Raw genomic sequence first — 115,343 nt, forward strand, 5'->3', positions numbered from 1 at the left:
GTAGGGGGCGAACAGTTTAGCTGACGGGATCAAGTCCCACGGGTGCTTTCGTTCTACCCCGGCTACAATGTAAATGATAAGACCATATAAAATAAGGTCAACCAGTAATTTCTGGTTAACCTTATAATACGAACGGGAGCTTTAGTTTAACAAAACAATGTAAATTAGAACGCTTGGATAACTTAATATCCAAGCGTATTTCTTTACCATTTGTAATGTTATTTTACTCTGTAAATTGGTGTGATAATTCTGTTGTTATTTTGTCTTCTAAATACGTTTTTGTACTTCAAAACCGAACTACTTAGTGTTAGACATCAGAGTTTTTTTGATACTTGATAAACTCAAATATTCACTGATATAAGAATTCACCAGTTCCTGATTTGTGTGATTACAGATAGGATATTCATACGTGTATGTCGAAATAAGAGTGAAAAGGTGGGACTTTTTTTTATTTAGCATCGTCTAATGAAAAAGAGTATAAAGTTGGTGATGAGTTGGAACAAGAAATTGGGGATCAAGAAATATTATCGCATTCAAGAGAAGAGGCAATTAGCCACATCATTGACATCTATGGTGAATCGATTAAAAGGCTCATTTTTACTTATGTTAAAAATTATGCACAAGCAGACGATTTATTTCAGGAATTTTTAATAAAAGTTTATCAGAACCTAGATCAATTTAATAGAAACTCTTCCTTGAAAACATGGTTATATCGGATTGCCATTAATAAATGTAAAGATTATTTAAGATCACCATTAAATCGACTTTTTCCACTTCACGAGTATACGAAAGGTTCGACAATGGTTAAGTCAGCGGAAGATATTACATTAGAAAACGAACAACAGCAAGCGATTGTTCATTCCATTTTAGCTTTGCCCATAAAATATCGTGAAATCTTTGTACTGCGATATTATCAAGATTTTACTATAAAACAAGTAAGTGATGCTTTAGGAGTGCAAGAGTCCACAGTTAAAACGAGAATTATGCGTGGAAAGAAAAAGCTTCAATTAAAACTGGATGGTGATTATTTTGGGAAATAAGAAAAACGATCTAAAGCAGGCATTTGATCAATATATTGGAACCGAACCATTGGTGAAGGAAGAAGATAGAAGTTGCGTTGCCAAATGGTTGCAACAACGTTGTGTGTCCTGTGAGCGTTGTTTTCGACGGAACTGCGTTAAAGGATTAACTACTTTTGAAAGAAAGCTTTTATCTGCTTTTATAACGGTATTAATCACAGTTCCTATAATCACCATGATCCTTTCCGGATGGGAGAGACCGATGGAAGGGTATATGCAAATGATTGGTATTGTTTGTTTATATTTAATTCCAATGATTTTATTATATGGACTACCAGTAACAATGCTATCGGAGTATGTTACAAAGAAAAAGCAAGGGATAGAAAGATCACGTAGAGCACTTTATGTTCATTTGTTTTTTGGTCTTAGTTTTACATTTTTGTTCGTTTTAATATTTGATTCTAGGGTAACGACCTATTTCTTTCATCCGATTGATCGTTTTCTTTTTATTTGTTCGACACTGACTTCTTTCATTTTCTGGGCGGTTGATGAACTTATAAGACGGTATGAAATTGATTGAATAATAATTTTTCCGTGCAAATAGTCTAATTAAAATGAATTTTCCTTCATTTTTATACTAAGACAACCTAGGGACGAATAAGTTGTTAAGTAGAAACTGTAACTGGAGGAGTATGAGAATGGAAATTCATGTCGTGGAACGTGGTGAAACTTTATGGAGAATTACCCAGCTTTATAATGCGGATATAAACCAAATCGCATTGGTAAATCAATTGGAGAATCTAAATGTGCTGGTAGTTGGGCAGGCGCTTGTCATTCCGGAATTAGATCAAGAATATGTCGTACAGTCGGGGGATAATCTTTGGTCGATTGCAAATCGTTTAGATGTTACGGTGCAAGAGCTTGTCCAAGCAAATGGTTTAACCAATCCCAATTTAATTTATGTCGGCGAGTTATTAGAATTACCTTTTTTTCCTCATACGGTGCAACCTGGTGAATACCTCTGGTCCATCGCACAACGCTATGGAGTTACCATCAATCAAATTCTGCAAGCAAATAATATTGAAAGTCCTTCCTTAATATATCCAGGTCAAACATTACGGATCCCAAAAGGCGTTAAGCCAACAATTGAAGTGAATGCTTACACAACACAAATGAATGAACAGGGTAGGCAGGAAGTATTGGCTCTTGGAAGAAATTTCACGTATCTGTCTCCATTTATGTATAGTTTTCGAGAAGATGGCAGTCTTACCGAGATGCAAGATGCTCCGATAATTGAAGCCGCAGCTGCAAATGAGATTTCTCCTCTTTTGGTGTTGACCAATTACTCTGGGCAAAGCTTTGATTCCGATCTTGGTGCAGCTTTATTGCGTAATACGGATGTGCAGGATACGTTAATTACCAACATTCTTCAAGTAATGCGGGAAAAAGGTTATACAGGGTTGAATATTGATTTTGAATATCTTTATCCTGAAGACCGAGAAAATTATAATGCGTTTTTACGGCAAGTAGTTGCGAGATTACATACAGAGGGATTCTCGGTTTCAACTGCTCTAGCACCGAAAGAAAGTGCGGATCAACAAGGGTTGCTTTATGAAGCGCATGATTATCGGGCACATGGTGAAATTGTCGATTTTATCATTTTGATGACGTACGAATGGGGGTGGGCAGGAGGAGAACCTTGGGCAATTGCTCCAATCACGAAAATGCGGGATGTCTTAGATTATGCTGTGACAGACATACCACCTGCTAAAATTTTGATGGGTGTACCCTTGTATGGTCGAGATTGGAGAGTTCCTTGGGTAGAAGGTACTTTCGCCCAAACGGTTAGTCCCGTTCAAGCGGTTAATCGAGCAGGCAATTATGGTGTTGAAATACAATATAATGAAAACTATCAATCGCCTTTCTATCATTATGTAGATGAAGATGGGCAGGAGCATGAAGTATGGTTTGAAGATGCACGTAGTATGCAAGCGAAATATGATTTAGTAACTGATTACGGACTTAGAGGGGTAAGTTACTGGGTCTTAGGTAATCGGTTTCCGCAAAATTGGCCAGTGCTGCAAAATAATTTCACGATAAGAAAACTGTAATATAACTATTTAAATAACACTATTAACGACTGTTAATAGTGTTATTTATCATTTTTAAAGGTTGTTTTCTAATAGATCGTTGATATTCCTAAGTATGAATTTTATTGTAATTGATATAAAACGTACAGTAACTTACTGCTGTGAATAGTCGCCCGCGCACGGGGAAGTATTTTGTCGGAGCGAATTTTGTAGAACTCGATTAAATAGTAGTGTAAGTTAAAACCTGAAAGAGTTACTAGGCACTTTATATAAAAATAGCAACAAACATGTAAAAATGCCTTTTAAAAAAAGAGTCTGTTTTTTAAAGTACGTTGTTTTTTTTAACCGTTTTTTCAAGGAGTTCTTTAAACATTTGTCTTTCTTGTTCCGTAAATGGTTTAGGTCCTTTTGTTTTTTGACCACTTCGTCTTGCTTTGGCACTGACATGTCTAGTTTGTAAAAGTCTATCAATATTTTCGTTTGTATAGGCAAAGCCTTTATGGTGTAAGACAATACAGCCTTTTCCAAGTCCGAGGGAAGCGAGCCCATAATCTTGCGTAATAATGATGTCATTTTTTTGTGCCATTTGCATAATGCGGTAATCTGCTGCATCTGCACCTGTATCCACATAAATTGTTTGAACGCCAGCTATCTCTTCATCATGAGAAAAATGACTAAAGCTTTTAACAAGCACAACCTCTAATTGCGCTTCCTTTGCTACTTGAATAACAATATCTTTTACTGGACTTGCATCTGCATCAACATATATTTTCATAACTTTCTCCTATGCTACTTTTCTTTCATCTAAACGAATGGAATTGTATTTGTCAAATGTTAGATATTTTTCGGGCGAGGGCGAATGTACAAGGAGCTTTTGAAAAAGCCAGGAAAATGAAACCAAGCTTATCAATGTATCACTTTTCCGTTCGTATCAAAAAATTGTATTTCACGATCTATTAAGGCGGGGTCAAGCCGATGGAATACCCATAATTGAAAGTCCGTTCCTACGAGTGGCAAAAGATCTGCTTTTTGTTCTTCCAGTTGGACGGATGCTACTTCAGCTGTTGCAAATCCTAATAAATAATCTCCATCTCCACTTTTTAGACTGCCGTTTGTATTATCTTTGGTGATTTTTCCACCACCGAACATATCTACATATTTCCAACCGTATGTTCCTTTTCTAAATGTTGATACACATATATAGTCTTTAGGTTCTGTAATCTCCGAATAGAAATATAGATATGCATAATGATCATCGACGTATATTGTTTCCAGGATCTCTTGAATTTCTAAAGTTGGATCTTCTAGATTACGTAAAGCTTCTGTTGGAGTCGAAAAAGATGAAATTCTATTGTTGAAATCGACGTATATTATAATTCCGGCTAGTAGTACAGCGATAATTCCCAAACGGTATAATTCCTTTCGCATGATTTCCTCCTTTCATTGATTTTAAGTATATATTATAGACTATTCTGAAAATATTTTCAAGTACCACACTTTTAAATATCAGTGAAACCTAGCGAAGGCAAGTTTCGTATAAAAACGTAAATATAAAATTAAATTATAAATGGGGGAGATGCGTTTGAGGAAAATATCATTGTTTTTATTACTTTTGATTGTGTTTTTAGGAATATTCTATTTCATTATCAATGGAATAAATGAAGAAAGTGTATATGAAAATGAAACTATTAATGAAAGTAATAACGAAAGTAATGGCAATACTAGAACAATGAAAATCTTATCTAATTATGAGGATTCTGGGAAAGAATGTAAATTAATCGAGGAAGTTATAGAACGAGGGGATTGCTTTCAAACAGTGAATGAAAAATACTTAAGTTGGTATTTGGAACAGTCCAAAGTAGAATTCTATTTTCCGTTTCAACAAGATCAGGAGAATTGGGAGGATGTCTTTTATTACTCGGTGGATAAGCAAGATACCCTTGAAAAGTTAAACGAAACAGATTATTTTGATGACTATGTTGATCCATATGGATTGGCAGATTCTGAAACAAACCATCAACGAGGAATGGAAACTGTGCAAGAATATTGGCACATATTCTCTAACATGATTCCACAAGAATATCGCACCTCCTTAAAGAGTGTGTATTGGACAGATACTGGAGAGGATCTAGTATTGGGTGTGGGAAGGGATGAAACAAATATGCAGGATACAGTTCTGATGCTGTCGCATAATATTGGAGAATACCATCCTACGAACAAATATACTTTTATACACGAGTTTGCCCATGTACTAACACTTAATGAAGAACAAATAAAGATTGATGAACAACTTTATAATTCAGAGGATGTAACTATTCTCGAAGATGCAAAAGCCAGTTGTTCAACGCACTTCGTGACATATGGTTGGGGCTGTATGAATGAATCGAGTTATTTAAACAACTTCTACCATCAATTTTGGGATGATATTTATGGCAAATATAATGAAATTGATTGGGAATCAGAAGATGATTATAAAGAATTTTTCTTTGCCTATGAAGACAGGTTTTTCAATAGTTATCAAGGAACGAATCCAGAAGAAGATATTGCCGAATCATTTACTTATTTTGTGAAGATGGACCGAGAAGAGCTCGAAGAAAATACACAAATGAAGTACGAAAAGATAAATTTCTTCTACCAATATGACGAACTAGTAGAATTACGAACACAAATTTTAGAAAATATATATGACATTTCTATAGAAGATGGAGAATTTTACTAAAAAAGGTGCCTGGCACTTGTCAAAAATTGACAAGTGCCAGGCACCTTTTTTTATTATACAATAATATGCACTTTACAATAGTGTGTGGCATACACTATAATATGAGTAGGAGTTGATTATATGAGTGATGTAAATGAACATATTGATAAAATCATGCAGGAGTTGCGACGGGGGACGATTACAATTGGGGTTTTGAGTCAGTTGTCCGAACCGCAATATGGTTATTCACTTGTTTCGAAGCTGACCGATAAAGGGGTTCAAGTAGAAGCTGGGACACTTTACCCCTTACTAAGAAGGTTGGAAAAGCAAGGGCTACTTGAAAGCAAGTGGGATACAAATGAGGCAAGGCCACGGAAATATTATTTGCTTAGTGAAACCGGAAAAGAAGTGTTTGATCGTTTGTGTGTGGAATGGGAAAGTATTATCGGCAGTCTAAACCAATTATTAGAAACTAAGGGAGGAACAGATAATGGAAATCATTGATCGTTATATCTATGCGGTAACACAGCGCTTACCGCAAAATCAAAGGAAAGATATTTCTGTTGAGTTAAGAGGATTAATTGAAGATATGGTAGAGGAACGTAAAAATGGTAATGAAAATACCGAAGAGATAATCGAAGAGGTACTTATTGAGCTAGGAAGTCCCAGGGAATTAGCACAAAAATATCGAGGCACGAAAAGATATTTGATCGGTCCTGAAATATTCGATGCCTATCTTTGTGTGTTAAAAATTGTTTTAATAGCATTATCAGCATCCATGGGCATTGTTTTTATGATCAGAACAATCTTAAACCCTATTGCTATTCTTGATCATTTTATTGACACGATTGTGACATCTATTGTTACTTCATTTCCGTCTGCTTTTGCCTGGGTCACCTTGATTTTTGTTATGGTAGAAATTTCTGGAAATGTAAAAGAGAAGAATATAAAGCTGGATAAGGATTGGGTACCTTCTGATCTTTCACCAATCCCAGATCCTAAGCGTGAAATTAAACTTGTTGAGCCAATCCTAGGCATTGTATTTTTTGTTTTTATAATGGCGCTGTTCCTATTTTCCAATGATTATTTTGGTCTGTATATTTTTAATAATAGTGAATTCTCTTCTGTTATTCCATTTTTAAATATAGATAGCTTTTCTTATCACTTACCTTTCATCTTATTAATTTTAGGACTTTCTATATTAAAGGAAGTGTTGAAGTTGATTATAGGAAAATGGGATCTAAAGCTTGTACTATTTACTTTATGTATTAATATTATTTCCATAATTGCGGTATTGTTCATGATAACGGGAGAAACTTTTTGGAACCCTAATTTTATGGCTGAACTAACACAGGCCGGATGGGTAACGGTAGGTAGTGATGAGTACTATGTTGTGGAACAAATTTGGACCAATACAACGCTATGTATTGTGATCTTCCTTCTAATCGGTTTAGTTGTAGATGTGATTAGCGGAGTTATTAAGTCAAGAAAAAAATAAAATAATCTTTAAAAAACTCATGTAATTGATTATGATAGATTTAATCAATTACGTGAGTTTCTGTTTCATAGGGGGAGAGAGGATGCGTTTAGAAAGACCATCATTGGAGTGGGAATTGGAACATAAAAAGTATGTGGAAGAATGGGGTCCATCACGAATGGTGCCAAGTAGTTTTAACATAGATGGATTTGATAGTTATCCAGCTTATCTAGAAGCTTTGGCAGAGCGTGAAAAGGGTAACGGAAAATGGCTACCTAATACAAACTATTTTCTTGTTAATGATCAGAACCGAATTGTTGCTATGGTAGATATTCGTCATTCTTTAAATGAACATTTGTTTAATGAAGGTGGCCATATCGGGTATAGTGTTCGAGCTGTTGAGCGTCGAAAAGGGTATGCGACTCGCATCTTGGCAGAAGCATTAAAAAAATGTAAAGATATTGGCATTAGCCGTGTGTTAGTAACCTGTGATGAAGAGAATATTGGATCAGCAAAAACGATTCTTAACAATGGTGGAATAGAGGATAGAAGTTTCGTTGATTCAGAGGGAAGTGTCACGAGAAGGTTTTGGATAGAAAATTAGTTTCGAAGGAAAGAGAGAGAGATCGTATGGGAAGTTCAATAATAATTGATAATATGGTTGAAGCCGATTGGGAAATGGTTCGAAATATTTATATAGAAGGAATTCAAACAGGTAATGCCACGTTTGAGACGGAGCCTCCTAGTTGGGAACAATGGGATGATAGTCATGTAAAGAAATGTCGATTTGTCGTTAAGGAAAGCGGTGTGGTCATCGGCTGGGCAGCATTGTCATCAATCTCTATACGAGCTGCCTATCGTGGTGCAGTAGAAGTAAGTATCTATTTTACTAAAAATAGTATCGGAAAAGGAATAGGTAGTCTACTACTAAAGCATTTGATACATGCAAGTGAAGAGAATGGTTTTTGGACGTTACAAGCTAGTATATTCCCAGAAAATGAAAGTAGCATTCACTTACATGAAAAGTACGGATTTAAGAAAGTTGGAACGAGAAAGCGAATTGGAAAATTGAATGGAGTATGGCGTGATGTTGTGCTTTTGGAAAGACGAAGTGATGTTGTAGGAATCGATTAATCGTAAGGGGGATAGAGATGCAATTGTTATTAAATAAGGAATTTGCAAATTCACTGGAGAAATCGGAAGTAATCGTTTTAAATTCGAGACTAACAGGTATCCAAGAACGTGCGGGAAACCCAATGGGAGTAGAGGTGAAAAAGTTCGGAAATGCAACTGCATTTACCGCACAAGGAATACCAGGTCCTTCTTATAATACGGTAAAGGGAATTACAGGAGATGATGTAGCATATCTTGATGAGATTATTTCATTCTATCAGGATAAGGACATTCCTGTAAGGTTCGAGATTAGCCCAGCATCAGCTACGCTGGAATTATTTCAACGGTTGCATAAACAAGGATTCTATCAAAGGGACTTTCATACAACATTATATGGGGCAGTAAACGATCTAAAAGTAAGTGAAGATGCATCTATAGCAATACGAATGTTGGAACAAGATGAGTTTGATCTGTATGCGGAACTTTATGTTAGAGGGTTTTCGATGCCGGATTTTCTGAAGGAATTTGTTGCTCAAAATAATGAAGTATTACATAGCAAAGAACAGTGGCAATTTTATCTAGCGACGAAAGAAGATGATCCAGTTGGAATTGGGGTGCTTTTTGTAAAGGGTGGAATAGGAACCCTTGCAGCAGCAGCAACTGCTCCCGAATATAGAAACCAAGGTGTTCATCGCGCATTAGTTAGCTATAGAATAAAGGATGCAAAAAAATTAGGTTGTCAATTAATTGTCGGACAAGCTTCATTTGGAAGTACCAGTCAATGTAATATGGAGAGAGCCGGGTTGAGAATTGCTTATACAAAGGCAATCTGGGAGCAGAGCAAATAATTAAAATACTTTCGTTTTATCTGCCTTCCCAAAATGGAGAGGATGCGGACTTAGAAGCACGGCATAAATTTCCTGCTGTAAACCCATTTATTCTACCTCTTCTGTTCTCGAAGATGCGTATGTCGATCAAAGTCATTGTTTGTTGCAGAAGACTTTACGGGGCTTACTGGGAAATTAGTAAGTCTAAAAGATGTGTTGCATGACGTACGAAAAATAATAGTTGGAAATACGGGTTCATAGGAAGTAAAAGAACTGACTAATATCGGTAAAATATAATCGAAACCTAGTGAAGAAGCCTACTAAACTTTACAACGATAAAATTTAGTAGGCTTTGTAATTTAATTTAATTCATAATCTTGGATAAACGATTAAATTTGTCCAGGTATTCGCAGTGTCAAAACCCTAATCTATCAGTATTCCCAGCCAATTCCCAATCATTCTTTATTGTGTTTTTATTATTTTTTTGCAGATCGGTAATGATCTTTTCAATCGTAACCTCCTGATCGTAATGCCATTGTAAAGCAATGGACATATAGAGTTCGTTCAGTTGTGCAATGGATAAACCATTTGTTTTCTCAATAAGTTGGTTTAGTGTTTGTTCGTCTATAAATTTAGCGATTCCTTTTTTATGTAAATAGTTTCTTCGTAACAAATCATCAGGTTGTTTTATTTCATAGGCGCGGTCAAAACGGCCGGCGCGATTGATTAAGGCCGGATCAATTTTTTCCGGATAATTGGTAGTACCTATTAAGAAAATTCCTTCTTTCGTAGTTGCCCCATCTAATGTATTTAAAAACACGGATCGTGATTCTTTCGGCATAGAATCTATATCCTCAATAACGAGAATCATTGGGGCAAGCTTTGTTACTTTAGAAAATATTTCTTTAATAGAGTAGCTATGGGTGAATTCTGTGATTTGCCAATACACAATAGGTGCGGTAACGCTTTCAGCAATTGATTTTACAAGGGTAGTTTTACCATTACCTGGACTACCGTATAATAGAATGCCGCGCTTATATGGTATGTCATAGGTTTTAAAAAATGTCCCACTATGAAGAAAAAATTCATCGATTGAACGAAAAATGTCTGTTTTAAGATCTTCAGCTAGCAAAATATCCTCACGTTGAATTTGCTTTGTAATCTGCTCTCTGGTCCTTTTAACCCCTTCTTCTGTATCAGTGAACACGGTAATCCCTTGAAGCATATATTGTCTTTGTATTTCGTGTGTATAATCTAAAAATTCTAGAACACTAGTATCATTCTTGGCAAAAATGAAGTTCTCCATGTAATTATGCATACTTTGATATATTGGTATTGTTATAATTGCAACCTCGTATTTAGGAAAGTACAAGATGTTATTGTAGGTGGAAGGCTTTACCTCATACTTGTTTTCATTTGAATAGTAAACAGTGGCTGCCCCAGCAGAATCATAAATATTAGCTACCAATTCAATTTCTTCTGGATCATTCGCTAAAATATCTTCAGTAGCTTCCAATACATCTGTTAAACCTTCCTCTGCGTTGTAAAGTTTAAAAATCCCCCCATATTTATCGTTTAATCTTTCTCTTACTTTTTCAATAGCAAAAGCATAATTATAATAGTTTGGAAGTTTTGCGCTATCGATGTTGGCTAAATGAATTAACGGTTGATTTTTACTCATCCACATTTCCTTTCTTGTATAAGAATGTTCTGATTATTTTAGAATAACACATCATAATAGTTTCAGGCTAGGCTTAATTATCCTACGTCCTTCCATTAAGAAATGTTTCCTTTTATTTTTAGCTACTGCGTGTAATAATAAGAATAAAAGTTGATAGGATGAAAATATGAGTAGTGTAATGGAATTAATAGTGAATCCAAAATATGTAAACAAATTTAAGCAAGGCTATCCGTTAGTTCATAAGGATTCGATTGCTAATTTAGATAAACTAAAGGAAGAGGGAAGTCTGTTTCATTTAGTTGATCCAACTAGAAACTTTATAGCAAAAGGCTATTATGGAATCCAAAATAAGGGTGTTGGTTGGGTTTTATCCCATCGTATTGGAGAAAAAATTGATATTATTTTCTTTAAAGAAAAGATTTCAGATGCCATGAAAAAACGAGAATCTTTTTATAAAGATTCAGAGACTAATACTTTTCGGATATTTAACGGTGAAGGTGATGGTATCGGAGGTTTTACTATTGATTATTTCGACGGGTACTATTTAATCAATTGGTATAGTGAAGGAATTTACTCGTTTAAAGATCAAGTAATTCGTGCATTTGATGAGCTAACGGACTATAAAGGTATTTATGAAAAGAAGCGGTTTGATACAAAAGGTAAATATATTGATGATGATGATTTTGTAAAAGGTGAGCGTGGAGAGTTTCCAATTATCGTCAAGGAAAATGGGATCAATTATGCTGTTTACTTGAATGATGGTGCAATGGTAGGTATCTTTCTTGACCAGCGTGATGTTAGAAATGTAATTAGAGAAAAATATGCGATGGATAAAAACGTTCTAAACACTTTTTCCTATACTGGAGCCTTTTCGGTAGCTGCCGCTTTAGGTGGAGCTGCGAAGACTACGAGTGTGGACTTAGCAAAACGAAGTAAAAGTAAGACAATCGAACAATTTAGTGTAAATGGAATAGATTATGAAGCACAGGATATTGTGGTGATGGATGTATTTGATTATTTCAAGTATGCCAATAGAAAAGATCTGAAATTTGATTTGGTTATCCTGGATCCACCTAGTTTTGCACGATCTAAAAAACGGACATTTAGTTCCTCGAAGGATTATCCAACATTGATTAAGGATGCGATCTTAGTTACGGAGAAGAACGGCGTTATTGTTGCTTCGACAAATAACGCAACATTTGGTATGAAAAAATTCAAGGGATTTGTAGAACAAGCATGTAAAGATACTGGTACAACGTATAAAATTATCGAATCATTTAATTTGCCGAAGGATTTCCAGACATCTTCAGATTATCCAGAAGGAAATTACTTGAAAGTGTTATTTATTAAGAAGACTAGCTAGAGTTCTAGGTCGTTAGGATAAAAGTGTTTTAGTCAATGAAAAATCCGAACTATTTTTCTTTTGGATTGTTTTCGTACTTTGTTGCTAATCATATATAAACTGCCAAACGGTCGTTCATAAAAGTGATGAAAGCCCGAATGGAGATAATAAAGAGCCAAACAGTCGTTCATAGCAGTAATGTCCCAGGCTCTTTTACATTTGAAACTTTTTTCATGCAAAATGCGTAATACTCGTATAAAGCAAAAGAAGAGGAGTGATCTTTTGGGTGGGGTAGTATTTGTAGGCTGTATGTTTCTTGGAATCGGTCTTGGGATGTTATTCGAAAATATAGCTGCGGGAACCATGATTGGCATGGGAGTTGGCTTTTTAGGAACAGCATTTACGAGAAAAAGAAAATAGTTAAGGAAATAATAAATAAATCGTAAAAAGTGCCTTCCAATTTTGGAAGGCACTTTTTTTAGGAATTGGACATATTTACCTTGATTTGTGATTATACTTATTATATACTACATTACAACACTAATGCACTATGTTTGTGAGGGGGGACAGTTGACTAATGCTGAATGCAGATGCTTCAAAACCTATATATATCCAAATAGCCGAATGGATTGAAACAGAGATATTGAACGGAAACTTTCAGGAGGATGAAAAGGTCTTTTCGCAGTATAAACTTGCGGAAATGTTTACAATTAATCCTGCAACTGCTGCAAAGGGATTGAATTTACTTTATGAAGAAAATATTCTCTACAACAAGAGAGGACTCGGAAAGTTTGTTTCACATCATGCAAGGTCAATTATTATGGATAAACGAAAAAACCAAAAGTTGAAAGGACTCATTCAAGAGGTAGTGCTAGAAGCTGAACGGTTGGATGTTGATGAGGCTGAGCTTTATCGAATGATTCAGTCTATCAAAAAAGAACGTGAGGAGGATGGGGAATGAATGTAGTTGCGTGTAAAGAATTAACGAAGCAATATGGAGAAAATAAAGCATTGGATGGCTTAACTTTTACGTTAAATGAAAATACCATTACAGGATTAATAGGAAGAAATGGTGCAGGTAAGACTACGTTGCTAAAAATATTAGCAGGATTTTGGTATGAAACATCGGGGGATGTTCAAGTGTTTTCCGTTCACCCTTTTAATAGCCTTTCTGTTTCAGCAAATACCGTATTTATTGATGATCAGATGACATTTTCTAATTCATTAACACTGAAGGAATTGCTAAACGAAGCAGATAGATTTTATGAAAATTGGGATACAGACTTGGCTGAACGACTATTTCAATATTTTGGTTTTGACCCCTATGAGATCCATGAAAATCTATCAAAAGGAAAAAAGAGTACATTTAATATGATTATCGGATTGGCTGCCAAATGTGCACTAACGATTTTTGATGAACCAACAACAGGAATGGATGCTGCTGTGCGGAAGGATTTCTACCGAGCATTGTTAAAAGATTATCTAGCGCATCCTCGAACAATAATCATATCTAGCCATCATCTAGATGAAGTAGAGGATGTATTAGAAGATGTTTTATTAATTAACGAAGGTAAAGACTATTTACATTTACCAATTGATGAGCTCAAGGAGTATGCAGTTGGCCTAAGTGGAAAATCAGCAATTGTTCGGCAATGGATAAGCAATAAAGAAGTGATCTATAGCCAAAATGTTGGCTTTGACAATTCCTATGTTGTCGTGAAGAATGATTTTGAACATGAGTCAGCAAAAAGACTTGGAATGGAAGTATCACCTGTAACACCGAGTGACTTATGTGTCTATTTAACGAATCAGACAGAGGGGGGAATCGACGATGTCTTTAACAAGCGTGACCCTAAGTAATGTTGTGAAAAAGCAGTATGCATTTAAAATGAAGTCGTTTATGGGCGTGTTTACCTCATTAGTTGTCATGCAAATATTGGCGATAATCTTTTCTCTAAATGGAGTAGCATCAAGTGGTGGAAGTATAAATGGAAACGTTGTGCATGTTCAATATTACTCGGCTGATACGGTCATTGCATTTACAATGTTGTGGGCATTTATCAATGCCATAATCATAACGACTAAGGCATATCGTGAAGATGACTTTGCTTTTGTTACAAATCGGTTGAGTAGTAATTTATCGAATATTGCTTTTCTGGTCACTGCTAGTCTTATAGGGGCAATTACGGCTATTTTGTCTAGTTTTTTACTAAAAGTAATTTTATATTTTGTTTTTCAGTTGGAGTCTACGATTAATGCAGGAGCGTATTTCGATTCTATAGAGTTCGTTGCAGGAGTTGTGACAACATTTTTGTTTGTTTTGTTGTTTAGTTCCATTGGATATGTTATTGGATCCATTGTACAAACTAACAAACTATTTTTGTTTATCATCCCTGTATTATTTTTCGGAATGTTAGTCCCTGTTTCTAGAAATGGATACAACATCATGATCTATTCTTTCAATTTTTATTTTCAAGAAGCATCCTTTGTATTCACCGTTCTTAAAGTTTTCATAACTGTAATTGTTCTATTCGCTGCGGCAATCGCTTTAATGAATCGAAAGGAGGTTAGGAAATGAGTGCAGCTTATATGCCAATCATAATTCTAGCTATACTGATGATATTTTTGATTTCTATAGCAACAGGTATCTTGAATCGAAAAAGTAAAATATTTTCATACGTTAAAACACAATGGTTACTGATCGGCTATGTTAGTGTGCTGATCATCTCTGTTGCCCTATATTTTTTCATTCCACACGAGAGCAGTTCGGGCGAAAGTATTGCAGTCAAAGACATTCCTGATTTATACATGGAAGCCGGAAATGGTACACTCCTAGATATCGATTCGAGATATATTGCGAATAAGTGGGAATATAATTATGAGAATGATTCCCTAACATTGAATGCACACTACATGGAGGAAGCAAATGGTGTATCTACCTATATTCAAAAACGTGATGATTCTACAGACAAGATAGAAGTGATTTATTATCGAACGCCGACAATTTTAGCCGGAGGAATCGATATTACGGATCGCTTCCCTCCGCTTGACATTGACTTGTCAGCGGATGTATTAACGTACGAAAACAATGATCCAGTAGACGTGGAATTTATCGGTTATAAAAAGGAATTTCCTTTTACACAACATACAGGGGAAAAATTGGAAGGCTGGATGGAAACAACGTACCGTCATCGAGGAAAAGAAATTGTATTACTCCGTATTCCACAAGATTTAAATATGGAATATGAACCTCAAATGGATGTACAGTTTGTTGAGTGGTAAATATTTTGGGAAAGCGAATGAAAGATAGAACGAAAAATGCTTTTAATTAATAAACTAATACAAACGACTAGGCATTTGGGGTGCTAATCATGCAATATGAACGAGCAGGTTTTGCTTTAATTAGTTGTTTGTTAGTTGGTACATTGATTGGAATGGTCTTCGGTAATTTAGAGGCTGGAGGAACAATCGGCCTTGGTGCAGGAATGTTAGCCATCGTACTCCTGCGTAAAAATTGAAAAACAGGTCACATCTTGCCTGATTGGATGTGACCTGTTTTTTGATGATCTAGGAAATTATAATATTTAATGCCTGTGGATACTTCTTGGCAGGAACAGCCACGTCCAGCTCCAGTGCCCAGCGACTAGCGCAACTTCCCTCACCTTCGTACGATAAGTCAACATCGGCTTCCTTCGGGCGCCGTGTTTCCTTTATCTCCTACGGCTCAGTCCAGTTCGTACGTCGCTAAACGGGCGCTTGCGCTTTTGTTCTTTCTATTGATGTCAAATAACCACTAATGTTGTTCTTTTGAAGAATAAAAGTCAAACGTATCCATCGCTAATGTTACCCCTTGGGAAAATGCAGCTCCACCACCTAAAGCGGAACATACTGCAACAGTTTCCATTAACTCTTCCTCTGTCACACCATGTTCCACAGCACCCTTCGTATGGTAGATGATACAATATTCGTCTTGGGCATACATGCTGATACCAAGTGCCATTAATTGTTTTTGTTTTTGATCTAAGGCCCCTTTTTCAAAACATGCGTCAGTAAACTTGAAATAACTTTTCGTTACCTCTGGTAAACTTTTTTCAAATCGACTACTTCCATGTTTGTAATCGAGAAGGGATTGATCAAAATAATTTTCCATTTCCTCATTGTTCATATCCATGTGGTACACTCCATCCGTTAATATTTTCCTACATAGTATATGCTCTGAAAAATAGATGAAAAATATGTATGTAAGAAAATGGAATGAAGTATAATTATCTTCTATTCTTCGTTTCGTGTTTCCCTATAATACCCATGTTCTTCTCCATAGTAGTAATCGTAACGTGTTTTGAATTTACCATATAAATAGGTAACGAACACTTTTAAAATAGCGTAACCTGGGATACCAAGAATAACACCAACAATTCCAAATAAGTTTCCTGCAACGAGTAGTACAATAATAATCGTTAATGGATGGATTTTCATTGTTCTTCCCATAATATTAGGGGAGACAAAATTACCTTCTAAAAACTGTACTGCTGCCCAGACAATTGCAAGTTTGACTAACATAAATGGAGAGTTTACCAACGCAATGATAATGGCTGGAATAATGGCTATCGTTGGACCTAAGTATGGGACAACACTCGTAATCGCTGCGATAATTGCAAGAGTGAATGCATAATCTAACCCAATAATTAAATAACCGATAAAAAGAAGGATTCCAATGCATGATGCTACAATTATTTGTCCTTGAATGTATGATCCCACTTGCACATCCATGTTATGTAATAGTTTTTTTGCATCTCCTCTAAATTTAGGAGGTAACAATTTAATAAAATAGCCTTTGAAGCGATCGCCATCTTTAAGCAAGAAGAACAGTATGAATGGAAAGGTAATAATAGCAACCAATACATTTGTCACGGTTGTTGCTAAATTTCTAACTCCTTCAAATGCATCTCCAATATAATTTCCAATTATACTAGGTATATCGCTAAAATTAGCAATAAGCCAGTTATATCCTTGATGATAATAATCACCAAAGATGGAGTTTTCGATCCATGTTGTAATTCCGTTCCCCATTTCTTTTAAGTAAATAGGGAAATTCTTAATTAAATCTTTTACTTGTGCTTCAACAGCTGGTGCTGATAGCAGGATAATACCTGTTAACAGACCACTTATTCCTAAAATGATTATTATTATCCCCCATATTCGTTTGATCTTCAACCTTTCTAAAAGATCTACAATAGGATTTAATAGGTAATATGCAATAAATGCTAAAATTAGTGGTGGTGCAACTGTGGATAGAATGACCACAAGTGGATAAAAAATAAACGAAATATTTGTGTATATAGAAATAGTGATTCCGATTAGGATGAGTAGGACCAACCCAAAAACAAGATCCCGCCCCCCAATAAATCGAATAAAGCGACTAGATGGTTTCATTACTTTACTCCTTTTTAGTTAAATTATAGCTTAAATAGGAAATACATTCCAAAATATCACGTATCGTATCAGCAAATCTGTGATTACTTAGGTCAAATAATTTAATTTTATAGGGTGTAAAAATATGTAAACAAACGTTTGATTTATACTAGAATTATATGATTAAATGCATACCTTCACTTTTTAGTCATCTTTCAAGAAATATTAAGTGATGTTTGTTATAATTAAAATTACTCATTGTAGTACAAAGGAGGCACAACCTCATTGCGTGATGGAGCTAAATTACAAAAAGAAGCAATGCACATATTGAAACTTACGAGTAGAACATTTTATATTCCAATAAAATTATTAAAGCCTACATTAAAGAAAACAGTTGCTTCAGCATATTTATGTATGCGTGCAATCGATGAGATTGAAGATCATGAAGACCTTACAAATGAAACTAAAAGTGACATTTTACGGAAGACAAGTGATTTATTACAAAATCATTCCTTTGATGAAGAAGCCTACAAGAAACTATTAGAACCTCATTATTCTATTTTACCAGATGTTTCTAAGAGGTTGGGTGATTGGGTAAGATTTTGTCCTACAGGCATTGTAGAGAAAGTGAAAAAATCTACTAGTATCATGGCAGACGGGATGGCTGAGTGGGCCGAAAAAAATTGGCAAGTAAAAACAAAGGAAGACCTAGATGATTATACGTATTATGTTGCTGGACTAGTTGGTGTCATGCTATCAGATATCTGGGAATGGTATGATGGTACCAAAACAGATCGGGAATTAGCTATAGCATATGGCAGAGGATTACAGGCTGTGAATGTGCTGCGGAATCAAGATGAAGATGCAGAACGAGGTGTGCAATTCTTTCCGAATAACTGGACTAGAGAGGATATGTTCAACTATGCGGAAGGTAATTTAAGTAAAGCGGATCAGTATATAAAGGATATTGATACGAAAACGATTTTAATGTTTTGCAAAATCCCCCTTGCTCTTGCCCACCGAACATTAAGAGCATTAAAAAATGGAGAAGAGAAAATTTCCAGAAATGAAGTGGAAGAAACTGTGGAAGAAATAATAAATGATTAATAATGGTTATGAAGGCGGTTAGGAAATCCTAACCGCTTTTGGATTTTAGCGTGATTCCTATTTTCCAATTGTCTTTCAAAAAAGAACTGATAGGTGAAGTATGGATAGTGGCTTAGGTGCATAAACTATTTACTACTTTGGGGGCGAGTTTTTAGTGAATTAGAATGAAATAATTTAACTTTCAAAGAGCAAGTGTTTTTTGAATTATTTGACCGATGACAGTTTTATTCCTATAATAAGAAACTGTGTTAAAAAATTGAGCAAGCTGGTGGTTTTGTCAATTGGTTATTTGTTGTGTTGAAAGATAGTAATCAACTCCATCCAACGGTCTTTAATGGCAAATGGAAGATTTTATTTTAGACACTTGCTCCTAACAAAATTAGGAGGAGACACGTGAATTCAAAGAAGAAAGAAACTTTAGATTGGCCCGTTTTTATAATTAGTGGTGGATTTTTAATCTTATTTATTATTTTATCGTTTGTGAATAGTGGGATGGTGGGAGAAGCAATTACATCCCTTTTTGATTACTCAGCAGCCTGGTTCGGAGCATATTGGCAGCTGTTACTATTAGCCAATTTCTTTATTGGAATAGGACTAGCTTTTTCAAAATATGGAAAGGTACGTTTAGGGAACCAAGCTAAACCAAAGTATAGTTATTTTCGCTGGGTTGCGATGATATTAGTAACACTACTTGCAAGCGGTGGTGTATTCTGGGCAGCATCAGAGCCTATGTATCATTATATGGATACCCCTCCATTATTTGGTGGAGGTCAGTTTAATAATATGGAAGGGGCTTTTGCCCAAGCATTCCTACATTGGGGCTTCTTAGCCTGGGCAATTCTTGGAACGTTAGCTGTCGTTGTTATGATGTATGTGCATTATAGCAGAGGATTACCACTTCGTCCAAGAGGGTTATTATATCCTATTTTCGGTGAGAAAATTTACCATAATAGTGTGCTTGGATCTGCAGCAGATATTTTTTCTATTATTGCGACCGTAGCCGGAACATTAGGACCATTAGGCTTTCTAGGTTTACAAATTGCATATGGACTTAATCATATATTTGGTGTTCCGAATACCGTATCAGTTAGTGTTGTTGTTGTATTAGTACTGGCTGCAATAGCTGCAGTATCTGCTGCAACAGGTGTCGATCGAGGAATTCTAACATTAAGTCGCTATAATGTTGGATTTACTATATTCCTGGCTATTGTCATTCTCATTATTGGACCAACATTGTTTATTTTAGATGCGTTTGTAGGTGGAACAGGTGTACATTTACAAAACTTTTTCTCAATGAGTTTATTTCGAGGAGATAGTGCGTGGAATGGCTGGTGGACGATCTTCTTCTGGGGATGGTTTATCGGTTATGCTCCAATGTTGATTGTATTTATTAGCCGTATTTCTCGAGGTAGAACAATAAGGGAATTAATTATTGCTGTTTCCATTGTTGCGCCATTGGTTAATAATTTTTGGTTCTCTATTGTAGGTGGTACAGGTGTGTTTTTTGAAAAAGAAAACCCAGGTTCTATCTCAAATGCACTAAATGAAGGTGGAATGCCAGCTGCAGTCATGGCGATTACGGATCAGCTTCCAATGGCACTTTTATTTGGGTTAGCCTTCTTACTTGTTTCCGTTATATTTGTTGCGACTACAGTAGATACGATGTCCTACACGGTTGCAGCTACTTTAACGGGGAGAGATAATCCCAAGCGATGGTTACGAGTGTTCTGGGCCATTATTTTTGGACTAACAACTGTTGTTATATTAACAATTGGTGAGGATAGCGTTAGTTCCATTCAGAACTCAATTGTAATAACGGCAGTTCCAGTATCGTTATTGTTATTGCCGCCTCTGTGGCATGCACCACGTATTGCGAAGAAGATGGCACTTGAACAGGGATTAATCTGGCAAAGAGAATTACAGCGAAAAGTAGACAAGAATAAGGAAGAATAAAAGTAGAAACCGTCTCTATAGGTTAATTCCTATAAGGCGGTTTTTTCGTATGTTAGATTTAATAATCTTTTAATAAATAAATTAGTTTTCATTAAGAATTTGCTATCATAATATCGTTAAGTTATTCTTTTTAATAAGTTAGAAGGTGATGCAATGACTATAAAAAGGCGTTTATTATTGTCCAATATTGCTATGATTATTATTCCGGTGATTTCTTTTTTTGTTATAGAAATAATGATGGGATATGTATTGTTTGTTGTTTTAAAGGGGGATTTGGAGGATGGAATGGGACTATTCTTATCCCTCCGGTTTATCGGATTATTAGTTGTTTTAATTGTAACAAATGGTTTATTAACCTATTTTGTCGCTAGAAGTATTATTCGTCCTATAAAAAAACTGTCACAGGCTGCAAACGAAATAAGAAATGGAAATCTTGATTTTGTAATTGAAAAGACAGGGAAGGACGAACTTGGACAGCTATCCGAAACATTTGAGGCAATGCGTAAGAAATTAAAAGAAGCAGAGGAACTTCAAGTTCGATATGAAGAAAATCGTAAAGAATTAATTGCGAGTATATCCCATGATTTAAAAACACCCATGACGTCGATCAAAGGATATGTCAAAGGAATTCGAGATGGTGTAGCAAACACTCCGGAAAAAATGGACCGGTATATGGATACTATTTATACGAAGGCAAATGATATGGATCACTTAATCGATGAACTATTTCTCTTTTCAAAGTTAGACCTCCATCAGGCTCCCTTTGATTATGAAAATATTGATTTGCAATTATATTTACGTGACTTTTTGGAAGAATTATCTTTTGACTTAAAAGAGCTTAACTGTCAAGTTTCATTTGAAGTGGATAAAAATGAAACTTATATGGTTGAGGCAGATCGAGATAAGTTAAAGCGTGTCATTACTAATATCATTCAAAATAGCTTGAAATACATGGATAAAGATGAAAAAAAGATTCAGGTATTTTTATCTGGGGAAGCGGAACAGGTGAAGGTTCATATAAAAGATAATGGAAGTGGTATTCCAGAAGAAGCGATTCCATTCATTTTTGATCGATTTTATCGTACAGATGCTTCCAGGAACTCTACTACTGGAGGTAGTGGCCTCGGGTTAGCAATTGTAAAGCGCATAATCGAAGAACATGAAGGAAGAATTTGGGCAGATAGTAAAATTGGTGTGGGGACGAGTGTTTATTTTACACTTCCGAAAGCGGGTGGAAATTCATGAAGAAAGTATTGATTATTGAAGATGAAGAGAGCATAGCTGAATTAGAAAGAGATTACTTGGAAGTTAATGGTTTTTCTAGTGATATTGCATTCACGGGAGAAGAAGGACTTCGAAAAGCAACAACAGATTCCTATGATCTAATTTTACTGGATTTAATGCTACCTGGTATTGATGGGTTTGAGCTTTGTAGAGAAATCCGCAAGACGAAAGATATTCCAATTCTAATGGTTACCGCTCGTAAAGAAGACATTGATAAGATAAGAGGGTTTGATCGAGGGGCTGATGATTACATCGAGAAGCCTTTTAATCCGAACGAACTTGTTGCTCGAGTAAAGGCACATATTACTAGATATGATCGACTAGTAAATCGTGATGAATTTGATCATACGATCCAAATTAGGAGTCTGGTTATTGATCAAGAGTCAAGAAGAGTGTTTGTGAGTGAAGAAGAAAAGGTATTTACAGCTAAAGAATTCGATTTACTGACCTTTTTAGCCAATCACCCAAATCGTGTTTTTAGTAAAGAACATTTATTTGAACGGATTTGGGGCTTTGAGTCCATGGGCGATATAACAACAGTGACGGTGCATATAAGAAAAATCAGAGAAAAAATTGAAGAAGATACATCTAACCCCGAGTTTATCGAAACCATTTGGGGTGTTGGTTATCGGTTTAAGAAATAACTCGTTTGAGGTTTGGCCAGCGACCATTTGACACTTTATTCTCTCCAATCGGGCTTTCATCACTGCTATGAGCGACCGAATGGCACTTTATTCTGAAGCGCGCGCCTTCATTTTAAATTGCTTCTCAGTCTTTGTATGATTAGCCATAAAGTACGAAAACACCAAAAGAAAAATCCTAACTAATTCGAATTCTAATTGAAGTTCGAATCTGGTTTGGATTTTTCTTTAATTAAACCACTTTTTTTCCTCACTCTCAGTATTTTTATCTTTTCTTAATAAATATTTAATAATTTACTAAGATTCTATTTAGAATTGATTTGTATGATATAAACAGAGTTCGATAAGCACAGTATGGAAAGAGGAGAGAAAGTGATGAATCAATCTGTAAGGAAATCAAATAGTATTTCAAGGTACATTTATTTTGGTTTAACAATTATCTTTTTCACATGTCTAATCTTACAAGTCTTGTTTGTTGGCTTGGCGCTTTTTGATAGTTCTGTCCATTGGCTGAAACATATAACGTTAGTTCATTTATTTGGTTTTAATATCCCTGTATTTATGTTGTTGTTTGCATTTTTAGGTAGAATGCCCCGATGGTCATATTGGTACATCTTAGGACTATTAGGTTTAGTATTTGCCATGTATTTTACAGCCAATATGACGATTTCTTGGATAGGATCACTGCATCCCGTTATCGCAATCTTACTAATCGAAATATCTTTTATGAATGTAGTAAGAACTTGGAAATGGTTAAAACGCGTTAAACAGAAAGGGGAGAAATAAATGAGAGCATTTATTGCAATAATTGTTGGTCTTATCGGTGGATTCTTCTTAGGAATAGCTTTATCAAGTTTTATTGGGATTTTTGGCATGCTTGCGTTCGACCAGGCGATGGGAATAAAATTTCTTCCTTATTTCACAGCGATTATCTGTGCAGTATTGATACCAATAATAGATCATAAAAGTAAAAAATAAATGTGTTATTAAAGTCAAAAAGAGATCGCAGCCGATCTCTTTTTGACTAATCGCAGTCACTTCCTCTTAGGAACAATTGATTTCACCTAATTTGCTAGCTGTTAAAATGTTTAGTAAAGAGTGCTCTTAACCCAAGGTGAACCAATGCTACTGCAAATACAAGGATAACTACTCCACCTATAATATCAAAAAAGTTAGCAATCGGCTCTGTTACTAGTGAGGAAGTTGGTACGAAAGCCATTGCAAAACCAGCTAAAATACTAGCTAAATATAAATATACGAGTCTATCCATAACAATCCCTCCTTTTCAATATAGTGTATGTTGAAAGGAGGGATTATGTTTGTTTAAAATGGACTACAAAAAATAGGGAGATTGCCTATAAACCGAACCTTTATTCAGTGGGGGATTCTTTCCCCCCCACTAATAACAGATTAACAAAGGCTAAGAACAACACCCTGGGACTGCGATTAGTCGTTCCACTGAAATCATTTGTTGCAATGCTTTCGTGGTCAACGCCTTGTTGACTAGAACGAATTAGCCATTTACGTGAAGTTGATCCCCACTTATCCTGCTTGACTTCGCCTTAAAATCTTGAAGTGGGGGTCTTACGATGCATAAGGACTTGCAAGTGCGGACAATGCGAAAGGACGTCACGTTTTTGTCAGCCTTGCACGATACATGCAGGATAAAAAGTAGGGGGGATCAATTAGTAGCACTGAAACGACTCAATTCTATCTAAATCGATTCCAAAGTAAACCCATCTATTACGTTGCCATCTAAACCCAGAGATCGATCTTCTACCTACATATGTTGGATAGAACCAGAAAGAACTACCTCTTTCTAACCAAACATAAGTAAATCGATATAAGCAACCTTGAATGGCACCGGGGTCTACTGCATAGGTTTGGTATTGTGGTTGCTGTGGTTGAAATCCTGGAGGTGGGCTAGTAGGTGCTCCTCCTTGTTGAGGTCCTCCTCCTGGTTGACCAGGGAATTGTCCTTCACCAGGAAATCCAGGAGACGGTCCACCACCTGGGAATTGGCCACCAGTCTGTCCGCCGCCAGGGAATTGCCCAGGCTGCCCAGGGAACTGACCACCGGTTTGCCATGGGACATTAGGATATCCAAAAAATTGACCTATTAAATAACCAGGTAGGTTAAATTGTCTTTCGTCAATATAAGGTCTTTGAAAATGATTCATCCATAATTTCCTCCTCATAAAATTCTTCTATTTAATATATGGGGAAATAGTCTATATTGGGATATTATTCTTAAAAATAGGCATTCGTGTAAGTAAAACATTAAAATATGAGTGATTACTCACTTTACAAATGTATTTCAATTGTGTATATTATAAGTGAGTAATTACTCACTAAATTGATTGCGAAAATTTTACGTTTGATCAACGAATCGATGCCAGTAAGAGGATACTTTAGTAGGTACTTACTTATGAATTAAAGAAGGGGTGAAGATAATGTCTAATCAAGCAGCATGTGTCTCCATTCAAAACGTATCAAAGAAATTTGGGAAACATCAAGTGTTAATGGGTATTAACCTGGAGATCATGGAAGGGGAAATTTTTGGGCTTCTAGGTCCATCAGGAGCAGGGAAAACAACCTTGGTGAAAGAACTTGCTGGATTTGATACACCTACATCAGGTGAAAATTACGTCTTACAAGAAAAAATGCCATCACTTCAGTTGATTAACCGAATTGGATATATGGCACAATCGGATGCACTTTATGAGGATCTGTCCGCAAAGGAAAATTTACAGTTTTTTGCAAGCTTATATGGTTTAAAAGGGAAACAGCAAAAACAGCGAATCGATGATGTTATGGAAATGGTTAACTTATCTGCACACCTCCATAAATTGGTTTCGGATTTTTCGGGTGGAATGAAACGTAGGTTATCTTTAGCTATAGCATTGCTACATGAACCAGAAATACTTATTCTGGATGAACCTACAGTTGGAATTGACCCTGTCCTGCGAAAAGGCATATGGGATTCCTTTTATGAATTAAATAGAAAAGGTACGACAATTATTGTAACCACACATGTAATGGACGAAGCAGAAAAATGTGACCGTTTGGGGCTTATGAGAGATGGTTCTTTAATTGCGATTGGAACACCGAATGAGTTAAAAGAGAATACTAATGCTAATTCCATTGAAGAGGCGTTTCTAGTTTATGGAGGTGTTACTGTTGAGGATTAAGGCGCTCACTATACGAATATTGAGGCAAATATTGCGTGATAAACGTACAGTTGGTATGTTAATTTTTGCGCCAATGTTGGTGTTAACTTTGTTGCATTTAGTTTTTAATGGGGATGACTATACTCCGATAATCGGTTTGATAGACGTTCCAGAACCTATCTTGTCTAATATTGACAGATCTGATGCGGAAATCTACGAATATATGGGAGAACGTAAAGCAACAGAGGATTTATTTGATCAAGAAATAGATGGATATATCGTCTTTAACAATCAACAACCATCGCTCTATCTTGAAGGAAGTGACCCTACCGTAAACGGATCGACAATGCGTTGGATCCAAACCGCTTTAAAACCAATACAAGAAACGGAAGCCGCAATAGATGTAGAGATTAACTATCTCCATGGCTCAGAAGAAATGGGACAGTTTGACTATTTTGGTCCCGTATTACTTGGTTTCTTTGTCTTCTTCTTTGTTTTTATTATTGCTGGCGTATCTTTTATACGGGAACGAACAACAGGAACTCTCGAGCGATTACTATCTACTCCATTACGGAAATGGGAAATTGTCATGGGGTACGTGTTTGGATTTGGGATCTTTACTATGATTCAATCAACCTTGATTGCGGCATTTGCGATTTATGTATTGGATATGATGATGGAAGGTATGTTTATCTATTTATTGTTTGTAATTCTAGCACTAGCTCTTACGGCACTAACGTTAGGTATATTAATTTCATCCTTTGCCAATAACGAATTACAAATGATCCAGTTTATTCCGGTTGTTGTCATACCTCAAGTATTCTTTTCTGGTTTATTCAATCTAGAAACGATATCGGATTGGATAAGTTGGATAGGTCCTATCACTCCGTTGTATTATGGTGCTGATGCACTTCGCAATGTCATGGTCAGAGGGTATGGATGGGAAAGTATTTATCTTAATATTTTTATTCTATTAGGATTCTCTGCCCTTTTTATGATTTTAAATGTCCTAGCACTTCGAAAATACCGGAAGATCTAGCCGATCGTTGCAAATTCTATTCCAAATACATTATTATTAAAGAAATGCCTAATCAGGATAGAGGAGAATAAACGTGATTAGTGACGATCAGAAGCAGAAGCTTACGGAAAAACAAAAAGGGATTCTTTCTGCAGCAACGGAACTATTTGCTGAAAAAGGATATGCAGCAACTTCAACTAGTGAAATTGCAAAAAAAGCTGGTGTTGCAGAAGGAACCATTTTTAGACATTATAAAACGAAAAAGGAATTACTTATTTCAGTCGTTTCGCCGGTGATGGTAAAATTCCTAGCTCCTGTTATAAAAAGGGATTTGAATAAAGTATTAGGGCAAGAATTTGAAACTTTTCAGGATTTCATTCGAGCGATGATTGAAAATAGAATTGAATTTGTGAAAAAAAATCTTTCATTGATTCGCATAGTTATTCAGGAGTTGCCTTTCCATTCTGATTTAAAGAAGCAGTTTATGGAACACATCGGCATAGATGTATTCAATCAGTTTAGACAAATTGTGAAACATTACCAAGATAAAGGGCAAATCATTGAGATGTACCCAGATACGATTATTCGAGTAATGGGATCGTCTATTTTTTCCTATATCATGGCACGATATGTTTTTATTCCAGAAGCCGATTGGAATGATGAAGAAGAGATTGAACGAATCTTATTTATTTTGACAAATGGCATTTCTACAAACAAGGAATAAATAGGTAGTGGGAAGTGAGTTTTTATTCCTTTCTCCCTCTCTTCTTTTATTTACAATCGTACATAATCAGAAAAAAGTGGCACATCTTTAAGAAGATATTTGCCACTTTTTTCTGTCTTGTTTCGATAATAGTAATGAGAAGGGAATGTTATAGTTTTTTAACTGCCTCTACTATGTTAGTAGCCTGGGTAATGGATGATATAACAGCTACTCCATTTGCCCCTGCATGGATTACCGAGGAGGCATTACTTGTATTAATACCTCCAATACCCACAATTGGTATGTTGGGGAATTGGTTTCGTAATGTTCTAATCCATTCTGTACCAACAGGTGTTTTGGCATCGGACTTTGTTGTTGTACCATAGATTGGGCCAGCTCCTAAGTAATCTACTAAATGCGTGGGGCTGTTTTCTACTTCGGTACGGTTTGATACGGAGAGACCAATAAGTTTATCAGGGTACTGTTTTCGTAACTCGGTAACAGATTGATCCGCTTGGCCAACATGGATCCCATCAGCATCAAGGAGATCAACTAGTTCAACATCATCGTTAACGATAAACAAAATATGGTACTCACGACAAATCTGGCGTAGTTTTTTACCTAACTTTAGTTTTTCGTCCCCCGCTAACGAACCTATTCCTTTTTCTCGAAATTGGAAGGCTGTGATTCCGGCTTTGGCTGCTGATTCTAATATTGTAACAGGATCTTGTTCACAGTTTTGAGACCCCATAATAAAATATTTTCGAAGTTGCTGTGCAAGCGATATACGCATGTTTTAACTCCTTTCGAGTATTTCTTTATCCATGCTGAGTGCATCGATAAAATGGGGAATAAAGGTTCCAGGTCCACTAACTTCAAATTTTGAAGCGGCATATTCTGCTGCTAATCCATAAAAGGATAGAGCGGTTAGAGCTTGTTCCTCCGTGGTATCATTTGTAGTTAAGCAGGCAGTTAAAATAGAACCTAGTAAACAACCAGCACCAGTTATCTTAGATAATAGTTTGTGACCATAGTAATTATGTGTTAACTTATTTTCTGTGCATATAACATCTGTATTTCCTGTAACTACTGCGGTAGTCTGGTAGATTTGAACAACCGTTGTTGCAACACTTTCTACATCTCCAGCTCCAATAGAATCGACACCTTTTGATCTCCATGGAATTCCTGCCAAATGTGCAAGCTCACTAGCATTACCTTTGATCACTGTAGGCTGTACCTTATCTAAAATCTTTTTAACGACGGATGCGCGATATGGGGTTGCTGATACTCCCACAGGATCGAGTACAACAGGAATTCCTTTATCATTTGCTGTTTTGCCAGCTTGTATCATGGCAGGAACCTCTGAATCTGTTATTGTTCCAATGTTTATCAATACACCATCGGCAACTTGTGCCATGTCCCTAGCTTCTTCCACTGCTTTGGCCATTATGGGACTTCCGCCGAAGGATAGTAGACCATTGGCTGTAAAATTCATTACGACCTGATTTGTTAGGTGATGAATAAGCGGTTGTTTCTCTCTTACTTCTTGTATAATAGATGTCTTCATTGTCTCGCTTCATCCATTCTAGGGGCAAAGTGGTTGGTTGGTCCATTTCCTTTACCCAGGGGTAAGGCATGCTTTATTGCAGCAGTTACATAACGCTTTGCTTTGTCAACTGCTTTAGGTAGTGGTATTCCCTGACTTAAATAGGCAGTAATTGCTGCAGAGTAGGTGCAACCTGTACCGTGTGTGTTCTTTGTATGAATGCGTTCTGACGTAAATGTGTGAATTTTGTTCCCATCGTATAAAATGTCAACTGCTTCTTCACGTAAGTGGCCACCTTTGACTAGGGCAGCACCAGCACCGTGTTTATACACAATTTGGTTCGCTGCATCCTGCATATCAGAAAGGCTTTCGATAGTGTTCCCCGTAATAAATTCGGCTTCTTGAATATTTGGTGTAACAATGGTCGTTAAAGGTAAAAGGTGTTCTCGTAGATAGCTACGAGCATCTACATGAATCAAGGCATCCCCACTCGTTGCAACCATGACTGGATCCATTACATAAGGAGCGTTGATTGTTGTGATTTTTTCTAATATGACCTCCATCATTTCAGTATTGGCAATCATTCCTGTTTTAAAGGCGTGAACTGGTAGATCTGATAAAACAGAATCTAATTGGCTCACGATCATTTCATTCGGTAGATGGAGAATTTCCTGCACACCTGTTGTGTTTTGTGCAACAACGGAAGTGATAACAGACATACCATAGCTCTTTAACTCCTGAAATGTTTTTAAATCAGCGTGAATCCCTGCTCCACCACTGGGATCAGTACCAGCAATAGTAAGCGCACATGAAACGTTATTCATTGGAAGTCACCTTCTCCTTTGATGGCCACTGCTCATAGTTGTACGCCATTTCCCAGAATTGGAGTTCTAATTGACAACTTTTACGGAATGCATCTTTTACGTTTAACTGTTCAACTGGTGATGCATGATCCATATACTTATCCAATAATTCGCACATTTCCCTAGTAGTGTTTTCAACAGATTTGTCTGCATAAAACGTAATCCAAGGATAGAATGGATGTGTATTTGACGGATTGTATTTTTGAATTAACTCTCGACCAATTTCTAAATAGGTCCAAGGACAAGGCAATAGGGCACCTAATATTTCTCCTAAATTCCCCATTTGTGCATGATACATCATATGCTTGATATAATGGTCGGCTGTTGGTGGGAGTGGATGTCCTTGCAGTTCTTCATAGTTCACACCTATATAATCACAAAAATTGCGATGTGGATGAATTTCATCATTTAGAATAAAATCTATCTTTTTATGAAAATAGGCAATCTCCTTTCGATTGGTGGATTTTGCAAGGGCAATACCATAGATCTTCATAAACGCATTTAAATACTCAAAGTCCGCCTTAATATAATGTTCGATCGCTTTATTAGGTACTTCCCCTTTTCCGATACCCTCTACAAACGGATGGGAAAGGATGAATTGAAAAATATCATCATTATCTTTTCTTAATTGATCCGTAAAAGTCATCAATAAAACCTCCTTATGTGTTTTGAATGAGATGTTCTTGTTTTACCCTTGATAGGATAAACCAGCCAATAGCCGCACCAGTAATACTGCTTACGAGAAAAGATGGTAGAAAGGCAAATACGCCAACGGAGCTACCCATTAGGATAATAGCAAAAGGTACGGCAAGGAAGGAGCCGATAATTCCAGTTCCAATTGCTTCACCGATAGCTGCTAATAACGTTTTCCCAAATTTTTGATAGAGATAACCTGCCAATAACGCTCCAATCATACCTCCTGGGAATGCCAATAATGTGCCAAGGCCAAGTAAATTACGTAATAATCCAATCATGAAGGCGATAATGACAGTTGGTCCTGGTCCGAGTGTGACAGCAGCCATTACATTTACAGCATGTTGTACGGGATATGCCTTGGCAACTCCAGCTGGAAACCAAAGTATTTGTGCTCCTAAAGTTCCAATTGCAATAAAAATTGCCATCGTTGTTAATAATCGTGTTCGATTCATGTTTTTCCTCCAGTGTTATAGGGACACCAAAAAAGCCAGATCCAAAAAAAGGACCTGGCTTACATAAGCTGAAATAGAATAGACGTATCGTCCGACTACTTCCCTCCGCTGGTATTAACCAGATCAGGTCCATAAGAGTCAGAAAGTTAGCGTACTTTCCTCTCAGCCCACGAAATTTTGGGCACCCCTAGTAGTAATGTTTCATATATTTTATTTTCAAATTAACCATAACAAAAAAAAACTTAATTGTCATGTGAAATTTGAAAATAAGTAACTAAGACCTATAAACGAAATTATTCTTTTATCTAGGATCTTAATACATAAGCATGTTATAAATAGAGTATCTGATTTTTATTTGGAACGGTAAAGGGTGATTATATGACTGTATTAACCATGGAAAATTTAGAGATGCATCGTAAAGATACCATACTATTTTCAGCGTTTAACTTATCCATAGATCGTAAAGAAATCGTTGCAATCCATTCCAGTTTAAATGTGCGCCAGGCATTAATTAATATATTTTTAGGAAAGCTCGTTCTCGTAAACGGAAAGATCTTAATTGACGGAAAAGAAATTTCGAAAGACAAGGGGTTATATGCTAAGCAAATCGGCATTTGTTTTTTTGAAGAGGGAATGTATGAGCGATTGACTGTACTAGATCATTTTAAGTTTTATAAGCAGATTTTTGAATTTGATCAAACGTTTGATCAAATTTTACATATAACACAATTGGATGAATTGAAATACAAAAAAATTAAGAATCTAACATATTCACAACAGAAGAGGGTGCAATATGCACGAGTACTCCTTCAAAACCCATCTCTATTTATTTTTGAGGAACCAGATTTAAATGTTGATGTTGAGACAAAAAAGATATTTATAAACATAACGAAAAAACTGCAACAGGAAGGTAAAAGTATCTTAGTATTAACTGGAAATATTGAAAGTGCAATTACAATGGCCGATCGGGTGTATCGTCTACATGAAGAGGGATTACAGCCTTATGAAATGGGAAATGAAGTGATTGGTGAAGAACAAGAGGGAGATTCTGTTATGGAAGAAAATGAATCCATAGCATTTCAGTTTAATAAAATCCCTACAAAAATAAAGGATAAAATAGTTTTATTTGATCCACCTGAAATTGATTATATTGAGAGTAATGAAGGGCAGTCTAATGTCTATATCAAAGGGGAAGCTTTTCCAAGTATGTTTACTTTAAATGAGTTGGAAGAGCGTTTAAAGCATTATGGATTTTTTAGATGTCATCGCTCATATATTGTGAATTTACAAAAGGTACGTGAAGTTATTACCTGGACAAAAAATAGTTACAGTTTGATACTAGATGATAAAGCAAAATCTTCTATTCCGTTATCAAAGACAAAAATGTCTCAACTAAGGGAAATGTTAGGACTAAAATAGATCCATTCAACCCCAAAATTACTCTTTTCACAGTAAATATAATGATATTATCCGTGTTTTCCTCTATTCTATGAACAACAAACAAAATGTAACCAGGGGGATATGAACTGTGGGTAATGTAATTGAAGTAAGAGCGTTAGCCAAAATTTTTGGCGACCAATCCGCTTTGGAAAATGTTAATTTTCAAGTGGAAAAAGGGGAAACATTTGGCTTTCTTGGACCAAGTGGTTCTGGGAAGACAACAACAATAAAAATTTTAACCGGGCAATTGCGTCCAACATCTGGTGAAGCACAAGTATTTGGTCTTTCTAGTTCCTCATTGAAAAATAGAGAGTATCGCAAGAAAATTGGTGTGCTAACGGATAATAGTGGGTTATACAATAGGTTATCTATTTTTGATAACTTAAAGCTATTTTGTGACCTATATAATGTTCCAGTAAAGCGAATCGATGAGGTGCTGGGCTTAGTAAATTTAACGGATGATAAGAAGAAAATAGTAGCGAAATTATCCAAGGGGATGCTACAACGCGTATTATTAGCACGTACATTATTGCATGAACCAGAATTACTATTTTTAGATGAGCCAACATCAGCGCTTGACCCAGCTAATTCAAAACAAATTCATGATGGCTTACGACGTTTAAATGAAAAAGGAACTACGATATTCTTAACTACTCACGATATGTCTGAAGCGGAGACATTATGTGATCGTGTAGCCTTTTTAAATAAAGGTAAAATACAATTACTTGATGAACCTAAGAAACTAAGAAGACAATATTCGGATTCGTCAATTACTCTTGAGTTAAAGGATGGTAGAGAGATTGTACTACCAGGAGGCGTGCAAGGTGCTGAAGCAATTTATAAGTATTTATCTGCAGATCAAGTGGTTTCCATTCATTCGAATGAACCAACATTAGGGGATATTTTTGTGGACATCACGGGGAGGGAGTTAGTATGACTTTATCAATGAAGCGTATTTATGCCATTTTTCAAAAGGATATTAAAGACTTATCGAAAAACATGTTTGTTAGTTCTATTATTGTATTGCCTTTATTGATGGCATTTATGTATAGCAGAATGGGTGTTAACATAGAGTTACATTATCTGATAATTAATTTAACGTTAGCTTCTGTGACGTTATTTATCCAATGTGCTGTCATTGCAGAGGAAAAGGAAAAACATACGTTACGTGGGTTAATGCTATCACCAGCTACATTACCAGAAATATTAACAGGTAAGAGTCTAGTTACATTAATTTTAACCTTAGTAACAATTGTTGTTTGTACAAAGATCACCGGCTATGACCCGGCTAATTTACTACTAGTTTTTATTGCCATTTTTATTTCGAGTTTATTTTACCTTGCTCTAGGGACACTGTTAGGACTAGTGACGAAAACAGTAGTTGAAGCTTCTGTGGTAATTTTACCTTTTATGTTTTTATTTGGTTTTGGTTCTATGTTACAACCGTTAATTGATGAATATCCGCTTTTGGTGTTTGTAGATTACTTACCAAACACACAGTTAGTGGAATTTGCTTATAAAGTAGAAGAAGGATTAGCATTTGGGAATCTTTGGAGCCATTTAACTATCATCCTAGCTTGGGGTGTTGTTTCAGCAATATTAACATTCTTTGTTTATCGTAAGCGAGAGATGGATGAATAATATAGGGTTGATTCGTATAGTTTGTTGCTAAATTTATATAGACTGCGAAGCAATTTAATATGAAAAACGTGGTGAAATTTAAGATTAAATATACTGCACCAAATCTCGCTCCAGAAATACACTTCGCTTTCCGCGGGCGGCTGGTGAGCCTCCTCGAACTCCGTTCTGCGGGGTCTCACCTATGCCTTTCCTCCCGCAGGAGTCTACGTGTATTTCTTCCGCTAGAATAGTGGATTACAACTTCATGACATGTATTGGATAGAAGAGCCTCACTGAATGTTGATAGCATGGGTTACTACCACTCCATAACCAGATTACTACCCATCAGCGTAGGCAGAATACGTAGACTCCTGCGGGAACAGCACGTGTCCGAAGACCCCGCAAGAAGTGGTTTTCTTCTGAGGAGGCTGAGGCCGTGCCCGCGGAAAGCGAAGTATTCTGCCGGAGCGGTTGTATAGCAATCCCTTCGAAATGTGTGAAAGAAAGTAAATCCAAGCGAAAGTTACTGCACATTTTACATCAATTACGAATAAATTTCATACTTGGAAAAAACGAAAAAGCAACAATTTTACAGAAAACAGTTACAATAAAAAAGTGAGATCATGGATTGTCCTTGATCTCACCTTTTTTTATTAGTTTAAAATAGAGCGTAATTTGTTTGTGGAGTTAGGTGTTGTAACATAAGTGGAAACTTCATCATCCACCATATATCTGAATGTACTTGTCTCTCCTTCTTTTCCTAGCCATAAATGGATAGCATGGATCGGAAATTCATCGCCATATCCGATCATCATATCAAAATCTGGTTGCTCCACATCGACATCACTTTTTTGTTTAGTTGCTGTCGTAATAACATCTTTTAGGATAGATATCGATTCTATGTCACGAAAGGAATAGATGATGTCTTCGTTCATTTCTCCAAAACCATGTGAATTAGATATATTAATAATTTCTATCTTTTCATCTAGAAGCACCATTGTATCTGCTGGTTGTTTACATCCTGTAAATACTAGCATACAAAGAATAAGTATTAATGTTATGTTAATTTTCATATTAAGCTTCGCTCCGTAATAATGTACACCAAACATTATGCTGTTTTTCTTTTCTTATCTCAGTTCCTTATTCAAAAATGCATAAAAGTCTACCCACTCTTCAATGACTTTTGATGTTGGTTTTCCTAATCCATGGCCGGCTTTGGATTCCAATCGAAGAATGATAGTAGATTCTTTATCTGCCTTTTCCGTAAGTGTAGCTGCAAACTTTTTAGCGTGAGCTGGTACAACTCGGTCATCGCTTTCTGCCGTTGCTATAAGTACTGGTGGATATTTTTGACCATCTTTAATATTATGCAATGGTGAATAGGCATATAAATATGGAAATTGATTCGGATTATCTGCGCTTCCGTATTCTGGGATCCAATAACGTCCGATGGTAAACTTATGATAGCGTAACATGTCGATAACAGGTACTCTACATACAACAGCCCCAAAGAGGTCTGGGCGCTGTACCATGCAGGCCGCAACTAACAAGCCACCATTGGAGCCACCCATAATAGATAGTTTTGATTTTTTTGTGTAGTTATTTTCAATTAGCCATTCGCCAGCAGAAATGAAGTCATCAAATACATTTTGTTTGTTTTCAAGCATACCTGCTTTATGCCATTCTTCTCCGTATTCTGTTCCGCCACGAAGATTTGCTACTGCATAAACGCCGCCTTTTTCTAGCCAACGTAAAATTGCAGGGTTGAAAGTAGGGGTCATACTTATGTTAAAACCGCCATATCCGTATAAAATAACAGGATTTTCACTATCTAATTGTATTTCCTTATGATGGGTGATAAACATCGGTACCTTTGTTCCATCTTTTGAGGTGTAGAATACTTGCTTTGTCTCAAAGACGGATGTGTCTACTGGTAAATCCGATTCAGCAAATACAGACAGATGTTGGTCACTCAATCGATAGCTATAGACAATTGTTGGGCTTAAAAATGATGTGATCCCAAAAAAGATTTCATCATCTTCTTTACTACGGGTCATGTTTGTTAGTGAACCAAATACAGGTAATTCTATTTGGTGTAAATGTTCACCAGTAATACTATATACGTGAAGCTGGTGATGAGCATCATGTAGAAACGTAACAATGAACTTGTTATTAAGGTATTGGATGGTGTCCATTACATCTTCTTGTTCTGGAACGATGTCTCGCCAATTTTCTCGTGTAGGATTGTTAACATCAATCGCAATGATTTTTCCATTTGGTGTATTTAGGTCTGTCTTGAAATAAAATGTATTTTCATCGTTCGTAATATACACGTATTCGGCATCCTGATCATCGAGTAACCGAACAATTTCACCATCTGAATCTAGCCTTTTAATGTAAAATCTATTTTCCGTTGCTGTACCAAGAAGTACATATAGGCATAGATATTTTTCATCTTCACTTATTGTCGGTGAAAACATTAGCTCTTTCTCTTCTGGTTGTTCATGAATAAGAATATCTTCATTTTGTGTAGTACCTAATTTATGAAAATATACTTTATTATAATTGCTTTCATCTTCTTGATTGACACTTCCGGGTTCTGGAAAGCGGCTGTAATAGAATCCAGAGTTGTCTGGTGCCCATGCAATATTAGTAAATTTAATATGTTGGATGTGATCTTGTAAGTCTAGTACATTTTCAACATTGCGTATTCGGATTTCTTGCCAGTCACTACCATGAGTAGAAGTGGCGTACGCCATATAATTTCCGTCATTACTAAATGAAAAATTAGTCATGGCAACTGTTCCATCGTCACTAAGTTTATTAGGATCGATTAAAACCTCATCTTCTTCCTCGTTTTTATAAAGAATAGCTTGGTTTTGTAGCCCATCATTTTTTTGGAAAAATAATTTGCCATTTACCTTTTTCGGTACAAAATACTTTGGATAATTCCATAACTCTTCTAATCTATTTTTATCTTTATTTCTGGTTGTTGTTTGCGAAAAGTATGTATCGCATTGGTTTTTCATCCAGCTGCTCCATTCAACCGATTCCTGGGACGAGGGATCTTCTAACCAACGATATGGATCTGCTACTTTCGTTCCGTGAAAATCTTCCACAATTGAATCTTTTTTAAATGTAATCAAGATGTAACCTCCTTTTAGTACGTATATAAAGAATTCGACATGTAAACCGTTTTTTCCTCTTTATCGTTTCAATTCTAAAAAACTTTGCTAGGATACGCATAATTTGAAGCATTGCTTCATATGATGAATGAAATCATTCAAATTGGATCAGGGGGTTTCTCATGAGTCGTACGTTTGAGATGATTTTATCCATTATTGGAGTGTTGATTTACTTTTGTTTATTGGTGGTAGGAATCGGTTTGGTTTGGTTCTTAAATAATAATAGCCTGTTAGAAAAAATCTTGGGAGACTCGCTTCAACTAGAACTGGGAGTTTACATGACAGATGTAATTGAATTTATTAATATGTTTAGTACCGGTGGTTGGTTGTTAATTATTGTAATGGGGATTCCTTTGGTACTCGGTATCGTTTGCCTATTCTTAATTAAGGGGAATAACAAGCCGAAACCTGCGGGGATCATACTAATATCGACTGCTTTTTTTAGTGTGGTGTTCAGTTTTTGGATTGGGGCGGTTGGTGGTTTCTTTTATTTAATAGCAGGTTTGTTATGCTTAACGAGAATTCAGAGATAGAAATGTGACCATGTAATCTCAGTGATGTGTAGTTCTTTGTTACTAATATTTTTTCGTATCCATCATTGACTTTTTATAAAATAAGATTTATACTGCCAGTATACGTTGCTAGCATATAGGAACTTATTTTTTTGAACGATAACTAAAGCGCTTTCAAATTTTTTTCGAAAAAAACTAAAACGTTTTAGTTTTTTATAACAAGAATTTCGAAAACGTTTTCGGAAAAAGGAGAGGTGCACCCTCATGATGGAATATAATTTGGGAAAAGGAAAGTATGAGGACTGGATTGTTTCGGAAACCACATTTTCTCCAGATGCTTTAGGAAAAGGGGAATCGATCATGTATCTGGGGAACGGATATATGGGATTAAGGTCAGCAACAGAGGAACCCTACCTTAAAGAATCTAGAAATCTTTTAGTTAATGGAACATTTAATAAAGCATTTAAAAATGAAGTTACCGAACTACCTAACTTAGCTGATATCACAAGAATCGATATTCGCATTGATGGAACACGATTTAGCCTCGAGTTTGGTGAAACAAAGGAATATGTAAGGCAACTCAATTTAAGAACTGCTGAATTAACGCGGACATTCTATTGGACGTCGCCACAAGGTAAAGAATTACGTTTTTCATTTCATCGTTTTGTATCACTACATAATATGCATTTGATCGCTATGCAAATGGAGGTTGAAAGTTTAACTGAATCAGTAGAGTTATCTTTTGACTCTGGTATTAACGCACAAATGAGCAATTCCGGTTCGCAGCACTTTCTTGAAGGTGATCGGAGGGTGTATGACAGAAAATTTATAGAGCTTATTCAGACAACGAAAGAGTCGAATGTGGATATAGCAATTAATACGACCCATAACATCTTTGTAAACGGTAAGGCGTACAGTCACGAGCCTAAGATGAATATGAGCCGAAGAAATGTATGGCTCAGTTACGATATGAAACTTGAACCCAAAGAGAAATTAGTAATGGAAAAGTTAACCACTGTTTATACTAGCCGTGATAAAGAATTTGCTCGGACAGATTATCAGCTTGCTAATTTACGAGAGTATGCTTTAAATGAATTGAAAGCGATTTCTGGTAAAGGCTATAGCGAACTGTTGCATATGCATCAAACAGCGTGGGAAGACAATGTTTGGCAGTTTTATAATCTAGATATTAAAAGTGAAGATCCCTATGACTTACTTGCATTACGATTTGCGATCTATCATTTAACAATTATGACTCCTGCTCATGATGATCGAATGGGGATCGGTGCTAAAGCTTTGAGTGGAGAAGGGTATAAAGGGCATTCATTTTGGGATACAGAAATATTTATTCTTCCTTTCTTTACCTACTCGAATCCGGAAGTAGCTAAATCGCTTTTACAGTATAGATATCAAGGGTTAGCTGGAGCAAGAAGGAAAGCCCAAGAGAATGGATATAAGGGTGCGATGTATCCGTGGGAAGCCGCATGGCCAACAGATGGAGAAGTTACACCGTTGTTAGGTGATGTTGATATCGTCACGGGAGAACAAACAAAAATTTGGTCTGGATTGATTGAACAACATATCACTTCTGATATTGCCTTTGCAGTATATCAATATTATAACGTAACGAACGATCATGATTTTATGAATAAATATGGCTATGAAATGATTTTTGATACTGCGAATTTTTGGGCAAGTAGACTAGAGTGGAATGATGAGAAGCAAGAATATCATATCAATAATGTTATAGGTCCAGATGAATATAAAGAGCATGTGAATAATAATGCTTTTACAAATTATATGGCATACTTCAATTTGAAATTAGCTATGTATTACTATAAGTCGTTGCATGAGGTCAATTCAGAGGTGCTGGATGAATTAAATGAACGACTAAGTTTACTAGATTGTTATACGGATTGGGAATCAAAAGCTAGTCATTTATATTTACCAACACCACGTGAAGAAGATCTTGTCATCCCACAAGATGATACTTACTTACAGCTAAGAGAGATAGACTTATCAAAGTATAAAAATCAGGAACAGGTTCGCGGTATTTATAAGGATTATAGTCCAGAACAAATCAATGAAATACAAGTTACCAAGCAGGCTGATGTATTAATTTTACTCTATTTATGGGATCAAACATTTTTAAAAGACGATATTCGTTTAACCGAAGAAATGAAGAAATCTAACTTTAATTTCTATGAACCAAAGACATTGCATGATTCTTCATTAAGTTTGGCCACACATGCCATACTTGCAAATGATATTGGAAAAACGGATATAGCTTATTCCTTATTTAAGGAAGCTACAGAAATTGATCTAGGTCCAAATATGTATTCGTCTGATGAGGGTGTTCATGCCGCGTCAATCGGTGGAATTTGGTCCGTTGCTGTTTTTGGTTTTGCGGGTGTTCGGCTTCAAGATAAGAGGCTAAGAATCAATCCATGCCTTCCAAAACACTGGAGACAGATGAGATTTACAATCTACTGGAAAGGACAACCACTGTTTGTAACCGTTACAGATTCCTCTGTAATAGTAGAGGGGAAAACAGATGAAGTTCTAGAGGTTGAATCATTTGGAAAAGTATATCAATGGGAAGGTTACTTGGAAATACCAAGGAAGCACTCTAATTAGCGTTATTTAGTGGATGAGTAATTCATCCTTAAATATAAAATAAAAAAGAAACGAAAAGGGAGGATTTCATATGAAATTCCGTAAGAGTTTGTTAGTTTTATTATCCATTTCATTTGCATTATTTTTAGCAGCTTGTGGTGGGGACGATAATGAGGACGCAGAAGGTTCTGATGATTCTTCAGGTCAAAAAATAACCATTTTCCAAAGTAAAGTGGAAATTTCGGAGCAATTGGAAGCATTAGCTGCAGAGTATGAAGAAGAAACTGGTGTAGAAGTAGAAGTTTGGGGTACAACTGGTGATGATTACTTTCAACAATTACAAATTCGTTTAAATAGTAATCAAGGTCCTTCTATTTTTAGTGTTCGCCATGTTACAGAAGCAGAAAAATTAGAATCTTATCTATATGACATGAGTGACGAGGCTTTTGTTGAGGATGTTGCTCCGAATATGGCGTTGGAGTACGATGGAAAAGTTGTTGGTGTTCCGTACGGAGTTGAAGGATTTGGCTTAGTTTACAATAAAGATTTAGTTAGTGAAGAAGATATTGCTGATTATGAATCTTTTGTAAGTACGCTAGAGAAGTTTAAGGATTCAGATGTACAGGGTCTTAGTCTTGCTCAAGAAGCTTATTTCCTTATTGGTCATTTGAGTAACTACCCATTCTCTTTACAGGAAGATAATTATGACTATATTCAACAATTAAGTAATGGCGAAGTTACAATGGCAGAAACAGATGAATTCCAAGCATTTGGTCAATTAATGGAAGACTTACGAGCAAACATTCCAAACCCATTGGATATTACGTATGACGAGCAAATGGGAGACTTTGCTACTGGAAAAACAGCTATGATTCACCAAGGTAACTGGGCATACGGTATGTTTGAAGATTATGATTTAGACTTTGAAATTGGTATGGCTCCACTACCATTACTAGATAATGACAAATTAGAAGTTGGTGTAGGTAGTAACTGGGGTATTAATGCTAATAAAGACGATGCTGAGGTTCAAGCAGCAGCAGATTTCTTAAACTGGATGCATACGAGTGAAACAGGAATGCGTTATATAGTAGAAGAATTCGGGGCTGTACCGGCATTTACAAACATTGAAGCAAATGATTTAGATCCGTTATCTCAAGCAGTATTAGATGCTACTAATAGTGGTGAAACAATTCCTTGGTCTCATAACTATTATCCAGCAAATGTTATCGTAAATGATTTTGTGCCAGCTACGGAGAATTTCTTCTTATCCAAAGATGTTACTGGAGAACAGTTTATTGATAGCCTAGATGAGGCTTGGCAAAACGCAATTAAATAATAACGTGTACAAAATGATGGGGAGATATATAATTCTATCCCGCAGGTAACGGGCAGTAAGACCCCACTTCAATACTTTGAGGCAAAGCTAAGAGGTGTTGAGTGGGGGAACAACTGCCCGTAAATGTCTGATTCGTTCGGGTCTACAGGACGAGGAGTTACAATAGATGTTTTCGGTAGGACGGGTAATCGCAGTTGTTGCGTTCTTCGTCTTTGTTCATCTATTATCAGTGGGGATAAGAAACCCCACACGTAATGAAGTTTAATGAAGTTTCGCTTTATTTTCCTATCCATTTCATTTGTGATCCGATTCAATGAAACTATATTTTTGATTTTTGGGATTACATCAATGACAGCTAGGAGTATAAAGAATAATATTGTATTGGAAAGAAGGGATTAACGTGACAAATAGAATGACTAAAGGTTGGTTTGCATTATTTACTATCCCTCTATTAGTAATCTTTGTTACTGTAGTTATCATTCCATTCTTAATGGGAATTTATTATTCATTTTTTGATTGGGATGGTATTAGGGCAAATCCAATGGAGTTTATTGGGTTAGAAAATTATTTGCAATTATTTAGTGATTCACGATTTATTGAATCTGCATTGGTCACGATAAAATTTACTGTCATAGCAGTAATTACGGTAAATATACTAGGGGTTACTTTTGCATTACTTGTAACTTCCGCGTTACGAACCGTAAATGCAGCACGTGCAATGCTGTTTATGCCTAATCTTATTGGTGGATTAATATTAGGATACATTTGGCAATTTATTTTTACTGACGCTTTTAAAATAATTGGTGAGGCAACTGGATTCGAAAGCGTGTTCTTTAATTGGCTATTAGATTCTGATTACTCCCTGTATGCATTAGTATTTGTATTTACTTGGCAAATGGCAGGGTATATGATGATTATTTATATTGCAGGAATACAAGGAATTTCAAATGATGTTATAGAGGCCTCTAAGATTGACGGGGCAAGCTATTGGCAAAGGCTACGGAAAATTATTCTTCCATTATTAATGCCATCTTTTACAATTTGTCTATTCTTAACACTGTCCTTCGCTTTTAAAATCTATGATGTAAACCTATCACTAACAGGCGGTGGACCAGTAAATTCAACGGAGCTATTTGCACTGCATATTTATAATGAAATATTTGGTTATGGAAATTATGGTTTTGGTCAGGCTAAGGCAGTTATCTTTTTCGTGCTTGTTGCAGCTGTAACCTTAACACAAGTATATATTACGAAGAAAAGGGAGGTAGAGATGTAATGGAAAAGTTTAGCAAAGTAATAAGAGAAATTTTACTCTTATTGGCCGCAATTTTCTTTTTATCTCCCGTCTATATTATGGTGGTCAATTCTTTTAAAAACCGCCAAGAATTATATGAAAATGTCCTTGCACTGCCAGAACAATTTGGTTTCCAATACTATATCGATGCAATGGAGAAGATGAACTTCATGACAGCTTTGGGTAATTCCTTGTTTATTACAATCACATCTGTCATTTTTATTGTAATTCTTTCTTCGATGACTGCTTGGATGCTTGCGAGAACAGATAATACGTTAAGTAAAATAATATTTATGACCTTTATTGCAACGATGCTTATTCCATTCCAAACATTAATGATGCCATTAATACAATTTATGGATACAATTTCAAATGCATTACCGGTTCAAATGCTAAACTCTCGTGGTGGATTAATATATATGCATGTAGGGTTCAATGCTGGTATGGCAGTGTTTTTATACCACGGATTTGTGAGATCTACCGTACCAATTTCATTGGAAGAAGCGGCCACAATCGATGGTTGTACAAAGTTTGGCTTATTTTGGAGAATTGTATTTCCTATGCTAAAACCGATTACCGTTACTGTAATTATATTAAACGTGATACAAATTTGGAATGACTTCCTATTGCCATCATTAACACTAACTGATAAAGCTTTACGTACCATTCCTTTATCCACATTCTATTTCTTTGGCGAATTTACAATTCAGTGGAATATGGCGATGGCTGGCTTAACTTTAACTGTTATTCCTGTTGTTATCTTTTATATTTTTGCACAAAAGCATATTATTAAGGGAATTGGTGAAGGAGCAGTTAAATAGAAATGATGAAAGTGTAATCACTTGGCATCCAAGAAGCACATGTACATGTTGTAGAATGGATGTCTTACTTTATGAATAAAGAGAACAATGTCATGCTTCCAGGAGGGAAATGGAATGCAAAATTATTCAGGTTTTATGGGAGGATTATTTAATTTAGCAGAATGGATTATGCGTATTACTATAACAAACGTCCTCTGGATGATTAGTAATCTTCCTATATTGTTTATTGTTATAATGATGGTTTTAACTCCATCAAGTCTTGCCATCACTATAATGGCAATACCATTAGCAATTTTAATGCCTTTATTATTTTTTCCAACTGTATCAGCGGTATTTGCCATGGTGCGCGACTGGATTATGAATAAAGATCAATCCTCCCTTACAATGACGTATTGGAAGTATGTGAAAGAAAATTATAAAACAAGCTTTACGTATGGTTCCGTTATAACGCTTGCTTGGATCGTATGGACAATTGATTTCTACTTTTTTTATCAACAAAACAATCTTTTGGGAATGGTGATGGTATTAATAGGGCTATGGCTATTTGTTTTTACTATCAACCATTTTTGTATTCGGGTTCATTTTCATATGACAATTAAAGAGTCTATAAAAAATGCATTTTTTATAACAATTGGTAATCCGCTGTTATTCTTATCCATTTTAATCATAAACAGCTTATTAATATATTTGAGTTTTAGGATTTGGTTTGTTTTTCCGTTTTTTGCAGTAGCAATTACTGTGTTTCTATCTTTTTTTGCATTTTATCGATTCACGTTGAAGATTGAAGAAAAAGCTAACAGTCGTTAATAGTTACACAAAATTAGTAGGAAGTGATTGAACATGGCGACAATTAAAGATGTTGCAAAAAAAGCAGGGGTTTCCAATAGTGTCGTATCTAGAGCATTCAATAACTATCCAGATATTAATGAAAAAACTCGGCAAAGAATTTTTGAAATTGCGAAGGAGCTTAATTATACCCCAAATATTGTTGCGAAAAACCTTTCATCGAAAAGACAAAAGACAATTGGATTAATTGCTTCAGGTATTTTCACAGAAAATACAAAGGATACGATCTCATTTGAAATATTAAAAGGCGTATATACCGGAGTCCAGGAAAATGAATATGAATTGTCCATTTTTTTAATCGATTCATTGAAGCAAGAACAGAAAAGCTATGCACAATTTTGTCGAGATCGAAAAATTGGAGGCATTATTTTACAGGGGATTCGTACAGATGACCGGTATTTCAATGAGCTGATGGATTCGAATATCCCTTGTGTAATGGTTGATGTGGTTTCTGAAATGAATAATCGATTAATTGGTAGTGTCACGAGTGATAACTTTGGAGCAAGTAAGAAAATAGCTACACATTTATTGAAGCAAAATCATAGAGATATTGCAATCGTTGCAGGAACAAAGGAAACCTATGTAAATACGGAGCGACTAAAAGGGGCGATTAGTGCTTTGCAGGAATTTGGTTTAAAAGTCGCTGATAAGGATATATTATACGCAGACTTTTCCGAAGATGAAGCATATCACTTAACAAAAGAGTACCTAGAAAATTCACAACCGTCTGCTTTCCTATGTAACAGTGATTTAATGGCATATGGTGTTATGAGAGCGATAAAAGAAAAAGGGCTGCGGATACCAGAAGACATATCTATTACCGGTTTTGATGATTTATTGATTAGTGACTTTACGCAACCAAGACTAACAACTATACGACAAGATTTCTTTGAAATGGGAAAGCAATCTGCTCTATTGCTGCAGCGGTTAATGGAAAATCAGGATGAAACAAAATTAGTCTGTGTTGACTATGAATTTATGGAACGTGATAGTGTACAAACGATGAGAAGAACTTAAGGAGGATTATACCAACCATGAGCAAACCAAATATACTAATGATAATTTCACATGATACGGGAAGACATATAGGTAGTTATGGTCATCATGTCGAAACTCCTGAGCTTAATGAATTGGCAGAGAATGGCGTGCAATTTAATAATTACTTCTGTTCACAACCACAATGTAGTCCTAGTCGAGGCAGTATCCTAACAGGCATGTACGGACATAATCATGGCATGTTAGGTCTTGCACATATGGGACACTCCATGAAAAAGGATATCGATACGATGCCTTCTGAAATGAATAAAGTGGGATATGACACATGGTTATTCGGTTTTTTCCATGAATCGATTGATGGCGAGTTACAAGGGGAAAAGCTTGGCTATGAACATGTGATTGAGGTGCCTGGTAATGCAGCTAAAAATGTTACGGATAAGGTAGAAGCATTCTTACAAGAACGATCAACATCACCAGAACCATCTCCATTTTATGCTTCCGTTGGATTTGAAGAAACACACCGCCCGTTTGATGATTTTGAACCAGTTCCAATGGATTCTGTGGAAGTTCCTGATTATTTACCAGATACGCAAAAAGTACGTGAAGATTTAGCATATTTCTATGGATCTGTGAAAGAACTGGATAAGGCAGTTGGACGAATTAAAAAATCGTTAGAAGAAACAGGGTTAGCTGAGAATACAATATTGATTTACACGACTGACCATGGAATTGCATTTCCAAGGGCGAAGGGAACGTTGTTGGATGCAGGTCTTGAAACTGCACTAATAATGAGACTGCCACAAGGAATGAAAAATGGTGGACGGGTACAAGATGAGTTACTATGTAACATTGATCTTATGCCAACTTTAATTGAAATTGCGGGTGGAAATGTTCCTGAAGGTATTGATGGAGTCAGTTTCTTTCCGCTATTGCAGGAAGAGCAATATGAAGAACGAGATAGCTTTTTCTGTGAATTAACATGGCATGATCGTTACCACCCGATGCGGGGTATTCGTACAAAAAATTATAAGTACATACGTAATTTTGAAGATGGACCCAAAGTGTACTTGCCATTTGATATCCATGAAAGTTTATCGGGTCAAGACGTTCGTGAAGAATATTATGTATCTAATTCAGAGGAAGAATTATATGATCTGAAGAACGATCCATTGGAGCAGATTAACCTTGCAAACAATGATGCGTTTATCGATGTTTTACAAGAACTTCGTTTGAAAGTGGAGAAGTGGATGAAAGAAACGAACGATCCATTATTACAGGGTCCTGTACCAGGAGAAGAAGCAAATGAATGGAAGAAGGAAATAGAAGCTGGGAGAGTCTATAAAGGTTCTATGAAGTAAATGATTGGAGGGAAGGCGAAATGACGGATAAAAATTGCTGTGGGGTGAGCCGTAACGCAGCTAATTCACTGGCAAATGAAAAACTTCAACAAATTAATCAAATACCGCATTCCTCCAATGAAATAACAACAATGGATAACATGATCTTAGTCCCCGGGGGCTCATTTCTAATGGGAACAGATACAGAGCACGGTTTTAAAATGGATGGAGAAGGGCCTGTAAGAGAAGTGCAGGTGGATTCTTTCTACATAGATGTGCATACCGTTACTAATGACTCGTTTAAAGCCTTTGTAGACGATACAGGATATAGGACAGAAGCAGAACGCTTTGGCTGGTCATTTGTGTTTTATCAATTGCTCCATACAAATACCGCTAAAACAGTTAGACAAAAGGTCCAACAAACACCGTGGTGGTGGGTAGTTGAAGGTGCGGATTGGTCACATCCTGAAGGACCAAACTCATCTATTTCCGATCGAATGGACCACCCAGTAATCCATGTATCTTGGAATGATGCTCAAGCTTATTGTAAATGGGCGGGAAAGCGTCTACCAACAGAAGTGGAGTGGGAATATGCGGCCCGTGGTGGACTAGAACAGAAATTGTATCCATGGGGCGATGAATTGACGCCGAACGGGGAGCATTATTGTAATATTTGGCAGGGAAATTTCCCCCATGAAAATACGAAAGAGGATGGCTATGTAGGAACTGCGCCAGCAAAGTCGTTTCCACCAAACGGATATGGATTATATAATGTTTCGGGAAATGTGTGGGAATGGTGTTCGGATTGGTTTGGTAAAGGACCAGATGCTGGCCAAAATCGAGTGATGCGAGGTGGATCCTATTTATGTCATCATTCGTATTGTAATAGATATCGGGTAGCGGCGCGAACTTCAAACACTCCAGACAGTTCAACAGGAAATATCGGTTTCCGTTGTGTAGTGGATGTTAATTAAATACAACTAGTATTTTCAGAAAGGAACATGCATTATGATTCAATCTCCTAAATTATTTATTTTTGACTTAGATGGCGTCATTACGGATACAGCAGAATATCACTATTTAGCATGGAAAAAGCTTGCAGAAGAACTAGATGTTTCATTTGATAGACAGTTCAATGAACAGCTAAAAGGTATAAGTCGAATGGAGTCACTGGAACTTATTTTGGCAAAGAATCGTTCACTTTCTTTGTCTGATCATGAGAAAGAAAAACTAGCAAATGATAAAAATGAATATTATAAGCAATTAATTGAATCGATTAATGGTGAGAATACACTACCAGGTATTGAAAAATTAATAAAAGAAATTAAAGAGAATAATATAAAGATTGCTCTCGGTTCAGCAAGTAAAAATGCCAATATGGTATTAGATAAGCTTGGCCTTACCGAGTATTTTGATTATATTGTCGATGCAGCAAAGGTGAAAAAAGGAAAGCCCGATCCGGAAACATTTACTACAGCGGCGGATGCTTTTTCTATCCATTATTCCGATTGTATTGGAATAGAGGATGCAGTGGCAGGAGTTGAAGCGATTAATAAAGCTTCTATGTTTTCTGTTGGTGTTGGGTCAACAGAACATTTGGCAGAAGCGGATTATGTGGTAAATGATACTTCAGGGTTACAATTTGAGGAACTGGTAAGACAGTACTCAAATTGGAAAAAGTAATTTTTGATAGGATTATAGACAATCAGGAGTGTTTGAAATGACATGGAAACTAACAAAGTCAGAATTGGATAATCAAAGTCTATTAGTAAATGAAAGTTTACTATCTTTAGGAAATGGTTATCTAGGTGTTCGAGGCAACTTTGAAGAAGGGTATCATGAAGGGTATAAGTCAATCCGTGGAACATACATTAATGCTTTTCATGATGAAACGGAAATTACATATGGTGAGAAGTTATATGCCTTTCCAGATACACAACAAAAGCTTGTTAATATCATTGATGGTCAGGGTGTCTATATTTACCTTGATGATGAGCGATTTTCGTTATTTGAGGGAGAAATTCTTGATTTTGAACGGAATTTACATGTGAATACTGGATTCGCAGAGCGGATCATTCATTGGAAATCACCGAAAGGAAAAGAAGTAAAACTTCACTTTAGGCGAATCGTTTCCTTTGAGACGAAAGAATTATTTGCTATTGATGTAAGCGTGGAGCCTGTTCAAAATGTAGAACAGATAAAAATCATTTCTACTGTTGAGGGCGATGTATCAAACTATGTCGATAAAAATGATCCTCGCGTTGCATCTGGTCATGCCAAACGACTACATGTAACAGAAGTAAAAAAACAGGAAGACTATAGTATTGTTAAAGACACTACATATGTAACGAATCTGGAGGTTGCTTGTGCAACAGCAACGAGAGTAAATAGGAGTAATTCCTATGAATGTCACGTTACGGACACCGGTGTAGAAGAAGAATATGTGTTTGCTGGAAGTGAAATAGTTCGCTTTACGAAGTTTAATGTATATACAGATACACTTCGACATGGTAAGACGGTTATCGAGCAAGCAGTTTCCATTCAGGATAAGTTAGCGAACAGAACATTTGAGGACCTTTTACAAGCACAACAACAGTATTTAGATCACTTTTGGAGCAAGTCAGATATTGAAATTGAAGGAGACGACAAGCTTCAAGAAGGGATACGCTTTAATCTATATCAATTATTACAATCAGTAGGTAAGGATTCCGTTAGTAATATTGCAGCAAAAGGGCTATCTGGAGAAGGATATGAAGGGCATTATTTCTGGGATACCGAGATTTACATGTTCCCGGTATTTTTAATGACTAATCCAGAGATTGCTAAACAACTATTATTGCATCGCTATTCAATACTAGACAGTGCGAGAGAACGAGCGAAGGAAATGGGCCATAGAAAAGGTGCATTATATCCATGGAGAACAATCACTGGTGGAGAAAGCTCTGCCTTCTTCCCTGCTGGAACAGCCCAATATCATATCAGTGCCGATATCGCTTATAGCTTTATTCAATATTATCTTGTTACCAAAGATGAAGCTTTTTTACAAGAATATATGGCAGAGGTATTATTTGAAACAGCACGCCTATGGTCAGATACAGGACATATGTTAGATGGTCAGTTTAGAATTGATGATGTTACCGGTCCTGATGAGTATACCTGTATTGTTAATAATAACTATTATACAAATGTGATGGCTAAGCATAATTTATTGTGGGCCGCTAAGCTATATCGTAAGTTGAAAGAAAAAGGTGCTTTAGATCAGCTGGCAGAGAGATTAGATCTATCTGAGCAGGAAGCAAAAGAATGGCAAGAAGCAGGAGAAAACATGTATCTGCCATATGATGAATCACGAAAAATAAATGCTCAAGATGATAGCTTTTTGAAGAAAGAACGATGGGATTTGGAAAACACGCCAAAAGATAAATTCCCATTACTGTTAAATTATCACCCATTAACATTGTATCGCTATCAGGTATGCAAACAAGCAGATACCGTTCTGGCTCATTTTCTGCTAGAAGATGAACAGGATGAAGAAACAATCAAAAGTTCCTATGACTACTATGAACAAATTACGACACATGATTCTTCTTTATCTTATTGTGTATTTAGCATTATGGGCTCTAAGTTAGGGTATGATGAGAAGGCATATGCGTATTTTAATGAAACTGCAAGACTAGACCTAGATAATACGCATGGAAATACAAAAGATGGTCTTCATATGGCGAATATGGGTGGTACATGGTTGGCAATTGTATTTGGATTTGCTGGCTTACGAGTGAAGGAAAGTGGTATTTCCTTACAGCCTACATTACCAAAGAAATGGAAGTCATTAAAATTTCATTTACAATATCAAGGAAGATTGCTACAGATCCGCATGGAGAATGACACGATAACGTATTTGGTTGAAGAAGGAGAAGCGTTAACGATCACACATCATGGTCAATTCGTTACATTAGAGCGAGGAGAATCTGTTGTGTTGAAGCTTCGCGCTTAATCGTAAACAAAAGGTGCTGGGAAAAATTAAATCTTTCCACTCTAAAGACGAATGATTAGATGATTGGAAGTTTAGACAGTAACTTTTTCAACGGTTACACCTTAATTCTTAGTTGATAGTAAATGCGAAGTAACGGCAACTTGATTTCTGCTCCGGGCAGTCGCTTTCCGCAGGGAACGCGAAGAGGCTACAAGGATAGGCGAAGTATGTAAACGGACAATTCTTCCCTTATTTGTGACAAAAGTGGGTAATAAAGGAGTTTATAGGACATCAGTTCCGTTATTAACCTAAATGTCAGGTATTCTGGTACGAATTAGAGCAATTAACGTACTTGATGTCCGATAACATCTTCAAATAAGATTTTTTTACGAAATAACGTACGCCATGTCCGCTCCGTTAAACCCTTGCGTCGTGGTAGCCTAGTGCGAAGCATTACTAGAAGATGCAGACGCACTTGTTTTGCGAGCGAGGAATCTTATCGTGAGCCCGCAGGAATGCAGGAATCGAGGTATATTTCCAGAGCGGTGAGCACTATGCTTCGCATTCCATGTATGATTAACAACAAAGTACGAAAACAACCCAAAAGAAAAATCCAAACTAATTCGATTCTAATTGAATTTTGAATCATAGTTTGGATTTTTATTTGACTAAAACATCTATAGTATTGACGGCTTATATTTCAAGTTTTGCAACTAATTCACCATTAGAAATAATACCCGTTTCTGCAAATCCCAACGAGGTATAAAGGTTTCTAGCTACCTTATTGTCAGGGCTGTAGGCAATGTAAACCGAAGTTGCTTCTCCTTGTGGAAATGACTTAATGTATGCAATTGCCTTTGTCATTGCTAGAGTTCCGTATCCTTTATTTTGATACCTTTTGTCTATCATTAGTCGAAGAATGCCATAACATGATTCATTGCCATATTCATTTTCCTCGGCATTATCGTAATACATCATGATAAATCCTATCATCGTATCAAGATCATAGATTGCAAAAGTCATAGCTGGTAAGTCATCATTCAACAATGCAACATATGATTGAGCAAGACTATATACATTTGAAGCAAGGAAATTATTTTGCTCATCACTCAGTTTTAAATGAATGCATTCCTCAAAGTTGTCCCATGTAATTTTGCGAAATTGTACCATTACTTGAACCTCCTGTTTTGTAAAAGTGAACTTTTAAATAAAGCGTTAACAGGCGGTCCGCGGGCAAAATATAAATCTTAGGTTAACTGAATAATCATGTTTCCCTTCCTTTCCAAATTTAGATTTTTCTGTATTTATTGTATCATATGGAAAACAATAATGTCAGGAAAGTAATTATGATTTTGGCAGCAGAAAGCGAAGTGGATTTTAATTGCGGTAGTATTTGTGTTCCTGCTTAAGAACTATGGTTTTCTTTAATGTATAATTATTGTATAATGATTAAGAATCTCCTGAATATTGCCCCCCCTGCTTCAGATGACATACCATCCGTTATATACACCTAATCCCCATTTTGGATCAGTTGGAGGACATACCGTCCTTTATTTACGATAAAAACTACAAATAATGAAATAATCCCATTAATAACGGCATCAATGTCCATTTATCCCTATAATTTTAATGCATTGACAGAGATAACGGAATCTATGTCCACAGTAATGAATGAAATGTATTTGAATTTTCTCATGTAATAAAATAAGAACAGAAAGGATAGTGAAAGATGCTAAGATTTGAACAGACATACAATGATTGGATTGAAAAACACATTTCCGAAGAAAAAAATCATAGGAGACGAGAAATTTTAGAAAAGGGTCTAGGTCATGGAACGATTGAATTTCTTCGTTCGATTTGGTTTCCTACTGTAGGGAACTTTAATCACCTATATCCGGAATGGGAGGTGCGCGATTTCAACAATGGGTATCGCTACCTTGATCTAGCCTACAGACCTGGGGATGCGAAAGGATGCATTGAAATACAAGGATATGGTCCACATGCAAGAGATATTGATGTCAGGCGATTTAAAGATTTATGTTGGCGTCATTCATTATTAGCTCTCGATGGATGGACATTATTACCGATTGCATATTTATCAATTAAAGATGAACATAAAAAGTGTCAACAACTAGTTCTTGCTTTTATCGGTAAATTTATTTCAAATGAATCATCATTTCCACAATTATCTTGGGTTGAAGCAGAGGTTGTACGATATGCACGTCGTCAACTTCGGCCAATTACTCCTCTTGAAATTGCTAGTCATTTAAAGATTAGTGACCGCCATGCAAGACGTATTTTACATACCCTAGTAGACTTACAAATTCTAACTGTAGCAAGCGGGAATAAACGAGTGCGAACATATAGGTTGAAATAACGGGAATACATTCCTCAAACGGTCACACGATCCCTTATTTCGTTAATTATAGTATTATTATAACTTTGGAGGACATACAATCCGTTATTTAATAATACTCCTTAAATAATTGCTATTATTTAGCATAATAACGGAACTCATGTCCGTCAAACATCTCGAAAAGCCTCTTTTTATAACATTAGCGGAACCTATGTCCGTTCAAGTTTCAACTACTCTAACAAAAAACACCATCTCTCACTTTATTTGCGAAAAATAGTGTCATTGTACACAATATGTAGATGGAGCATAGCGGGCTCGAACCGCTGACCTCTTGTCTGCCAGACAAACGCTCTCCCAGCTGAGCTAATGCCCCGTGAATGATTATAATTATAATCCCTTCTCATTAATTTTTCAATCACTTCATATAGTAAAATATACTCATTTAGCAAACATAGGATAATGTAACTATTTTTGCAAAAAATCTAGTTAAATAGTATGAAAAAGCTGTTTTTTTACAAAAACTTAATGGTATCTGTCCATTTTATATGCCATATTAATAGTGTGTTAGATTCCTATGAATGTAACATAATAATATTTCAAATGGAGGGTACTAATGAAACATTCAACTGTTCGGAAAGTATTTCATCTCGTTCTTATTATCGCGCTTGTGTTCATGAATTATTCATCGGTATTTGCGATGAAAGCATCAGCGGAAAGTAATGAAGAACTAGCAGAGGATTTATTCATTTCAGAGTACATTGAAGGCAGTTCATTTAACAAAGCAATTGAAATATTTAATGGGACTGGGCAGAGCGTTGACTTAGCAGACTATGAAGTTGACCTATACAGCAATGGTTCGGCAACAGCTAGTCAAACACTAGCATTATCAGGTACTTTGGAGCACGGAGATGTGCTCGTACTAGCACATACAAGTGCAGATCAGGCTATCTTAGAAGTGGCTGATATGACGCATGGTGGAGTCATTAACTTTAATGGGGATGATGCGTTAGCCTTAACGAAAAATGATAGTGTATTAGATGTATTAGGCGTCATTGGAGAGAGAATTAATTATGGACAAGATGTTACATTAGTGAGAAATTCTTCTGTGACAGCTCCTAGCACTTCGTATGACGAAGGTGAATGGACGGATTATACGAGTAATACATTTGCCTATCTTGGGAGTCACACAATGGATGGCGTTGACCCAGGAGAGCCTGGTGACCCCGGTGACCCAGGAGAACCTGGTGATGAGTATACTATTGGAGATGCCCGTAATTTAAGTGATGGAACAGTTGTAACGGTAGAAGGAATTGTAATAGCAGATAATGCTGCCATTAGTAATGGTTCTCAGTTTACAACTTATATACAAGATGAAACAGGTGGAATTAATCTATTTGCCTATGAACAAGGACAGTTACCTGATCTAGTAAAAGGTGACCGTGTACAAGTAGTTGGTGAACTAGATTCCTATAATGGATTAAAAGAAATAATACCAGAATCAATTGAAATAATAGAGCAGGGACAAGATTTACCAGAAGCGCAACAAATTACACTAGAAGACCTTCAGGATCCTGCGGTTGCAGAGTCATATGAAGGGGAATTAGTACAGCTAAACGGTTTTATCAATAATGTTCCGGGTAGCCCGGCTGGTGGTGGCTATAATGTATCACTAATTGATGCAGACTTTAATGGAACAACACTTCGCGTGATGGAAAATGCGCTAGATATTTCCTTGGTTGAATCAGATTTGTGGTACGATATCACGGCAATCGTTAGTCAATACAATGATTACCAACTAATTCCTACAGAGCAATCTGATTTACAGGTAGCAGAAGAACAACCAGATCCACCATCAGCATCGGGACTGTATGAAACGACTGTTGAAACGGTAACTGATGGCGATACAATTCGTGTTGCAGATCCAGTATTTGGCGAATCGAGAGTACGCTTCTTAAATATGGATACACCGGAAACGTATGCTGCTCATAATAACGACCCCGAAAGAGCAGAAATTAATGCGAATCAAAAATATTACGGGGATTTAGCGACAGGTTATATTAGTGAACTATTGCAACCAGGTGATGAAATCTATTTAAAAGTCGGTGATGAACCTACCGATGACTATGGTAGAATTTTAGCAGAAGTTATCCGCAAAGAGGATGGACTAAATATTAATATAGAAATGGTTGCACAAGGGTATGCATCTACTTATTTCCTTGCACCGATTGATGAAGAAGCATATCCCGTCTATCAAGAAGCTGTGAAAGAGGCGAAAGATGCTGGCTTAGGGATTTGGAATCCAGAAGATCCATTATTGGAATTACCTTTTGTATTCCGTGCCTTTGACGATCAAAAAGGATTATTACGTTATGTTGGTAACTCCGACACAATGGAGTATGTAGAACCGGTAGATTGGGCAGATGTCCCAGTCGAAAAACGAGTTTTCTTCGCTAGTGAAGCCGAAGCGGAATCATATGGTTATACACCTGCTGAAGGTGGTGGTGAAGCAGATCCGAATATTCTTGCATTACAACTTTTAAGCATGAATGATTTGCACGGGAAAATTGATCAAGAATATAGCCTTGACCCTGATGGGGATGGTACTTTTGACATGTACGGTCGTATGGATTATACGGCGTCAGCGATAAAAGAACGTGAGCTAGAAAATCCTAATACGTTAATTGTTCATGCCGGAGATATGATTGGTGGAAGTTCACCAGTATCAGGTTTATTACAGGATGAACCAACCGTAGAAATTATGGAAGAAATAGGATTTGATGTTGGGACAGTTGGAAACCACGAATTTGATGAAGGACTGGATGAATTATTACGTATGGTAAATGGTGGTGAGCATCCTGATGGGGCAGGTACAGAAGATTACGATGGCATGAATTTTCCTGTACTTTGTGCAAATTGTGTATATGAAGACACTGGGGAAACGTTCTTACCACCGTATCATGTAGAAGAAGTTGACGGTGTGGAAGTTGGATTTATCGGTGTAAATACACAGGAGACAGTAAACATGGTAATGCCGTCTTCGTTGGAGAATGTAGCGTTCACAGATGAGGTAGACGCGGTAAATGATGCTGTAGATGAACTTACTTCACAGGGGATTGAGGCTATTATTGTATTAGCACATATTCCTGCTAACCAATCAGGTATTGGAGCTACAGGTGCTGCAGCTGACTTGGCTATGGAAGTAAATGATTCGGTGGATGTTATTTTTGCGGCTCATAATCATCAAGTAGTTGATGGAGTAGTAGATAACAAGCTAATCGTGCAAGCTTCTGAATATGGTAAAGCATTTGCAGATGTTGATTTAGAAATTGATCGTACTACTGGTGACATTGTAAGTAAGGAAGCAGAAGTTGTTTTTGTTAAGCAGAGTGATTATACACCAGACGAAACGGTTGCAGAAACATTAAGCTATTATGCAGAAGCAATTGCTCCTATTGTAAATGAAGTTGTCGGATACAATGCACAAGAGCTAACAGGAAGTTATACCAATGATGCTGACCATGGCTTAGGTAATCTCATAGCAGATGGTATGAATTGGGCAATGGACAGTGACTTCGCCATGATGAATGGTGGTGGAATTCGAGATATTTTACTAGAAGGACCAATTACTTGGGGAGAATTATATAATATTCAACCATTTGGCAATACGCTAATGACCGTTGAGATTACAGGAGCAGATCTTTATCCTATTCTTAATGAGCAGCTATCAAGCTACGGATCTGACTACAGTATTGCTGGATTCCATTATACGTTTAATCCTGAGTTACAAGAGGTTGTAGATATTACATTCCCTGATGGTACACCGATAGATGAAGATGCAGTATATACATTAACGGTCAATAACTATATGGGAACTTCAGAGGGTCCGATTAAAGACCTTGGACAAAACCCAGTCATGGGACCAGAAGATATCGATGCCACCGTAGATTTTGTTAAAAGTTTAGATAGCTCAGAATCGAATCCGCTAGTTTATGGTCCAGAAGGAAGAATTGCTGTTACAGACGAAATACCTGGAGAAGAGGAAGATCGGCCAATAGTAGAAGTGGAGCCGAAGAAAAATAATGGGACAGCGACAGTTCATACGAAGGATTTAGAAGCGTTAGATCATGGTGTGCAAGTTGTAATTAACATCTTTAACGAGAAAAAGCCGAGAAGTTTATTACTAAATAAAAAGCAAGTAGACTTATTAAAGGATAAAGAAGTAACACTAGTTGTAACAAATGGCGCAGTATCGCAAACATTTGAAATGACAGATGTAAAGGATAAGGTGCTTAAGGTTAGTTTGGAAGATTAAGTAATGGGGTATCCTCCGGTGGGGATACCCTTGTTTTTTAAAAAAGATAAGAAACTATAAAAATTTGGCTCTAACACAGTGTTTCTAGCTGTGGTATTTTTAATATATGGAGAAAAACATCTTGAAACGAATCTTTTTTGATGAACATGAACATTGGGAAGCATTTAAAAAGAAACATGAAGTTAGAATCCGTCCAATTGTCATTAAAGAGGTGGAAAAGTTCCGTGACTGTGGAAATCCTAAAAATGGATTTAAACTCTATGTTTGTGAAGGATGCCATGATGTTCGACATGTGCCTTGTCGGTGTAAAGGTCGTTTTTGTACGAAGTGTTCTGTTGGAGAAAATGAAGAATGGAGTCGTATTCTTACAGAAGATGTACTACAAGTAAATCATCGCAATGTGATTTTTGCGATCGATGAAAATCTACGAGAAATATTCCTATGGAATCGGAAACTGTTGAAGCCACTTATGGATGAGGCTGCAAAGTTAATTACAGAGTTTTTTCAAAAGAAAGCAAAGGTGACACCAGGAATAATTGCAGGATTACATATGTTTGGATCAAGAGCGAATTTAAACCCACATGTCCATATGTTAGTGACAATGGGTGGGATAACGAAGAAAGGGGGAGTGGAAGACATACGACTTTATTCCTTTTATGATGCTTCGGGAAACAATGGCAGACGGTCGTGTTGAAATTTATTCGTAAACACTTATGGAAGAACGAAAAGAAAAGAATTCAACCGAGATTGCAAAAGGCTTTTTCTAATAATGGGGAAGGCTTCTATATGTATGCCCCAAAACAAAGAGGAAAGGTGAAGGACCAACTGCGTTACATCGGCCGTTATATTCGTCGACCTGCGATTGGGATCAATCGAATCGAGGCATATGATGGTCAACATGTGACGTTTAAATATATCGATAAAGTGGATGGGTAAGAAAAGAACGAAACGGTAACGGTAGAAGAGTTTATAATCCGGTTAATCCGTGATATTCTAGACGAGCAATTCAAAACGATTCGTCACTACGGGATGTATTCTAGAAGAAGTAAGAAATTGAGTAGAAAACTATTGGCTACATGGCAACAAGGACAAGACGTTGGATCTTAAAAGTAAAGAAGACCATACGCCGCCAAACATGGAGAGAGCGTATTATTTCTAGTGGTCAAAAAGATCCACTTGTATGCCCTTATTTCGACAATTACTATGAATACAAGGGAGAAGTGTGTCTTGAGAATGGAAGATTAGAAATAAAGATCACATTAACGAAAGAAGCAAGGAATTATTTAGAAAGGGTGAGTCATTATCGCACAGAGCAACAAACCACGCAAAAAAGGAAAGAAGAAAAAAGGAACCGACCACCTACGACCGAAGGAAGACATAAGTCAACTATCATTGTTTAATGTGTCATGAGGAAGAAAAAGATTCCATATAACGTTGTAGAAGAGTTTGATTTGATGGATGGGGGAGATCCAACCACTCCACCAAGATTCAATTGTGAACAATGTGGTGGAGAGATGTATCCAAAGTATTATAAAGGGATGCATGGCCATGAATATAAGTTATCGGATGTTCTCTAGCTATGAAAAAGGACCGGGCGGGGTTTGCCCGGTTTTTCTTATTTACTAGTTGAATAATATCTTAATTTTAGAGGGATATTAGGAGAAACTAGAAATTAATTAAGGTGTTCCTCTATTTACAGTCACATCTAAATCTAACAGACCAGAACCCTCACCAGACTTTGACCATGTTGCACTATAATAACTAGAACCATCTTTATACCCTTCTAGGTATACGTTGTGTGTAACATCGGTTCTTTTATTATTGTCCATAAAGTCATAGTTATAATAAGAACCAGTAAGTTTAGATGTTACCGTTCTTCCGCCATCAATAATAGAGTAGCTAGAGAATGTACAACTACTTATATACCAATGTGTTCCAAGTGAACTAGGGTTTGCTGCATTACAATTGCTTCCACTTCTGCTATTTTTGTAAGCACTAGTTTGATCGTAATCCCAAACTAATCTATTAATTGTCCAAGCTAAATTAGCACCGATTGGATCGTCGGTAGTTGCTTGAACTCGAATATACCTGGTGTTTCGAGCGTTTGGGCTTACAATAACCTCGCTTTCATCTTTAGAAGAAATACTTAGATTATCATTGTTGTACTCGACAACTTGATATTGTTTCGTATCGGGGTTTACTTCTATTTGATAGTTTTCAGCAAGGCTTTCTACATTAGGAATTTCATTTTCAACAGTTACAGTATAAGATTTGTCATTATGGACGATCATGCTGACTTCATCAAATGTTTTGATTGAATCTTCAGTAGCTTCTAAGGTGAATGTTTGAAAAGAGTTGTTTTCCTCAGCAAAAGTTGGTAATGCTGTAGTTAGAATCATACCCAAAACTAAAGCTGTTATAAACAATATTTTTCTCATATTAATCAACACTCCCTTTAAATTTGTTATTCCTAATATCCCATACATTAGTTATTCTTCACAAAAAAGGAAAATCCTTCTAAAAATAAAAAAATATCAAGAAAACTTTTAAAAATCAGTATAATATTATATAATTAAATTAAATCATGAGATTGGAGGCGTATAACAAATGAATGAAGGTGTATTATGGGATGTCCTAGGCCCGGTAGTTATATTAGTTTTTCTAGCGGGAATTATTTGGTCTGTATATGGAATAAAAAAGAAAAGGTTTTGGCCAATTTTTTCAAGCTGTTTAATAAGTTTTATTAGTGCATATGTCTTTGCTTGGTCAGTTGGTAAGTTTATATTAGTAATCGCTGTATTACAGTTAATTATATCCTTATATTTATTAATAAAGTCTAATCAAACTAAGCAAGTGATTAATTAGTTCATAGTAGCATGTATCTTAGTAACTTTGAATAAACTAAAATGTAAATGGAGAAGAAGTAAATAATGTGCTTATGTTATAAAAAAATTAGGAAAGCATCGCAAAAAGATATATAAAAATCTGATTGTGATGCTTTTCTTTATATTTGTTTCATTATTCTAATTATGGTGTCCATTCATCATGTAGGATTGCTACTAGCTTCCAACTATTATTATACTCTTCAAATAAAAGTCCTAATCCTCCCCAGTTGAGTGTGTCCATATCCTCGGAGTCATGGAAATATTCAACGAGCTGTGAGTCAGGGAATCTTTCACTTACATAATGTAAATAGTCTCCCCGAGAATTAATCTCATTTACATAGATTCCATCTGGGTTAACATAGTTAGCAGCTTTAACGTAGGAGTCAAAATATTCCCTTGTTGTCATTACAATTGGGAGTCCACTTGCGGCATGGTCTCCCCAGTGAAATGTTTCTTGAATATTGAATAGGTTTGAGACTTCGTTTAAGTCAAATGTTACTGGTTCGTGATCTTCTGACATTGGTGTGTGATCAATTTGTAAAAATGGTCCAAATAATACCCCTTTTTCAGGATGAACCTCATCTGCTAAGCCATTCATGTTTTCTGCAATTAATAACTCCAGTACCTCATGAGCATGTTCAACAATTCCCGGCTGCTTATAAGTTAATTCAAGGGATCTGACAGCACCTTCCCCATTAAAGAATGTTGCTTCTCCTTCTTCATTAAACACTGCTTCACCTTCAAATGCAAACTGGATTTCATAGTTTACAAGATCGTACAATAATGTTTGTTCTTGAGTGGACTCGTTAACGAAAACATTTGATGACCAACCCAATTCATCGATAATTTCCTGAACAGATACTTGGTCTCCTGGGTGTAATTCATATCGATACGTGGTAAAAAGATCCTGTTCCTCTAGCTTGATAAAAGTATGATTTCCATATACATGAGCCACATCTCCATCAACCGTAAACGTCTCAAACGGGTCGCCAAACCGTCCTTGAAATGTCCTTGCATCCGATGGGATTTGAATGGAATCGATACCAGGTAACCTTCCAATGGATGCATAAGAAACTAAGTCACTGTCTAACATCAAGGATAATGAAGGAATTTGAGATATCATCCAATTTTCAATTTCATACCCTTCTATTTCATCAGCACCGTATTGTAGCAGTATATCACTTAATTCTTGATCCCCAAATGCACCAGCCATTTGTAAAACAGTCATGCCATTATTAGGTAATGCTGTATTTGGATCAGCTCCGTTATCAAGTAGTGAGATTACGATTTCATGTTGATGTCTATAGATAGCTAGAATTAATGCATTATGGCCAGAAGTATTTACAATGGAATGATCTGCGCCATGTTCGAGTAATAATTCTACGGTAGAGTGATCTGTTGTTAACATTAATGGTGTATTCGAGCTATCATCTAGTGTATTCGGATTTGCATCATGTCTTAATAATTCCTCAACAATATTTCTACGATTTTCCTTAGCTGCGATCAGCAGAGGGGCGTTTGGATCAGCGCCGTTTTCAACTGCATCTAGTATGTTATCCCAATTACGATTTTCAGAAGCCTTTTCCAATTCTTCTGTTAATACTTTTGCATAATCGACTGTTTCTTCATCTTCTTCATCTGAAACGACCATGTATTCTTCAGTGAAAAGTGTTGATGTAAATTGGTCTATTATATCTGCATTCATGTGATAATGGTCGCCATTAATCGTGACAATATTTCCTCCTGTGAATTTTAGCGTGTTTAGTAGCTCGTTTTTGCTATCGTATAGTTCGATCGTTGTCTCATTTTCGGAAGATCTTTCCACTGTTTCAGTGAGTTCGACTGCTCCGACCGTCTCATCAAATAATTGAATTATTTCCTGTTTACTAGAAGCGTACTTCACATTGGGCTCATTCGTTTTATACCCTACTATTTTTGCAGTATCACCATGTAAGAAGTCATGAAAGGTTTGCTCAGCTACTTGTTTTTCTTCATTTATATTTGTCATGATTAATATGGAAAAAATGAAAACAGCCAATACAGTTCCAAGGGTAACCGTTAATTTTTGAATATATTTAAATCTGCCTGTATTTGTATTTTGAATAGCTTGTTTAATTTCTAATTTAGTATGCTGATTTAAGTCTGGCTTTGGCATTGATTTTAAACGCTCATCTAGCTGCTCTAGGCGATTCTGATTCTTCATAAGCACACCTCCTTAATTCTTCATTCAATGCAATTTTGGCTCGATAATGTGTCGTCTTAACTTTGTTTTCACTCCATTTCAGTATTTTGGCAGACTCTTGAATGGATAGTTCTTTTATTCCACGTAAAATTAAGACATCTTGATAATTTGCTTTTAATTTCTGGATGCATTGATAAATTTCTTGCGTATCTTCGTTGAAATCCAAAATGGCTTCTGGGGATAAATCTGTTGATGGCTCATATGTTTTGTCTAGCGGAACGGTGTTTGACCATTTTCTAGACTTCCTTTTTCGTGCTTCATCGATTGCCACATTGCGAGCAATACTGAAAAGCCATGTTTTTGGACTAGAGTTTCTCTTAAATCGTTTAAATCCCTTCAGTGCTTTAATAAACACCTCTTGCAAAAGGTCTTCTGCATCAGTTGGCCCAACTTTATAAATTAAAAAGTGATAAATATCATTGCCATATTTCTCAAACCAATCGGATATTGTTTCATTATGCGACACAAATAACCACCTCCCTGGTTTCATATAATTAGACGTAATGCACAATAAAAGATTGCATTTTATATAACATTTTTAAAAAATGGGCTTTGAAGTATGTCTTATAAGTTTTTGTGTTTCTTTTAGTATATCTTTACTATATATTATAAAGTGAAGCGTAGTTAAGTTATTTATTATACAAAGGGGGTCTACACATGCGAGAAGATTATCGATTTAAAATAGCGAATCGGGAAGCATTAATTGGCGTAGGCTTAGTAATTTTTAATTTTATTTGGTGGTTCGCTTTTGCTTATGGTATGGGCAGCAAGGATTATGAACAATATTCTTATGTACTTGGATTACCTGATTGGTTTTTCTATAGCTGTGTACTCGGATTTGTTGTCATGGTAGTACTAGTAACTTTTATAGTGAAGGTGTTTTTTGTTGAAGTTCCTTTTGATGAGGAAGAAGAAGGGGATGATTACAAATGAATTGGGAGGCAATCATACCGTTAATAGGTTTTTTAATCGTAATTTTTGGTATTGGAATGTATGCTGGTAAGTTTGTTCGTTCATCCAGTAATTTCTTAGACGAATACTTTTTAGGTGGACGTAGCTTAGGCGGATTTGTATTAGCTATGACAATGACTGCTACATATGGAAGTGCTAGTAGTTTCATAGGAGGACCCGGTACTGCTTATACACAAGGGCTTGGTTGGGTATTACTAGCGATGTCACAAGTAGCAACCGGTTATTTTGTGTTAATGATACTAGGAAAGAAGTTCGCTATCGTCACTAGAAAATATAAGGCTGTAACGATGGTTGATTTTTTAAGAAAGCGATATAATTCAAAATGGGTTGTTATATTGTCGGCAATTAGCATTATTATATTTTTATTCTCAGCAATGGCAGCCCAGTGGATTGGTGGAGCTAGATTAATTGAATCACTAACTGGATTATCCTATACAAGTGCATTATTTATCTTTGCTCTATCAGTTTTAATTTATGTAACAATTGGTGGTTTTCGTGCTGTAGCATTAACAGATGCCATTCAGGGTACAGTTATGTTTCTCGGTACATTAATATTATTAATTGCCGTCATAATCGCTGGTGGGGGAATTCCTTCCATTATAAACGATTTAACGGCGGAAAATCCCAACTTAATCACACCTTTTGGTGCTGAAGGTAATTTAACGCCAGCATATGTTTCCTCCTTTTGGATCCTGGTTGGTGTAGGAGTCGTTGCACTACCTCAAATTGCGACTCGCGCCATGTCCTATAAAAACGCGCGTTCGATGCACCGAGCATTAATAATTGGAACTATTGTAGTAGGTTTCATTATGTTAAATATGCATCTAATCGGTGTTTTTGCGAGACCAATTATACCTGGGATTGATGTAGGGGATAAAGTAATGCCATTAATTGCATTAGAAACCATGCCAGCATGGTTAGCGGGAATCGTGCTAGCAGCACCAATGGCAGCAATTATGTCTACTGTCGATTCATTGTTACTACTTGTAAGTTCAACTATCGTAAAGGATGTATACTTAAATTATGTGCAACCAAATGCCTCGATGAATAGAGTAAAAGGATTAAGTATGGGGATTACGGCAGTTCTTGGGATTATCGTTTTCTTAATGGCATTAGATCCGCCTAATTTAATTATTTGGTTAAATTTGTTTGCATTCGGTGGCTTAGAAGCAGCATTTATATGGCCGGTTGTCATGGGTCTGTACTGGAAAAAAGGAAACAAATTTGGCGCTCTCGCATCGATGATAGTTGGTGTTGGATTGTACATCCTATCTGACTTCAACTTATTTACACAGCCGTTTGGGATGCATGCCGTGGTGCTACCAATAGTTGTCGCCTTTTTTGCTTATGTATTCGTTAGCTTAGCAACACAGAAATTAACTTCAAACGAAATGGAATTATCATAGTATGGGGGGCGTTCCTAGTTAGGTGCGCTCTTTATTTTAACAGGAAGCGTGTTATAGTAGAAATAGGAAGAAGTTGAGTGGGAGGAAGTTTGATGAGTAGTATTATCCTATTTGATGGAGAATGTAATTTTTGTGATCAAAGTGTTCAATTTATTCTAAAGAGAGATTCCAAAGCCCATTATCAATTCGCCTCCTTGCAAAGCGAAGCAGGGAAAAGGTTAGTTAACGAGTATGATGTGCCAAATCAGTTGGATAGTATGATATTAATGGATGGTAAAAAGTATTATACTAAATCAACTGCGGCACTTCGTATTTGTGGAAAACTTGATGGATTATGGAAGATCTTTTATGGTCTGCTTATTATCCCTAGACCGATAAGAGATGTATTTTATGGCATTTTGGCTAAGAATCGCTATAAATGGTTTGGTAAAAAAGATAGCTGTATGTTGCCATCTCCAGAGGTTAGAGATAGATTCCTGTAATTAATGGCTTTTTACTATCAGATTATTGCTTTTTCCAGAAAATGATCTTAATGAGCAATTGATAGAAAATGCGCAGTAACTTTCGCTAGGATTTACTTTCTATCACACATTTCGAAGGGGTTGCTTTACAACCGCTCCGGCAGAATACTTCGCTTTCCGCGGGCACGGCCTCAGCCAGGGTACTTCTCGAATATGCTTCTTCGTTCCCTTGCGCCGAGGAAGCATGCTTCGGAGCGTAACTGGAAGACGCAGGAGCATCTGCGGGGTCTTCGGACACGTCCTGCGGGAGGAAAGGCATCGGTGAGACCCCACAGTGCGTAGCACGAGGAGGCTCACCAGCCGCCCGCGGCAAAGTAGACACTGTAAAAGCGACCTAAAGGAGCTTGAACAGATGTCGCACTTGTGCTGGAAGTGAAAGCGAAGTGTATTTCTGGAGCGAGATTTGGTGCAGTACATTTAATCTCAGATTTCACCACGTTTTTCATATTAAGTTAATGCGCTGTTTAAGTGAAAATAGCAACAAACTATGCGGAAAGAATCTAATCGGTTTACATTAATCAAACGTTTGTTTCAGTTAATAATAAACGGTGTCTCTATTAATAGGAGACATCGTTTTGACTATATTGGAAATGACGAAGAGGTAAAATCAATATGCTTGTAATTTAGGCTATCAAAAAAGAGAAAGTGTCATTTTTACATCAAAACCAGAAGGAAATAATATATCTGCTTTGAGAAGATATTATAAAAAGCAGATCAAAAAGAGACTATAAGCTCCTTTTAATCTGCTAAATTTTAAAAATGTAGTTAGCAAACGATCATTTCAAATTATTGTACCTTAGATTGAACATGTTGCTTGGTAAATTCGACAAAATAATCCAAGGACTCTACATTGCTTAACGAGCCCTTATTAACAACCTGATCCAACGGTTTGCCCATTAATATTTTTTTAACGGGTACTTCGAGCTTTTTCCCATTTAATGTTTTTGGAAGGTCAGGAGCTTCGTAGATTCCAGTAGGGACATGTCTTGGTGAACATTGTGTTCGAATCTGCTTTTTAATAGCTTCCTTAATTTCATCGGTAAGTTCTAATCCATCTTTCATGATCACAAAAAGTGGTACGATGGAATCACCATTTTCTATAGGGATGTCGACAATTAAACTATCAGAAACTTCGTTAACTTGATCGACTGCACGATAGATTTCACTTGTTCCGATCCTTATGCCACCACGGTTAATCGTTGCATCCGAACGACCATAAATGACACAAGTGCCTCGATCAGTAATTTTTATATAATCCCCATGTCGCCATATTCCTGGGTACATGTCAAAATAGCTTTCCTGTAACCTCGTTCCATCTGCATCGTTCCAAAAATAAATAGGCATAGAAGGGAAGGGCTTTGTTAATACAAGCTCGCCTACTTCTTCGATTATAGCTTTACCATGATCATCAAAGCTTTCAATTTTAGCTCCTAGGCCACGACATTGTAATTCTCCGGCATATACCGGGAGGGTCGGCACACCCAGAATAAATGCTGTACATACATCGGTCCCCCCACTTGCTGATGCGATCCACAGATCTTCTTTGACATTATCATAGCACCATTTGAATCCCTCAGGTGGAAGAGGTGAGCCAGTTGAACTAATATTTTTTAGATGTGTTAAATTAAACGTATCTTTTGGTGAGAACTCATCTTTCATACATGCCGTAATATAGCTTGCACTCGTACCGAAAACCGTCATTTCGGTATCCTCAGCAAGCTTCCATAGCATTTTCTTATCGGGATATGCTGGATTCCCATCATATAAAATAATAGTACTACCAGTTAATAGTCCACCGACTAGGAAATTCCACATCATCCATCCGGTTGTTGTAAACCAGAAGAAGCGATCCTCCTCGGAAAGATCTACATGGAAGGTTAATGCTTTTAAGTGTTCCAGTAAGATTCCACCTTGGCTTTGAACAATTGGTTTCGGTTTACCTGTAGTTCCAGATGAGAACAATACCCAAAGGGGATCATTAAATGGAACGTGTTCATAAGTTAATTCTAGTTCATTCGGTGAATGTACAGCTTCACTCCATAAGGTGACATTTTTTAAACTACTAAAACTAGCATTCTCATTCATGTATGGTACAGCAATTGTTGCTTCTAATGTTGGTAATTCAGATTGAATGTTTTCTATGATGCTTGTCCGATCGAATGTTTTTCCTCCATAGCTATAGCCATCAACTGTTACCATAACTTTCGGCTCAATTTGTTTGAAACGGTCGATAACACTTTGCGTTCCGAAATCAGGAGATGCACTGGACCAAATTGCACCTAAGCTAGCAGTGGCAAGAAATGCGACCGTAGATTCATAGATATTTGCTACATATGCAACAACCCGATCACCTTTCTGTACTCCTAGATTCTTTAATGTTTGTTGTAATGCAGCAGTATCTTGATAGAGCTGTCTCCAGGTTACTTCTGAAGTTGGACGAAGCTCTGAGGTATGTATAATAGCAGTCTTGTCATCATCGCGATTACGAAAAATATGTTCTGTATAGTTGACCGTTGCTTCAGGAAACCATTTCACACCAGGCATCTTATGAGATGATAGAATCGTTTGGTAGCGATCTTGTGATTGTATATTAAAGTATTCCCAAATCGTTTCCCAAAAAGTATCTATTTCATCTACAGACCACTTCCATAGTGACTGGTAATCTTGAAAATGAAGCTTTTTATTTTCCTTCAACCAATTCATATATTGATAGATATTGGATTGATTTCTTTGGCTATCTTGAGGTTCCCATAATAGTGTGCCTTCTTCGATCCGTTTCACGTAATCACTCCTAGAAATATATCGATAGTTAATTTTATTATATGGAAACGCTTTCTATGTGTAAAGGTTATATAAATCAATTCCATTATTATTCCAAATAAGCTAGGAATCCGGAAAGAGGATTCCTAGCTTTGTCAAAGTAAGATATTAACTTTCGGCAAGCTTATCAGCAAAGACCTTAACATATTCTGGTAAATCAGGTGGTCTACGGCTGGAGACAATATGGCCGTCTACAGTAACAGCTTCATCTATCCATTTTGCACCTGCATTCATCATATCATCTTTAATTCCGGGTGTACTTGTTACGGTTCTACCTTGTAAAATGTTTGCTGAGATAAGTACCCAACCAGCGTGACAGATCTGACCGATTGGTTTTTTAGCTTGATCCATCTCCTTGATAAATGCTATTACTTCCGGAAAACGGCGTAATTTATCAGGTGCCCATCCTCCTGGAACTAGTATTGCATCATAGTCGTCTACGTTTATATCTGAAAACGAAAATTTAGATTCAGCAGGTACACCGTATTTTCCGATATACTTTTGATTCGCCTCTTTACCGACTAAGTCTACTTGTGCGCCTTCTTCTTGTAATCGTAATACTGGATACCAAAGCTCAAGGTCTTCAAAATCTTCATCAACTAAAGCAATGACTTTTTTATCTTTTAATCGCATATGATCCCTCCATTTTTCTTAGTGTATCAAAAGATAGAAGTGAATTCGAATATAGACATATTGCATAGGATATTTTGTAACATGAGGTACGATTTAATTCCTATCTTCTAGGTCTTTATTAAGGGAAGCCTCAATTTTTTTAAAATAAATATAGTATCCAGTCCAAAATATTGAATATAACAATATGAAAGCTAAGGAGCTTAAGATGATAGCCACAACATTCAATGGTACCCAGCCAACAGAAAGAGCAACAATATAATAAAAACTTATCGAAAGACTAAAATGGATCATGGTTTTTTTCAAAGGGCTCCAAGTTTCATTTTCATAAATAAATGAGCTTAATCCAAAATAGATACCCATCAGAAAACTTGCAAGCATATGAGTCCAAATTTCTTTAACGGATGAATCTATATCAAAAATAATTAATATGGTAAGGGCTATAAATGTAAAAATACCGCCAACAGCAATACCAATTAAACTTCGTTTGAATATTTCAATTAACATTTGATTGCCCTCCCATAGCTAGTCTTTCTTTAATTTCCGCTACATAAGTTCGCGTAATATACTCTTTATTACCAGAGTGAAAGTATACACAAAGGTTACCATTAAACGATAGTTCAAATCGTTGTATTTGACTGATATTCCCAATTACTGATTTGGAAAAACGCATAAAGTCATGAGGAATTAATATATTTTCGATTTCATATAGCTTCATTCTAATTTCAAAGCTACGGTCTTTTTGAACAGCAAATATTTTTCTTTTTTCAGCGTATACATAATCGATCGTTTTTGGATCGAGAATAACTGTTTGATCTTCCTCAACACCAAATAAGCGTTGGGCCTTTCTTTTTTTTATGACATTAACAATTTCCTCGAGTTCCTCCGACCATTCCTTTGCTTGAATCGTTACCTGTGTTTCCGTGAACGCATCATCAATGTCTATATTTACTTTCATCTGGTTACCCCCAATAAAAACAAGTCTTACTTTTAGCTTACTGAACACTTTAAAAATGCTGGATATCGGAAAATTGCTAACACAAATCCGGCGACTCCAATGCAAAATAGTATAAGAAGCGTTTGAAAAAGATCGGAATAGTTTATACTGCCGGCCATTGCATCTTGAAATGCTTGATGTGCCCAATATTGCGGCAGGAAATAACTTATTGTTTGCATAAAGTCAGGCATCATATCATGTGGTATCCACAGTCCGCTTAACATAGCACCACCTAATGCGATGACTTGTGTTATAGCTAAGCCCATATTTTCAGTTTTCACCATGACAGCAGTAGATAAGCCAATAGCTGTAACGGTAAAGGTTAAGAAAATAGAAAGGGTGAGAAGAATTATAGGCTGTTCTAATGGAATATCATAAACTACCTTCCCAAATAAAAGTAACATAAAAATCTGAATAAAAACAATAAACATATACGGTAGCCATTTTCCTAACATATAGAAATAAGGACGTACAGGAGTACTAGCAATTCTAGCAGTCATTCCTTTATCTCTATCTTTACTAAAAGTGGAAACCATCGATATGATGATAAAAAATACAAACATAACAATATAACCTGGTATGATGGATACAGTAACTTGCTCACGAGTTGTTTCATCTGCATTTCCTGTAAAGATGGCAATAAATAATACGGTAAATAGGATGGGTAAAATGATCATCCAAAATAATAGGCCTCTATCCTGTAAATTTTTCTTTAATTCCGTAATCATGATAGCACGCATGTGTTTTCCTCCAATTATAAGAATTTAATCTCTAAGTTCACTACCTGTTAATGAAAAAAATATATCCTCTAGTCGGGGCTGAACAAGCTCTAATCGTTCCAGATCAATCACGTGATTACGGCAATGGGCAATAATATTCTCCATTACCTGTAATGGTTCGTTGGTTGTGAGCATATAGCCGCCTTTTTTAGCAGAAACATCTCCGTATTGTTTTATATCATTAAGGGTTAATGGGTTTCCTTTCATGAAAATAGAGGGCGTTGCATACCGTTTTAATAATTCATCAACAGAACCGTTTTCCACAACCTCACCTTTATCTATAAAAGCAACCTCATCACATAGTACTTCTACTTCATCAATATAATGGCTAGCGTAGATAATCGTACCTCCATCATTTTTGATTTCACTAATCATTTGAAAAATGTAATTCCGTGATTGTGGATCAATACCTACAGTGGGTTCATCCATAATAAGAATATCCGGGTTATGCATTAGAGAACATCCAATATTTAAACGCCGCTTCATTCCTCCAGAAAATGTAGAAACTTTATCCTTTGCTCGATTTTCTAAGTCAATCTGTTTTAAAACCTCTAATGCTCTAAGTTTTAATTTCTTCCCATTCAGCCCGTATAGTTTTCCAAATAAATATAGATTCCCAATTGCTGAAAGTCCCTCTTCTAAACAAATATCTTGTGGGACATATCCAATTTTTCCTTTCTGTTCATGGGTTAGGGCTTTATTATCGACGATCGCTTCTCCAGTATAATCATGAATAATCGAAGAGAGAATTTTTATTAACGTTGACTTGCCAGCTCCATTCGGACCTACTAAACCATAACAACTGCCTTTTGGGATACGTAATGACACTTCTCCCAATGCTGTTGTTTTTCCATAATATTTTGATACGTTTTTTATTTTTAACAAAGAATACACCTGCCTTTTTTCTTTATTATGACAACAAAATCCTACTAATTTGCGAAGAGTGAATGACATAACATAATTGATGTTTGAAATAACAATAATCATGGATGTAAATAAAAAAACATCACTTTTATTAATAAAGTGATGTTTTGAAGAATGGTACTATAGATACTGTACTTCGGTTTATTTTTGATAGTGTTCAGCAAACTTTGCGAATGAATTTTCGTCCTCTATTAGGCCACAAGAACCACATTGGATTCTGTAATCCGTTCCCTTGTACGATACATGGTAAACCTCAACGGGATCATTTGCATAATCATTAAGTACTTCACCAGTTTTAGAATCAATTTTTACTGGTTTTGCTACTTGTTCAATTAGATTAAATCGTGAACTGTTTGTTTTACAATTAGGACATCGATATGGTCGAGTCATTCCAAACACCTCCACCATTATTATTGGTTAGAATGGAACGTATTATGAATCATTTCCAGAAGGATTGAACCATTGCTTCATTTTTGAGAAAAAATTTGGGGGTGATTCGTTTACTTCTTCTTTCTCCTCTTCTAATTCTGTTTCTTCAAGAAAAATTTCCTCTCGATCTATAGCATAATCATATGTCAGAACTGCACCAATATCTGTTTCTGTTTCTTCATTTGTCACCACTGTGTATGGAATGTTATATTTATCAGCTAGTTCTTTTTCAGCTTTTAAAAACTTGTTTGAAACATGACCATTGAAAATTAATGTTGCATCTTTATAACTTTGCATTTCCTCTTCAAGTTTCTCCAGCCCTTTATCGGTCATGACCTGCCCTTTTTTTAATGCGAGTACAATACGTTCACGGAATGTTCCGAGGAAATATTCCCTTTCACCTTGCTTGGGGAGACGTGTTCCATATATTCCTTCTGTTAGATAGTCTTCAACATTTTTCTTTGCCATGGGGAATCCTCACTTCTTTATGATAGGCTATTTTCTAAAAGATTGTTGCTTTTCCAAGTGTGATAATAATTTGTAATTAATGTAAAATGCGCAGTACCTTAAAATGAACAAACGTGGTGAAGATTAAATTTACTGCACCAAATCTCGCTCCAGAAATACACTTCGCTTTCCGCGGGTGGCTGGTGAGCCTCCTCGAACTCCGTTCTGCGGGGTCTCACCGATGCCTTTCCTCCCGCAGGAGTCTACGTGTATTTCTTCCGCTAAAATAGTGCATGGAGAATTCATAACATGTATTCACTTGAAAATAACTTTCGGTACCATTGGGAAGAGCTCCACTAGGTGTTGAAATCATAATCTAACACCATTCCATAACAAGAGAATAACCACTAGCGAAGTATTCTGACAGAGCGGTTTTGTAGCACACTATTGAATTAGACTGTGAAAGTAAAAATTACGCAAGAATTATGGCGGAGTCTATATAAAAATAGCAACAAACTATGCGAAAAGAGCCTTATAGTATATATCAATTGTATGTAGTTTCGGAAATGGATGCAACGAATATACTTAAATAGGCGATCCTTAAAAAGAATCGCCTTATCGCATTTTACCGCATTCACTTATCCTTTTTTCGCTCGTTTATCAGCAGCACGGCTTCTTACCTGTGCTTCTTTATCTTCGTGGTCAGCTAATTCTTCTGAGAACTCGATATCTAGTCCATCGGATTTCTGGTTCTTAGGAGTTTGTGCAAGATAATTATTTCCTTTTGATTTATTATGTTCATCTCTTCCCATTAGGAGCACCTCTTTTCATCGTTTTTCATGATTAGTATGTGCGCAATAGTAAAAAAAGATGTAAAAAAAGAATGAACCAATGGGCGTCCATTGGTTCATTCTGTATTATTCCTCGTTATATTCAATTACATCATCAAACGGTTCTTCATATTCATCCGCAAATGGATCAAAAGCCTCTTTTCCATACTTGTAAATGGAAGGGTCAATTGGCTCCCAAGTTTCTGTAGGTTGATAGAATCGTAGTAAATCACCATTCAACAATTTATCGGATAACTCTAATTCATGTTGTGCACTCTCAGTAATTTCCTTCATTTCTTCTGTAGGTTCTAATTCTTCTCCAGTAACCGTGTCATAATAAGTTCCAGATACGACACTGAATTCAGGTGTTATTACATCTCCATTACGGAATGGTACCACTTGATTATGGTCATCAGAGAACAAGTCTGTTCCAAATTGAATATAGTCTTGTGATTTAATACCCATTAGATGAAGGATCGTTGGCATAACATCGATTAGTCCTCCATATTTATGATTCGTACCTTGGCCTTCTACACCAGGGACTTTAATGATGAATGGTACACGTTGTAATTGTGCATTTTTAAATTTTGTTATTTCTTCGCCTAGCAATTCTTCCATAGCGCGGTTATGGTTTTGTGATATACCATAATGGTCACCGTAAATCATAATAACCGAATCCTCATACAAACCTGATTCTTTTAGGTCTGTAAAGAATTGCTCTAACGCTTCATCCAAGTATCGAGCTGTTTGGAAGTAACGGTCAACAGAAGCATCTCCAGTTTCAGCGGGTGCAATTGTTGCATCTTCTTCATCAATTAAATATGGATGATGATGTGTTAGAGTTTGTAAATGAGCGTAAAACGGTTGCTCCAATGATTCTAACATTGGCATAGATTCCTCAAAGAACGGTTTATCTTTTAAGCCATAGTTAAGCGTATTTTCTTCATTCATGTCGTAATAGCTAGCATCGAAATACGTGTCAATTCCAAATTGCTTATAAATTTCATCACGGTTCCAGAATGATTTATAATCACCATGGAATACGGCAGAAGAATAATCTAATTCTTGATTTAAAATTCCTGATAAAGCTTGATACGTGTTATTACCGCGTGTGACAAAAGCAGCACCTTGTGGTAAACCGTATATCGAGTTAGCTAATAAAAATTCAGCATCTGCTGTTTTACCTTGTTCTGTTTGATGGAAGAAATTATCAAAATACGTAAAGTTCTCTTCTTGATCATGAACTAATGAGTTTAAGAATGGTGTTACTTCTTCACCATGTAGCTCAAAATCAATAAGGAACGATTGAAATGATTCTAAATGTATCTTAATAATATTTTTTTCAGCCGCTACACCAAACATTTCATCATTTGGTTCAGCGTATTTATTTTTCGTATAGTTTTCCACTTCTGTAATATCATCACTATCAGCAAGTACTCGCTGTGAAGATGTTTTTACATTTTGAATCGCATCGTATACAGCAAAATTGTAAATACCAAGGTATTTTACAATATAATTACGGTCAAAAGTTCTCTTTAATAACTGAGGACGATCAGTCTCTGCCATGCTTAGATTCACTGAAAAGGCAATTGCACCTACAATGAGAACAAGCAATGGTGTTTTTAAACTCATACGACTTGTTGACCAATGACGTTTACTCCACACAAATAACGCAATAAGAATAATAATGTCTACAGCGAAGAATATATCTGTCCAATTTGCAAGACTTGCAATACTTCCGCCTAAACTACCAAAGTTATCTGTTTGTGTAAGCGTTGGTAGTGTAATGTAGTCGTTATTAAAGCGATAATATACTACGTTGGCATAGAGTAGAATACTCATCAAGGTATCAATAATGATAATCCACACGCCAGCTCGTTTACCTTTAGCGAATAAAGCGAGTCCGAGAAAAATCAGAGCCGAGCTTAATGGATTAAAGAACAATAGAAATTCTTGTATGCCACCATCAATATCTAATCTAAATTCAGTAGTATATATAAAATACGATTTTGTCCAAAGTAAAATAACTGCTACGAAGAAGAAACTCATTTTTGATGTAAAGATTCTTTTCATCGTATTCACCCCATAATTTGCTTTGTTTAGTTTAATCACTAAGATATCATTTTAACCGAAAAATTAATATGGCGCAAGTCTTTTTACATTTATTACCATTGGGAAAGTAACATCCTTGTAACATAAAAATAAAAGCCCTAAAAGCATTATGACTGTGTTAAAATTAACTTTGTGTTCATTTTTACGGAAAGGAAAATTACATCATGGGGAAGTTGAAACAAAAAATTAATAAAACAACAATTGAATATCTGTATACAATACTTGGTGCTACATTAGTAGCTTTATCATATAATATATTTTTATTGCCTGCAAAGTTAGCTGCAGGAGGTATATCAGGAATAAGTACTATTTTATTTGAACTCTATATGTGGAGTCCCGCGCTAACACAATTTTTTATTAACGCACCCATTTTTATTATAGGGTGGTTTGCATTAGGGAAAGATTTTAGTGGTAAAACCTTAGTTGGAACATTCTGGGTTCCTTTTATCATTTGGTTAAGTGAGGATATTCCTTATACGATTACCAATCCAATCTTAGGAGCAATTTATGGTGGGATTATTCTTGGGGTCGGTCTTGGAATTGTTTATAAAGGAAATGGTTCAACAGGAGGCACTGCTGCGATTGCGCAAATTGTAAAGAAATTTACTGGTATTTCAAGTGGATATTCACAATTAATTGTCGATGGTGTTGTTGTAATTTCTTCTATTATTGTATTTAATCTTGAACTTACGCTTTTTGCTCTTATGACGATTTATATATGTAGTAAGGCTATCGATGTCGTGCAACTACGAACATCATCCTCGAAATTAATATTAATCATTACAGAAGAAGAAGAGAAGATTCAGTCTCTTATACGTGAAGGAATCGATCGTGGGCTAACTAAAGTACGCTCTGTCGGTGGATATTCTAATAAAAATAAATCCATGATACTATGCGTTGCAGAGCAACCAGAAGCAGTGTATTTAAAGAAATTATTGCAGCAGAAAGAACCAGACTCTTTTGTGATATTTATTAATGCTTCTGAAATATTAGGTAGAGGGTTTTCACTGGATAAATATTATGGACAGAAATTATAAAAAGAAATCGCACCTGAATTATTCGAGGTGCGATTTTCTATTATAGAGATTATTTGCGATCTCCGCCTAATAAATCAAATAATCCTCCAGCTACACTGCCTTCTCCCTTGGAACCACCGCGTTCTGGGGCAGCTGCGAATACTCTGCTAGCTAATCTACTAAATGGAAGAGATTGAATCCAAACTGTACCAGGACCACGTAGAGTGGCAAAAAATAGACCTTCTCCCCCAAATAATGCTGTTTTCACACCGCCGACAAATTCAATGTTATAATCAATATCTCCAGTCATTGCAACGAGGCAACCAGTATCAACACGCAAGGTTTCTCCAACACCTAGTTCCCTTTTATGTATTGTGCCACCTGCATGAACAAAAGCCATGCCGTCTCCTTCTAGCTTCTGCATAATAAATCCTTCCCCACCAAAAAAGCCAGTGCCAATTTTTCGTTGGAATTCGATACCAACGGCAACGCCTTTAGCGGCAGCTAAGAATGCATCCTTTTGACAAATTAGCTTTCCATTAATCTCACTTAAGTCCATCGGAATAATTTTACCGGGATATGGAGAAGCAAATGAAACATGTTTTTTCCCAGTTCCTTCATTAGTAAATGTAGTCATAAATAAACTCTCACCTGTAAGAACGCGTTTCCCTGCACCTAGGAGCTTGCCCATAAGACCGCCACCTTGATTAGACCCATCCCCAAATATTGTTTCCATACGTATGTGATCATCCATCATCATCAGACTGCCTGCTTCAGCGATAACTGTTTCTTGCGGGTCGAGCTCCACTTCGACAAATTGCATGTCATCGCCGTATAGCTTGTAGTCTATTTCATGATTATTCATTTTTATCAATCCTCTCCATTGATTTTTGTAAGTATTACGATAAAGGTTCCATAAAGATTCAACTTTATGACAATACTTACAAATAATTATACGATTTTTTCCATAAACTAATACAGTATACAAAAGTATACACTTTTAAGTTAGGAGGAAATGAAATGGCACTGAATATTACTCAAAAATTAATTAAAGACCACCTAGTCTCTGGGGAGATGACACCCGGGAGAGAGATTGGGTTGAAAATTGATCAGACGTTAACCCAAGATGCAACAGGTACGTTGGTCATGCTTGAACTGGAAGCAATGGATTTGGACCGGGCGAAAACAGAAGCATCTGCGCAGTATGTGGATCATAACCTGATTCAAGAGGATAGTAAAAATCCAGATGACCACTTATTTTTACATAGTGCTACGAGGAGGTTTGGTCTTTATCACAGTCGGCCTGGTAACGGTGTAAGTCACCCAGTTCACATGCAGAGATTGGCGAAACCAGGTAAAACGCTCCTTGGATCCGATAGTCACACATGTGCAAATGGTTGTATGGGAATGTTGGCAATGGGCGCAGGAGGTATAGACGTTGCCTTGGCAATAGCCGGAGAGCCATTTTATGTAAAAATGCCGAGAGTGTGGGGAATTAAACTCACCGGTGAACTACCAGATTGGGTAAGTGCGAAGGATGTTATTTTTGAGCTTCTTCGACGTCATGACGTAAAAGGCGGAGTAGGAAAAGTAATTGAATACTATGGTCCAGGCTTAAAATCTTTAAGTGCCATGGACCGTCATGTTATTGCTAATATGGGAGCTGAATTAGGTGCGACGGGAACCGTTTTTCCATCGGATAACGAAATAAAACGATTCTTAAGAGAGCAAGGACGTGAGGATGACTGGACGGAATTAGTTGCTGATAAAGATGCAACCTATGACATTAATGAAGAGTTAAATCTGTCTGAAATTGAACCACTAATAGCGAAACCTTCTAGTCCAGGAAATGTAGTTCCGGTAAAAGATGTAGCTGGTACGCCAATATACCAATCGTATGTTGGATCATCAGCAAATCCGGGATTTCGTGATTTTGCTGTAGCTGCTGAAATTGTTAAAGATAAGCATATTGCTGACGGTGTATCATTTGACATTAATCCAACGTCTAGACAAATGCTAACAGATTTGGTGAAGGAAAGTCATATTGCTAGTTTGCTTTCAGCAGGTGGTCGGTTGCATCAAGCAGGGTGTAATGGTTGTATCGGTATGGGGCAAGCACCAGCATCAGGTAAGAACAGTCTTCGAACAACACCAAGAAATTTTCCAGGAAGATCTGGTACGAGAGAAGATAGTGTTTTCCTTTGTAGCCCGGAGACTGCTGCTGCCTCAGCTTTAACCGGAAAGATTACCGATCCAAGAACTCTGGATATGAAATACCCGAGAGTTAAAGATCCGAAGAATCCAACAATAGATGTTAATTTGCTTGATGAGCCATTACCATATGAGGAAGCTAAAAATGTGAAGTTGGAAAAAGGACCAAATATTGCTTCAATCCCTGAGATGGATGAAATGCCTGATAAAATTGAGATTCCAATTTTATTAAAGATGGGTGACAACATCTCTACCGATGAAATTCTTGCTGGAGGAGCACGCGTATTACCTTACCGAAGCAATCTCCCTGAAATTAGTAAATTTACATTTGAAATTATTGATGAAACGTATTATCAAAGAGGGAAAGATACCGTTGATAAAGGTGGTCATGCAGTTGTTGGTGGGTTTAACTATGGGCAAGGGTCAAGTAGAGAACATGCTGCACTTGCTCCTAGATACCTTGGATTACGAGTTGCATTAGTAAAGGATTTTGCACGAATACATTGGCAAAACCTAGTTAATTTTGGAGTATTGCCGCTAACCTTTGTAAATGAAGAGAACTATGACTTGCTGGAGCAAGGAGACGTACTTGAGGCAACTGGATTACGTGAAAAAGTAAAACAAGGAAATGAATTCAATTTAAGTGTTAAAGGTAAAAATCAAGAGATAAAAGTAAGGCATGCACTATCCCCGCGCCAAATTGACATTATGTTAAAAGGTGGAATCATCAATTGGGTGAAGGATAAAAAAATAACATCTTAAGAGAAAGGAGGAGCAATAATGGTTGATGGAAGTAAAAGATGTAAAGCATGTGATGGAACTGGCATACTAGCTGACCAAGAAGGTTGGCAATATAGATGCAGTGTCTGTAACGGTGACGGAATCTATAATCGGGCGGATGCTTCAACTACTGCAAGAGTCATGGAGGTAGATGAGAATAATCGTTTATTAGATTAGATCATGTGATGTAGATGTTTGCTCGATGGCTTATGCCGTGAGCAAACATCGGACAGTTCCAAGCAAACATCGGACAGTTCCGAGCAGACATCGGACAGTTCCAAGCAAACATCGGACAGTTCCGAGCAACAAAACATAAATAAAAAAGGGTGTTCCACATATGAGGGACACCCTTATCTTATTTAGTGTGGCATTTGACCTTGAATCGGGGCAAAGCTATTCATGTAATTTTGCATATCTTGTTGTTTAAGTTGTGGTACTTGGTAATATTGATTTTTGTTTTGATATAAGAAAACTTCATACGCCATCTCGATGAGATTTGGAATACTATCTTGAAATACTCTCCTCATAACTGGATTCGTGGATTCCAATGCAGCCATTGTAAAGGAAGACGCTGAAGATTTTAGACATCCCATCATGAAGCTAGAAATACATTGATCGTTTAATTCATTTACGGATTGTGCAGGTGCTTTCGGTTGTGATGGTTGCATACCATAAATGACATCATTACTTTGTGCCATATTATAAGTTTGTGTCGGCACAGTTGGTTCTTGACCAGTCTTTAAAGTTTCTACCAATGTGTTATATAACTGAGTCAAAAAGGTTTTATGCTGACCTAACATCGTTTTTAATTCTGGATCTTGTACATGTTGATCATAGAGAAGGTATTGTTCCATGCCCCCTATTAATCCACTGATTGCTTCATGTGAATCAAATAATTCATGCCCTCCATGACTTTGCTGGGCTGGCATTTGTGAAGTTCCTTGTAGGTTTTGACTTTGTTGTTGATTGTTCACGTTATAGCCTCCTTAAATTTAGTCATCACTATTTTTTATCTTAAGCAAATAAATTATTCACTATGGTGTAAAAGTAAAACGTTGCTTTCGTTTTTTTAGATATACCCACAAATTTCTTTAGTTGCGAAATATCTCATTGTATAATGAATAAAGTTAAAGCTTGAGATTAAAGGAGAAAGCTATGTCAAATAGAGATGTAAGAGCAAATCAGGACGAAGAAAATATAGAGGTTTGGGAAGATCTTGTACATATTAAGGATTTAATGATAAGTCTGATCATCTGTAGTGTAACGACCCTTGGGGCGTACTTAATTGCTCCCAACGAACCACCAAAACCACTTATTTTTGGATTAATTGGAGCGGTAATTGGATTTATTATTAGTAGTATACTAATTAAACCGAAACGAACTTTTCGTTACGTGAAAGAGGAGGAATAATCCATGGAATTAGATCTTCTATTAATTCTTCAAATGGTTACAGCCTCCTTGATTGGAACAATAGTGTATACACTTATTGGTATTGCGCCAGGAACAGATGAAACTGCTGTACTTGCACCAGTAACTATGGTTTTAGTATTAACAGGTTTTGAACCAATTGTCATATTGACCTTTTTTATATCAGCAATTGTTGCCAAAAAATTAACCGATTCGATTCCGGTTGCTATTGCTGGGATACCTGGTGGTGTTATGTCTGCACCGATGGTTGAACATGCGATGGTGCTTAAAAAACACGGAATGCCAGAGATGAGTATTCGAAAAATGGCATCAGGATCAGTGATAGGAACGATTATCGCAGTTCCATTAAGCTTACTGTTAGCTAATTTTATTCTCCCGTTCGGGGACACGCTTTCCCAATATGCAAATCAAGTATTTTTAGGTGGAGCAATTTTTCTAGCGTTAATGACAAAGAATCGCTGGTTCGCACTTTTATCGATTATTCCATTTGCGTTCTTAATTCAAGGGTTACGACACCTTTACTGGGAAATTGGTGTTGTTCCAGAAGATAAGACAGTTTTTACTTCATTTTTTCTTGGAATTACAGTAGGTCCTGTTATTCTTAAATTAGTGGAATTACTTCGTAGAAAAGTAAGAGAAAATCTACCTAAATACGGAATTAAAGAGATTACTTTAACAAAAAGAAAAGTAGAAAAAGGGTTCCCTAATCCATTCAAGATATTAGATAAAAAAGAAGTTGGAACTTCCTCACTCGCTTCCTTGTTTGGTGTATTGACTTTTTTTATGAGTCCCGTAGGAATGACTATTTTTCTTGGGGAAACATTAACAAGTAGGATAAAAGATCCTGTAAAAAGAGCTGCACGTGCAGTATCCAGCATGGATGGGTTAACAAATGCAGCATATATTGCAGGTACACTAATACCACTTATTGCTATTGGGTTACCATTATCACCAACTGCAATCGGTCCCGGTGGTGCCTTGTTTAATGCCCCGCCTGTATTCACACCAGAAAATAATATTCATCATATGCTTACAATGGGGGATTTTGTTGTAGCAACAATAATTGGTTCCGTTGTAGCTATAAGTATTACGTTTTATATTACTATTAAGTATGCACAGCAAATATGTGGCTTTGTGTTTAAATATATTCCACATGAAGCGATGCTGGGGCTGTTTATTGGTCTTGTGTTAATGCTTTCTTATATGGACGCAGGGATTATCAATATTTTTGGTGTCCTACTTGTTGGACTTGTTGCAGGATTTTTGCACCGAAAAGGAGTTAATTATGGTGTTCAATTTATGACTCTATATGCAGCACCATGGCTTGTGTCACTATTTTTCTAAACGATCTACAGAGTGCTAGCGTATAGTTAGTGCTCTTTTTTTGAAACATGGATTAGTTTCTATTCGTATAGGAGTAGAGGTGATGAACGTGAAGAAATGTATACTTTGTATTTTTATTATGATTGTGACTTTATTTGGTTGTAGTAATGATCAAGATGAGGCCGAAATCGATAGTGCGCTAGAGGGAAATTGGACTGGGGAAATTGCTATACCTAGTCAGCCGTTAGCTATACAAATGTATTTTGAGCAAGAGGAGGGTATGACAGGAACTGTAAGTATTCCTGTTCAAGGTGTAAAAAACTTCCCTTTATCTACAGTTGAATTAAAGGATGAAGGTCATTTCGTATTAATCATGGAGATTCAAGATCAATACATAACCTTTGAAGGGGAAGTTAGTGATGATGCGATTTCTGGTACCTTTAAGCAGAATGGCCAGTCATTTCCATTTCAATTGACAAAAGGTGAAAGTACGATAGCAACTGATGAGGAGGGAAAATTTGTACAGATAGAAACTTCGTACGGTACATTATATGGTGAAATGGAAACGCCGGTTGGAGATGGGCCATTCCCTGTTGTAATAATTATTCCGGGATCTGGCCCAACAGATCGCAATGGTAATACTTCAGCTGGTGAAAATAACAGTTTGAAATTGTTAGCAGAAGGACTTGCTGCAGAAGGTATTGCAAGTGTTCGATATGATAAACGAGGTGCTGGTAAAAACCAAATAAGTATCATGCCAGAAGAAGATATGCGTTTTGAACAGTTTGTAGAGGACACAATAGATTGGGTTGAACTACTAGAAAAAGATCCATCTTTTTCTAAGATTGGAATTATAGGACATAGTCAAGGTTCTTTAGTTGGCATGCTAGCAGCTCAGCAAACAGGAGTTAGTCATTTTATCTCGATAGCCGGAGCAGGCCGTCCAATTGATCAAGTATTATATGAACAACTGAAAGATCAATTATCAGCGGATCTTCTACATGAAAGTGAAGAGATAATGAAGGAAATGAAGCAAGGCAAACAGATTACTGAAGTTAGCCCTGAGCTGCAAAGTCTATTCCGACCATCTGTACAGCCATTTACTGCATCATGGATGGAATATGATCGAGCAGAAGAAATTAAGAAATTGGAAATTCCTACGTTGATTATTAATGGAGAGAATGATCTGCAAGTCCCTGTGCAGGATGCTGAACTGCTACATAATGCAAAAGCAGATTCTGATTTATTGCTATATGAATCAATGAATCATGTTTTAAAGGATGCTCCAAGTGATAGAGAAGGTAATCTGGGTACCTACTCTAATCCAGAACTTCCATTGACAGAAGGAGTAATTGAAGGAATTATTAATTTTCTAAAGTAAAAATATGCTATCATGATGATAATGATTTCTAGAGAATAGGGGGAAAATAGATGCAATTGAAAGATCCAATTCAAATAGATGATCGAATCTATTTAATCGACGGTTTTGATTTAGGTGTCGCAGATCGTACAGGTAGTTATGTCATTAATGAAGAAGAACTAACCATTATTGAAACTGGTCCAAGTCCATCGGTTAAGCATATTAAAAGGGCATTAGATATACTAGGATTTTCACTAGATCAAGTAAAGTATATTGTTGTTACACATGTTCATTTAGATCATGCAGGAGGAGCGGGATTATTATTACAACAGTGCCCTAATGCAAAAGTCGTAGTGCACCCGAGAGGAGAGCGGCACCTAATCAACCCGAGAAAGCTGGCTGCAGGAGCAAGAGCAATTTACGGGGATAGTTTTTCAGAGCTATTTGATCCCATAATCCCTGTTCCAGAACATAGATTGTTAGTAAAAGGAGAAGGGGATACACTTTCAATCGGATCAAATTGTACCTTACAGTTTTTAGATACTCCAGGACATGCGAAGCATCACCTCAGTATCTATGATCCAATAAGTAAGGGCATGTTTACTGGAGATACGGTTGGTATAAGGTATGAACACTTGATACGTGAGGGAATCGATCTGTTTCTGCCTTCCACTTCACCGAACCACTTTGACCCGAGTGCCATGCAATCATCAATTAAACGAATGCTTGATCGGAATCTTGACCGCATTTATTATGGGCATTTTGGAATGACGGAAAAAACGACGAAAGCATTAATACAAGTGTCGGAATGGTTGGAAGTATTTGTTGAAGAAGGAGAGCAAGTTGTCGCTGAGGGGAAAGGGTACGACGAACTTTCTAGTAGATTATTAAAACGGGTTAAATCATATTTGCGTGATCATGCTGTAGATGATGAGCATGAGGTGTATATCTTGATTAATTTGGATATGCAAGTTAGTGCGTTAGGTATCATTGATTACTTTCAAAAGCTGAAGCAATAAAAAATAGTGCCAATAGATTGCATAATCTATTGGCACTATTTTTACTTTTGAAAGTTAAGTTCCCATGCAATTCCATTTCTATCCTTTACATTCGCATGTTTTGCTCCCCAAAATGTATCTTGCAATTCCATCTGAATGATTCCTTCTTCTTTTAATGCGTTATATTCTACAAGTTGCTGACTTTAATCTTATTTCGTAATTGAAATGAACTGAATAGTAACCTTCGATTATTTTTCATCTGTTTTCATAAACGTTAACAAGGCAAATAATGCAAAACTTATTAATAAAGTAGTTCCACCAATAATAAAGAATACAGTAGTAAAGGTATTGCCGAAATCAAATGGATTAAGATAATAGAACCACATGCCAGATGTTAGTCCGATAGCACCGATAATGGCTGTCCATACATGGAGAAGAGCTATGATTTTATTTGCAGGTGTAAATAGCTTATAATACACTGCCCAGGCAAATAAGGTTAACCAGCCAACAACAAGAATATGAGCATGAACCGTTTTAAATGCATAACTTCCTGCACCAGCCATGTGTGAGCCTAAAAATGCACCAACTAATGCAAAAATTGCTGAAAAGCGTAATAATGTTTTACTATACGAATGCAATAACTTCCCCTCCTAATGATTTTTGGGTGCTTCCATTTCTAATATAATGGGACAATGATCGCTCCCATAGATTTCGGTATGAGCCTGGGAGTCTATCAAGTAATTTTCTAACCGATTAGACACGATGAAATAATCAATTCGCCAGCCAATATTTCTTTCCCGAACCGTTTTCATATAGGACCACCAAGTATACAGACCTTCTGTTTCAGGATGAAAATGCCGTAAAGTGTCTACAAATCCAGTATTTAATAACCTCGTCATTTTTCCCCGTTCTTCTTTCGTAAAACCGGAATTTCCGTGATTGGTTTTGTAATTCTTTAAATCTATTTCATGATGGGCAACATTCAAATCTCCGCATAAAACAACGGGTTTCATTGCATCTAGTGTCTTTATATGTTCTAAAAAGCGATCCTCCCACTCTAAGCGGATATCTAGACGGGCCAGATCTCGTTGTGAATTAGGTGTATATACATTAACTAAATAAAAGGAATCAAACTCTAATGTTATGATTCTACCTTCTACTTGAGATGAATCATTACCTAATCCATAGTTTACTGATAGTGGTTTCTTCTTTGTGAAAACCGCAGTTCCAGAGTAACCTTTTCGTTCTGCGTAATTCCAGTATTGATAATACCCTTCTACATCTAGTTGAATTTGACCCTCTTGTAGTTTTGTTTCTTGTACACAGAAAATATCTGCATCGATTTTATGGAAATAATCTAAAAATCCTTTTCTTACACATGCTCGAAGTCCATTTACATTCCACGATACGAGTTTCATTGATGGTAATTCTCCTTCTAAGTAAAAGCTACATTTCCTTTTTATTTTAACATATTAATAAAAAGCTTGTTGACACAGAAAGTGTATTAAGCGTATAATACATTTCAGATAGTGTATTAAGCACTTAGTACATATTTTTTTGGTTCTAGTGTATTAATGGATTAATACACAGGCGAATGTGACCTCATCATGAATGATTAGGAGTTGTGGCAATGAAGGTGAATTTTAATAACCGGGATCCTGTGTATATTCAGGTTATTCGACATTTTAAGGAACAAATTGCAACAGGTAGCTTGGAGCCTGGACAAGAGATCCTGTCTCGTCGAGAGCTTGCAAATAAATTGAAGATTAATCCAAACACCGCGCAGCGAGCGTATAAAGAAATGGAGGAACAAGGATTGATTTACACCGAACGGAATTTACCAAGTCGTATTACAAAAGATGAACAGGTATTACATGCAGTTAGGGAAGAGCTTATACTGCAGGCGGTTGATTCTTTTATCACCTCTGTTCGTTCCATTAATGTTCCGTTACATGAAGTCTTAGATTTAGTAAAAGAAAACTATGAGAAACAAGTTGAAGAATAGGAGGGATACCCATGATTGAAGTGAAAGAGATCACGAAAAAATTCGGTCGAAAACCAGTGTTAAAAGGAATTTCCTTTACAGCTCAAAAAGGTGAAATTACTTGCCTAATAGGGATCAATGGTGTAGGTAAGACAACAGTTATGAATGCGATTATGGCATTAACACCTATTAACAGTGGACAAATTCTAATCAACGGAGAAGAAATTCATAAAGGAAGTTATGAAAAAATCACGTTCATACCGGATGCGATTACGATGCTACCACAAATGAGAATCTCAGAAGCCATGCAATTTATGGAGGATTTTTATGATTGTTGGAATCAAGTAAGAGCAGATGAAATGCTAGCTTTTTTCAAGTTGGATCGGAATGAACGAATTGCAAATCTTTCGAAGGGAAATACGGCAAAGGTAAATCTCTTACTAGGCTTGGCAATGGATGTGGATTATGTATTAATGGATGAACCATTTTCGGGGATCGATATTTTTAGCAGAGAACAAATTGCTGAAGTATTTACTAGCCATTTGATTGAGGACCGCGGCGTTATCATAACTACGCATGAAATAAATGATATTGAGCACTTGATTGATAAGGTCATCTTACTAGATGAAGGTGTTGTGATAAAAGAATTCAACACAGAAGAGGTCCGTGAAAAAGAAGGGAAGTCCGTCATTGATGTAATGAGAGAGGTGTATCGGTCGTGAATAGATATTTGAAATTAGTTAACTTCGAATTGAATCGGTTTATGAAGATTTACCTTGTTTTGATAGGCGTTACGATTGTTTCACAAATAATTGGGGTTATTGTTCGGGCTAATCAATACTTAAGCCGGGCCAATGAATTAATTTATGAAGAATTAATGCCAAAGGAAGCTTTTTTAGAACAATATGGTCGAATGTCTTTTGAATTAGTTGTCCAAACATTATGGTTTTCGGGACCTATTGCCCTTTGTATCGCCACGTTGACCATATATGTATTATTTATTTGGTACCGTGATTGGCTGGGTAAGAATACGTTTATTTATCGCTTATTAATGCTTCCAACTGCACGAATAAATGTATATCTAGCAAAAGCAACTACGATCTTACTATTCGTATTAGGTCTAGTTTCTGTTCAACTTATACTGTTTCCAATAGAGAGTAGAATTTTGCAGTTGATTGTACCTATCGATTTTAGACTAGATTTATCTATTCATGAGATAATATCTACTTTTTATCATTTAAATATTCTTTTTCCAAATACGTTTATTGAATTTCTGATTTACTATGGGACTGGGTTCGCAGCTGTATTAGTCTTGTTTACAGCAATATTATTCGAGCGTAGTTTTCGTTGGAAGGGAATATTCTTTGGATTGTTATATGGTGGGGTATCCGTATTGGTATTTCTTTCACCTATACTTATAGAGTCCTTTATTTTACAGGAATTTTTCTATCCAATCGAATTATTTGTCCTTGAGATGATTACAGGTCTTATTGTTATAGCTGGATCAATCTGGGTCAGCGCCTATTTGTTAAAGAAAAGAATAAGAGTGTGATAGGAGGATGAAAATGAAACGGTATTGGAAGTTAATTTCTATTGTATCAGTTATCGTGCTTACAATTAGTACGTTCTATATTCAATCCATTGTAGCATCTAGTAAATATCCAGAGTTTAGTTTTAAGCATATAAGTGGTAGTGAGGAAGAGTTAAAAGATCTTACAATACGGGCAGAGTCAGGTGAGTCAGGGTTATATGAGCGTGTAGATATAACTAACAATGAAACATTCTATCATAGTGAAGCTTCATTCTTAGAATACTTAGCTGGTTCGAACCGCTCTGCAGTAATTAAAAGGTATCAAAAGGATTATCGAAACTTTATGCGAGGAAAGCAGGAAACAATAAATTCATATTACGAGGATTCATCAACTTTAGCTTATGCAGAAATAGATTGGAAGTATCATGATTATGAGCCGACAAAGTTTGTATTTGATATTGACGTATTGAATAAGGACTCCGAGGAAACGACTTCTATTCAATTGAATGTACCAAAAAGTGAAGATTATAACTATCTTGGTGTGGAAGATGTCCAAGTCATTAATGGAAAATTAAAAGTTGTGACGCTAATTCATCCAAATGGTAGCCAAGATAGACTTGATGCAACAGAAATACACGTTTTTTCCTTTGATATAGCTTCAAAAAAACTAGAAGATACAGAAACGTTTCATTCTATACCTCGGGATGATGATGGTAATGGTCAGACAGAACTAGCTCCGTTATACAGTACAGCTGATGTCAATTCGGAAAAATATTTTCTATTGAAAAAAGTGGTCCTAGAGGAGGAAATAGTTGACGAAGAGGAAGGTGCTGCTGACAGTTCTGTCATGGAAACAGAAGAATCTCCAAATGGGATGAGAACTACAAAAGTTACCTTGTATGCATATAACTTTGAAACTGGTGAAACCGAAGAGCTCTCTTTACCTACTGAGCTTCAAGAATTAATCGATAGCGCTAGAATATCTGTTTATGATGGCTCCATTTACTTATTAAATACAACAGAGGAAGGGCTAGAAGTTATTTCTTATCATATTGAAAATGAAGAAATATCCTCTAAACAAACATTTGATCTAGTGACAATAGAAGAATTAGAGCCATTTATTAAAGTTGCAAATGACAAAATGTACATTGTTGCTGCTAATTTTGATGAGAATAATAAAAAAAGGAATACCATTATAATCTCGGATCTAGAATCAGAGGAACTATTATATGAAGGTATACTTGAGAGGACCGACCCGGATTCAGTTCAATCGAACTATAAATTATATATTAATGAAATTGATATTACTAAATAATTGGGGGAAATGTTTTTGATACAAATAAAACAGCTTAGTCATCATTTTGAACTAGGAAAGAAAGGGAACACAACTAAATTAACGGTCCTAAAGGATATTACTTTTCATGTGGATAAAGGTGAAATTGTTTCCGTAGTTGGAAAGAGTGGCTCAGGAAAATCAACTCTATTAAATTTAATTAGTGGATTTATACGGCCAACAGAGGGAGAGATATGGATAGGTGATCAAAAAGTTACTAGCCTATCAGAAGCTAAATTTGCAGATTTTCGCTTGAATCATATGGGATTTATCTTTCAAAGCTTTCAACTGATTCCCACTATGACTGCTTATCAAAATATTGAACTTCCACTCATTTTAAAGGGAGAGACTGAGGAGCAAAGAGGGCAGAAAACAATCGAAATTTTAGAAAAAGTAGGGTTGGAAAGTTTTAAGGATCACTATCCAAGCGAGCTATCTGGAGGTCAACAGCAACGGGTGAGTATAGCGAGAGCATTAATATTGGAACCACCATTGATCCTCGCAGATGAACCAACCGGTAGTCTTGATAGCGAAACCGAAACAGAACTTTTACAATTTATCAAACAACTAAATGAAGAATTAGGAGTTACATTTTTGATTATTACACATGATGAAGAGGTAGCACGTATCGGCCACCGCACCATTACGATTCGTGATGGACAACTTATTGAAGGGGCTGAATCGATATGAGGCTAAAAGATCAATTTCAATTTATAAGACAAAACATTAAGAAAAATAGAGTTAGAACGATGATGACCATACTAGCTACTGCAATGGGTTGTACTTTCCTTATCGTACTTGCATCAGTAGGCTATGGATTACAAGAGTCAGTAGTGCAGGATACTTTAGAAGAGCAGATTGTTACAAAGATTGATGTGTATGGCTATGAAGAAGGGGATAATTATCGTTCGTTGACAATGGAAGATATATCTTATTTAGAGAAAGTGGCTGGAGTTAAAGCTGTAACGAAAAGAAATCAACTTCGCCAAATTCCTACATTTACATTGGAATCATACCAGGCAGAAGCAATGGCATATGCAACTGATTTTGCGAGTGAAAAAAAGTCAGGGATTAAGTTAAACGAGGGTAGATTGCCAAAAAATGAGAATGAAATAATAGTAGGGTATCATTTTAGGGACTACTTAACTGACATCACCGAGGGTGAAAATGTCTATGATGAAGAGAGCGGAGAGATAAAAGAAGAATATTTATATCAAGATAATTTACTGGATAGAACGATTGAAATGACTGTGCGAAAGCAAGTGGATAAGGAAGAGGTAACAGAGACTATTCCGTTAACAATTGTCGGAGTATTAGAAGAGCCATCAAGAGAATGGATGAAAGATCAAAGTGTGTTTATTTCTCAAGATGTATATACAGAAGTTCAGGAATTTACTGGTACACCTGGAGGGGAATTAGGTGTAGACCCACAGGACGTTGAAGAAGAAAGTACGAATACGTTTGATGAAGTAACCGTATATGCGACTAATTTAGAAGAGGTTCAAGAGATTTCTGATGAACTGAAATCGGAAAATTATGCAATATATTCTGTTGTCAATGAAATGAAACAGATAAATATGCTATTTACAATTGCTAAAGCGGGATTAATTTTAGTTGGTACGATTGCGATTATCATTGCGTCTATCGGTATTTATAATACGATGACAATGGCCGTTACAGAACGTGCGCCAGATATTGGAATTATGAAAGCAATTGGTGCTAATCCGAAAACGATTAAGCAAATATTTCTATTTGAAAGTAGCTACATTGGGATTATTGGAGCAATTATCGGTACAATTGTAGCCTATGGAGTTAGTTTCTTAGTGAATGTTGGTCTTCCACTGATTATTGAAATGGCCTTTGAAGAAGACATGCCAGAAGGATTACAGTTTTCGTCTATACCAATAAGTCTCGTATTTATAGCAGTAGGGATCTGTCTATTTGTTACGGTGCTATCTGGATTGCGTCCAGCGAAGCGCGCAACACAAATTGATGTGTTAAAAGCAATGAGAAGAGAAATATAAATGGAAAATGTGATTGGATATTCTAAAATTTGATCCAATCACATTTTTATATATTTGTCTTCAAATAATTCCAATCAATCGTGCTTTGTGTAGTTATTTCTTTCACCTCTAACCCAAAAACCAAGACTACATAAAAAATGCAGTCTTGGAATGTGATTTGGAGGTGATTAGACTTCTAAAGGTGTTGTTGGGGATAAACATTGAATTGCACAGAAACAGTGAAGATCAACAGTAATACAAATTCCAGTTTCCACTAGATTGCCTGTATTTGGTGGAACAATTAAATCACATCCACTAGCCTTTTTATCATGATGGTGTGGTGGGCAAGGAGCTTCCTCGAATTCTAGTAGCTCTAGAACAGCACAGCACCCCTTGTCAATCTTTTTAGCACGGAACACAGCAGTTTCTACGCAATCATACACAGCATTGCCTTTTACCCCTGTTGCAACAAAAAGATCGCAATCCCCTTTGCAATAAAGTAGGAATGGAATAGTAGTATCGACAGGGGAAACCGTAGGGGAGAGTAACTGGTCAATAGATTGTTTACACCCAGTAGTACAACAGTTATCATTTGCAGCAGCGGCTACTTCGTCTTGTGCTTTGACAATTTTACGAACAACTTCACAAACACAATCTTCTTGGAATTTGCCTTGAGAACAACTCATAGAAAAACCTCTCTTTCTTTTTATATTTTTTGATACATTATAATCTATGTATGAAAGATCACCGTGGTTGTTTACTAGTCTATTTCTAGTAAAAATGATGAAGTTGGCCATAATTATAATAAGAAATATATGTATGTACTAGTTTATTTGCCAACACCGATTAGTTCGATATGACATAGAAAATAGTAGAGATCTACATGTACCAGAGTAGATCTTACCCACAATCCATGAAATTTTAGAGCCAGTAAAACTATATGCTGGCTCTCTTTTTTATGGGAAAACTGCCAATTATATGAAGTTTTGATTTATAATATTAGAAAATAGTAGTTTTACTCTGTCAAAAGAAAGCACAAATTAGCAGGATTTAAGATAGGAAGCGTGCTAAATTGATATGAAGAGAGGGGATCGTGCATTTGTCTGGACTTCAGCGATTAATTGATAGCATTGATTATATAGAAAGAAATCTGGAATATGAAATTGAGATTGACCAAGTTGCTGCGGTTGCACATATGTCAAAATTTCACTTTCAACGTATGTTTCATATTCTGACAGGTGTAACGGTAGCCGAGTATGTACGAAAACGTCGTCTTACCATTGCAGCTCAGGAATTGATTCAATCAAATAGTAAAGTAATTGATGTTGCTTTAAAGTATGGTTATGAAACACCAGAATCGTTCTCAAAAGCTTTTAGGAGAGTACATGGATTAAGTCCGTCAACAGTAAAGAATAAAGGTCAGTCGCTGAAGGCCTTTCCTAAGCTATCCTTTCAAATTCAAATAAAGGGAGATGTTGAAATGGATTACAGAATCGTGGAAAGAAAAGCATTTCGAATTATGGGTAAAGGAATTCAAGTGACAACAAGAGATGGGGAAAATTTACGTAGAATCCCAGAATTCTGGCAGGAAACAAATACTAGTCAATTTGGCGAAGAGTTGGAAAAAGCTTCTGGTCCCATGGGAGTTCTTGGAGTTTGCATGGAGTTTGATAGTCAACAGGATCTATTCACTTACTTTATTGCAGTTGAAAAAAATGATGAAGCACCTGCAGATTGGGAAGAAAAAGTAATCCCCGCTTCTACTTGGGCTGTGTTTGAAGCAGTCGGTCCACTTCCAGGATCTATTCAAAAAGTATGGGAAAGAATATTTTCGGAATGGTTCCCTTCAACAGGGTATGAACATGCTAATGCACCTGAGATGGAAGTATATCCTATCGAAGGAAAAGTTGATGATGATGACCATCGCTGTGAAGTTTGGATCCCTATTATGAAGAAATAGCTTGGTGAGAGAAAGAGTGATTACATTTGTAGTCACTCTTTTTTTCGAGTTCATTAAATTTAGATGACTTTTCCTTGTTGTTACTATCAAAAACAAGCTAGTTTATGCTATTTTAAATATATGGTTTAATTTCTTGGAAAGGAAGTCTATGATGAAGAAAAAAGTCGGTATTATCTTCGGTGGAAAATCTGCTGAGCATGAAGTTTCCCTACAATCTGCAAAAAACATTGTAGATGCAATTGATAAAGAAAAATATGAAGTCGTACTAGTTGGAATTGATAAAGAAGGAAAATGGCATTTAAATGATCAATCCTCTTATTTGATCAATGCCGAAAATCCAAAACTAATACAATTAAATAAATCAAACGATAATATTGCTATTGTTCCCGGGTCTATGGATCGTCAATTGATTCATGCAGGAAATGCGGTTAATCTAGATCAATTAGATGTTGTCTTTCCAATTGTACACGGAACGTTAGGGGAAGATGGTAGTCTTCAAGGAATGTTACGCATTGCAAACCTACCATTTGTAGGACCGAGTGTACTAGGTTCTTCAATCTGTATGGACAAAGACATCGCAAAACGTCTCCTTCATGCTGCTGGATTAAACGTTGCTAAAGGAGCAACTTTTTCAAAAGCGAAGCGCAATATGGTAAATTTCGAAGAGGTTAAAAAATACTTAGGAACACCTATGTTTATTAAGCCGGCAAATCAAGGGTCATCTGTCGGGGTTAGTAAGGTTTCAACAAAAGAAGCATTTGATGAAGCTGTCGACTCAGCTTTCCAGTATGATAACAAAATTGTTATTGAAGAAACAGTTGTTGGACGGGAGATTGAGTGTTCTGTCTTAGGAAATGAAGACCCGATTGCATCAGTTCCTGGAGAGATATTACCTCAAACAGAATTTTATTCATACGAATCCAAATATATTGATGAAAAAGGTGCAGAACTTGCCATTCCTGCAGAATTATCTGCAGAAATGACGAAGAAGGTCCAAAATGCAGCTGTAAAAGCTTTTGAAACATTACAGTGTGAAGGACTAGCACGTGTAGACTTTTTCTTAACAGAAAGTGGAGAGTTATACGTAAATGAAGTGAATACATTACCAGGGTTTACAAAGATCAGTATGTATCCAAAGCTATGGGAGATTAGTGGTATTCCTTACTCCGAATTAATCAGTAAGCTCATCGAACTGGCCATCGAACGTCATCAACGTGACAATCAGTTAAAAAATACAGTTTGGGATTAAGTAAGAAACACCAAATGCTAGTACGCATTTGGTGTTTCTTCTATTTGTTGTACGTTGAAAATTTATCTGATACAGAAATTCGTTCTTTTTCCACAGGATCTTGATCAAAATACCCCATATGTAAAAAACCTACAATTTTTTCGTGTTCACTTACTTGTAAAATGTCTTTTACTTTTGGATCGTATATATGTGGGTTTGTTTTCCAAACAACTCCTAGTTTTTGTTCCCAAGCGAGTAACCAAAAATTTTGAATCATACATGAAACAGCCCCATAATTTTCATCCCATTGTTTTTGATTATCTGGTTCATCCATGACAACAACGAGAACAGCATTTGGTTCATTTAAATATGCTTCTCGATTTGCTTGCTTTTCTTCTGGATATGTTGCAGCTACTCTTCTAGCAAAATCGGGTCTTTGATCTTGTCCGATAAAGATAAACCTCCATGGTTGGCGCATACCATGTGTTGGTGCCCACACAGCACTATCAAGTAAGTCGAGAACAACTTCTTCGGTTACTTCTTTATTCGTATATCCCTTTTTAACAGCGCGACGTTCACGAATGATTTGTGCGAGCTGGGATCGCTGCTTTATATTTTCCACGAGAATCTACCCCTTTGTTGTGTAATTGATAATTATTCTCAATAATTGTAGTTGAAATCTTGCTAAAAAGCAAATTTACATGTGATATTTCTCGCGTCTATTGCATGCTATTCATGATAATATGGTGATAGGATACTTGGAGGTGATACACATGACATTCTATGAATTCTTAGTATTTATTCATATATTTTCAGCTATAGTAGGCATGGGACCTGGTTTTGTCATGATTTTTACAGTATCAAATGCTTCGACGATGACTGAACTCAGACATGCCTACGCTATACGTAATCGATTACATATTTTTGTGATGGTCGGTGGTAGTTTATTATTAATCACCGGATTATGGATGGGGTTTATTCATCCATATCTTTTTAAACAAGGGTGGTATATGACAAGTTTAATATTGTTTTTAATTGCATTAGCATTTGGTCCCCTCGTCCTATCACCAAGATCTAAACCAATTAAGAAACTTTTACAAGCGTATAAGGGAGAGGAGATTCCTGAACAATACCATATGCTTGCTAAGAGACTATTTTTTGTGGAAAGAATGGAAAACACGATATTCCTGATTGTGATAGCTTTGATGATATTGAAGCCATTTTAACAAACACTAGCATTATATTTTTTAGTAGTAGCAATATGATAGAATTAGATAAATGATTATTCTTGAAAGGTTGATTTGATGAGAGAGTGGAGAAAGGGCAAGAATATTAATGCCCCAATTGAACAGGTATGGAAATTGCTTGATGGTTCCTTAGAAGACATGCAAAAAATAATGCCGAATGTAATTGAGAATAAGCTAATCAAAGAGACAGAAGATAAAGTAGGAAGTATTTATCTCCAGAAGTTTCAAGAGAGGAAACGGGTTCAAGAATATGAAATAGAAACATTGGCTTATGAGAACCATGCCGATCATAAGAAAATGAAAGTAGCTTTTATACTAGCAAATATGTTTGAGATTACAGCAACTTATGAGGTAGAGCAGCTAGAAGATGGTAGAACGTATTTTGTGTATACGACGACGAACAAACCATTAAAGTGGATTGCGAAATTATTAATGAAACTTGGTGGTGGGGACAAAGTGGTTATTCAATTTGTCGAGCGCGTGAAGCAGGTAGCGGAATCAGAAGCGAATTCCGAAGTTACACAATAGATTTTTTGTGAACAGGAAAAGAACTAGGAATTCGAGCCCTAGTTCTTTTTTAATTCTCCTAAATATTCTTCCAAAGTTATTTCTTGTTCCATGATTTCTTTAGCTGCTCTAACTCCAACATAACGTAAATGCCATGGTTCATATTGATACTCGGTTATTTCTTCTTTTCCTAATGGATAGCGGATAATAAACCCAAAATCTGCGGCATTTTCCTGCAGCCATATGCCTTCTTCCGTTTCACCAAACGCCGTGGTTAATTGATAGTCAGCATCAGGACTTGTGACGTCCATCGCGAGCCCAGATTGATGTTCGCTCTCACCTGGTCTTGCACTAAACGTATTTGCCTCCTCTTCCCCATGAGCACTTACATAAGAGGCAAATAGCCCTTCCTGTCTTTCGTAAGAACGAAATCCTGACTGAGCAAATAAATCTAAACCTTTTTGATCAGCTGCAGCAAACATTTGCTCAAGGGCCTTGGCTGCTATTTTTCTCATTTGTTTTTTCGGAAGGTCCTCAGGAAAAGGGAAGCGGACGTCTGGTACGACAAGATCTTCTGGCTCGTAATCCGCAGGTAAAGCATGTTTTTTATTAATCAGAGCTAATATTTCATAAGGATTTCCCAATTCTACAGTTTCCTCATCTATTGTAGTACTCTCTTGAAAGGCTAATGCAGAACCAGGAGTTATTTGCAGGTCACCGGTTATGACTAGTTCTAGGATTTCCCTCGTTTGTTCTTCATAAATTCCAGTGACATCAAAATCCTCTTGTTGTACTTGAAGGTCCGTGATTGCCCACACGGTTTCTTGATTATATATTTCTGTTAAGTCTATTTCATATCCAAGTTCGATTAATATTTCTTGTAATATACGAACGGGTTCACCCTTGTCACCTTTTTGTAAATCTTTCTTTGGTAGGGTTAGCATTTCTTCTTCCTCATTTATATCTTCATTATTATCATCTTGCTGTTCTTCTTGATCCTGTTCATTGCTAGTATCCGGTTGGCTTGTTTCTTCTGGAGATTCTTGATGAAAAGAATTACAACCAGTTAACAATAACGCTATTACAATAACGAATACAGCTATTGATTTTTTGCCTTTCAGCATGTTTCGCCTCTCCTTCGTATACGTTGGTGAAAAGATACTTTCAGTTTCTATTTAACAAGCATAGATATTATTTTCTCATAAACCATCTAACTGGATCAATAGGTATTTATGTGTAAAATGTAAAAAAAATACAATTTGTTTAGTGGGGTATTCTGGAGCATATGCAGTCGCACATTCCTGCCATTTTTCCATATAGATGTAGAAGGTATATCGAAAGGAGTGCGCTCAAATGTCGGAGGCTGTTACCGAAATTAAACCAAACTTAGTGTTGAATTATCGTGCCATAATCGGCTTGCTATTTTGGTGTGCATTAATCGTTGTTTCTAGTGTTTATGTGACAACACCGCTTATCATTCCATTTTCTAGTGAATATCAAGTCACGGAAACAGTAGCTGCTTGGACTAGTAGTTCTTTTTCTCTTTTTTATGGAATTGGCTTTTTGTTATTTGGGCCACTAGCAGATCGATATGGTAGGAAACAAATTATCGTATTTGGTCTAGCCTCATTAACCATCATAACATTTGCCATCGGTTTTGTTCATTCCTTTTATGGGTTGGTTGTACTTCGTGGAGTACAAGGTTTTGTAGCGGCAACATTTGCTCCGACAGCATTAGCATATGTATTTGATATTTTTCCAAAGAAAAAAATAGTAACAGCTATCGGATTTATTAGTTTTGGGTACGTAACGGCGGGAATTTTTGGTCAAGTGATTGCAGATATTATTAATCAAACGTTTGATTGGCATTTTGTTTTTATCTTATTCGGTATCTTTTATTTCATCACTTTTCTTACTGTATTATGTAGTCTTCCATCCTCTGGAAAGAGTACCACACATAAAGGAGTATCCTATTATTTACAGCAAACAAAGGTAATTTTTAGCCAAAAGAATTTTATATATTGCTATACCATAACCATTTTTCTGTTACTTACTTTTATTGGGATGTATACCGTACTGGGTGGATATTTAAGTAGTTCTCCTTTCCATCTTACGGATGTAGAAATTCTATATATACGAGCTGTTGGTATAATTGGAATGATTCTTTCGCCACTGACGGGAATGATCGTGAATAAACTGGGGGTCATGACAACATTAAGACTTGGTCTTGTAACGGCAATTATTGGATTGCTTTCATTAGGTATAGCATGGCATTTATTGTTGATTGTTATCATGAGCATCATTTATGTAGGAGGTATTTCTATGATATTTCCTGCTATAATGATGCTGGTGGGGCAGTTGGGGGGAGAGCAAAGAGCATTAGCCAACTCCTTCTACGCATTCATTTTATTTATTGGTGCCATGCTTGGACCCATTGTTGGAATAGGATTAATGAAAACCGGGAGCTATACGTTAACATTTAGTGTGCTTGCACTTCTATTAGTTATTGGGTTGATTATATCGTTCGGGGTAAAAAAATAAGAAAGTCAGATTCGTAAACGAATCTGACTTCCTTATTACTGTTCTTTTTCAAATAACTTACAAATTTCTACAATAGTTTTAGTTGCTTTTTCCATATTGTTTACGGAAATGTATTCGAATTTGCCGTGGAAGTTTTCTCCACCTGTGAAAATATTCGGTGTTGGTAACCCCATGTACGATAATTGTGATCCATCAGTACCACCACGGACTGGCCGAATGATAGGTTCAATATCTAGATTTTGCATCGCCTGTTTGGCAATATCAACGATTTCCATAACAGGTTCTATTTTCTCACGCATGTTGTAATATTGGTCATTCATTTCTAATGCAACACTAGAATCGCCATGTTTTTCTTTCATTTCTTCAACAAAATGTTGAAGAGTAGCTTTTTTCTCTTCAAAGCTATCTCGGTCGAAGTCACGAATAATATATGTTACTATTGTTTGTTCCACATCTCCATTAACAGAAATGAGATGATAAAATCCTTCGTATCCTTCTGTATGCTCAGGTGCTTCTTGTACTGGGAACTTATTAATGAATTCAGCGGCCATTTTTCCGGCATTAACCATTTTGTTTTTGGCTGTTCCCGGATGAACACTATTTCCATTAAAAGTTACTCTTACCCCAGCTGCATTAAAGCTTTCATATTGAAGCTCTCCTAGTGGTCCTCCATCTACGGTGTAGGCATAGGCTGCTTGGAAACGATCGACATCAAACTTATGTGGTCCACGACCGATTTCTTCATCAGGAGTAAAGGCAACACGGATTTTCCCATGCTTTATATTTGGGTTTTTAATTAAATAATCCATTGCTGTCATGATCTCGGCAATACCTGCCTTATTATCTGCTCCAAGCAATGTTGTTCCATCGGTTGTAATTAATGTATGTCCCTTATAGCTTGGTAACTCAGGGAATTCATTCGCTGAGAGGACTACATTTAATTCTTTATTTAATGTGATGTCGTTGCCATCAAAGTTTTCAATGATTTGTGGCTTTACGTTTTTACCAGTAAAGTCAGTTGCTGTATCAACATGGGCAAGGAAACCGATAGTAGGGACATCCTTGTCTGTGTTTGCTGGTAGAGTAGCCATTACATATCCATTTTCATCCACCGTAACGTCTTCCATACCAATAGCTTTCAGTTCATCCAGTAATAGATTTGCTAACTCAAATTGTCCAGGTGTAGAAGGTGTTGTATCATGTTCTTCATTTGACTGGGTATCAATTTGTACATACGTAGTAAATCGTTTCATGATATCTTCTCTCATGGTTACCTCTCCTTTATGTAATCTTATTCTAATTATACCGTAACTCGAAATATTTTCTAAGAGGAAAACACGAACTTTTATCGAATATAATGAAGAGGAACAAAATTCGACAGGTGACAGGCACCGACAATTTTCGACAAAAGGTGGGGATCGTATGATTAGGGAGGCTAGGTTAGATGATGCGTTGGGCTTGGCGAAGTTAGTGGAACAGGTTGAAAGTGAAAGTGAGTTTATGCTTTATGATCCTGGGGAGAGAAAGCCTACTGCTGAAAAACAACGTAACATGATTCAAGCTTTAACGAAGCAAGACAATGCAACTATTTTCGTTGTTGAAGAAGGAGAGCAGCTCGTCGGCTATCTATTTGCAATCGGTGGAAATACAAAACGAACCAAACATAGTGCCTATTTAGTTATCGGAATCCTTGCCGCGTATAGAGGTAAGGGAATAGGAACTGCGTTATTTAATGAATTGGATCACTGGGCTAGAGAGAACACACTTCATCGTTTAGAACTGACTGTTGTAACGAAAAATAATGCTGGAGTTTCTTTATACCAAAACGCTGGCTTTGAAATTGAAGGAATGAAGAAGGATTCACTCTTCATAGACGGCATGTTTGTTGATGAGTATTATATGGGTAAAATAATAAACTAGTGGAGGGATATCATAATGTTTTTAATAGATGCTGAACAATTAGAAAAGTTGCAAACTCAAAATGAAAATATCGTCATCGTAGATGTGCGGTTTCAGTTACAAGATCCAAGCGCCGGTAGAATAGCATATGAGAGTGGGCACATACCAGGTGCTGCTTATCTGGATTTAAATAACGATCTCTCAGGAAAAGTTTATGAGCATGGTGGAAAACACCCGTTACCAAATCCAAAAGATTTTGCTCAAAAACTTGGTGAAATTGGTATCGATCAGGATACAACTGTTGTCGTTTACGACCAACACAATGATATGTTTGCTTCCAGGCTTTGGTGGCTACTTCAATATATGGGACATGAGAAAGTTTACCTATTGGATGGTGGGTTTGCTGCTTGGATTGCAAAGGGATATGAAACTTCTATAGAAGTACCGATGTTTAGAAAGAAAACGTTTCAGCCAAATGTTAGTCAAGATCAGATTGTTGATGTTAATCGAATAAAAGAAAATATAGAATCTGCAGATGCAATATTAATCGATTCACGTGCAAAGGATCGCTATCTTGGAAAGGAAGAACCTCTGTATAAAAAGGCAGGTCATATTCCAGGTGCCAAAAATTTCTTTTGGAAGAATGTCTTACGAGAAGATGGCTCATGGAAAACGGAGGAAGAGCTTCGAGAACATTTTGCATCATTAAACAAAGATGACGAAATCATTGTTTCCTGTGGGTCAGGGGTTTCGGCGTGTCCAAATATACTTGCTTTAAAGCGTTTGGGGTACAAAAATGTGAAACTATACCCAGGGAGTTTTAGTGATTGGATTTCATATGAAGATAATAGAGTAGAGAAAAGGGATGAGTAGCTTTGGAAAATAAAAAACGTTGTGATTGGGTTCCAGTAGATAATCCATTATATATTGCCTACCATGATCAAGAGTGGGGAAGACCAACTCATGATGACCGAGAGCTTTTTGAAATGTTGTCTTTAGAAGGGGCTCAAGCTGGGCTAAGCTGGATTACAATACTAAAACGGAGGGAAAATTATCGAACAGCTTTTGAACAATTTATACCTGAAATCGTAAGTAACTTTGATGAGGAAAAAGTAAATGAACTTTTGCAGAACGAAGGGATTATCCGAAATAGACTTAAGATTAGGTCCGTCATCAAAAATGCGAGGGCGTTTTTAAACGTACAGAAGGAATTCGGTAGTTTTGATCAATATATTTGGAAGTTTGTAGGTGGAAAGCCCATAGTAAATAATTGGGAGACTATTGATAAGGTACCTGCTGCTACGAAAGAGTCAGAGGAAATGAGTAAAGATTTGAAGAAACGTGGATTTTCATTTGTTGGCCCTACGATTTGCTATGCATTTATGCAAGCTTCTGGAATGGTAAATGACCATACGAGTGACTGTTTTTTGGCCCATAGTCGTTAAATAAGAAAACGATCTACCTTATCTTTTGTGGTAGATCGTTTTCAACTAGTCAATTAATATAGCTGTACCGTAAGCAATGACTTCTGAAGCAGCACTCATAACTTGTGAAGTTTGATAGCGCATGCCTATTATGGCATTAGCTCCAAGATCTTCTGCCTCCTGTACCATTCGTTGGAATGCTATCGTTCTTGCTTCAACCATCATATCTGAATAACCTTTGATCTCTCCACCAACAAGCGTTTTTAATCCTGCGCCAATGTCTCTACCAACATGCTTAGATTGAACCGTACTACCTTGTACAAATCCTTTAAGAGCAACAACGTTCTTTCCTGGTATTTGATTTGTAGTTACAATGATCATCATTTACACCTCCAACATTATTTATATTACCCAAATGAAAAGGAAATTCATAACCTATAATAAAAACCCAATGCCCAGTATTCATACGAAAGGGCATTGGGTTTAGTTACTAGAGCTTAAATACTTTTAATTCATCATTTAGTTGTTCTGCTAGTTTCGCTAGTTCGTCTGCATTGCTAGAAACTTCTTCCATAGAGCTTGATGTTTGTTGTGATGAAGCAGCTGCTTGTTCTACTCCTGCTGCAGATTCCTCAGAAACGGAAGCAATCTCTTCAATTAAATTATTCATATTACTACTATTTTCCGCAATATCTTTTAGGTTTACGGAAATAGTTGTTATTTTCTCTGCCATTTCTGAAACGGAACTATTAATGGTTTCAAAACTACGGCCAGTTGCTTCAATTTGAGATGTACCCTCTTTTACTTCACTATAACCACTATTTAGTGACGTAACGACATCATTTGTCTCCATTTGGATACTTTGTACAATAGTTGTAATTTCTCCTACAGATGATGCTACTTGATCGGATAATTTTCTCACTTCATCAGCTACTACTGCAAATCCCTTACCATGTTCACCCGCTCTGGCAGCCTCGATTGCTGCATTTAGTGATAATAAGTTCGTTTGATCTGCAATATCTTTAATCACGGACACTAATTTGGAAATTTCATTCGATTGATTTTCTAACCCTTGAACTTTGCCAACAGCTTCTGCAACAATTGTGTCAATTTGATTCATTTGAGTAACAGACTGTTTCATTAATGTAGTACCGTCATTCGTTAAGCTTAATACATTTTCTGATGATTTGGCAATTTCTTGTCCATTTTGCTCGGAAAGCTTTACTCTTTGAACGAAATCATTCATGCTTTCTGCTAAGTCAGAAGCGCTGTTAGCTTGCGTTTCCGAACCTGAAGATAACTCTTCCATTGTTGTTGCGATTTGCTCGTTACCTTCCTTCACTTCAACTGCAGATTGAGTTAGTACATCACTTCTTGATGAAACTAGTTCAGATGCAGAAGAAACTTTTAATAAGATATTGTGAATGTTCTCCTTCATTTGATTCACAGCATTTGCTAATTGACCAATTTCGTCTTTACTATTGTATTCCATTGATTTTACTAATAAGTTTCCGCTCGCTACCTCAGAAGTAATCTTGACGACGTTATTTAGATTAGAAGATATAGATCGGCTAATAAATAACATCAAGACAATACCAGCTATTAGTGCTACAGGAATTGCTATTACTAATAAGAGTGCACTTGCATCTAAGCTACTTTTTGATTGCTGTACAGCTTCTTCTTGATCCTTTTTGACAATATTCATTAATTCATCAACTAATCCAACAGTAGTTGATCTTAACTCAGATGATCGATTGCGGATTAAGCCTGCTAGATATTGCTGACCACTATCCAGAGCAGAACCGATTTCATCGAAAAAGATACTATTGAGTTCTTGGTCATTTTCTATTATTTGGGTAAATAAAACTTTTTGCTGTTCCGTATTCATAGTAGGTTCTACTTTTTCCACTAAAGCATCGAATTGTTCCTGGTAATCTGTAAATGCTTCTATGTATCGATTGCTTTCAGAAAGCAAATAATCAGCGATTTGTACATCTTTACCTTGGATGATAGCGGACATGTCTGCCATATCATTTACCCGTTTACTATATTCATCAATCTTTTCGATATCCTGTTGACCTTTGATTAATTGAATGTACACAATAACGCCGGCAATTAAGAATAAGCCTGCTGTTGTAAAAAAGGCGGTCATGTACTTTCTGCTAATCTTCATGTTGCGAATTAAATTTAATCTTTTCTTCATTTTACTTTTTGCAGGCTTTGCTTTAACTTTTGCCGGTTTTGCTTTCTTAAATCTGAATTTTATTTTCTTCATATGTATCCCCCAATTGTAGACAAGACGCGTTTTTCTATATATCGGTTATTTTGTCGGATTATTAAGTACTATTTGTATTATTCGATATCGAATTTTCTAACACTTGAAATCATACCTAATTATCTAGTAAAATAGCAAACTGTGTTTGTATAACATTATGGAGGTGAAAGAGATGATTGGATCAGCTTTTTTGGAAAATGATAAAAATAAAGAACAACTGAAGGAAGAGTTAGATTCATTGGAAATACAGCTCTTTCGCATGCAAAATAATATTAAAGAAATTGCCAAAAACGCAGAAGTGATTAGTATAGATCAAACGAAAGAAGATAATTGGGTTGTAATTTATGCAGATAGAGATGAAGAAAACTGTCAGTTAATGCTGCATAGTTGTGATAGTCCATATCGTGGAAAGTGGCACTCAGCAATTCAGACAGAATATAAAGATGATAACACGATTCATATTGCCGATATTAAAGGAGAAGAAAATAAAGGGTATGGATCTATATTAATGAAGCATTTAAAGGATTTAGCAAGAGATGAAAATGTTCAATATATAACGGGAGATATTGTAGAAAGAGATTTTGATCATGTTGATCGATTAACTTATTTTTATGAAAAACATTATTTTGATGTAAAAATAGATCATGAAGAACAATGCGGAGAAATTGTTTGGAATGATGCGTAACTTGACTATTCCGATTTGGAGTAGTCTTTTTTAATGCCGAATAGCAATTGTCCAATGAAAAAAGCATTTATCCTCAACTTGATTAATTTGTGTTGCTGTATTACACTGTTAATTGAACAGTGGTAAATTAAATGGAGGATTTTATGGTTGCTAGAAAAGCGGTAGAAAAAGAATTGACCCGGGACATGATTATGGATGCTGCTAGGGACTTATTTGTAGAAAAAGGATACCAACAGGTTTCAATGAGACAAATTGCAAAGAAACTTAATTATAGCCATGGGGCGATTTATTATCATTTTAAAAATAAAGCAGAATTATTCTATGCTTTGGTAGAGAAACATTTTCTCATGTTGGATCAAAAAATTGATCAGTTAGTAGAACAGGAATTAGAAGATCAAGAAAAACTAAAGCAGATTTTCCTAGGTTTTATAGAGTTTGGCTTAACACATCAAAGTCATTACGAGATCATGTTTTTAATTAAAGACGAAGAAGTGAAGAACTTCATAAACGAAAGTCCAATGAAAACCTATCAGAAATTTGCAAGTCAGGTAAGTAGGCTAAGTGAAAAGAAAGTATCTATCCAAACAATTTGGTCTATTTTTATTTCACTACATGGTTTTGTTTCACATTATTTAAGGCATATTACAAGTTTTGATGACGCGAAAGGTGCGGCAGAATACCATGTAGAGTTGTTACTGCAGTGGACGAAAAAATAAAGATTGCATGTCTTTATTTTTTTACCCATAAATGACCAGTGGTCAATTAAATATGGAGGTGGGATTTTAATGAAGGCATTAGTATTAGGAGCATCAGGTGGAATGGGTTATGCAATAGTCAATGAGTTATCAAATCGAGGGATTGAAGTAATTGCTTTCGCACGCAAGGAGAAAAAATTAAAAGAAATGTTTAATGGGAATTCGAATGTTTCCATCACATCCGGGGACGTTTTCAATCAAAGTGAACTAGAACAAGCAGCCCAAAACGTGGATGTGATTTTTCAAGCGATAAACATACCATATAGTGACTGGGAGGCACATCTATTACCATTAACTAAAAATGTAATAACAGCTACAAAGAATGTGCAAGCAAAGTTAGCAGTAGTTGATAATATTTATGCGTATGGAAGAAGTAATGGAAAGAAAGTGAACGAATCCACTCCGAAAAAGCCAAATACTAAAAAAGGAAAATTACGCTTGAAAATGGCCGATATGATTAAGGAATCGGGGGTGACGTATTTTATAGCACATTTTCCGGATTTTTATGGACCATATGCGGAAAACGCGCAGCTTAATTATATGATAAGATCAATTGTTGCTGGTAAAAAGTCTAGATTTATCGGCAAAAAAGATGTATTAAGGGAACATATATATACACCAGACGGTGCTAAGGCAATAGTAGAACTTGCTTTTCGCGATAATGCTTATGGGGAAAGCTGGAATATTCCTGCCTATGATGTTATTTCAGGTGAAGAGGTTATTCAACATATTCGTGATCTGACAGATTATGATAAGCCAGTTGGGATGGTTACGAGGAATATGCTTCGTATGGTAGGAATAGTCGATAAGCAGATGCGAGAGTTTGTTGAGATGCAGTATTTAAATGAAGAACCTGTCGTATTAGATGGAGCTAAGTACGAGAAATTTATTGGGCCTGTTCCTCGAACACCATATCGTGAAGGGATAAAGAATACAATAAAATCTTATCAATAATAAAATGAAGCCAGATAAGCTAGTATCTGGCTTCATCCAATATGGTTATAAAATTGGTGGTTTACGAAAATTTGTTGCTTGTTCAAAAGCATATGCCAATTCAATTAATTTACCTTCACTAAAAGCGAGTCCTGTAAAGGTGATACCGACAGGCTTTCCTTCAGAAGTATATCCAGCGGGAACTGTGATAGATGGATATCCTGCTTTAGCTGCAATTCCTGCGCCGTAATTATTAGCGAAAACTAGTGCATCTAAGTTATTGTTTTCGATAACTAAATCAATGCCCTCTGTCTGTGAGGTTTGTATGTCATTTAGCCGGTCATTAATATATTCCGCTTCCGTTAGAGAACCACTTTTACTCTCTGAATCTAGTAGTAGCTTTTGACCATACCTTAACGCATCCTTTGCGTGTGTTTGGTTATACTTGATCACATCTAATAAAGAATGAACTGGTGCATTTGTGTCTAGCCTTGATAAATAAGCATTCAAACCATTTTTAAACTCATGAAAAAGAACCGTTGAATTTGGTAGATTTGTAGGGAGTTCAATTGAATCTATAATTTTTGCCCCAAGTTTTTTCATATCCATCAACACATCATTTATCAATGTTTGCTCTTCTTCTGGTAGCCCTTTAAGATATTCCGGAGATATACCTAATCGAGAGTTATTTAACCCATCAACATTTAAAAACGATGTGTAATCGTTTATTACTTCTGGATTTACTGCTGTTGCGGGATCTTCTGGATCAATCCCAGTTAATGCTCCTAATAGGATCGCAGCATCTGATACCGTTCGAGTCATAGGTCCAGCGATATCTTGACTATTTGCTATGGGAATTATCCCTGTCCGACTTAATAATCCAACAGTAGGTTTAATACCGACAAGCGAGTTACTACTTGCTGGGCTAAGGATAGATCCGCTTGTTTCTGTCCCAATTCCAACTGTAGCAAAGTTTGCAGCAATTCCTGCTCCAGGTCCAGAACTTGACCCACCTACATCAAACTTGCCAGGTCCGTATGGATTTAATACTTGTCCGCCATGGGAGCTATACCCGTTAGGCATGCCTACTGTCATGAAATTAGCCCATTCTGTTAAATTAGCTTTTCCTAAGATAATAGCTCCTGCTTCACGAAGTTTTTTTGAAATGTGGGCATCTTCTTTTGCATAATGATCTTTTAATGTGAGAGAACCTGCTGTGGTATGCATTTTATCTCCAGTTTCGATGTTATCCTTCAGTAATACCGGAATTCCGTGAAGAGGCCCACGTGGTCCTCTTTGCTTACGTTCTACGTCTAGAGCTTCAGCGATATGAAGTGCATCTGGGTTTATTTCAAGAACAGCGTTAATGTTCGGTCCATTATGATTGTATGTGGCAATTTGCTCTAAATACAGCATCGTCAGTTTTTTAGCGGTCAATTTACCAGCTTCCATACTAGATTGGATCGAAGCGATCGTTGCTTCACTTAGCTCGAACGGTTTGTTCGTCATGTTAGACATCCTCCTGAAAAATGATAATAGAATGGTACAATGTTAAACTTTAATAATATTGTTAAAATTATATAACTTTCAGAGATTATATTCACCTATTATGGACGCTATTCTATCGTTTTTTTCAGATTGATTAATATATTCAAAGAAGCCTAGGCGATTCCCCCAAGGGTCGGTAAATGTACCCCATTTAACAGGAACTTCTTCTCTCGAATGAATATCAAAGCTTTCCACATCAAGCTCAATTCATAATTCTAGTACGCTCTGCTTCGATATCCATTACACCAAGACGAATCGGTCCACTATCTTTTGTAGGCATTCCTTCAGCCACTTGTAACCAACTCCCAGGGATCAGTTCCCATTCAGCAAAACCATCATGTGGTATAAAATCAGGTTTTTTATTTAGTAATACTTCATACCATTTTTGACCTTCCTTTATATTTGCAACTCGAATTTGAACGGTCATTTCGTAGATCACTAGACTCTCTCCTTTGTGATTTATAACATATCATGTAATAAGATCATCAGACTGAACCATCTTGTGCCATTGAATAGCTTCTATCCATTCGTTGTTCTCTTTAAAGCCGTGTTGTTCGATCGATAGGGTAGTGGTTGACATTGGTTAAAAATACAGTTTGTTTAAAATCCTTGTAACACTAATATAATAGGATAATAAAAGCCTGTTTTTGAAAAAGAATGATCAAAACAGGCTCAAAATATTTCTATTGCGTTATTTTTTAAACTAACTCCAAGAGTCACTCACTTAAGACTCATATTTCCTGTCTTTTTCTAGCAACGACTCGTCCCATTCTTCTTCTGGCAATCCCGTAATAATCTCTATTAAGTTTCCTTCTGGGTCTCGTAAGTGAACCGCTTGAATGCCCCAAAGTGGTTTCTTTTGAATCGATGAGATAAATCTTCCGCCTCGTTCTTCAATGTCTCGGACTGTTTGCTCCAAATTTGTTACTTTAAAAACACACGCAAATCTGTCTTGGGCTACCGATTGTACAGGTAAATCTACAGTTCCAACTGCTTCAGCCATTAAATTTTTTCGGAACAATGCTAACACTTTTCCATCGCCAACATCAAAACTAGCGTAATTCCCACCAACTTCTCCCCATGTCAGATTAAATCCGAGGATTTCTTGGTAAAAGTGCAAACAATCATCAAAGTTTGTGACGAGTAAACGAACATTATCTAGCTTCATTTTTAATTTCCCCTCTCGTTATTGTTGTTCTCTCCAATCCTAATAGCTGAGTGGGAAGATGTCTTGAATAAATCGGACAAATAACATGTTGGAGTCATCCCTGTATGATTCCGGAACTCCCGAATGAAATGTGCCTGGTCACTATAACCAAAGGATGCACTTATCTCTGCAACACTATCGTCTCTATTACAAAGTAGAGAACGCAATGAAAACTGAATACGAACAATCCGACAGAATGTTTTCGGACTAAGACCAATCCAATCCAAAAATAAACGCTGTACATTCCTTGTACTCATGAATCCATCTTTAGCTAGCTGCTGTACTTTTATATTTCCTCGCTGCTGATAAATATGGTGCAACAAGTTAGTTATTGGTAAATCATTTTGAACGCTCTTTCGATGCTTTAATTTCTGTAATAGCACGGTATTTAACAAGGTGATTTTGTCGTCCGCTTCATTTAACCGATACTGAATCTCTGCCCATGACTTGTCGATATCTGACAGGGTGATGGAGTGACCAGTATGCGAACTAGCAGCCACTTGAAAAAGGGAATGAAAGCCTCCAGGACGAAAACGAATACCAAGGAAAGCCGAACTTCGATGAATTGGAATGTCAGCAAACTGACTCATTGCTCCGGTAACCTTCCCTATACACCCCAACGATCGGTCTTCTTGAAAAATAAAATCGATACAGCCATCGGGCAATACTTTCAAATACTTCTTCTCTCCAATTGAGAGTTCTTCGCCTGTTACCGTCCAGTAGCAAGCAATGTAAGGGAGTAGAGCCACTGTGGGCGAGTGCTCTTTGTACCTCACCTTTTCGTTTCCAAACTGTAATGGCATAAAGGAGTTGCTTAAACTAGAATACATATACGGCACCTCCAATTCTTTATAAAATAAATACAAGCAAAAGAGTTAACGGACTTCCTTCCCAAAAATTTCTGCTATTTTTCAACAGTGTTGGGCAATACGAATCACTCATCAAACTTGACTAATGTGTTAACCCTACTACGTTAACCGACCTTAAATGACGATCCGTTAGTTCCCCCCACATCAAGGAAGCCCATAGGACGAGCAATTGAAAGGAGTATTCATTTCGTACTAAGCTCTTTCAAACAAATGGAATTGTAATCCATATGGATCTGAAACCATTATGCTTTCATCATTATATTCTCTGGTGATCTCACACCCATTATCCAGTAATAGTTCTTTAGTCTTCTGAAAATCTGTAACCGCGAATTCGAAAAATGTATTTCCTGTTTCATTATTTTCTATATAAAAATGTTGTCCACCAATACGTAATTTAGTCTCTTTCTTGAAGACTTCCTCGATTTCCATTCCTAGAACATTCGTATAGAAATCGATAGCCTCGGGATAATTGGTGACTTGGACTGCAATGTTATTCGTTAATTGAAAGTCTGCGTTCTTATTAATGGTACGCTTAGGCTGGTAGTCATTTGAACCAGAAGAGAGCAGATCAAACAATGGCCAAACGGAACAGAAGTCATCACCAGGTCCAAAAGGTGCGTTTGCAACATGAAAAATTTGACCATCCGTATCCTTCTTAAATGTCGAGACACCTGGATAAACATTTTTTTCGTCCTTAAATCCAAAGTCCTCCTTAAACGTTGTTCCGTTTGTTGAGATCATCGGAAATTGCCATCTTCGTTCTGCTGCAAATGCATCTTGAATTTCCGGGCTATCCGGAGAAGCAACAACAAATCCAGCTTTTTCAACAATATGATGAAAGACACCATTGAACCCATCAGCCCACATGGTACAGTAAGAACAACCTTTTCCCATGTTGTGAACAACGATAAGTTCATCTTTATCACCAAATAAATCGTTTAAGTGAACGGTCTTATTTGTAGAATTCATAAATTGATAGTTTTTCACTTTTTTCATGGGTAGTGATTTCTTCAATTCTACTAGTTTTTGTTTCTTTTCTATTATTTCCTTTTCCAGCTTACCAATTTCCTCTTGTAATAATTGTTCCATTAATATTCACTCCTTTTCAGTTGTAAACTCTACAATTTCTATTTGATTTCCAGTGGGGTCTTCAATCACAAAGAAATATCCGGAAGGACAAGGCTTTGGTTCATCAAAAGTATTTTCACCTGTTTTGCTTTCAGTCTCGTAAAATCATCATGAATATTTTCGGATTGAATACCAAGTACAACATTAGATGGTGAGGGTGTATTTGTTTTTTCTATTTTTTCAAGTACTAAGGGAATTCCATTATGTTCTAAGCTAATAATATTGTCCCCATAGACTTTTGAAACAGAGAAATCCAGTTGTTTCGTATAGAAGTTCAATGCCTTCTTTCATATCCTCTACCTTTATAGTTAAAACACAAACTTGGTTTAACATTATATTCCTCCTTAAATTGTTATTACATATACTTTATCAGTTTAGTTGGCATTGTTTTTCTTCTTGTTTGCTTTGTTATCTTTTTCGAAAAGTAGCTTCGGTAAATTTATTAAAATCGGAGGATCATATGGTAACGGCTCTCGTAGTAAAATATGTACGGTTTCCGCGGTATTCTCTTGTATATGTATAGGTGTATCGGCCATACCACGCAAAGCATTATCCAATACAAAATAATTTATTGGGTTTATACTCCTTGATATTGCGGTAGCCATAATATAGTAGGTACCAAGCGGGATGTTAGTAAATGTACAGCTTTTTTCATGGTGACTAATTGCCGTGCCATGAATAGGGTTTTGGTCTGGAATTGGCCGTGGGAATAGTCCAACAAATAATATTCCTTTAAAGGTTGATGGTATTTCTAGATGACATGTAATGGAAGGGTTTTGAATATCTATTTGAGTTAGTTCCTCTGAAAACTCAAATTCATTTATAAATTGATGTAAATCCTGAATGCTAGATTGAAATTGTTTTGGAGGAAGTCCCACAAACTTCTTGAATTTTGTGTTAAAACTACCCATACTCCGAAAACCAACATGTAATAATGTTTTTAAAATAGAGGAGGATGAGTTTATAAGAATTTCTTTCCCAGCCTCAATTCGTAAAGCTGATAAATAGTGCCGAGGCGAAACGCCAGTAATATCTTTAAAAATTCTACTAAAATGGTAAGGGCTATAGCCCACATGTTTTGCTAATGCTTCAGAAGTGATTTCTTCATCTATATGATTTTTCATATATTCAATAGCTTGTAAAACTACTTTTTTCTTTTCACTTGTCAGCTTGTTCATCTGCCTAACACCTCCCGCATGTAACTCCCGTTCAGAATCGAAAGTGTATCTTAATATTTATAGATTCGATATCGAGAGGAAAAAATCCTACCACATTCAGATAAATTTTGATGTTATATGTTGATACATTGCATTTTGAGCTAATTTTTTGAGAGCACTTGGGTATTATGATAAACTGTATCCACTTCAAATTGGAAAGGAAGGATGACTTTGCAATATATAACTTTAAATAATGGTATAGAGATGCCACAACTTGGATTTGGTGTGTGGCAAGTTCCTGATAACGAAGCAACTCCTTCAGTAGCAAAAGCATTAGAAGTTGGGTACCGCTCCATAGATACAGCAAAAATATATAAAAATGAGGCTGGAGTTGGTAGGGCTTTAGCTGCATCAAATGTGCCTCGTGAAGAATTATTCATTACAACCAAATTATGGAATAGTGATCAGGGGTATGAAAATACATTAAAGGCATTCGATGAAAGTTTAGAAAGACTTGGTTTGGACTACGTAGATTTATATTTAATTCATTGGCCAACACCAGAATTTGATGAATATGTGGAAACTTATAAAGCGCTAGAAAAGTTATACAATGATGGACGTGTGAAAGCGATTGGCGTTTGTAACTTTAATATCGAGCATCTGCAACGATTATTAGATGAATGTGATATTGTACCAGCAGTAAATCAGGTGGAATGTCATCCGTACTTACAACAACCTGAATTAAAATCATTCTGTAAAGAACATAACATTTACTTAGAAGCTTGGAGTCCACTTATGCAGGGTGGCGATGTATTAAATAATGAAGTAGTAAAAGGGATTGCCGAGAAACATAGCAAAACTCCTGCACAAGTTATTCTTCGTTGGCATTTACAGTATGAGAATATAGTTATTCCTAAATCTGTTACACCTGCACGTATCGAAGAAAACTTCCAGGTGTTTGATTTTGAGTTAACGATGGAAGATATGGAAGAAATGGCTAAACTAAACCGTAATCAGCGAAAAGGTCCTGAACCTAATGAAATGAATGTACGATAAAAATAATATGTGATAGATAAGAGGCTGGAACAAAAGTGTTTTGGTCAAATAAAAATTCAAACTATGATTCAATTCTTTAATTAGAATTCGAATTAGTTTGGATTTTTCTTTTGGGTTATTTTCGTACTTTGTTGCTAATCATATATGGAATGCGAATTAACTTAAAAGATGGGGCGCTTCAGAATAAAGTTCCCTTCGGTCGTTCATAGCAGTAATGAAAGCTCAAATGGTGAAGAGTAAATAACTAATGGTCACATTGCAGTTAATACGAATTTTCCATCAACGACGAATTAAGGTCTAACCGTTGAAAAAAGTAGCATTGTAAATTTTCTATAGTAGAGTCGATGGTTTTAGTTATGCCCCAGCCTTTTTTGAATACGGACTAACATGATCATGATACTATATAAGTATTGGGCAACATGCGAGAAAGAATATTTAAGGAGATGGTTGTAATAATCCATTTTACACTAACTCAAGATTAGGGGACGATTGCCAACGTCAGTGATACGAAACATACACTTACTAGTGGAAGGTGGATTAACATCCGTCTTACAGTGACTGGTACAAAAACGAAAACCAGTAGAGGTTCGGATATACAAATGAAATAGGTTGTATTGAAGCAGGAATTAGAAGTAATCGCTATCCCTAAAGGAAGGCGGTGAATTTGTCACTAGTTTCGTAAAGCCTGAGACTTACATCGGCAGATAGAGAGATAAACTTTTCTATCCTGCGTAAGTGAACTGAGGCATTTGCCATAAATTCTTGGTAAAAGCCAAGTTTACTAGTAAGGAAAAGTAACGGAACCCTGCCTCCATAGATTTTATTGAAAATCTAGGAGGTAATATCTTGAGTAAAAAAAGATTAAATAATGCATTTCAATGTGAGCAATGTGGTTTATTGGTAAAACCACTTACTAATGGTAGTTTTCGTAATCATTGTCCACAATGTCTCTACTCCAAACACCTTGATGAAATACCAGGCGACCGGTCAAGTATTTGTAAAGGTCTCATGGAACCAATTGAGGTAGTTTATCACACAAAAAAAGGATATCAAATTGTGCATAAATGTATTTCATGTGGCAAGATTCGTAGAAATATTGTTGCAGTAGATACAGAGCAAGAAGATAATTTATTTTCTTTTATGAACAGTAATATAAGTTTATAATACCTTAAGCATGTTGCCCAAATTTTAATAACACACAAAAAAAGTGTAGAGGGTAATTAATCT

The 115,343-nt window shown here is 36.4% G+C and carries 116 protein-coding genes, 1 tRNA gene, 2 pseudogenes and 1 riboswitch; of the genes and pseudogenes, 73 read left to right on the forward strand and 46 right to left on the reverse strand.

The features are described from left to right. Window positions 1-494 precede the first annotated feature (494 nt). The 3 genes from ACFSTA_RS09755 to ACFSTA_RS09765 all read left to right on the forward strand — a co-directional run bounded on the left by ACFSTA_RS09755 (window position 495) and on the right by ACFSTA_RS09765 (window position 3,130). Window positions 495-1,040 (forward strand): sigma-70 family RNA polymerase sigma factor, encoded by a 546-nt coding sequence (locus ACFSTA_RS09755; RefSeq protein WP_377556474.1) that lies wholly within the window; start codon window positions 495-497, stop codon window positions 1,038-1,040. Beyond that, window positions 1,030-1,599: a hypothetical protein gene (locus ACFSTA_RS09760; protein WP_377556475.1), complete on the forward strand. Its 570-nt coding sequence runs from the start codon at window positions 1,030-1,032 to the stop codon at window positions 1,597-1,599. The genes ACFSTA_RS09755 and ACFSTA_RS09760 overlap by 11 nt, the downstream gene beginning before the upstream one ends. Before the next feature lie 118 nt (window positions 1,600-1,717). Continuing rightward, on the forward strand, window positions 1,718-3,130 hold the full coding sequence (locus ACFSTA_RS09765; RefSeq protein ID WP_377556476.1) for a LysM peptidoglycan-binding domain-containing protein: 1,413 nt from the start codon (window positions 1,718-1,720) through the stop codon (window positions 3,128-3,130). Between the two features lie 301 nt (window positions 3,131-3,431). Here the strand turns inward: ACFSTA_RS09765 and ACFSTA_RS09770 are convergent, their stop codons facing one another. Then, window positions 3,432-3,884: a YaiI/YqxD family protein gene (locus ACFSTA_RS09770; RefSeq protein ID WP_377556477.1), complete on the reverse strand. Its 453-nt coding sequence runs from the start codon at window positions 3,882-3,884 to the stop codon at window positions 3,432-3,434. 131 nt (window positions 3,885-4,015) lie between these two features. Then, entirely contained in the window at window positions 4,016-4,537 is a 522-nt protein-coding gene (locus tag ACFSTA_RS09775; RefSeq protein WP_377556478.1) for a hypothetical protein, read from the reverse strand. A 154-nt stretch (window positions 4,538-4,691) separates the two neighbouring features. Here ACFSTA_RS09775 and ACFSTA_RS09780 point away from each other — a divergent pair, with 154 nt between their 5' ends. The 6 genes from ACFSTA_RS09780 (at window position 4,692) to ACFSTA_RS09805 (ending at window position 9,245) form a co-directional block, all read left to right on the forward strand. Further along, entirely contained in the window at window positions 4,692-5,828 is a 1,137-nt protein-coding gene (locus tag ACFSTA_RS09780; RefSeq protein ID WP_377556480.1) for a hypothetical protein, read from the forward strand. A 120-nt stretch (window positions 5,829-5,948) separates the two neighbouring features. After that, a complete protein-coding gene (locus ACFSTA_RS09785) occupies window positions 5,949-6,311 on the forward strand; it encodes a PadR family transcriptional regulator (RefSeq protein ID WP_377556481.1) in 363 nt (120 codons plus the stop codon). After that, window positions 6,298-7,305, forward strand: coding sequence for an HAAS signaling domain-containing protein (locus tag ACFSTA_RS09790; RefSeq protein ID WP_377556482.1), 1,008 nt, complete (start codon window positions 6,298-6,300; stop codon window positions 7,303-7,305). The genes ACFSTA_RS09785 and ACFSTA_RS09790 overlap by 14 nt, the downstream gene beginning before the upstream one ends. A gap of 82 nt (window positions 7,306-7,387) precedes the next feature. Then, window positions 7,388-7,888, forward strand: coding sequence for a GNAT family N-acetyltransferase (locus ACFSTA_RS09795; RefSeq protein WP_377556483.1), 501 nt, complete (start codon window positions 7,388-7,390; stop codon window positions 7,886-7,888). Further along, on the forward strand, window positions 7,873-8,418 hold the full coding sequence (locus ACFSTA_RS09800) for a GNAT family N-acetyltransferase (protein ID WP_377556484.1): 546 nt from the start codon (window positions 7,873-7,875) through the stop codon (window positions 8,416-8,418). The genes ACFSTA_RS09795 and ACFSTA_RS09800 overlap by 16 nt, the downstream gene beginning before the upstream one ends. A gap of 17 nt (window positions 8,419-8,435) precedes the next feature. Beyond that, the gene (locus ACFSTA_RS09805; protein ID WP_377556485.1) at window positions 8,436-9,245 is read left to right on the forward strand and encodes a GNAT family N-acetyltransferase; all 810 of its coding nucleotides are present in this window, start codon (window positions 8,436-8,438) and stop codon (window positions 9,243-9,245) included. Between the two features lie 394 nt (window positions 9,246-9,639). Here the strand turns inward: ACFSTA_RS09805 and ACFSTA_RS09810 are convergent, their stop codons facing one another. Next, window positions 9,640-10,905, reverse strand: a complete 1,266-nt coding sequence (locus tag ACFSTA_RS09810) for an ATP-binding protein (protein ID WP_377556486.1) — start codon at window positions 10,903-10,905, stop codon at window positions 9,640-9,642. A 166-nt stretch (window positions 10,906-11,071) separates the two neighbouring features. On the opposite strand from ACFSTA_RS09810, the gene ACFSTA_RS09815 reads away from it, so the two are divergent. From ACFSTA_RS09815 to ACFSTA_RS09845, 7 genes are all read left to right on the forward strand, one after another. After that, entirely contained in the window at window positions 11,072-12,268 is a 1,197-nt protein-coding gene (locus tag ACFSTA_RS09815; protein ID WP_377556487.1) for a class I SAM-dependent rRNA methyltransferase, read from the forward strand. A gap of 261 nt (window positions 12,269-12,529) precedes the next feature. Then, on the forward strand, window positions 12,530-12,667 hold the full coding sequence (locus ACFSTA_RS09820; RefSeq protein WP_377556488.1) for a hypothetical protein: 138 nt from the start codon (window positions 12,530-12,532) through the stop codon (window positions 12,665-12,667). A gap of 157 nt (window positions 12,668-12,824) precedes the next feature. Then, window positions 12,825-13,208 carry a GntR family transcriptional regulator gene (locus ACFSTA_RS09825; RefSeq protein ID WP_377556489.1) on the forward strand — a complete coding sequence of 128 codons (384 nt, stop codon included), beginning with the start codon at window positions 12,825-12,827 and terminating at the stop codon, window positions 13,206-13,208. Next, window positions 13,205-14,107, forward strand: coding sequence for an ATP-binding cassette domain-containing protein (locus tag ACFSTA_RS09830; protein ID WP_377556490.1), 903 nt, complete (start codon window positions 13,205-13,207; stop codon window positions 14,105-14,107). Before ACFSTA_RS09825 ends, ACFSTA_RS09830 begins: the two co-directional genes overlap by 4 nt. Continuing rightward, entirely contained in the window at window positions 14,079-14,825 is a 747-nt protein-coding gene (locus tag ACFSTA_RS09835; RefSeq protein ID WP_377556491.1) for a hypothetical protein, read from the forward strand. Before ACFSTA_RS09830 ends, ACFSTA_RS09835 begins: the two co-directional genes overlap by 29 nt. Then, window positions 14,822-15,529, forward strand: a complete 708-nt coding sequence (locus tag ACFSTA_RS09840; protein WP_377556492.1) for a hypothetical protein — start codon at window positions 14,822-14,824, stop codon at window positions 15,527-15,529. The genes ACFSTA_RS09835 and ACFSTA_RS09840 overlap by 4 nt, the downstream gene beginning before the upstream one ends. Before the next feature lie 89 nt (window positions 15,530-15,618). Next, window positions 15,619-15,765, forward strand: a complete 147-nt coding sequence (locus ACFSTA_RS09845; protein ID WP_377556493.1) for a hypothetical protein — start codon at window positions 15,619-15,621, stop codon at window positions 15,763-15,765. A gap of 275 nt (window positions 15,766-16,040) precedes the next feature. Here ACFSTA_RS09845 and ACFSTA_RS09850 read toward each other — a convergent pair whose 3' ends face one another. Both ACFSTA_RS09850 and ACFSTA_RS09855 read right to left on the reverse strand, forming a co-directional pair. After that, window positions 16,041-16,418, reverse strand: coding sequence for a carboxymuconolactone decarboxylase family protein (locus ACFSTA_RS09850; protein WP_377556494.1), 378 nt, complete (start codon window positions 16,416-16,418; stop codon window positions 16,041-16,043). 101 nt (window positions 16,419-16,519) lie between these two features. Beyond that, window positions 16,520-17,680 (reverse strand): AI-2E family transporter, encoded by a 1,161-nt coding sequence (locus ACFSTA_RS09855; protein WP_377556495.1) that lies wholly within the window; start codon window positions 17,678-17,680, stop codon window positions 16,520-16,522. Window positions 17,681-17,944: 264 nt separating this feature from the next. On the opposite strand from ACFSTA_RS09855, the gene ACFSTA_RS09860 reads away from it, so the two are divergent. The 6 genes from ACFSTA_RS09860 (at window position 17,945) to ACFSTA_RS09885 (ending at window position 23,622) form a co-directional block, all read left to right on the forward strand. Next, window positions 17,945-18,766 (forward strand): squalene/phytoene synthase family protein, encoded by an 822-nt coding sequence (locus tag ACFSTA_RS09860; protein ID WP_377556496.1) that lies wholly within the window; start codon window positions 17,945-17,947, stop codon window positions 18,764-18,766. Window positions 18,767-19,159: 393 nt separating this feature from the next. Beyond that, complete coding sequence (locus ACFSTA_RS09865) at window positions 19,160-20,719, forward strand: BCCT family transporter (protein WP_377556497.1); 1,560 nt, start codon at window positions 19,160-19,162, stop codon at window positions 20,717-20,719. A gap of 153 nt (window positions 20,720-20,872) precedes the next feature. Continuing rightward, window positions 20,873-21,964, forward strand: a complete 1,092-nt coding sequence (locus ACFSTA_RS09870) for a sensor histidine kinase (protein WP_377556498.1) — start codon at window positions 20,873-20,875, stop codon at window positions 21,962-21,964. Next, window positions 21,961-22,647 (forward strand): response regulator transcription factor, encoded by a 687-nt coding sequence (locus tag ACFSTA_RS09875; RefSeq protein WP_377556499.1) that lies wholly within the window; start codon window positions 21,961-21,963, stop codon window positions 22,645-22,647. The genes ACFSTA_RS09870 and ACFSTA_RS09875 overlap by 4 nt, the downstream gene beginning before the upstream one ends. 372 nt (window positions 22,648-23,019) lie before the next feature. Next, the gene (locus ACFSTA_RS09880; protein ID WP_377556500.1) at window positions 23,020-23,430 is read left to right on the forward strand and encodes a DUF6220 domain-containing protein; all 411 of its coding nucleotides are present in this window, start codon (window positions 23,020-23,022) and stop codon (window positions 23,428-23,430) included. Further along, on the forward strand, window positions 23,431-23,622 hold the full coding sequence (locus tag ACFSTA_RS09885) for a DUF5957 family protein (protein WP_377556501.1): 192 nt from the start codon (window positions 23,431-23,433) through the stop codon (window positions 23,620-23,622). It abuts the gene before it with no gap. Window positions 23,623-23,716: 94 nt separating this feature from the next. Here the strand turns inward: ACFSTA_RS09885 and ACFSTA_RS09890 are convergent, their stop codons facing one another. Together ACFSTA_RS09890 and ACFSTA_RS09895 are read right to left on the reverse strand one after the other, a co-directional pair. Continuing rightward, entirely contained in the window at window positions 23,717-23,914 is a 198-nt protein-coding gene (locus ACFSTA_RS09890; RefSeq protein WP_377556502.1) for a hypothetical protein, read from the reverse strand. Window positions 23,915-24,329: 415 nt separating this feature from the next. Continuing rightward, window positions 24,330-24,824: a hypothetical protein gene (locus tag ACFSTA_RS09895; RefSeq protein WP_377556503.1), complete on the reverse strand. Its 495-nt coding sequence runs from the start codon at window positions 24,822-24,824 to the stop codon at window positions 24,330-24,332. Window positions 24,825-25,097: 273 nt separating this feature from the next. Here ACFSTA_RS09895 and ACFSTA_RS09900 point away from each other — a divergent pair, with 273 nt between their 5' ends. The 3 genes from ACFSTA_RS09900 to ACFSTA_RS09910 all read left to right on the forward strand — a co-directional run bounded on the left by ACFSTA_RS09900 (window position 25,098) and on the right by ACFSTA_RS09910 (window position 27,556). Then, the gene (locus ACFSTA_RS09900; RefSeq protein ID WP_377556504.1) at window positions 25,098-25,835 is read left to right on the forward strand and encodes an ABC transporter ATP-binding protein; all 738 of its coding nucleotides are present in this window, start codon (window positions 25,098-25,100) and stop codon (window positions 25,833-25,835) included. Continuing rightward, the gene (locus tag ACFSTA_RS09905; RefSeq protein WP_377556505.1) at window positions 25,825-26,853 is read left to right on the forward strand and encodes an ABC transporter permease; all 1,029 of its coding nucleotides are present in this window, start codon (window positions 25,825-25,827) and stop codon (window positions 26,851-26,853) included. Before ACFSTA_RS09900 ends, ACFSTA_RS09905 begins: the two co-directional genes overlap by 11 nt. A gap of 73 nt (window positions 26,854-26,926) precedes the next feature. Continuing rightward, the gene (locus ACFSTA_RS09910) at window positions 26,927-27,556 is read left to right on the forward strand and encodes a TetR/AcrR family transcriptional regulator (RefSeq protein ID WP_377556506.1); all 630 of its coding nucleotides are present in this window, start codon (window positions 26,927-26,929) and stop codon (window positions 27,554-27,556) included. Between the two features lie 148 nt (window positions 27,557-27,704). Here ACFSTA_RS09910 and thiE read toward each other — a convergent pair whose 3' ends face one another. Genes thiE through thiW form a run of 5 tightly spaced genes read right to left on the reverse strand, consistent with a single transcriptional unit; the run spans window position 27,705 to window position 31,092 of the window. Next, window positions 27,705-28,328 carry a thiamine phosphate synthase gene (gene thiE, locus ACFSTA_RS09915; protein WP_377556507.1) on the reverse strand — a complete coding sequence of 208 codons (624 nt, stop codon included), beginning with the start codon at window positions 28,326-28,328 and terminating at the stop codon, window positions 27,705-27,707. A gap of 3 nt (window positions 28,329-28,331) precedes the next feature. After that, window positions 28,332-29,102, reverse strand: coding sequence for a hydroxyethylthiazole kinase (gene thiM / locus ACFSTA_RS09920; protein ID WP_377556508.1), 771 nt, complete (start codon window positions 29,100-29,102; stop codon window positions 28,332-28,334). Further along, window positions 29,099-29,905 (reverse strand): bifunctional hydroxymethylpyrimidine kinase/phosphomethylpyrimidine kinase, encoded by an 807-nt coding sequence (gene thiD, locus ACFSTA_RS09925; protein WP_377556509.1) that lies wholly within the window; start codon window positions 29,903-29,905, stop codon window positions 29,099-29,101. Before thiD ends, thiM begins: the two co-directional genes overlap by 4 nt. Beyond that, window positions 29,898-30,590 carry a thiaminase II gene (tenA, locus tag ACFSTA_RS09930; RefSeq protein ID WP_377556511.1) on the reverse strand — a complete coding sequence of 231 codons (693 nt, stop codon included), beginning with the start codon at window positions 30,588-30,590 and terminating at the stop codon, window positions 29,898-29,900. Before tenA ends, thiD begins: the two co-directional genes overlap by 8 nt. A gap of 13 nt (window positions 30,591-30,603) precedes the next feature. Continuing rightward, window positions 30,604-31,092 (reverse strand): energy coupling factor transporter S component ThiW, encoded by a 489-nt coding sequence (gene thiW, locus ACFSTA_RS09935; RefSeq protein ID WP_377556513.1) that lies wholly within the window; start codon window positions 31,090-31,092, stop codon window positions 30,604-30,606. An 83-nt stretch (window positions 31,093-31,175) separates the two neighbouring features. Next, a riboswitch (TPP riboswitch) is annotated at window positions 31,176-31,291 on the reverse strand. A gap of 179 nt (window positions 31,292-31,470) precedes the next feature. Here thiW and ACFSTA_RS09940 point away from each other — a divergent pair. The 3 genes from ACFSTA_RS09940 (at window position 31,471) to ACFSTA_RS09950 (ending at window position 34,173) form a co-directional block, all read left to right on the forward strand. After that, window positions 31,471-32,511, forward strand: coding sequence for a LytTR family transcriptional regulator DNA-binding domain-containing protein (locus ACFSTA_RS09940; RefSeq protein ID WP_377556514.1), 1,041 nt, complete (start codon window positions 31,471-31,473; stop codon window positions 32,509-32,511). A gap of 109 nt (window positions 32,512-32,620) precedes the next feature. Beyond that, window positions 32,621-33,469 (forward strand): ABC transporter ATP-binding protein, encoded by an 849-nt coding sequence (locus tag ACFSTA_RS09945; protein ID WP_377556515.1) that lies wholly within the window; start codon window positions 32,621-32,623, stop codon window positions 33,467-33,469. Further along, entirely contained in the window at window positions 33,466-34,173 is a 708-nt protein-coding gene (locus ACFSTA_RS09950) for an ABC transporter permease (protein ID WP_377556516.1), read from the forward strand. Before ACFSTA_RS09945 ends, ACFSTA_RS09950 begins: the two co-directional genes overlap by 4 nt. Before the next feature lie 632 nt (window positions 34,174-34,805). Here ACFSTA_RS09950 and ACFSTA_RS09955 read toward each other — a convergent pair. Next, window positions 34,806-35,225 carry a hypothetical protein gene (locus tag ACFSTA_RS09955; RefSeq protein ID WP_377556517.1) on the reverse strand — a complete coding sequence of 140 codons (420 nt, stop codon included), beginning with the start codon at window positions 35,223-35,225 and terminating at the stop codon, window positions 34,806-34,808. Window positions 35,226-35,279: 54 nt separating this feature from the next. Then, window positions 35,280-37,298 carry a prolyl oligopeptidase family serine peptidase gene (locus ACFSTA_RS09960; protein ID WP_377556519.1) on the reverse strand — a complete coding sequence of 673 codons (2,019 nt, stop codon included), beginning with the start codon at window positions 37,296-37,298 and terminating at the stop codon, window positions 35,280-35,282. A gap of 161 nt (window positions 37,299-37,459) precedes the next feature. Between ACFSTA_RS09960 and ACFSTA_RS09965 the strand changes: the two genes are divergently transcribed. The 11 genes from ACFSTA_RS09965 (at window position 37,460) to ACFSTA_RS10015 (ending at window position 51,089) form a co-directional block, all read left to right on the forward strand. After that, window positions 37,460-37,870, forward strand: a complete 411-nt coding sequence (locus ACFSTA_RS09965) for a DUF4064 domain-containing protein (protein WP_377556520.1) — start codon at window positions 37,460-37,462, stop codon at window positions 37,868-37,870. A gap of 243 nt (window positions 37,871-38,113) precedes the next feature. Beyond that, complete coding sequence (locus ACFSTA_RS09970) at window positions 38,114-40,486, forward strand: glycoside hydrolase family 65 protein (protein ID WP_377556521.1); 2,373 nt, start codon at window positions 38,114-38,116, stop codon at window positions 40,484-40,486. Between the two features lie 70 nt (window positions 40,487-40,556). Then, window positions 40,557-41,801, forward strand: coding sequence for a sugar ABC transporter substrate-binding protein (locus ACFSTA_RS09975; RefSeq protein WP_377556522.1), 1,245 nt, complete (start codon window positions 40,557-40,559; stop codon window positions 41,799-41,801). A 412-nt stretch (window positions 41,802-42,213) separates the two neighbouring features. Next, window positions 42,214-43,077, forward strand: a complete 864-nt coding sequence (locus ACFSTA_RS09980; protein WP_377556654.1) for a carbohydrate ABC transporter permease — start codon at window positions 42,214-42,216, stop codon at window positions 43,075-43,077. After that, window positions 43,077-43,916 (forward strand): carbohydrate ABC transporter permease, encoded by an 840-nt coding sequence (locus ACFSTA_RS09985; RefSeq protein WP_377556523.1) that lies wholly within the window; start codon window positions 43,077-43,079, stop codon window positions 43,914-43,916. The genes ACFSTA_RS09980 and ACFSTA_RS09985 overlap by 1 nt, the downstream gene beginning before the upstream one ends. Window positions 43,917-44,030: 114 nt before the next feature. Beyond that, window positions 44,031-44,723 carry a YesL family protein gene (locus ACFSTA_RS09990; RefSeq protein WP_377556524.1) on the forward strand — a complete coding sequence of 231 codons (693 nt, stop codon included), beginning with the start codon at window positions 44,031-44,033 and terminating at the stop codon, window positions 44,721-44,723. A gap of 33 nt (window positions 44,724-44,756) precedes the next feature. Continuing rightward, window positions 44,757-45,779 carry a LacI family DNA-binding transcriptional regulator gene (locus ACFSTA_RS09995; RefSeq protein WP_377556525.1) on the forward strand — a complete coding sequence of 341 codons (1,023 nt, stop codon included), beginning with the start codon at window positions 44,757-44,759 and terminating at the stop codon, window positions 45,777-45,779. 17 nt (window positions 45,780-45,796) lie between these two features. After that, window positions 45,797-47,116, forward strand: coding sequence for a sulfatase family protein (locus ACFSTA_RS10000; protein WP_377556526.1), 1,320 nt, complete (start codon window positions 45,797-45,799; stop codon window positions 47,114-47,116). A 20-nt stretch (window positions 47,117-47,136) separates the two neighbouring features. After that, complete coding sequence (locus ACFSTA_RS10005) at window positions 47,137-48,069, forward strand: formylglycine-generating enzyme family protein (protein ID WP_377556527.1); 933 nt, start codon at window positions 47,137-47,139, stop codon at window positions 48,067-48,069. A 34-nt stretch (window positions 48,070-48,103) separates the two neighbouring features. Beyond that, window positions 48,104-48,778: a beta-phosphoglucomutase gene (gene pgmB / locus ACFSTA_RS10010; RefSeq protein WP_377556528.1), complete on the forward strand. Its 675-nt coding sequence runs from the start codon at window positions 48,104-48,106 to the stop codon at window positions 48,776-48,778. Window positions 48,779-48,815: 37 nt separating this feature from the next. After that, entirely contained in the window at window positions 48,816-51,089 is a 2,274-nt protein-coding gene (locus ACFSTA_RS10015) for a glycoside hydrolase family 65 protein (RefSeq protein ID WP_377556529.1), read from the forward strand. Window positions 51,090-51,761: 672 nt separating this feature from the next. Here ACFSTA_RS10015 and ACFSTA_RS10020 read toward each other — a convergent pair. Further along, window positions 51,762-52,238 (reverse strand): GNAT family N-acetyltransferase, encoded by a 477-nt coding sequence (locus tag ACFSTA_RS10020; protein ID WP_377556530.1) that lies wholly within the window; start codon window positions 52,236-52,238, stop codon window positions 51,762-51,764. Window positions 52,239-52,797: 559 nt separating this feature from the next. Between ACFSTA_RS10020 and ACFSTA_RS10025 the strand changes: the two genes are divergently transcribed. Continuing rightward, window positions 52,798-53,445 (forward strand): transcriptional regulator, encoded by a 648-nt coding sequence (locus ACFSTA_RS10025; protein ID WP_377556531.1) that lies wholly within the window; start codon window positions 52,798-52,800, stop codon window positions 53,443-53,445. A gap of 279 nt (window positions 53,446-53,724) precedes the next feature. Here ACFSTA_RS10025 and ACFSTA_RS10030 read toward each other — a convergent pair. Further along, window positions 53,725-53,797, reverse strand: a tRNA-Ala gene (locus ACFSTA_RS10030). Between the two features lie 240 nt (window positions 53,798-54,037). On the opposite strand from ACFSTA_RS10030, the gene ACFSTA_RS10035 reads away from it, so the two are divergent. From ACFSTA_RS10035 to ACFSTA_RS10055, 3 genes and pseudogenes are all read left to right on the forward strand, one after another. Beyond that, window positions 54,038-57,736 (forward strand): 5'-nucleotidase C-terminal domain-containing protein, encoded by a 3,699-nt coding sequence (locus tag ACFSTA_RS10035; protein ID WP_377556532.1) that lies wholly within the window; start codon window positions 54,038-54,040, stop codon window positions 57,734-57,736. A gap of 106 nt (window positions 57,737-57,842) precedes the next feature. Continuing rightward, a pseudogene (locus ACFSTA_RS20845) lies at window positions 57,843-59,146 on the forward strand (IS91 family transposase). Further along, window positions 59,143-59,313 carry a hypothetical protein gene (locus ACFSTA_RS10055; protein WP_377556537.1) on the forward strand — a complete coding sequence of 57 codons (171 nt, stop codon included), beginning with the start codon at window positions 59,143-59,145 and terminating at the stop codon, window positions 59,311-59,313. The pseudogene ACFSTA_RS20845 and the gene ACFSTA_RS10055 overlap by 4 nt, the downstream one beginning before the upstream one ends. Window positions 59,314-59,412: 99 nt before the next feature. Here the strand turns inward: ACFSTA_RS10055 and ACFSTA_RS10060 are convergent, their stop codons facing one another. Beyond that, a complete protein-coding gene (locus tag ACFSTA_RS10060) occupies window positions 59,413-60,174 on the reverse strand; it encodes a hypothetical protein (protein WP_377556538.1) in 762 nt (253 codons plus the stop codon). Between the two features lie 169 nt (window positions 60,175-60,343). Here ACFSTA_RS10060 and ACFSTA_RS10065 point away from each other — a divergent pair, with 169 nt between their 5' ends. Beyond that, entirely contained in the window at window positions 60,344-60,601 is a 258-nt protein-coding gene (locus tag ACFSTA_RS10065) for a hypothetical protein (protein ID WP_377556539.1), read from the forward strand. 162 nt (window positions 60,602-60,763) lie between these two features. On the opposite strand, the gene ACFSTA_RS10070 is transcribed toward ACFSTA_RS10065, so the two are convergent. Together ACFSTA_RS10070 and ACFSTA_RS10075 are read right to left on the reverse strand one after the other, a co-directional pair. Further along, on the reverse strand, window positions 60,764-62,824 hold the full coding sequence (locus ACFSTA_RS10070) for an ankyrin repeat domain-containing protein (protein WP_377556540.1): 2,061 nt from the start codon (window positions 62,822-62,824) through the stop codon (window positions 60,764-60,766). Continuing rightward, entirely contained in the window at window positions 62,790-63,329 is a 540-nt protein-coding gene (locus ACFSTA_RS10075; protein WP_377556541.1) for an RNA polymerase sigma factor, read from the reverse strand. The genes ACFSTA_RS10070 and ACFSTA_RS10075 overlap by 35 nt, the downstream gene beginning before the upstream one ends. 191 nt (window positions 63,330-63,520) lie before the next feature. Between ACFSTA_RS10075 and ACFSTA_RS10080 the strand changes: the two genes are divergently transcribed. The 3 genes from ACFSTA_RS10080 to ACFSTA_RS10090 all read left to right on the forward strand — a co-directional run bounded on the left by ACFSTA_RS10080 (window position 63,521) and on the right by ACFSTA_RS10090 (window position 65,723). Next, on the forward strand, window positions 63,521-63,796 hold the full coding sequence (locus ACFSTA_RS10080; protein ID WP_377556542.1) for a YhdT family protein: 276 nt from the start codon (window positions 63,521-63,523) through the stop codon (window positions 63,794-63,796). Beyond that, window positions 63,793-65,241 carry a sodium/pantothenate symporter gene (panF, locus tag ACFSTA_RS10085; protein ID WP_377556543.1) on the forward strand — a complete coding sequence of 483 codons (1,449 nt, stop codon included), beginning with the start codon at window positions 63,793-63,795 and terminating at the stop codon, window positions 65,239-65,241. Before ACFSTA_RS10080 ends, panF begins: the two co-directional genes overlap by 4 nt. A 92-nt stretch (window positions 65,242-65,333) precedes the next feature. Then, window positions 65,334-65,723 carry a thiol-disulfide oxidoreductase DCC family protein gene (locus ACFSTA_RS10090; RefSeq protein ID WP_377556544.1) on the forward strand — a complete coding sequence of 130 codons (390 nt, stop codon included), beginning with the start codon at window positions 65,334-65,336 and terminating at the stop codon, window positions 65,721-65,723. An 825-nt stretch (window positions 65,724-66,548) separates the two neighbouring features. On the opposite strand, the gene ACFSTA_RS10095 is transcribed toward ACFSTA_RS10090, so the two are convergent. The 10 genes from ACFSTA_RS10095 to ACFSTA_RS10140 all read right to left on the reverse strand — a co-directional run bounded on the left by ACFSTA_RS10095 (window position 66,549) and on the right by ACFSTA_RS10140 (window position 75,691). Further along, a complete protein-coding gene (locus ACFSTA_RS10095; RefSeq protein ID WP_377556545.1) occupies window positions 66,549-68,543 on the reverse strand; it encodes an acetoacetate--CoA ligase in 1,995 nt (664 codons plus the stop codon). Between the two features lie 147 nt (window positions 68,544-68,690). Continuing rightward, a complete protein-coding gene (locus ACFSTA_RS10100; RefSeq protein WP_377556546.1) occupies window positions 68,691-69,215 on the reverse strand; it encodes a type 1 glutamine amidotransferase domain-containing protein in 525 nt (174 codons plus the stop codon). A 93-nt stretch (window positions 69,216-69,308) separates the two neighbouring features. Continuing rightward, the gene (locus ACFSTA_RS10105) at window positions 69,309-69,719 is read right to left on the reverse strand and encodes a DUF3021 domain-containing protein (protein ID WP_377556547.1); all 411 of its coding nucleotides are present in this window, start codon (window positions 69,717-69,719) and stop codon (window positions 69,309-69,311) included. Further along, window positions 69,709-70,170, reverse strand: a complete 462-nt coding sequence (locus ACFSTA_RS10110) for a LytTR family DNA-binding domain-containing protein (RefSeq protein WP_377556548.1) — start codon at window positions 70,168-70,170, stop codon at window positions 69,709-69,711. Before ACFSTA_RS10110 ends, ACFSTA_RS10105 begins: the two co-directional genes overlap by 11 nt. 32 nt (window positions 70,171-70,202) lie before the next feature. Further along, window positions 70,203-70,949, reverse strand: a complete 747-nt coding sequence (locus tag ACFSTA_RS10115) for an ABC transporter permease (RefSeq protein WP_377556549.1) — start codon at window positions 70,947-70,949, stop codon at window positions 70,203-70,205. Window positions 70,950-70,973: 24 nt separating this feature from the next. Beyond that, on the reverse strand, window positions 70,974-71,873 hold the full coding sequence (locus ACFSTA_RS10120; RefSeq protein ID WP_377556550.1) for an ABC transporter ATP-binding protein: 900 nt from the start codon (window positions 71,871-71,873) through the stop codon (window positions 70,974-70,976). A gap of 180 nt (window positions 71,874-72,053) precedes the next feature. After that, window positions 72,054-72,302: a DNA alkylation repair protein gene (locus ACFSTA_RS10125; RefSeq protein WP_377556551.1), complete on the reverse strand. Its 249-nt coding sequence runs from the start codon at window positions 72,300-72,302 to the stop codon at window positions 72,054-72,056. A 42-nt stretch (window positions 72,303-72,344) separates the two neighbouring features. Further along, window positions 72,345-72,809 carry a YueI family protein gene (locus ACFSTA_RS10130; RefSeq protein WP_377556553.1) on the reverse strand — a complete coding sequence of 155 codons (465 nt, stop codon included), beginning with the start codon at window positions 72,807-72,809 and terminating at the stop codon, window positions 72,345-72,347. Window positions 72,810-73,426: 617 nt separating this feature from the next. After that, window positions 73,427-73,600 carry a YfhD family protein gene (locus ACFSTA_RS10135; RefSeq protein ID WP_377556554.1) on the reverse strand — a complete coding sequence of 58 codons (174 nt, stop codon included), beginning with the start codon at window positions 73,598-73,600 and terminating at the stop codon, window positions 73,427-73,429. Window positions 73,601-73,705: 105 nt separating this feature from the next. Then, the gene (locus ACFSTA_RS10140; RefSeq protein ID WP_377556555.1) at window positions 73,706-75,691 is read right to left on the reverse strand and encodes an LTA synthase family protein; all 1,986 of its coding nucleotides are present in this window, start codon (window positions 75,689-75,691) and stop codon (window positions 73,706-73,708) included. Window positions 75,692-75,894: 203 nt separating this feature from the next. Between ACFSTA_RS10140 and ACFSTA_RS10145 the strand changes: the two genes are divergently transcribed. Next, window positions 75,895-76,767 carry a YitT family protein gene (locus tag ACFSTA_RS10145; RefSeq protein ID WP_377556556.1) on the forward strand — a complete coding sequence of 291 codons (873 nt, stop codon included), beginning with the start codon at window positions 75,895-75,897 and terminating at the stop codon, window positions 76,765-76,767. Window positions 76,768-76,816: 49 nt separating this feature from the next. Here ACFSTA_RS10145 and ACFSTA_RS10150 read toward each other — a convergent pair whose 3' ends face one another. Further along, entirely contained in the window at window positions 76,817-77,611 is a 795-nt protein-coding gene (locus tag ACFSTA_RS10150; RefSeq protein ID WP_377556557.1) for a TIGR00266 family protein, read from the reverse strand. A gap of 155 nt (window positions 77,612-77,766) precedes the next feature. Here ACFSTA_RS10150 and ACFSTA_RS10155 point away from each other — a divergent pair, with 155 nt between their 5' ends. Both ACFSTA_RS10155 and ACFSTA_RS10160 read left to right on the forward strand, forming a co-directional pair. Continuing rightward, window positions 77,767-79,719 (forward strand): aconitate hydratase, encoded by a 1,953-nt coding sequence (locus tag ACFSTA_RS10155; protein WP_377556558.1) that lies wholly within the window; start codon window positions 77,767-77,769, stop codon window positions 79,717-79,719. 18 nt (window positions 79,720-79,737) lie between these two features. Next, the gene (locus ACFSTA_RS10160) at window positions 79,738-79,914 is read left to right on the forward strand and encodes a hypothetical protein (RefSeq protein WP_377556559.1); all 177 of its coding nucleotides are present in this window, start codon (window positions 79,738-79,740) and stop codon (window positions 79,912-79,914) included. 182 nt (window positions 79,915-80,096) lie between these two features. Here ACFSTA_RS10160 and ACFSTA_RS10165 read toward each other — a convergent pair whose 3' ends face one another. Further along, window positions 80,097-80,711: a spore coat protein gene (locus ACFSTA_RS10165; protein ID WP_377556560.1), complete on the reverse strand. Its 615-nt coding sequence runs from the start codon at window positions 80,709-80,711 to the stop codon at window positions 80,097-80,099. Between the two features lie 181 nt (window positions 80,712-80,892). Between ACFSTA_RS10165 and ACFSTA_RS10170 the strand changes: the two genes are divergently transcribed. The 4 genes from ACFSTA_RS10170 (at window position 80,893) to ACFSTA_RS10185 (ending at window position 84,867) form a co-directional block, all read left to right on the forward strand. Continuing rightward, on the forward strand, window positions 80,893-81,147 hold the full coding sequence (locus ACFSTA_RS10170) for a hypothetical protein (protein WP_377556561.1): 255 nt from the start codon (window positions 80,893-80,895) through the stop codon (window positions 81,145-81,147). A 3-nt stretch (window positions 81,148-81,150) separates the two neighbouring features. Then, entirely contained in the window at window positions 81,151-82,509 is a 1,359-nt protein-coding gene (locus ACFSTA_RS10175; protein ID WP_377556562.1) for a tripartite tricarboxylate transporter permease, read from the forward strand. 82 nt (window positions 82,510-82,591) lie between these two features. Continuing rightward, the gene (locus ACFSTA_RS10180) at window positions 82,592-83,869 is read left to right on the forward strand and encodes an alpha/beta hydrolase family protein (RefSeq protein ID WP_377556563.1); all 1,278 of its coding nucleotides are present in this window, start codon (window positions 82,592-82,594) and stop codon (window positions 83,867-83,869) included. Window positions 83,870-83,919: 50 nt separating this feature from the next. Then, a complete protein-coding gene (locus tag ACFSTA_RS10185) occupies window positions 83,920-84,867 on the forward strand; it encodes an MBL fold metallo-hydrolase (RefSeq protein WP_377556564.1) in 948 nt (315 codons plus the stop codon). 227 nt (window positions 84,868-85,094) lie between these two features. On the opposite strand, the gene ACFSTA_RS10190 is transcribed toward ACFSTA_RS10185, so the two are convergent. Beyond that, the gene (locus tag ACFSTA_RS10190; RefSeq protein WP_377556566.1) at window positions 85,095-85,484 is read right to left on the reverse strand and encodes a hypothetical protein; all 390 of its coding nucleotides are present in this window, start codon (window positions 85,482-85,484) and stop codon (window positions 85,095-85,097) included. A 12-nt stretch (window positions 85,485-85,496) separates the two neighbouring features. Then, entirely contained in the window at window positions 85,497-86,264 is a 768-nt protein-coding gene (locus ACFSTA_RS10195) for an exodeoxyribonuclease III (protein WP_377556567.1), read from the reverse strand. A gap of 212 nt (window positions 86,265-86,476) precedes the next feature. Here ACFSTA_RS10195 and ACFSTA_RS10200 point away from each other — a divergent pair, with 212 nt between their 5' ends. From ACFSTA_RS10200 to ACFSTA_RS10225, 6 genes are read left to right on the forward strand one after another with little or no spacing between them, the layout of a single operon-like run. Next, on the forward strand, window positions 86,477-86,851 hold the full coding sequence (locus ACFSTA_RS10200) for a GntR family transcriptional regulator (RefSeq protein WP_377556568.1): 375 nt from the start codon (window positions 86,477-86,479) through the stop codon (window positions 86,849-86,851). An 11-nt stretch (window positions 86,852-86,862) separates the two neighbouring features. Continuing rightward, complete coding sequence (locus tag ACFSTA_RS10205) at window positions 86,863-87,552, forward strand: ABC transporter ATP-binding protein (RefSeq protein ID WP_377556569.1); 690 nt, start codon at window positions 86,863-86,865, stop codon at window positions 87,550-87,552. Next, window positions 87,549-88,382, forward strand: a complete 834-nt coding sequence (locus tag ACFSTA_RS10210) for a hypothetical protein (protein WP_377556570.1) — start codon at window positions 87,549-87,551, stop codon at window positions 88,380-88,382. The genes ACFSTA_RS10205 and ACFSTA_RS10210 overlap by 4 nt, the downstream gene beginning before the upstream one ends. Window positions 88,383-88,395: 13 nt before the next feature. Continuing rightward, window positions 88,396-89,676 (forward strand): hypothetical protein, encoded by a 1,281-nt coding sequence (locus tag ACFSTA_RS10215; RefSeq protein WP_377556571.1) that lies wholly within the window; start codon window positions 88,396-88,398, stop codon window positions 89,674-89,676. A gap of 15 nt (window positions 89,677-89,691) precedes the next feature. Beyond that, the gene (locus tag ACFSTA_RS10220) at window positions 89,692-90,384 is read left to right on the forward strand and encodes an ABC transporter ATP-binding protein (RefSeq protein WP_377556572.1); all 693 of its coding nucleotides are present in this window, start codon (window positions 89,692-89,694) and stop codon (window positions 90,382-90,384) included. Further along, the gene (locus tag ACFSTA_RS10225) at window positions 90,381-91,718 is read left to right on the forward strand and encodes an ABC transporter permease (protein ID WP_377556574.1); all 1,338 of its coding nucleotides are present in this window, start codon (window positions 90,381-90,383) and stop codon (window positions 91,716-91,718) included. The genes ACFSTA_RS10220 and ACFSTA_RS10225 overlap by 4 nt, the downstream gene beginning before the upstream one ends. Window positions 91,719-91,885: 167 nt before the next feature. Here the strand turns inward: ACFSTA_RS10225 and ACFSTA_RS10230 are convergent, their stop codons facing one another. Then, the gene (locus tag ACFSTA_RS10230) at window positions 91,886-92,383 is read right to left on the reverse strand and encodes a CotY/CotZ family spore coat protein (RefSeq protein WP_377556575.1); all 498 of its coding nucleotides are present in this window, start codon (window positions 92,381-92,383) and stop codon (window positions 91,886-91,888) included. 407 nt (window positions 92,384-92,790) lie between these two features. Here ACFSTA_RS10230 and ACFSTA_RS10235 point away from each other — a divergent pair, with 407 nt between their 5' ends. Both ACFSTA_RS10235 and ddlA read left to right on the forward strand, forming a co-directional pair. Then, window positions 92,791-93,657 (forward strand): AraC family transcriptional regulator, encoded by an 867-nt coding sequence (locus ACFSTA_RS10235; RefSeq protein WP_377556576.1) that lies wholly within the window; start codon window positions 92,791-92,793, stop codon window positions 93,655-93,657. Window positions 93,658-93,805: 148 nt separating this feature from the next. Next, on the forward strand, window positions 93,806-94,906 hold the full coding sequence (gene ddlA / locus ACFSTA_RS10240; protein ID WP_377556577.1) for a D-alanine--D-alanine ligase: 1,101 nt from the start codon (window positions 93,806-93,808) through the stop codon (window positions 94,904-94,906). Between the two features lie 40 nt (window positions 94,907-94,946). On the opposite strand, the gene ACFSTA_RS10245 is transcribed toward ddlA, so the two are convergent. Beyond that, the gene (locus ACFSTA_RS10245) at window positions 94,947-95,507 is read right to left on the reverse strand and encodes a nitroreductase family protein (protein ID WP_377556578.1); all 561 of its coding nucleotides are present in this window, start codon (window positions 95,505-95,507) and stop codon (window positions 94,947-94,949) included. A 151-nt stretch (window positions 95,508-95,658) separates the two neighbouring features. Between ACFSTA_RS10245 and ACFSTA_RS10250 the strand changes: the two genes are divergently transcribed. Both ACFSTA_RS10250 and ACFSTA_RS10255 read left to right on the forward strand, forming a co-directional pair. Beyond that, window positions 95,659-96,111 (forward strand): DUF2269 family protein, encoded by a 453-nt coding sequence (locus ACFSTA_RS10250; protein ID WP_377556579.1) that lies wholly within the window; start codon window positions 95,659-95,661, stop codon window positions 96,109-96,111. Between the two features lie 78 nt (window positions 96,112-96,189). Then, on the forward strand, window positions 96,190-96,660 hold the full coding sequence (locus ACFSTA_RS10255) for an SRPBCC family protein (protein WP_377556580.1): 471 nt from the start codon (window positions 96,190-96,192) through the stop codon (window positions 96,658-96,660). Window positions 96,661-96,698: 38 nt separating this feature from the next. Here the strand turns inward: ACFSTA_RS10255 and ACFSTA_RS10260 are convergent, their stop codons facing one another. Further along, window positions 96,699-97,763, reverse strand: a complete 1,065-nt coding sequence (locus ACFSTA_RS10260; protein WP_377556581.1) for a D-alanyl-D-alanine carboxypeptidase family protein — start codon at window positions 97,761-97,763, stop codon at window positions 96,699-96,701. A gap of 229 nt (window positions 97,764-97,992) precedes the next feature. Between ACFSTA_RS10260 and ACFSTA_RS10265 the strand changes: the two genes are divergently transcribed. Continuing rightward, a complete protein-coding gene (locus tag ACFSTA_RS10265; protein ID WP_377556582.1) occupies window positions 97,993-99,180 on the forward strand; it encodes an MFS transporter in 1,188 nt (395 codons plus the stop codon). A gap of 35 nt (window positions 99,181-99,215) precedes the next feature. On the opposite strand, the gene pepT is transcribed toward ACFSTA_RS10265, so the two are convergent. After that, a complete protein-coding gene (gene pepT / locus ACFSTA_RS10270; RefSeq protein ID WP_377556583.1) occupies window positions 99,216-100,448 on the reverse strand; it encodes a peptidase T in 1,233 nt (410 codons plus the stop codon). 79 nt (window positions 100,449-100,527) lie between these two features. Between pepT and ACFSTA_RS10275 the strand changes: the two genes are divergently transcribed. Genes ACFSTA_RS10275 through ACFSTA_RS10285 form a run of 3 tightly spaced genes read left to right on the forward strand, consistent with a single transcriptional unit; the run spans window position 100,528 to window position 102,524 of the window. Then, complete coding sequence (locus ACFSTA_RS10275) at window positions 100,528-101,100, forward strand: GNAT family N-acetyltransferase (RefSeq protein ID WP_377556655.1); 573 nt, start codon at window positions 100,528-100,530, stop codon at window positions 101,098-101,100. A gap of 12 nt (window positions 101,101-101,112) precedes the next feature. Continuing rightward, on the forward strand, window positions 101,113-101,952 hold the full coding sequence (locus ACFSTA_RS10280) for a sulfurtransferase (protein WP_377556656.1): 840 nt from the start codon (window positions 101,113-101,115) through the stop codon (window positions 101,950-101,952). Between the two features lie 2 nt (window positions 101,953-101,954). Next, window positions 101,955-102,524, forward strand: coding sequence for a DNA-3-methyladenine glycosylase I (locus ACFSTA_RS10285; RefSeq protein ID WP_377556584.1), 570 nt, complete (start codon window positions 101,955-101,957; stop codon window positions 102,522-102,524). Between the two features lie 45 nt (window positions 102,525-102,569). Here ACFSTA_RS10285 and ACFSTA_RS10290 read toward each other — a convergent pair whose 3' ends face one another. Both ACFSTA_RS10290 and ACFSTA_RS10295 read right to left on the reverse strand, forming a co-directional pair. Beyond that, window positions 102,570-102,884: a YbjQ family protein gene (locus tag ACFSTA_RS10290; protein WP_377556585.1), complete on the reverse strand. Its 315-nt coding sequence runs from the start codon at window positions 102,882-102,884 to the stop codon at window positions 102,570-102,572. 109 nt (window positions 102,885-102,993) lie between these two features. Then, a complete protein-coding gene (locus ACFSTA_RS10295; protein WP_377556586.1) occupies window positions 102,994-104,778 on the reverse strand; it encodes a methyl-accepting chemotaxis protein in 1,785 nt (594 codons plus the stop codon). Between the two features lie 172 nt (window positions 104,779-104,950). On the opposite strand from ACFSTA_RS10295, the gene ACFSTA_RS10300 reads away from it, so the two are divergent. The 3 genes from ACFSTA_RS10300 (at window position 104,951) to ACFSTA_RS10310 (ending at window position 107,172) form a co-directional block, all read left to right on the forward strand. After that, window positions 104,951-105,463, forward strand: coding sequence for a hypothetical protein (locus tag ACFSTA_RS10300; protein WP_377556588.1), 513 nt, complete (start codon window positions 104,951-104,953; stop codon window positions 105,461-105,463). Window positions 105,464-105,606: 143 nt separating this feature from the next. After that, entirely contained in the window at window positions 105,607-106,179 is a 573-nt protein-coding gene (locus ACFSTA_RS10305) for a TetR/AcrR family transcriptional regulator (RefSeq protein ID WP_377556589.1), read from the forward strand. Window positions 106,180-106,248: 69 nt separating this feature from the next. Next, window positions 106,249-107,172 (forward strand): SDR family NAD(P)-dependent oxidoreductase, encoded by a 924-nt coding sequence (locus ACFSTA_RS10310; RefSeq protein WP_377556591.1) that lies wholly within the window; start codon window positions 106,249-106,251, stop codon window positions 107,170-107,172. 45 nt (window positions 107,173-107,217) lie between these two features. On the opposite strand, the gene ACFSTA_RS10315 is transcribed toward ACFSTA_RS10310, so the two are convergent. From ACFSTA_RS10315 to ACFSTA_RS10345, 7 genes and pseudogenes are all read right to left on the reverse strand, one after another. Then, on the reverse strand, window positions 107,218-108,660 hold the full coding sequence (locus ACFSTA_RS10315; RefSeq protein WP_377556592.1) for an amidase family protein: 1,443 nt from the start codon (window positions 108,658-108,660) through the stop codon (window positions 107,218-107,220). 78 nt (window positions 108,661-108,738) lie between these two features. Beyond that, window positions 108,739-109,138, reverse strand: a pseudogene (locus tag ACFSTA_RS10320) (VOC family protein). A 285-nt stretch (window positions 109,139-109,423) separates the two neighbouring features. Further along, on the reverse strand, window positions 109,424-109,867 hold the full coding sequence (locus tag ACFSTA_RS10325; protein WP_377556593.1) for a VOC family protein: 444 nt from the start codon (window positions 109,865-109,867) through the stop codon (window positions 109,424-109,426). Between the two features lie 2 nt (window positions 109,868-109,869). Next, entirely contained in the window at window positions 109,870-110,736 is an 867-nt protein-coding gene (locus ACFSTA_RS10330; protein WP_377556594.1) for an AraC family transcriptional regulator, read from the reverse strand. 231 nt (window positions 110,737-110,967) lie between these two features. Next, complete coding sequence (locus ACFSTA_RS10335) at window positions 110,968-111,864, reverse strand: DUF899 family protein (protein ID WP_377556595.1); 897 nt, start codon at window positions 111,862-111,864, stop codon at window positions 110,968-110,970. Between the two features lie 65 nt (window positions 111,865-111,929). Beyond that, window positions 111,930-112,181, reverse strand: coding sequence for a hypothetical protein (locus ACFSTA_RS10340; RefSeq protein WP_377556596.1), 252 nt, complete (start codon window positions 112,179-112,181; stop codon window positions 111,930-111,932). A 96-nt stretch (window positions 112,182-112,277) separates the two neighbouring features. Continuing rightward, a complete protein-coding gene (locus ACFSTA_RS10345; RefSeq protein ID WP_377556597.1) occupies window positions 112,278-113,081 on the reverse strand; it encodes a helix-turn-helix domain-containing protein in 804 nt (267 codons plus the stop codon). 210 nt (window positions 113,082-113,291) lie between these two features. Here ACFSTA_RS10345 and ACFSTA_RS10350 point away from each other — a divergent pair, with 210 nt between their 5' ends. Together ACFSTA_RS10350 and ACFSTA_RS10355 are read left to right on the forward strand one after the other, a co-directional pair. Then, window positions 113,292-114,116: an aldo/keto reductase gene (locus ACFSTA_RS10350; protein ID WP_377556598.1), complete on the forward strand. Its 825-nt coding sequence runs from the start codon at window positions 113,292-113,294 to the stop codon at window positions 114,114-114,116. An 846-nt stretch (window positions 114,117-114,962) separates the two neighbouring features. Beyond that, the gene (locus ACFSTA_RS10355) at window positions 114,963-115,280 is read left to right on the forward strand and encodes an RNHCP domain-containing protein (protein ID WP_377556599.1); all 318 of its coding nucleotides are present in this window, start codon (window positions 114,963-114,965) and stop codon (window positions 115,278-115,280) included. Window positions 115,281-115,343: the final 63 nt, after the last annotated feature.

It is taken from the genome of Ornithinibacillus salinisoli, from assembly GCF_042684965.1.
Taxonomy (GTDB): domain Bacteria; phylum Bacillota; class Bacilli; order Bacillales; family Amphibacillaceae; genus Ornithinibacillus; species Ornithinibacillus salinisoli.

Coding starts and splice junctions, on each gene's coding strand:
- ACFSTA_RS09765 (WP_377556476.1), top strand. CDS start 1,718: ATGGAAATTCATGTCGTGGAACGTGGTGAAACTTTATGGAGAATTACC.
- ACFSTA_RS09770 (WP_377556477.1), bottom strand. CDS start 3,884: ATGAAAATATATGTTGATGCAGATGCAAGTCCAGTAAAAGATATTGTT.
- ACFSTA_RS09775 (WP_377556478.1), bottom strand. CDS start 4,537: ATGCGAAAGGAATTATACCGTTTGGGAATTATCGCTGTACTACTAGCC.
- ACFSTA_RS09785 (WP_377556481.1), top strand. CDS start 5,949: ATGAGTGATGTAAATGAACATATTGATAAAATCATGCAGGAGTTGCGA.
- ACFSTA_RS09790 (WP_377556482.1), top strand. CDS start 6,298: ATGGAAATCATTGATCGTTATATCTATGCGGTAACACAGCGCTTACCG.
- ACFSTA_RS09795 (WP_377556483.1), top strand. CDS start 7,388: ATGCGTTTAGAAAGACCATCATTGGAGTGGGAATTGGAACATAAAAAG.
- ACFSTA_RS09805 (WP_377556485.1), top strand. CDS start 8,436: ATGCAATTGTTATTAAATAAGGAATTTGCAAATTCACTGGAGAAATCG.
- ACFSTA_RS09810 (WP_377556486.1), bottom strand. CDS start 10,905: ATGAGTAAAAATCAACCGTTAATTCATTTAGCCAACATCGATAGCGCA.
- ACFSTA_RS09815 (WP_377556487.1), top strand. CDS start 11,072: ATGAGTAGTGTAATGGAATTAATAGTGAATCCAAAATATGTAAACAAA.
- ACFSTA_RS09825 (WP_377556489.1), top strand. CDS start 12,825: ATGCTGAATGCAGATGCTTCAAAACCTATATATATCCAAATAGCCGAA.
- ACFSTA_RS09830 (WP_377556490.1), top strand. CDS start 13,205: ATGAATGTAGTTGCGTGTAAAGAATTAACGAAGCAATATGGAGAAAAT.
- ACFSTA_RS09835 (WP_377556491.1), top strand. CDS start 14,079: ATGTCTTTAACAAGCGTGACCCTAAGTAATGTTGTGAAAAAGCAGTAT.
- ACFSTA_RS09840 (WP_377556492.1), top strand. CDS start 14,822: ATGAGTGCAGCTTATATGCCAATCATAATTCTAGCTATACTGATGATA.
- ACFSTA_RS09845 (WP_377556493.1), top strand. CDS start 15,619: ATGCAATATGAACGAGCAGGTTTTGCTTTAATTAGTTGTTTGTTAGTT.
- ACFSTA_RS09850 (WP_377556494.1), bottom strand. CDS start 16,418: ATGGATATGAACAATGAGGAAATGGAAAATTATTTTGATCAATCCCTT.
- ACFSTA_RS09855 (WP_377556495.1), bottom strand. CDS start 17,680: ATGAAACCATCTAGTCGCTTTATTCGATTTATTGGGGGGCGGGATCTT.
- ACFSTA_RS09870 (WP_377556498.1), top strand. CDS start 20,873: ATGACTATAAAAAGGCGTTTATTATTGTCCAATATTGCTATGATTATT.
- ACFSTA_RS09875 (WP_377556499.1), top strand. CDS start 21,961: ATGAAGAAAGTATTGATTATTGAAGATGAAGAGAGCATAGCTGAATTA.
- ACFSTA_RS09880 (WP_377556500.1), top strand. CDS start 23,020: ATGAATCAATCTGTAAGGAAATCAAATAGTATTTCAAGGTACATTTAT.
- ACFSTA_RS09885 (WP_377556501.1), top strand. CDS start 23,431: ATGAGAGCATTTATTGCAATAATTGTTGGTCTTATCGGTGGATTCTTC.
- ACFSTA_RS09890 (WP_377556502.1), bottom strand. CDS start 23,914: ATGGATAGACTCGTATATTTATATTTAGCTAGTATTTTAGCTGGTTTT.
- ACFSTA_RS09895 (WP_377556503.1), bottom strand. CDS start 24,824: ATGAATCATTTTCAAAGACCTTATATTGACGAAAGACAATTTAACCTA.
- ACFSTA_RS09900 (WP_377556504.1), top strand. CDS start 25,098: ATGTCTAATCAAGCAGCATGTGTCTCCATTCAAAACGTATCAAAGAAA.
- thiE (WP_377556507.1), bottom strand. CDS start 28,328: ATGCGTATATCGCTTGCACAGCAACTTCGAAAATATTTTATTATGGGG.
- thiM (WP_377556508.1), bottom strand. CDS start 29,102: ATGAAGACATCTATTATACAAGAAGTAAGAGAGAAACAACCGCTTATT.
- thiD (WP_377556509.1), bottom strand. CDS start 29,905: ATGAATAACGTTTCATGTGCGCTTACTATTGCTGGTACTGATCCCAGT.
- tenA (WP_377556511.1), bottom strand. CDS start 30,590: ATGACTTTTACGGATCAATTAAGAAAAGATAATGATGATATTTTTCAA.
- thiW (WP_377556513.1), bottom strand. CDS start 31,092: ATGAATCGAACACGATTATTAACAACGATGGCAATTTTTATTGCAATT.
- ACFSTA_RS09940 (WP_377556514.1), top strand. CDS start 31,471: ATGACTGTATTAACCATGGAAAATTTAGAGATGCATCGTAAAGATACC.
- ACFSTA_RS09950 (WP_377556516.1), top strand. CDS start 33,466: ATGACTTTATCAATGAAGCGTATTTATGCCATTTTTCAAAAGGATATT.
- ACFSTA_RS09955 (WP_377556517.1), bottom strand. CDS start 35,225: ATGAAAATTAACATAACATTAATACTTATTCTTTGTATGCTAGTATTT.
- ACFSTA_RS09965 (WP_377556520.1), top strand. CDS start 37,460: ATGAGTCGTACGTTTGAGATGATTTTATCCATTATTGGAGTGTTGATT.
- ACFSTA_RS09970 (WP_377556521.1), top strand. CDS start 38,114: ATGATGGAATATAATTTGGGAAAAGGAAAGTATGAGGACTGGATTGTT.
- ACFSTA_RS09975 (WP_377556522.1), top strand. CDS start 40,557: ATGAAATTCCGTAAGAGTTTGTTAGTTTTATTATCCATTTCATTTGCA.
- ACFSTA_RS09980 (WP_377556654.1), top strand. CDS start 42,214: ATGACTAAAGGTTGGTTTGCATTATTTACTATCCCTCTATTAGTAATC.
- ACFSTA_RS09985 (WP_377556523.1), top strand. CDS start 43,077: ATGGAAAAGTTTAGCAAAGTAATAAGAGAAATTTTACTCTTATTGGCC.
- ACFSTA_RS09990 (WP_377556524.1), top strand. CDS start 44,031: ATGCAAAATTATTCAGGTTTTATGGGAGGATTATTTAATTTAGCAGAA.
- ACFSTA_RS09995 (WP_377556525.1), top strand. CDS start 44,757: ATGGCGACAATTAAAGATGTTGCAAAAAAAGCAGGGGTTTCCAATAGT.
- ACFSTA_RS10000 (WP_377556526.1), top strand. CDS start 45,797: ATGAGCAAACCAAATATACTAATGATAATTTCACATGATACGGGAAGA.
- ACFSTA_RS10005 (WP_377556527.1), top strand. CDS start 47,137: ATGACGGATAAAAATTGCTGTGGGGTGAGCCGTAACGCAGCTAATTCA.
- pgmB (WP_377556528.1), top strand. CDS start 48,104: ATGATTCAATCTCCTAAATTATTTATTTTTGACTTAGATGGCGTCATT.
- ACFSTA_RS10015 (WP_377556529.1), top strand. CDS start 48,816: ATGACATGGAAACTAACAAAGTCAGAATTGGATAATCAAAGTCTATTA.
- ACFSTA_RS10020 (WP_377556530.1), bottom strand. CDS start 52,238: ATGGTACAATTTCGCAAAATTACATGGGACAACTTTGAGGAATGCATT.
- ACFSTA_RS10025 (WP_377556531.1), top strand. CDS start 52,798: ATGCTAAGATTTGAACAGACATACAATGATTGGATTGAAAAACACATT.
- ACFSTA_RS10035 (WP_377556532.1), top strand. CDS start 54,038: ATGAAACATTCAACTGTTCGGAAAGTATTTCATCTCGTTCTTATTATC.
- ACFSTA_RS10055 (WP_377556537.1), top strand. CDS start 59,143: ATGAGGAAGAAAAAGATTCCATATAACGTTGTAGAAGAGTTTGATTTG.
- ACFSTA_RS10060 (WP_377556538.1), bottom strand. CDS start 60,174: ATGAGAAAAATATTGTTTATAACAGCTTTAGTTTTGGGTATGATTCTA.
- ACFSTA_RS10065 (WP_377556539.1), top strand. CDS start 60,344: ATGAATGAAGGTGTATTATGGGATGTCCTAGGCCCGGTAGTTATATTA.
- ACFSTA_RS10070 (WP_377556540.1), bottom strand. CDS start 62,824: ATGAAGAATCAGAATCGCCTAGAGCAGCTAGATGAGCGTTTAAAATCA.
- ACFSTA_RS10080 (WP_377556542.1), top strand. CDS start 63,521: ATGCGAGAAGATTATCGATTTAAAATAGCGAATCGGGAAGCATTAATT.
- panF (WP_377556543.1), top strand. CDS start 63,793: ATGAATTGGGAGGCAATCATACCGTTAATAGGTTTTTTAATCGTAATT.
- ACFSTA_RS10090 (WP_377556544.1), top strand. CDS start 65,334: ATGAGTAGTATTATCCTATTTGATGGAGAATGTAATTTTTGTGATCAA.
- ACFSTA_RS10100 (WP_377556546.1), bottom strand. CDS start 69,215: ATGCGATTAAAAGATAAAAAAGTCATTGCTTTAGTTGATGAAGATTTT.
- ACFSTA_RS10105 (WP_377556547.1), bottom strand. CDS start 69,719: ATGTTAATTGAAATATTCAAACGAAGTTTAATTGGTATTGCTGTTGGC.
- ACFSTA_RS10110 (WP_377556548.1), bottom strand. CDS start 70,170: ATGAAAGTAAATATAGACATTGATGATGCGTTCACGGAAACACAGGTA.
- ACFSTA_RS10115 (WP_377556549.1), bottom strand. CDS start 70,949: ATGCGTGCTATCATGATTACGGAATTAAAGAAAAATTTACAGGATAGA.
- ACFSTA_RS10125 (WP_377556551.1), bottom strand. CDS start 72,302: ATGACTCGACCATATCGATGTCCTAATTGTAAAACAAACAGTTCACGA.
- ACFSTA_RS10130 (WP_377556553.1), bottom strand. CDS start 72,809: ATGGCAAAGAAAAATGTTGAAGACTATCTAACAGAAGGAATATATGGA.
- ACFSTA_RS10135 (WP_377556554.1), bottom strand. CDS start 73,600: ATGGGAAGAGATGAACATAATAAATCAAAAGGAAATAATTATCTTGCA.
- ACFSTA_RS10140 (WP_377556555.1), bottom strand. CDS start 75,691: ATGAAAAGAATCTTTACATCAAAAATGAGTTTCTTCTTCGTAGCAGTT.
- ACFSTA_RS10145 (WP_377556556.1), top strand. CDS start 75,895: ATGGGGAAGTTGAAACAAAAAATTAATAAAACAACAATTGAATATCTG.
- ACFSTA_RS10150 (WP_377556557.1), bottom strand. CDS start 77,611: ATGAATAATCATGAAATAGACTACAAGCTATACGGCGATGACATGCAA.
- ACFSTA_RS10155 (WP_377556558.1), top strand. CDS start 77,767: ATGGCACTGAATATTACTCAAAAATTAATTAAAGACCACCTAGTCTCT.
- ACFSTA_RS10160 (WP_377556559.1), top strand. CDS start 79,738: ATGGTTGATGGAAGTAAAAGATGTAAAGCATGTGATGGAACTGGCATA.
- ACFSTA_RS10170 (WP_377556561.1), top strand. CDS start 80,893: ATGTCAAATAGAGATGTAAGAGCAAATCAGGACGAAGAAAATATAGAG.
- ACFSTA_RS10175 (WP_377556562.1), top strand. CDS start 81,151: ATGGAATTAGATCTTCTATTAATTCTTCAAATGGTTACAGCCTCCTTG.
- ACFSTA_RS10180 (WP_377556563.1), top strand. CDS start 82,592: ATGAACGTGAAGAAATGTATACTTTGTATTTTTATTATGATTGTGACT.
- ACFSTA_RS10185 (WP_377556564.1), top strand. CDS start 83,920: ATGCAATTGAAAGATCCAATTCAAATAGATGATCGAATCTATTTAATC.
- ACFSTA_RS10195 (WP_377556567.1), bottom strand. CDS start 86,264: ATGAAACTCGTATCGTGGAATGTAAATGGACTTCGAGCATGTGTAAGA.
- ACFSTA_RS10200 (WP_377556568.1), top strand. CDS start 86,477: ATGAAGGTGAATTTTAATAACCGGGATCCTGTGTATATTCAGGTTATT.
- ACFSTA_RS10205 (WP_377556569.1), top strand. CDS start 86,863: ATGATTGAAGTGAAAGAGATCACGAAAAAATTCGGTCGAAAACCAGTG.
- ACFSTA_RS10215 (WP_377556571.1), top strand. CDS start 88,396: ATGAAACGGTATTGGAAGTTAATTTCTATTGTATCAGTTATCGTGCTT.
- ACFSTA_RS10225 (WP_377556574.1), top strand. CDS start 90,381: ATGAGGCTAAAAGATCAATTTCAATTTATAAGACAAAACATTAAGAAA.
- ACFSTA_RS10230 (WP_377556575.1), bottom strand. CDS start 92,383: ATGAGTTGTTCTCAAGGCAAATTCCAAGAAGATTGTGTTTGTGAAGTT.
- ddlA (WP_377556577.1), top strand. CDS start 93,806: ATGATGAAGAAAAAAGTCGGTATTATCTTCGGTGGAAAATCTGCTGAG.
- ACFSTA_RS10250 (WP_377556579.1), top strand. CDS start 95,659: ATGACATTCTATGAATTCTTAGTATTTATTCATATATTTTCAGCTATA.
- ACFSTA_RS10255 (WP_377556580.1), top strand. CDS start 96,190: ATGAGAGAGTGGAGAAAGGGCAAGAATATTAATGCCCCAATTGAACAG.
- ACFSTA_RS10260 (WP_377556581.1), bottom strand. CDS start 97,763: ATGCTGAAAGGCAAAAAATCAATAGCTGTATTCGTTATTGTAATAGCG.
- ACFSTA_RS10265 (WP_377556582.1), top strand. CDS start 97,993: ATGTCGGAGGCTGTTACCGAAATTAAACCAAACTTAGTGTTGAATTAT.
- pepT (WP_377556583.1), bottom strand. CDS start 100,448: ATGAGAGAAGATATCATGAAACGATTTACTACGTATGTACAAATTGAT.
- ACFSTA_RS10290 (WP_377556585.1), bottom strand. CDS start 102,884: ATGATCATTGTAACTACAAATCAAATACCAGGAAAGAACGTTGTTGCT.
- ACFSTA_RS10295 (WP_377556586.1), bottom strand. CDS start 104,778: ATGAAGAAAATAAAATTCAGATTTAAGAAAGCAAAACCGGCAAAAGTT.
- ACFSTA_RS10300 (WP_377556588.1), top strand. CDS start 104,951: ATGATTGGATCAGCTTTTTTGGAAAATGATAAAAATAAAGAACAACTG.
- ACFSTA_RS10305 (WP_377556589.1), top strand. CDS start 105,607: ATGGTTGCTAGAAAAGCGGTAGAAAAAGAATTGACCCGGGACATGATT.
- ACFSTA_RS10310 (WP_377556591.1), top strand. CDS start 106,249: ATGAAGGCATTAGTATTAGGAGCATCAGGTGGAATGGGTTATGCAATA.
- ACFSTA_RS10315 (WP_377556592.1), bottom strand. CDS start 108,660: ATGACGAACAAACCGTTCGAGCTAAGTGAAGCAACGATCGCTTCGATC.
- ACFSTA_RS10325 (WP_377556593.1), bottom strand. CDS start 109,867: ATGAAGCTAGATAATGTTCGTTTACTCGTCACAAACTTTGATGATTGT.
- ACFSTA_RS10330 (WP_377556594.1), bottom strand. CDS start 110,736: ATGTATTCTAGTTTAAGCAACTCCTTTATGCCATTACAGTTTGGAAAC.
- ACFSTA_RS10335 (WP_377556595.1), bottom strand. CDS start 111,864: ATGGAACAATTATTACAAGAGGAAATTGGTAAGCTGGAAAAGGAAATA.
- ACFSTA_RS10345 (WP_377556597.1), bottom strand. CDS start 113,081: ATGAACAAGCTGACAAGTGAAAAGAAAAAAGTAGTTTTACAAGCTATT.